General features: G+C 48.7%; 118 protein-coding genes and 1 pseudogene. 41 read left to right on the forward strand and 78 right to left on the reverse strand.

From position 1 onward, the window contains the following. Window positions 1-96 precede the first annotated feature (96 nt). The 3 genes and pseudogenes from HMPREF1705_RS03615 to HMPREF1705_RS03625 form a co-directional block, all read right to left on the reverse strand. A pseudogene (locus tag HMPREF1705_RS03615) lies at window positions 97-1,325 on the reverse strand (IS256 family transposase). A 98-nt stretch (window positions 1,326-1,423) separates the two neighbouring features. Then, window positions 1,424-2,122, reverse strand: a complete 699-nt coding sequence (locus HMPREF1705_RS03620; protein WP_009202263.1) for a hypothetical protein — start codon at window positions 2,120-2,122, stop codon at window positions 1,424-1,426. Between the two features lie 154 nt (window positions 2,123-2,276). After that, window positions 2,277-4,082 carry a DUF2779 domain-containing protein gene (locus HMPREF1705_RS03625; protein ID WP_131725247.1) on the reverse strand — a complete coding sequence of 602 codons (1,806 nt, stop codon included), beginning with the start codon at window positions 4,080-4,082 and terminating at the stop codon, window positions 2,277-2,279. Between the two features lie 460 nt (window positions 4,083-4,542). Here HMPREF1705_RS03625 and HMPREF1705_RS03630 point away from each other — a divergent pair, with 460 nt between their 5' ends. The 3 genes from HMPREF1705_RS03630 to HMPREF1705_RS10830 all read left to right on the forward strand — a co-directional run bounded on the left by HMPREF1705_RS03630 (window position 4,543) and on the right by HMPREF1705_RS10830 (window position 5,600). Continuing rightward, window positions 4,543-4,932 carry a hypothetical protein gene (locus HMPREF1705_RS03630; protein WP_009202261.1) on the forward strand — a complete coding sequence of 130 codons (390 nt, stop codon included), beginning with the start codon at window positions 4,543-4,545 and terminating at the stop codon, window positions 4,930-4,932. A 6-nt stretch (window positions 4,933-4,938) separates the two neighbouring features. Then, entirely contained in the window at window positions 4,939-5,172 is a 234-nt protein-coding gene (locus tag HMPREF1705_RS03635) for a hypothetical protein (protein WP_009202260.1), read from the forward strand. A 221-nt stretch (window positions 5,173-5,393) separates the two neighbouring features. Further along, window positions 5,394-5,600: a hypothetical protein gene (locus HMPREF1705_RS10830; protein ID WP_131725248.1), complete on the forward strand. Its 207-nt coding sequence runs from the start codon at window positions 5,394-5,396 to the stop codon at window positions 5,598-5,600. A gap of 311 nt (window positions 5,601-5,911) precedes the next feature. On the opposite strand, the gene HMPREF1705_RS03640 is transcribed toward HMPREF1705_RS10830, so the two are convergent. From HMPREF1705_RS03640 to HMPREF1705_RS03650, 3 genes are all read right to left on the reverse strand, one after another. Beyond that, on the reverse strand, window positions 5,912-6,325 hold the full coding sequence (locus tag HMPREF1705_RS03640) for a hypothetical protein (protein WP_009202258.1): 414 nt from the start codon (window positions 6,323-6,325) through the stop codon (window positions 5,912-5,914). Window positions 6,326-6,515: 190 nt separating this feature from the next. Continuing rightward, window positions 6,516-6,812, reverse strand: a complete 297-nt coding sequence (locus HMPREF1705_RS03645) for a hypothetical protein (protein WP_009202257.1) — start codon at window positions 6,810-6,812, stop codon at window positions 6,516-6,518. Between the two features lie 61 nt (window positions 6,813-6,873). After that, window positions 6,874-7,350, reverse strand: a complete 477-nt coding sequence (locus HMPREF1705_RS03650; protein WP_040348823.1) for a hypothetical protein — start codon at window positions 7,348-7,350, stop codon at window positions 6,874-6,876. A 366-nt stretch (window positions 7,351-7,716) separates the two neighbouring features. On the opposite strand from HMPREF1705_RS03650, the gene HMPREF1705_RS03655 reads away from it, so the two are divergent. Continuing rightward, window positions 7,717-7,983: an AbrB/MazE/SpoVT family DNA-binding domain-containing protein gene (locus tag HMPREF1705_RS03655; RefSeq protein ID WP_009202255.1), complete on the forward strand. Its 267-nt coding sequence runs from the start codon at window positions 7,717-7,719 to the stop codon at window positions 7,981-7,983. Between the two features lie 514 nt (window positions 7,984-8,497). Here the strand turns inward: HMPREF1705_RS03655 and HMPREF1705_RS11035 are convergent. The 3 genes from HMPREF1705_RS11035 to tnpA are packed head-to-tail and all read right to left on the reverse strand — an operon-like array spanning window position 8,498 to window position 9,928. Then, the gene (locus tag HMPREF1705_RS11035; RefSeq protein WP_083489943.1) at window positions 8,498-9,001 is read right to left on the reverse strand and encodes an RNA-guided endonuclease InsQ/TnpB family protein; all 504 of its coding nucleotides are present in this window, start codon (window positions 8,999-9,001) and stop codon (window positions 8,498-8,500) included. Next, complete coding sequence (locus HMPREF1705_RS11040) at window positions 8,949-9,497, reverse strand: RNA-guided endonuclease InsQ/TnpB family protein (protein ID WP_009202252.1); 549 nt, start codon at window positions 9,495-9,497, stop codon at window positions 8,949-8,951. Before HMPREF1705_RS11040 ends, HMPREF1705_RS11035 begins: the two co-directional genes overlap by 53 nt. Then, window positions 9,494-9,928: an IS200/IS605 family transposase gene (gene tnpA, locus HMPREF1705_RS03665; protein ID WP_009202251.1), complete on the reverse strand. Its 435-nt coding sequence runs from the start codon at window positions 9,926-9,928 to the stop codon at window positions 9,494-9,496. The genes HMPREF1705_RS11040 and tnpA overlap by 4 nt, the downstream gene beginning before the upstream one ends. 143 nt (window positions 9,929-10,071) lie before the next feature. Between tnpA and HMPREF1705_RS03670 the strand changes: the two genes are divergently transcribed. From HMPREF1705_RS03670 to HMPREF1705_RS03680, 3 genes are all read left to right on the forward strand, one after another. Further along, complete coding sequence (locus HMPREF1705_RS03670) at window positions 10,072-10,476, forward strand: hypothetical protein (RefSeq protein WP_009202250.1); 405 nt, start codon at window positions 10,072-10,074, stop codon at window positions 10,474-10,476. Between the two features lie 238 nt (window positions 10,477-10,714). Next, window positions 10,715-11,419, forward strand: a complete 705-nt coding sequence (locus HMPREF1705_RS03675) for a hypothetical protein (RefSeq protein WP_009202248.1) — start codon at window positions 10,715-10,717, stop codon at window positions 11,417-11,419. Next, window positions 11,397-11,666, forward strand: coding sequence for a hypothetical protein (locus HMPREF1705_RS03680; protein WP_009202247.1), 270 nt, complete (start codon window positions 11,397-11,399; stop codon window positions 11,664-11,666). The genes HMPREF1705_RS03675 and HMPREF1705_RS03680 overlap by 23 nt, the downstream gene beginning before the upstream one ends. A gap of 498 nt (window positions 11,667-12,164) precedes the next feature. Here HMPREF1705_RS03680 and HMPREF1705_RS11250 read toward each other — a convergent pair whose 3' ends face one another. From HMPREF1705_RS11250 to HMPREF1705_RS03690, 3 genes are all read right to left on the reverse strand, one after another. After that, entirely contained in the window at window positions 12,165-12,266 is a 102-nt protein-coding gene (locus tag HMPREF1705_RS11250; protein ID WP_370739592.1) for a hypothetical protein, read from the reverse strand. Between the two features lie 211 nt (window positions 12,267-12,477). Continuing rightward, window positions 12,478-13,401, reverse strand: coding sequence for a hypothetical protein (locus HMPREF1705_RS03685; protein WP_009202246.1), 924 nt, complete (start codon window positions 13,399-13,401; stop codon window positions 12,478-12,480). 48 nt (window positions 13,402-13,449) lie between these two features. Beyond that, window positions 13,450-14,127: a DUF3159 domain-containing protein gene (locus tag HMPREF1705_RS03690; RefSeq protein ID WP_040348821.1), complete on the reverse strand. Its 678-nt coding sequence runs from the start codon at window positions 14,125-14,127 to the stop codon at window positions 13,450-13,452. Window positions 14,128-14,421: 294 nt separating this feature from the next. On the opposite strand from HMPREF1705_RS03690, the gene HMPREF1705_RS03695 reads away from it, so the two are divergent. Continuing rightward, window positions 14,422-15,021 carry a tyrosine-type recombinase/integrase gene (locus tag HMPREF1705_RS03695; protein WP_207382499.1) on the forward strand — a complete coding sequence of 200 codons (600 nt, stop codon included), beginning with the start codon at window positions 14,422-14,424 and terminating at the stop codon, window positions 15,019-15,021. Between the two features lie 83 nt (window positions 15,022-15,104). Here the strand turns inward: HMPREF1705_RS03695 and HMPREF1705_RS03700 are convergent, their stop codons facing one another. The 4 genes from HMPREF1705_RS03700 to HMPREF1705_RS03715 form a co-directional block, all read right to left on the reverse strand. After that, window positions 15,105-15,521, reverse strand: a complete 417-nt coding sequence (locus tag HMPREF1705_RS03700) for a hypothetical protein (protein ID WP_009202243.1) — start codon at window positions 15,519-15,521, stop codon at window positions 15,105-15,107. A gap of 812 nt (window positions 15,522-16,333) precedes the next feature. Beyond that, window positions 16,334-16,783 carry a trypsin-like peptidase domain-containing protein gene (locus HMPREF1705_RS03705; RefSeq protein ID WP_040348819.1) on the reverse strand — a complete coding sequence of 150 codons (450 nt, stop codon included), beginning with the start codon at window positions 16,781-16,783 and terminating at the stop codon, window positions 16,334-16,336. Between the two features lie 217 nt (window positions 16,784-17,000). Beyond that, window positions 17,001-18,380 carry a sensor histidine kinase gene (locus tag HMPREF1705_RS03710; RefSeq protein WP_009202239.1) on the reverse strand — a complete coding sequence of 460 codons (1,380 nt, stop codon included), beginning with the start codon at window positions 18,378-18,380 and terminating at the stop codon, window positions 17,001-17,003. After that, entirely contained in the window at window positions 18,377-19,060 is a 684-nt protein-coding gene (locus HMPREF1705_RS03715; protein ID WP_242603520.1) for a response regulator transcription factor, read from the reverse strand. The genes HMPREF1705_RS03710 and HMPREF1705_RS03715 overlap by 4 nt, the downstream gene beginning before the upstream one ends. A gap of 632 nt (window positions 19,061-19,692) precedes the next feature. On the opposite strand from HMPREF1705_RS03715, the gene HMPREF1705_RS03720 reads away from it, so the two are divergent. From HMPREF1705_RS03720 to HMPREF1705_RS11195, 8 genes are all read left to right on the forward strand, one after another. After that, the gene (locus HMPREF1705_RS03720) at window positions 19,693-20,433 is read left to right on the forward strand and encodes a glycosyltransferase family 2 protein (protein WP_009202237.1); all 741 of its coding nucleotides are present in this window, start codon (window positions 19,693-19,695) and stop codon (window positions 20,431-20,433) included. Between the two features lie 17 nt (window positions 20,434-20,450). Further along, window positions 20,451-20,723 (forward strand): lipid-A-disaccharide synthase N-terminal domain-containing protein, encoded by a 273-nt coding sequence (locus HMPREF1705_RS03725; RefSeq protein WP_207382500.1) that lies wholly within the window; start codon window positions 20,451-20,453, stop codon window positions 20,721-20,723. Next, window positions 20,707-22,194, forward strand: coding sequence for a glycosyltransferase family 39 protein (locus tag HMPREF1705_RS03730; RefSeq protein WP_050767890.1), 1,488 nt, complete (start codon window positions 20,707-20,709; stop codon window positions 22,192-22,194). Before HMPREF1705_RS03725 ends, HMPREF1705_RS03730 begins: the two co-directional genes overlap by 17 nt. Before the next feature lie 180 nt (window positions 22,195-22,374). Beyond that, entirely contained in the window at window positions 22,375-23,148 is a 774-nt protein-coding gene (locus tag HMPREF1705_RS03735) for a DeoR/GlpR family DNA-binding transcription regulator (protein ID WP_040348818.1), read from the forward strand. Then, complete coding sequence (gene pfkB, locus HMPREF1705_RS03740) at window positions 23,145-24,089, forward strand: 1-phosphofructokinase (RefSeq protein ID WP_009202233.1); 945 nt, start codon at window positions 23,145-23,147, stop codon at window positions 24,087-24,089. Before HMPREF1705_RS03735 ends, pfkB begins: the two co-directional genes overlap by 4 nt. Continuing rightward, on the forward strand, window positions 24,086-24,550 hold the full coding sequence (locus HMPREF1705_RS03745; protein ID WP_009202232.1) for a PTS sugar transporter subunit IIA: 465 nt from the start codon (window positions 24,086-24,088) through the stop codon (window positions 24,548-24,550). The genes pfkB and HMPREF1705_RS03745 overlap by 4 nt, the downstream gene beginning before the upstream one ends. Before the next feature lie 19 nt (window positions 24,551-24,569). Continuing rightward, window positions 24,570-25,940 (forward strand): fructose-specific PTS transporter subunit EIIC, encoded by a 1,371-nt coding sequence (locus HMPREF1705_RS03750; RefSeq protein ID WP_009202231.1) that lies wholly within the window; start codon window positions 24,570-24,572, stop codon window positions 25,938-25,940. An 89-nt stretch (window positions 25,941-26,029) separates the two neighbouring features. Further along, entirely contained in the window at window positions 26,030-26,230 is a 201-nt protein-coding gene (locus tag HMPREF1705_RS11195; protein ID WP_306337667.1) for a hypothetical protein, read from the forward strand. Window positions 26,231-26,263: 33 nt separating this feature from the next. On the opposite strand, the gene hydA is transcribed toward HMPREF1705_RS11195, so the two are convergent. Beyond that, window positions 26,264-27,622 (reverse strand): dihydropyrimidinase, encoded by a 1,359-nt coding sequence (gene hydA / locus HMPREF1705_RS03755; RefSeq protein WP_040348817.1) that lies wholly within the window; start codon window positions 27,620-27,622, stop codon window positions 26,264-26,266. Between the two features lie 137 nt (window positions 27,623-27,759). Between hydA and HMPREF1705_RS03760 the strand changes: the two genes are divergently transcribed. The 4 genes from HMPREF1705_RS03760 (at window position 27,760) to HMPREF1705_RS03775 (ending at window position 31,071) form a co-directional block, all read left to right on the forward strand. Further along, a complete protein-coding gene (locus HMPREF1705_RS03760; RefSeq protein ID WP_009202229.1) occupies window positions 27,760-28,923 on the forward strand; it encodes a metallophosphoesterase in 1,164 nt (387 codons plus the stop codon). A gap of 1 nt (window position 28,924) precedes the next feature. Further along, complete coding sequence (xth, locus tag HMPREF1705_RS03765; protein WP_009202228.1) at window positions 28,925-29,710, forward strand: exodeoxyribonuclease III; 786 nt, start codon at window positions 28,925-28,927, stop codon at window positions 29,708-29,710. Window positions 29,711-29,776: 66 nt separating this feature from the next. Further along, entirely contained in the window at window positions 29,777-30,655 is an 879-nt protein-coding gene (locus HMPREF1705_RS03770; protein WP_111089550.1) for a DMT family transporter, read from the forward strand. Window positions 30,656-30,702: 47 nt separating this feature from the next. Continuing rightward, complete coding sequence (locus HMPREF1705_RS03775) at window positions 30,703-31,071, forward strand: hypothetical protein (RefSeq protein WP_009202226.1); 369 nt, start codon at window positions 30,703-30,705, stop codon at window positions 31,069-31,071. A 60-nt stretch (window positions 31,072-31,131) separates the two neighbouring features. Here HMPREF1705_RS03775 and lpdA read toward each other — a convergent pair whose 3' ends face one another. The 16 genes from lpdA to HMPREF1705_RS03855 all read right to left on the reverse strand — a co-directional run bounded on the left by lpdA (window position 31,132) and on the right by HMPREF1705_RS03855 (window position 48,874). Further along, window positions 31,132-32,529 (reverse strand): dihydrolipoyl dehydrogenase, encoded by a 1,398-nt coding sequence (gene lpdA, locus HMPREF1705_RS03780; protein ID WP_009202225.1) that lies wholly within the window; start codon window positions 32,527-32,529, stop codon window positions 31,132-31,134. An 88-nt stretch (window positions 32,530-32,617) separates the two neighbouring features. Beyond that, window positions 32,618-34,075 carry an aminomethyl-transferring glycine dehydrogenase subunit GcvPB gene (gene gcvPB, locus HMPREF1705_RS03785; RefSeq protein WP_009202224.1) on the reverse strand — a complete coding sequence of 486 codons (1,458 nt, stop codon included), beginning with the start codon at window positions 34,073-34,075 and terminating at the stop codon, window positions 32,618-32,620. Further along, window positions 34,072-35,415 (reverse strand): aminomethyl-transferring glycine dehydrogenase subunit GcvPA, encoded by a 1,344-nt coding sequence (gene gcvPA, locus HMPREF1705_RS03790; RefSeq protein WP_009202223.1) that lies wholly within the window; start codon window positions 35,413-35,415, stop codon window positions 34,072-34,074. The genes gcvPB and gcvPA overlap by 4 nt, the downstream gene beginning before the upstream one ends. Beyond that, window positions 35,415-35,810, reverse strand: a complete 396-nt coding sequence (gene gcvH / locus HMPREF1705_RS03795) for a glycine cleavage system protein GcvH (RefSeq protein ID WP_009202222.1) — start codon at window positions 35,808-35,810, stop codon at window positions 35,415-35,417. Before gcvH ends, gcvPA begins: the two co-directional genes overlap by 1 nt. A gap of 35 nt (window positions 35,811-35,845) precedes the next feature. Beyond that, a complete protein-coding gene (gcvT, locus tag HMPREF1705_RS03800; protein WP_040348912.1) occupies window positions 35,846-36,943 on the reverse strand; it encodes a glycine cleavage system aminomethyltransferase GcvT in 1,098 nt (365 codons plus the stop codon). A gap of 112 nt (window positions 36,944-37,055) precedes the next feature. Then, window positions 37,056-38,423, reverse strand: coding sequence for a V-type ATP synthase subunit B (locus HMPREF1705_RS03805; RefSeq protein ID WP_009202220.1), 1,368 nt, complete (start codon window positions 38,421-38,423; stop codon window positions 37,056-37,058). 5 nt (window positions 38,424-38,428) lie between these two features. Continuing rightward, window positions 38,429-40,207: a V-type ATP synthase subunit A gene (locus HMPREF1705_RS03810; RefSeq protein ID WP_009202219.1), complete on the reverse strand. Its 1,779-nt coding sequence runs from the start codon at window positions 40,205-40,207 to the stop codon at window positions 38,429-38,431. A 13-nt stretch (window positions 40,208-40,220) separates the two neighbouring features. Next, window positions 40,221-40,838 carry a V-type ATP synthase subunit E family protein gene (locus HMPREF1705_RS03815; protein WP_009202218.1) on the reverse strand — a complete coding sequence of 206 codons (618 nt, stop codon included), beginning with the start codon at window positions 40,836-40,838 and terminating at the stop codon, window positions 40,221-40,223. Next, window positions 40,835-41,146: a V-type ATP synthase subunit F gene (locus HMPREF1705_RS03820; protein ID WP_009202217.1), complete on the reverse strand. Its 312-nt coding sequence runs from the start codon at window positions 41,144-41,146 to the stop codon at window positions 40,835-40,837. The genes HMPREF1705_RS03815 and HMPREF1705_RS03820 overlap by 4 nt, the downstream gene beginning before the upstream one ends. Window position 41,147: 1 nt before the next feature. Continuing rightward, window positions 41,148-41,552, reverse strand: coding sequence for an ATP synthase subunit C (locus HMPREF1705_RS03825; protein ID WP_040348815.1), 405 nt, complete (start codon window positions 41,550-41,552; stop codon window positions 41,148-41,150). Window positions 41,553-41,576: 24 nt separating this feature from the next. Further along, window positions 41,577-43,541 (reverse strand): V-type ATP synthase subunit I, encoded by a 1,965-nt coding sequence (locus HMPREF1705_RS03830; RefSeq protein WP_040348813.1) that lies wholly within the window; start codon window positions 43,539-43,541, stop codon window positions 41,577-41,579. Beyond that, window positions 43,532-44,626, reverse strand: coding sequence for a V-type ATPase subunit (locus HMPREF1705_RS03835; protein ID WP_009202214.1), 1,095 nt, complete (start codon window positions 44,624-44,626; stop codon window positions 43,532-43,534). Before HMPREF1705_RS03835 ends, HMPREF1705_RS03830 begins: the two co-directional genes overlap by 10 nt. Beyond that, window positions 44,623-44,967: an ATP synthase subunit B family protein gene (locus HMPREF1705_RS03840; protein ID WP_009202213.1), complete on the reverse strand. Its 345-nt coding sequence runs from the start codon at window positions 44,965-44,967 to the stop codon at window positions 44,623-44,625. Before HMPREF1705_RS03840 ends, HMPREF1705_RS03835 begins: the two co-directional genes overlap by 4 nt. 18 nt (window positions 44,968-44,985) lie before the next feature. Beyond that, window positions 44,986-45,609 carry a V-type ATP synthase subunit D gene (locus HMPREF1705_RS03845; protein WP_040348811.1) on the reverse strand — a complete coding sequence of 208 codons (624 nt, stop codon included), beginning with the start codon at window positions 45,607-45,609 and terminating at the stop codon, window positions 44,986-44,988. Window positions 45,610-45,641: 32 nt separating this feature from the next. Then, the gene (locus HMPREF1705_RS03850) at window positions 45,642-47,828 is read right to left on the reverse strand and encodes an FAD-dependent oxidoreductase (protein ID WP_009202211.1); all 2,187 of its coding nucleotides are present in this window, start codon (window positions 47,826-47,828) and stop codon (window positions 45,642-45,644) included. A 35-nt stretch (window positions 47,829-47,863) separates the two neighbouring features. Beyond that, window positions 47,864-48,874: an alpha-hydroxy-acid oxidizing protein gene (locus HMPREF1705_RS03855; RefSeq protein ID WP_057940690.1), complete on the reverse strand. Its 1,011-nt coding sequence runs from the start codon at window positions 48,872-48,874 to the stop codon at window positions 47,864-47,866. Between the two features lie 81 nt (window positions 48,875-48,955). On the opposite strand from HMPREF1705_RS03855, the gene ade reads away from it, so the two are divergent. After that, the gene (gene ade / locus HMPREF1705_RS03860; protein ID WP_057940691.1) at window positions 48,956-50,749 is read left to right on the forward strand and encodes an adenine deaminase; all 1,794 of its coding nucleotides are present in this window, start codon (window positions 48,956-48,958) and stop codon (window positions 50,747-50,749) included. 72 nt (window positions 50,750-50,821) lie between these two features. On the opposite strand, the gene HMPREF1705_RS03865 is transcribed toward ade, so the two are convergent. The 11 genes from HMPREF1705_RS03865 to HMPREF1705_RS11130 form a co-directional block, all read right to left on the reverse strand. Next, complete coding sequence (locus HMPREF1705_RS03865; protein WP_057940692.1) at window positions 50,822-51,805, reverse strand: ornithine cyclodeaminase family protein; 984 nt, start codon at window positions 51,803-51,805, stop codon at window positions 50,822-50,824. A gap of 15 nt (window positions 51,806-51,820) precedes the next feature. After that, on the reverse strand, window positions 51,821-52,762 hold the full coding sequence (locus HMPREF1705_RS03870) for an MBL fold metallo-hydrolase (RefSeq protein WP_057940693.1): 942 nt from the start codon (window positions 52,760-52,762) through the stop codon (window positions 51,821-51,823). A gap of 125 nt (window positions 52,763-52,887) precedes the next feature. Continuing rightward, on the reverse strand, window positions 52,888-54,045 hold the full coding sequence (locus HMPREF1705_RS03875) for an NAD(P)/FAD-dependent oxidoreductase (protein WP_057940694.1): 1,158 nt from the start codon (window positions 54,043-54,045) through the stop codon (window positions 52,888-52,890). Window position 54,046: 1 nt separating this feature from the next. Continuing rightward, window positions 54,047-54,337, reverse strand: coding sequence for a (2Fe-2S)-binding protein (locus HMPREF1705_RS03880; RefSeq protein WP_057940695.1), 291 nt, complete (start codon window positions 54,335-54,337; stop codon window positions 54,047-54,049). After that, window positions 54,334-54,849, reverse strand: coding sequence for an NADH-quinone oxidoreductase subunit I (locus HMPREF1705_RS03885; RefSeq protein WP_057940696.1), 516 nt, complete (start codon window positions 54,847-54,849; stop codon window positions 54,334-54,336). The genes HMPREF1705_RS03880 and HMPREF1705_RS03885 overlap by 4 nt, the downstream gene beginning before the upstream one ends. Further along, a complete protein-coding gene (locus HMPREF1705_RS03890) occupies window positions 54,846-55,955 on the reverse strand; it encodes an NAD(P)/FAD-dependent oxidoreductase (RefSeq protein ID WP_057940697.1) in 1,110 nt (369 codons plus the stop codon). The genes HMPREF1705_RS03885 and HMPREF1705_RS03890 overlap by 4 nt, the downstream gene beginning before the upstream one ends. After that, the gene (locus HMPREF1705_RS03895; protein ID WP_057940698.1) at window positions 55,952-56,284 is read right to left on the reverse strand and encodes a (2Fe-2S)-binding protein; all 333 of its coding nucleotides are present in this window, start codon (window positions 56,282-56,284) and stop codon (window positions 55,952-55,954) included. Before HMPREF1705_RS03895 ends, HMPREF1705_RS03890 begins: the two co-directional genes overlap by 4 nt. 178 nt (window positions 56,285-56,462) lie before the next feature. Next, on the reverse strand, window positions 56,463-57,380 hold the full coding sequence (locus HMPREF1705_RS03900) for a glycyl-radical enzyme activating protein (protein WP_057940699.1): 918 nt from the start codon (window positions 57,378-57,380) through the stop codon (window positions 56,463-56,465). 24 nt (window positions 57,381-57,404) lie between these two features. After that, a complete protein-coding gene (gene hypD, locus HMPREF1705_RS03905) occupies window positions 57,405-59,831 on the reverse strand; it encodes a trans-4-hydroxy-L-proline dehydratase (RefSeq protein WP_057940700.1) in 2,427 nt (808 codons plus the stop codon). Between the two features lie 102 nt (window positions 59,832-59,933). After that, complete coding sequence (locus HMPREF1705_RS11045; protein ID WP_222848363.1) at window positions 59,934-60,029, reverse strand: dicarboxylate/amino acid:cation symporter; 96 nt, start codon at window positions 60,027-60,029, stop codon at window positions 59,934-59,936. An 8-nt stretch (window positions 60,030-60,037) separates the two neighbouring features. Continuing rightward, window positions 60,038-60,319: a cation:dicarboxylate symporter family transporter gene (locus HMPREF1705_RS11130; RefSeq protein WP_057940701.1), complete on the reverse strand. Its 282-nt coding sequence runs from the start codon at window positions 60,317-60,319 to the stop codon at window positions 60,038-60,040. Window positions 60,320-60,497: 178 nt separating this feature from the next. On the opposite strand from HMPREF1705_RS11130, the gene corA reads away from it, so the two are divergent. Beyond that, window positions 60,498-61,556 carry a magnesium/cobalt transporter CorA gene (gene corA / locus HMPREF1705_RS03915; RefSeq protein ID WP_057940702.1) on the forward strand — a complete coding sequence of 353 codons (1,059 nt, stop codon included), beginning with the start codon at window positions 60,498-60,500 and terminating at the stop codon, window positions 61,554-61,556. Between the two features lie 231 nt (window positions 61,557-61,787). Here the strand turns inward: corA and radC are convergent, their stop codons facing one another. After that, window positions 61,788-62,717 (reverse strand): RadC family protein, encoded by a 930-nt coding sequence (gene radC, locus HMPREF1705_RS03920; protein ID WP_057940703.1) that lies wholly within the window; start codon window positions 62,715-62,717, stop codon window positions 61,788-61,790. Window positions 62,718-62,849: 132 nt separating this feature from the next. Further along, entirely contained in the window at window positions 62,850-63,560 is a 711-nt protein-coding gene (locus HMPREF1705_RS03925; RefSeq protein ID WP_009202196.1) for a SagB/ThcOx family dehydrogenase, read from the reverse strand. A 480-nt stretch (window positions 63,561-64,040) separates the two neighbouring features. Between HMPREF1705_RS03925 and HMPREF1705_RS03930 the strand changes: the two genes are divergently transcribed. Beyond that, window positions 64,041-64,928, forward strand: coding sequence for a radical SAM protein (locus HMPREF1705_RS03930; protein WP_009202195.1), 888 nt, complete (start codon window positions 64,041-64,043; stop codon window positions 64,926-64,928). 26 nt (window positions 64,929-64,954) lie between these two features. Here HMPREF1705_RS03930 and HMPREF1705_RS03935 read toward each other — a convergent pair whose 3' ends face one another. Both HMPREF1705_RS03935 and HMPREF1705_RS03940 read right to left on the reverse strand, forming a co-directional pair. Beyond that, entirely contained in the window at window positions 64,955-66,286 is a 1,332-nt protein-coding gene (locus HMPREF1705_RS03935) for an SH3 domain-containing C40 family peptidase (RefSeq protein WP_111089553.1), read from the reverse strand. Between the two features lie 97 nt (window positions 66,287-66,383). Then, a complete protein-coding gene (locus HMPREF1705_RS03940) occupies window positions 66,384-66,725 on the reverse strand; it encodes a hypothetical protein (RefSeq protein ID WP_040348804.1) in 342 nt (113 codons plus the stop codon). Window positions 66,726-66,819: 94 nt separating this feature from the next. Here HMPREF1705_RS03940 and HMPREF1705_RS03945 point away from each other — a divergent pair, with 94 nt between their 5' ends. Genes HMPREF1705_RS03945 through HMPREF1705_RS03955 form a run of 3 tightly spaced genes read left to right on the forward strand, consistent with a single transcriptional unit; the run spans window position 66,820 to window position 69,632 of the window. Then, window positions 66,820-67,854 (forward strand): TRAP transporter substrate-binding protein, encoded by a 1,035-nt coding sequence (locus tag HMPREF1705_RS03945; RefSeq protein ID WP_111089554.1) that lies wholly within the window; start codon window positions 66,820-66,822, stop codon window positions 67,852-67,854. Window positions 67,855-67,863: 9 nt separating this feature from the next. Then, window positions 67,864-68,346 carry a TRAP transporter small permease gene (locus HMPREF1705_RS03950; RefSeq protein ID WP_009202191.1) on the forward strand — a complete coding sequence of 161 codons (483 nt, stop codon included), beginning with the start codon at window positions 67,864-67,866 and terminating at the stop codon, window positions 68,344-68,346. Next, on the forward strand, window positions 68,343-69,632 hold the full coding sequence (locus tag HMPREF1705_RS03955; RefSeq protein ID WP_009202190.1) for a TRAP transporter large permease: 1,290 nt from the start codon (window positions 68,343-68,345) through the stop codon (window positions 69,630-69,632). The genes HMPREF1705_RS03950 and HMPREF1705_RS03955 overlap by 4 nt, the downstream gene beginning before the upstream one ends. Before the next feature lie 10 nt (window positions 69,633-69,642). On the opposite strand, the gene HMPREF1705_RS03960 is transcribed toward HMPREF1705_RS03955, so the two are convergent. The 4 genes from HMPREF1705_RS03960 to HMPREF1705_RS03975 form a co-directional block, all read right to left on the reverse strand. After that, a complete protein-coding gene (locus HMPREF1705_RS03960; protein ID WP_009202189.1) occupies window positions 69,643-70,926 on the reverse strand; it encodes a TRAP transporter large permease in 1,284 nt (427 codons plus the stop codon). Beyond that, window positions 70,926-71,423 (reverse strand): TRAP transporter small permease, encoded by a 498-nt coding sequence (locus HMPREF1705_RS03965; RefSeq protein WP_111089639.1) that lies wholly within the window; start codon window positions 71,421-71,423, stop codon window positions 70,926-70,928. The genes HMPREF1705_RS03960 and HMPREF1705_RS03965 overlap by 1 nt, the downstream gene beginning before the upstream one ends. Window positions 71,424-71,486: 63 nt before the next feature. Further along, window positions 71,487-72,482 (reverse strand): TRAP transporter substrate-binding protein, encoded by a 996-nt coding sequence (locus HMPREF1705_RS03970; protein ID WP_040348800.1) that lies wholly within the window; start codon window positions 72,480-72,482, stop codon window positions 71,487-71,489. A gap of 156 nt (window positions 72,483-72,638) precedes the next feature. Next, complete coding sequence (locus HMPREF1705_RS03975; protein ID WP_009202186.1) at window positions 72,639-73,481, reverse strand: dienelactone hydrolase family protein; 843 nt, start codon at window positions 73,479-73,481, stop codon at window positions 72,639-72,641. Window positions 73,482-74,099: 618 nt separating this feature from the next. Between HMPREF1705_RS03975 and HMPREF1705_RS03980 the strand changes: the two genes are divergently transcribed. Next, complete coding sequence (locus HMPREF1705_RS03980; RefSeq protein ID WP_009202185.1) at window positions 74,100-74,474, forward strand: cyclophilin-like fold protein; 375 nt, start codon at window positions 74,100-74,102, stop codon at window positions 74,472-74,474. A 56-nt stretch (window positions 74,475-74,530) separates the two neighbouring features. Here the strand turns inward: HMPREF1705_RS03980 and HMPREF1705_RS03985 are convergent, their stop codons facing one another. Beyond that, the gene (locus HMPREF1705_RS03985; protein WP_009202184.1) at window positions 74,531-75,142 is read right to left on the reverse strand and encodes an FmdE family protein; all 612 of its coding nucleotides are present in this window, start codon (window positions 75,140-75,142) and stop codon (window positions 74,531-74,533) included. Window positions 75,143-75,598: 456 nt separating this feature from the next. On the opposite strand from HMPREF1705_RS03985, the gene HMPREF1705_RS03990 reads away from it, so the two are divergent. The 7 genes from HMPREF1705_RS03990 (at window position 75,599) to HMPREF1705_RS04020 (ending at window position 83,557) form a co-directional block, all read left to right on the forward strand. After that, window positions 75,599-76,564, forward strand: a complete 966-nt coding sequence (locus tag HMPREF1705_RS03990; protein ID WP_009202183.1) for an ABC transporter ATP-binding protein — start codon at window positions 75,599-75,601, stop codon at window positions 76,562-76,564. Between the two features lie 20 nt (window positions 76,565-76,584). Then, a complete protein-coding gene (locus HMPREF1705_RS03995; RefSeq protein WP_009202182.1) occupies window positions 76,585-77,550 on the forward strand; it encodes an ABC transporter ATP-binding protein in 966 nt (321 codons plus the stop codon). Window positions 77,551-77,602: 52 nt separating this feature from the next. After that, window positions 77,603-79,189, forward strand: coding sequence for an ABC transporter substrate-binding protein (locus HMPREF1705_RS04000; RefSeq protein WP_009202181.1), 1,587 nt, complete (start codon window positions 77,603-77,605; stop codon window positions 79,187-79,189). An 83-nt stretch (window positions 79,190-79,272) separates the two neighbouring features. Beyond that, complete coding sequence (locus tag HMPREF1705_RS04005) at window positions 79,273-80,193, forward strand: ABC transporter permease (RefSeq protein WP_040348795.1); 921 nt, start codon at window positions 79,273-79,275, stop codon at window positions 80,191-80,193. 31 nt (window positions 80,194-80,224) lie between these two features. After that, window positions 80,225-81,103, forward strand: a complete 879-nt coding sequence (locus tag HMPREF1705_RS04010; protein ID WP_009202179.1) for an ABC transporter permease — start codon at window positions 80,225-80,227, stop codon at window positions 81,101-81,103. 23 nt (window positions 81,104-81,126) lie between these two features. Next, complete coding sequence (locus tag HMPREF1705_RS04015) at window positions 81,127-81,867, forward strand: gamma-glutamyl-gamma-aminobutyrate hydrolase family protein (protein WP_009202178.1); 741 nt, start codon at window positions 81,127-81,129, stop codon at window positions 81,865-81,867. Window positions 81,868-81,919: 52 nt separating this feature from the next. Beyond that, window positions 81,920-83,557 (forward strand): N-acyl-D-amino-acid deacylase family protein, encoded by a 1,638-nt coding sequence (locus HMPREF1705_RS04020; protein ID WP_009202177.1) that lies wholly within the window; start codon window positions 81,920-81,922, stop codon window positions 83,555-83,557. A 190-nt stretch (window positions 83,558-83,747) separates the two neighbouring features. Here the strand turns inward: HMPREF1705_RS04020 and HMPREF1705_RS10910 are convergent, their stop codons facing one another. Further along, window positions 83,748-83,909: a hypothetical protein gene (locus HMPREF1705_RS10910; protein ID WP_009202176.1), complete on the reverse strand. Its 162-nt coding sequence runs from the start codon at window positions 83,907-83,909 to the stop codon at window positions 83,748-83,750. 146 nt (window positions 83,910-84,055) lie between these two features. Here HMPREF1705_RS10910 and HMPREF1705_RS10845 point away from each other — a divergent pair, with 146 nt between their 5' ends. The 6 genes from HMPREF1705_RS10845 to aroB all read left to right on the forward strand — a co-directional run bounded on the left by HMPREF1705_RS10845 (window position 84,056) and on the right by aroB (window position 90,331). Continuing rightward, complete coding sequence (locus HMPREF1705_RS10845) at window positions 84,056-84,238, forward strand: hypothetical protein (protein ID WP_131725249.1); 183 nt, start codon at window positions 84,056-84,058, stop codon at window positions 84,236-84,238. An 87-nt stretch (window positions 84,239-84,325) separates the two neighbouring features. After that, window positions 84,326-85,363: a 3-deoxy-7-phosphoheptulonate synthase gene (aroF, locus tag HMPREF1705_RS04025; RefSeq protein WP_009202175.1), complete on the forward strand. Its 1,038-nt coding sequence runs from the start codon at window positions 84,326-84,328 to the stop codon at window positions 85,361-85,363. Then, on the forward strand, window positions 85,345-86,214 hold the full coding sequence (locus tag HMPREF1705_RS04030) for a prephenate dehydrogenase (protein ID WP_040348792.1): 870 nt from the start codon (window positions 85,345-85,347) through the stop codon (window positions 86,212-86,214). Before aroF ends, HMPREF1705_RS04030 begins: the two co-directional genes overlap by 19 nt. Further along, a complete protein-coding gene (aroA, locus tag HMPREF1705_RS04035) occupies window positions 86,201-87,514 on the forward strand; it encodes a 3-phosphoshikimate 1-carboxyvinyltransferase (RefSeq protein ID WP_009202173.1) in 1,314 nt (437 codons plus the stop codon). Before HMPREF1705_RS04030 ends, aroA begins: the two co-directional genes overlap by 14 nt. Then, window positions 87,511-88,680 carry a chorismate synthase gene (gene aroC, locus HMPREF1705_RS04040; protein ID WP_009202172.1) on the forward strand — a complete coding sequence of 390 codons (1,170 nt, stop codon included), beginning with the start codon at window positions 87,511-87,513 and terminating at the stop codon, window positions 88,678-88,680. The genes aroA and aroC overlap by 4 nt, the downstream gene beginning before the upstream one ends. Continuing rightward, the gene (gene aroB, locus HMPREF1705_RS04045; RefSeq protein WP_009202171.1) at window positions 88,673-90,331 is read left to right on the forward strand and encodes a 3-dehydroquinate synthase; all 1,659 of its coding nucleotides are present in this window, start codon (window positions 88,673-88,675) and stop codon (window positions 90,329-90,331) included. Before aroC ends, aroB begins: the two co-directional genes overlap by 8 nt. A 51-nt stretch (window positions 90,332-90,382) precedes the next feature. Here aroB and pheA read toward each other — a convergent pair whose 3' ends face one another. The 6 genes from pheA to HMPREF1705_RS04075 all read right to left on the reverse strand — a co-directional run bounded on the left by pheA (window position 90,383) and on the right by HMPREF1705_RS04075 (window position 96,383). Then, window positions 90,383-91,456 carry a prephenate dehydratase gene (pheA, locus tag HMPREF1705_RS04050; RefSeq protein WP_009202170.1) on the reverse strand — a complete coding sequence of 358 codons (1,074 nt, stop codon included), beginning with the start codon at window positions 91,454-91,456 and terminating at the stop codon, window positions 90,383-90,385. A 31-nt stretch (window positions 91,457-91,487) separates the two neighbouring features. Beyond that, window positions 91,488-92,441: a type IV pilus biogenesis protein PilM gene (gene pilM, locus HMPREF1705_RS04055; protein ID WP_009202169.1), complete on the reverse strand. Its 954-nt coding sequence runs from the start codon at window positions 92,439-92,441 to the stop codon at window positions 91,488-91,490. Window positions 92,442-92,565: 124 nt separating this feature from the next. Further along, the gene (locus tag HMPREF1705_RS04060; RefSeq protein WP_009202168.1) at window positions 92,566-92,940 is read right to left on the reverse strand and encodes a hypothetical protein; all 375 of its coding nucleotides are present in this window, start codon (window positions 92,938-92,940) and stop codon (window positions 92,566-92,568) included. Between the two features lie 6 nt (window positions 92,941-92,946). Beyond that, entirely contained in the window at window positions 92,947-93,834 is an 888-nt protein-coding gene (locus HMPREF1705_RS04065) for an Mrp/NBP35 family ATP-binding protein (protein ID WP_009202167.1), read from the reverse strand. Window positions 93,835-93,847: 13 nt separating this feature from the next. Continuing rightward, on the reverse strand, window positions 93,848-94,957 hold the full coding sequence (locus tag HMPREF1705_RS04070) for a DUF362 domain-containing protein (protein ID WP_009202166.1): 1,110 nt from the start codon (window positions 94,955-94,957) through the stop codon (window positions 93,848-93,850). A 4-nt stretch (window positions 94,958-94,961) separates the two neighbouring features. Then, a complete protein-coding gene (locus HMPREF1705_RS04075; RefSeq protein ID WP_009202165.1) occupies window positions 94,962-96,383 on the reverse strand; it encodes a DUF362 domain-containing protein in 1,422 nt (473 codons plus the stop codon). Between the two features lie 198 nt (window positions 96,384-96,581). Here HMPREF1705_RS04075 and HMPREF1705_RS04080 point away from each other — a divergent pair, with 198 nt between their 5' ends. Continuing rightward, window positions 96,582-97,586, forward strand: a complete 1,005-nt coding sequence (locus HMPREF1705_RS04080; protein WP_009202164.1) for a potassium channel family protein — start codon at window positions 96,582-96,584, stop codon at window positions 97,584-97,586. Window positions 97,587-97,638: 52 nt separating this feature from the next. On the opposite strand, the gene HMPREF1705_RS04085 is transcribed toward HMPREF1705_RS04080, so the two are convergent. The 18 genes from HMPREF1705_RS04085 to HMPREF1705_RS10795 all read right to left on the reverse strand — a co-directional run bounded on the left by HMPREF1705_RS04085 (window position 97,639) and on the right by HMPREF1705_RS10795 (window position 114,216). Next, window positions 97,639-99,447, reverse strand: a complete 1,809-nt coding sequence (locus HMPREF1705_RS04085) for a secretin N-terminal domain-containing protein (RefSeq protein WP_040348789.1) — start codon at window positions 99,445-99,447, stop codon at window positions 97,639-97,641. Continuing rightward, a complete protein-coding gene (locus tag HMPREF1705_RS04090; RefSeq protein ID WP_009202162.1) occupies window positions 99,405-100,016 on the reverse strand; it encodes a hypothetical protein in 612 nt (203 codons plus the stop codon). Before HMPREF1705_RS04090 ends, HMPREF1705_RS04085 begins: the two co-directional genes overlap by 43 nt. Before the next feature lie 7 nt (window positions 100,017-100,023). After that, window positions 100,024-100,530, reverse strand: a complete 507-nt coding sequence (locus tag HMPREF1705_RS04095) for a hypothetical protein (RefSeq protein WP_009202161.1) — start codon at window positions 100,528-100,530, stop codon at window positions 100,024-100,026. Beyond that, entirely contained in the window at window positions 100,514-101,128 is a 615-nt protein-coding gene (locus HMPREF1705_RS04100) for a PilN domain-containing protein (RefSeq protein ID WP_009202160.1), read from the reverse strand. The genes HMPREF1705_RS04095 and HMPREF1705_RS04100 overlap by 17 nt, the downstream gene beginning before the upstream one ends. Then, window positions 101,125-102,063 carry a type IV pilus biogenesis protein PilM gene (gene pilM / locus HMPREF1705_RS04105; protein WP_009202159.1) on the reverse strand — a complete coding sequence of 313 codons (939 nt, stop codon included), beginning with the start codon at window positions 102,061-102,063 and terminating at the stop codon, window positions 101,125-101,127. The genes HMPREF1705_RS04100 and pilM (HMPREF1705_RS04105) overlap by 4 nt, the downstream gene beginning before the upstream one ends. Before the next feature lie 16 nt (window positions 102,064-102,079). Continuing rightward, complete coding sequence (locus tag HMPREF1705_RS04110; protein ID WP_009202158.1) at window positions 102,080-102,397, reverse strand: hypothetical protein; 318 nt, start codon at window positions 102,395-102,397, stop codon at window positions 102,080-102,082. A gap of 2 nt (window positions 102,398-102,399) precedes the next feature. Then, complete coding sequence (locus tag HMPREF1705_RS04115) at window positions 102,400-105,615, reverse strand: pilus assembly protein (protein ID WP_009202157.1); 3,216 nt, start codon at window positions 105,613-105,615, stop codon at window positions 102,400-102,402. A gap of 23 nt (window positions 105,616-105,638) precedes the next feature. After that, window positions 105,639-106,265: a hypothetical protein gene (locus tag HMPREF1705_RS04120; protein ID WP_009202156.1), complete on the reverse strand. Its 627-nt coding sequence runs from the start codon at window positions 106,263-106,265 to the stop codon at window positions 105,639-105,641. After that, entirely contained in the window at window positions 106,265-107,230 is a 966-nt protein-coding gene (locus tag HMPREF1705_RS04125) for a PilW family protein (RefSeq protein ID WP_009202155.1), read from the reverse strand. Before HMPREF1705_RS04125 ends, HMPREF1705_RS04120 begins: the two co-directional genes overlap by 1 nt. Further along, complete coding sequence (locus HMPREF1705_RS04130; RefSeq protein WP_009202154.1) at window positions 107,208-107,567, reverse strand: prepilin-type N-terminal cleavage/methylation domain-containing protein; 360 nt, start codon at window positions 107,565-107,567, stop codon at window positions 107,208-107,210. Before HMPREF1705_RS04130 ends, HMPREF1705_RS04125 begins: the two co-directional genes overlap by 23 nt. A 15-nt stretch (window positions 107,568-107,582) precedes the next feature. Next, a complete protein-coding gene (locus tag HMPREF1705_RS11055) occupies window positions 107,583-108,188 on the reverse strand; it encodes a prepilin-type N-terminal cleavage/methylation domain-containing protein (RefSeq protein WP_009202153.1) in 606 nt (201 codons plus the stop codon). Window positions 108,189-108,317: 129 nt separating this feature from the next. Continuing rightward, window positions 108,318-109,538, reverse strand: coding sequence for a type II secretion system F family protein (locus HMPREF1705_RS04140; protein WP_009202152.1), 1,221 nt, complete (start codon window positions 109,536-109,538; stop codon window positions 108,318-108,320). Window positions 109,539-109,555: 17 nt separating this feature from the next. Beyond that, complete coding sequence (locus tag HMPREF1705_RS04145; RefSeq protein WP_009202151.1) at window positions 109,556-110,632, reverse strand: type IV pilus twitching motility protein PilT; 1,077 nt, start codon at window positions 110,630-110,632, stop codon at window positions 109,556-109,558. A 16-nt stretch (window positions 110,633-110,648) separates the two neighbouring features. Beyond that, entirely contained in the window at window positions 110,649-112,340 is a 1,692-nt protein-coding gene (locus HMPREF1705_RS04150) for a GspE/PulE family protein (protein ID WP_009202150.1), read from the reverse strand. A 528-nt stretch (window positions 112,341-112,868) separates the two neighbouring features. After that, complete coding sequence (locus tag HMPREF1705_RS10615; protein ID WP_009202148.1) at window positions 112,869-113,057, reverse strand: secondary thiamine-phosphate synthase enzyme YjbQ; 189 nt, start codon at window positions 113,055-113,057, stop codon at window positions 112,869-112,871. Then, on the reverse strand, window positions 113,050-113,442 hold the full coding sequence (locus HMPREF1705_RS04155; protein ID WP_207382501.1) for a type II toxin-antitoxin system PemK/MazF family toxin: 393 nt from the start codon (window positions 113,440-113,442) through the stop codon (window positions 113,050-113,052). Before HMPREF1705_RS04155 ends, HMPREF1705_RS10615 begins: the two co-directional genes overlap by 8 nt. Next, entirely contained in the window at window positions 113,406-113,639 is a 234-nt protein-coding gene (locus HMPREF1705_RS04160; RefSeq protein ID WP_009202146.1) for a hypothetical protein, read from the reverse strand. Before HMPREF1705_RS04160 ends, HMPREF1705_RS04155 begins: the two co-directional genes overlap by 37 nt. Before the next feature lie 439 nt (window positions 113,640-114,078). Continuing rightward, window positions 114,079-114,216 carry a lmo0937 family membrane protein gene (locus HMPREF1705_RS10795; RefSeq protein ID WP_009202145.1) on the reverse strand — a complete coding sequence of 46 codons (138 nt, stop codon included), beginning with the start codon at window positions 114,214-114,216 and terminating at the stop codon, window positions 114,079-114,081. Window positions 114,217-114,423 lie beyond the last annotated feature (207 nt).

Here is a 114,423-nt window from a genome sequence, read left to right on the forward strand (position 1 = left end):
TTCAGCTCCGGACCTTTTTAATTATACCAAATAACAGACAGTCGGGCATAGCCATATTTTCAGGCTATACATTTTATCTGACATTGAAAATATTCCTCAGATCCTGCCTTCGAAAAATACCTCCAGCTGGGAGTGGATAGTACCCCAGTCCTTACGGCGCCCAGTCCATTTCTTGGTTATGTCCATCATTGCCAGATAAATCATTTTCAACAGGCTGTCATCTGTAGGGAAAACAGCCTTGGATTTGGTAACCTTTCTAAGCTGACGGTTGAATCCTTCAACGGTATTGGTCGTGTAGATGAGGGTCCTGACCTCAATAGGATACTTGAAATAGGTGCTAAGGTTAGCCCAGTGCTCCTGCCATGACTTGGATATCTTGGGATATTTCGCATCCCATTTGTCCCCAAATCTTTCAAGGCTGTCCAAAGCTGTCTGTTCATCTACTGCGGCGCATACCTCTTTTAGATCTGACATGAGGGCCTTTATGTCCTTATAAGACTTGGTCGAATTGCGTATCTGGTGGATTATGCACTGCTGGATCTCCGTCTTCGGATATGCCGCCTCTATTGCACCAGGAAATCTGCTTAAGACCGTCCACACAGGCTATAAGGATGTCTTCCAGTCCTCTATTTTTCAAGCTGTTCAGCACGGAAAGCCAGAATTTGGCGCTCTCGTTCTCTTTGATCCACATTCTAAGCACTTCTCTGGTGCCTTCCATGTTTATGCCTATTGCTATGTAGACTGCCTTCTTTATGATCTGCCCTTCACTGCGGACGTGATAGCAGATGACATCCATGAATACTACAGCATAGACGCTCTCAAGCGGTCTGCTCTGCCATTCTTTCACCAAGGGCAGTATCTTGTCCGTTATCCTGCTTATTGTAATGTCTTGAAACAGAGAGACCCTATATGTCACGAATATGGGTTTCAATGTCTGAGGTGGTCCTGCCTTTTGCGTACATTGAGAGGATCTTTTCTTCTATGTCCCCTGATATGCTTGTCTGCTGTTTCTTTACAAGCTCCGGCTCAAATTCTCCCTTGCGGTCGCGGGGAACGTTTGGGTCTATCTCTCCGTAGCTTGATCTTGCTTTCTTGGGGCTTGTGCCATTACGGCTGTTGTCTCTCGTCTTATTTTTATAATCATATTTTGAATAGCCAAGTTCTTCGTCCAGTTCACCCTCAAGACCATTCTCAAGGAAGGTTCCTATCATTTCCTTGAACAGATCATGGATATCCTCCATAGAGCTCACTTTTAACTCCTGGAGCAGACTGCTCATCTTTTCCCGCTTTGCTTCACGTTCCGGATCTCGATTTCTTCTTGCCATAATAAAACCTCCTGATCAGTGCTCTCTATTTTGCACCTTTCAGGAGGTTTACACAATTTGTGGGATGGTCTCGTAAATACCCCCGCGGGGGTATTTACTTAGGTAATTCTAAGCCCGTAATCGGCCTTTAAGGCAAAGTCGATAAAATCTTTTAGCATTTCCAAGTTATAACCATAGGTCCAAAACTCTTCCGGGCTTAAGGACTCCCAGTCTGGCTCCGCATACATTTCCGACGCCTGCTCCGTTTGCCATTCGGACGGAGCGGGCGGGCGACCGTCTTCCCTTAATTTTGTAGGTCCGACCGGTCCCCACGACGGCTCGGTCGATTTTGTGCGCGCCAAGTCGTCGTGGGCGCGCTGCAACGCCGTAACCAAGTTTTTCGTGTCCTTGCCGTTCACTACCTGCCCCCGGCTGCCGCAGTAATGATCCGGCGACCGCAGCGGTTCCCAACCGTAGTTGACGGCAAGCTCTAGCAAATTGTACCACGATAGATAGTTGAAATGAAACCGACTCGTCTTATCAAAATCTTCGTCAATCTTGAGCCAGAGCGTGTCGCCATCCTGGCAAAGCCTGACGGGTTTGTATTCGGGCTCGTCGGCGGCTTTGTCTTCGTCAGGCTCGTCGGCGGCTTCGCAGCCGTCGAGTTCGTCGTAGAGTTCGTCATCGAGTTCGTCGCCGTCCTGCGCGGCTTTTTTGCCCCTTGCCTTCTTCTTTCTTTGCTCAACAATGTCATATATGTCCATCTCTTCTTCTTCCGGGGTTAACCGCTGATGCAATCTGTGAATACTGTAGGACATCTTCGTTTTCTCCTTTTCTTTTTGTGTTTATCAGCTCAAAACGTCCGAGCGGTTTCGCTCCGCTTCTTCCTGCCCACGCCCGCAGTTATATCAGTCAGTCGCCGCTTTCTGTGGTTCACCACCCCCTCTCGGAAACCCGTTTTTTAAGGTTTTTTTACCGCCGTATCGCGTCCGCCCACCCCTGGTAAATCATGACCATGGCCAGCGTGTCCAGCTCGCAGTATTTCAGGAGGGCGCGCGCGATCGCTTCCCGCTCGTCGTCGGTCATGTCCGAAAACTGCATCTTGCACCAGGCCATGGCCGCGGCGCCGCCTTCGTGGATTTCCTCATAAGCGATTAAAAAGTCCCGCGTCTTTTCTTCGTCGAGGTCCTCAAAGATCTTTGGGAGGAGGCTGTACGGGTCGCGGACGTGGCCGTTTTCCTTTACCACCCAGGTCCAATCCTTGAAGTTTGAGCTTTTGACGCCGCCTTCGGCGCCGTATATGGGCTTGCCGTAAAATTCCTGCAGGTAAGGGGAGCCCTCGAGCACGGCCGGGAGCACGGCCTTGACGGAGTTAGACCCCCTCGCTGCCGGGTGGTAGCAGTACTTTTTTACCAGCTCGAGCATGTCGACCATGTTTCTCGGGCCGGCGACTTTTTCCCTCGTCTCCAGGCTTCTCGTTTCCGTTATCTCCCGTATAAAAGAGACGAGCTCTTGAGCGTCTGCCGGAGGCCGCGGGTCTTCTAACAGCTGGGCCGTTATCAGGTTTAAGCAGGTGTTTTCGTGGGCTCCGTACTTGAATATGGTCCCTTCGTCTTTTTCGAGTTCGCCTTTCAGGGCGCGGACGAATTCGTAGTTGGGGAAAACCCCGGGGCGCGTCTCGATGAACTGCCCAGCGTGGCGGACCGATCCGTCTCGCTCGACGACGTGGTGAGAGAACTGAAAGGCTATCGTCTCGTAGGGGTGTCGGCCCTCGTTGAACGGTACGGCGACCATCGCGGTCTCGAAGTCTATGAAGTGAAGCGGGAACTTCCAGGAGAGCATCTCGCCTTTAAGCCCTTCTTTGTCAATGTGGGGGCTCGTATCGCCCGAGAGGGTCTTTTCTATCTGAAGCCACTGCCTTTCGCTCGTCGTGAGGCCCCTCGTCTTGCCTTTTTCCCGCGGTATGTCCCTTTCGGTTACGTCTTCCATGCGCCACCGGCCTTCTGAGATGAGCTCGTCCTTTTTGCGGAAGTTCCACAGCTCAAGTATCGTGGGCCTGTCAAAGTCGTCGTTGGTCAAACCAAAGCTTTCCCTCCAACACTCCCTGAAACCGCAGCGGAGGCCCGCTTCGAGCTCCCCCTCTTCGGCGTGGAACTCGCAGCGCTGATACCTCGCGCCCGGCTGAGGTTTTACTTTTTCGCCTTTCTCGTAGTAGTCGGCCATGAGCGCGATGACCTCTTCGATGGACTTTCCGTCGAAAAGCCTGTGAAGTTTGTTTACTTTGTCTTTAAGGATCGCGCGCACGGCTTCGTCGACGGACACCTCGACCAATATGCGCTCGCTCAAGTCTTCCTCGGTGAGCTTGATGTAAATTTCGACGCCCTTGCCGTCCGGAAGCCTTTTTATGCGAATCCTCTGGTTCATGCCGTTGGTGGGGCACTTCGCCGACTTGTCCGGCATCATGAGGTATGGCTTTACGGCGTAACCAGGCATGGCTTTTTTCAAGACGTAAACCTGAAAGGCTACGTCGAGCAGGTAGAGTAGCCAATCGGGGCTGACGCTTCCGTTTTTCGACAAAAAGCTCACGACTTTCGCCGAGTCGTACGATTTGGCCTTGACCTCGATCAGGCGCAGGGTGTTTCCTTCTTTCTTCAAGATGTCTGCCCGCATGAAGAGGTTTTTAAAGCTGAACGCCGGCTCGAAGAGGATGATCGAATCCTTTTGCAGCAACTCGGTCGTCATGTACTCTGCCCTGCTGTAATCCACTTCATTGATCATTACGGTTTCTTCTTGATGCCGATAATACGCCCTGACTAGCTCCCCCACCTGGAAGCCTCCGTCGGCCAAGGCCCGCAAAAAGGGGTCGGCCGAGGCCCTGTTAGCGTACTCTTTTTCCCCGCGTAGTACAGCTTGGTCGGGCACGTCATCGCGAGGTTAAAAAGCGATTTGGTCAAGAAATGATGCTCCGCCGCCATGGAATTACCACTCCCTTCTCGAAATCCATGGAAATTTATCCTTCCTGCCCCGCGAAGCCGACTTCGCCTTTTCGGTGCCGTCGGGTCTTCAACCTTGACGCTTCGTTTACAAACAACATTATACCCACCAAATATTGTTGTTGTCAAGAAACTATTATAGTAATAATACCACTATATCCACATGATCTTACAATAATTGGTATTGATTAACACTAATTATTTTAGTAGAATATGGCCTCAAATCAATAGGAGGGGGTTTCTCGATGAAAAGGGTGCTGTTGGCGATCGGATTGGTTTTGGCGTTCGCTTCTTTCTGTTTGGCTTTGCCCATGTCGGGGCTTTTCGATCCCGCGTCTATCCTTTTGAGCATCGTAGAGCGGGAGGCGAAAGAGTCCGCGGTGCCCCCGGCGTTTCTGTCTTTGGTGAAAGTTTTTAACGAGCTCCACGAAAAGCAGATAGACGAAAAACAGGCCAAGGAGTTCTGGAAGGGCAACTACAGGAGCCACCACGGGCCGCTTTTCGATATTTATTACGACTTCGGCACTGTCGAAGACGCCGTACAGTGTTTTAACGAACTCCGCAATGCGAGGAGAGCTGACGACGACGTCAAGGTGGGGATATTGAAGAACAACGAAGGGCACTCTTCCGCCTGATACGTAATGTGCTCGGTCGAGGAGTTCGCGGAAGAGCTTGAGATCGGGCGTGTCGCCTTCGCGCACTTCGACGAAGAGCAGATGGAAGCGCAAAAGGGCGTGGCAGGCGAGATGCTTTCGAGCCTTATCCTCCCGACGTTCGGGTGGGGTGCCTATCACAGCGCGCAGGACGCAGTGTACGCCCAGATGAACGTGGGGGTGGCCGTTTTGAGACTTAAAGGCGACAAGGCCCTGGTTTAGACGCCGGAAGGGGGAAAGGAGACAGACTTAAGGGCCCTGCTCAACGCGTAGGACTACATCCTGGTTTTCGAGTCCGAGAAGCTAAAGGAAAGGCAGCGGGAAGAGTAGAAAAAATCCGAGTCCGAAGCCTACCTCGAAAAGATTCGGCAAGAAGTTAAAGAGTAAGGCAAAAAGGCTCTAAGCGGGCGCTTAGGGCCTGGCAAACTCAAATAGGGATCTTTGTGGACAAGTACTGCCCAAACTGCAAGCGCATGGTCGGAGTCAAAAAGAACATGATGCCCGGGATAATCACGATCGTCGTAGGGCTCTTAATCGCGCTCTTTCTGCCCTTCGTTTGCTTGATCGTTGGAGCCCCTGTGGCCTTGGTGGGCGTCGTTTTGCTGATCCTCGGGGGATCTAAGTGCTCGATCTGCGGCAGCAAAACCTGACCAAAGAGCCGCCTCAAGGGACGGCCTCGGGCAAGCCTTAAGGTTCAGGACGGGTCGGGGTGGTTTTCTCAAACGTCCGAAAGCCGCAGGATAAACCAGACGGGGGAGCGCTTAAAACAGGCGAGAGCGCTCCCCCGTCGCGCCCGCGCGGGGATTGCCCGTTTCCCTTTTGCGCCCCATGGGTTTCAGTGTAGCGCCTAAAACCTATCCGTCAATCTCGGGCAAGTTTTCTACAAGTTCTTCCTTAATGTTTTTCCAACACAATGTAGTAATCCACGGCAGAAACCATGGCATCGAGCCCTCTGACCTTCTCAGGCCCGCGGGCGCCCTCGCCTTTCAGGGATTCCCGGCCTGACCATTACGCTTTCGACGTAATCGATTACCCAGTCTGGCCTTATTATATTAAAAAGTTCTTCCGGCCATTCGCAGGTTGTGGGCCATTCGGAGACTGGGGTGTCGGGAGCTAAGAGAATGTCCCGGCTTTCGTCGCCGTAGAAGTGCCTACAGCAGGCCAGAAGGACGGGCTTGCCGACTCTGTCCAGGTACTCTATAACGGCGGTGCAGGTAAGTACCACGTTCATGTCGCGAAAGTTGCGCTGTCGGACTATTCTAATCACGACGAAAGGGTCCTTTTGTTCCGCCAACTCGCACCACAGGTCAAACCCGCGGAGAAGGCCGTAATTTCTTGCGTATCTTAAGCTTGTTATCTCCCTGTACTCCCTCAAAATCTTAAGCCTATTGAGCGCGCGCCCTGGGGAAGCCTAATTTTCTCGTCGCCTCCCCGTATTCTTCACGCGGGCCCTCCTCACCCAAGAGGCTCTTAAAGCTGCAGCCCGCGACAGATGCCACTTTGTTTGCTTCGTTTCTTATAGCCTTTATAAAGTCGGCTTTCCCGACTACTAAAAATACCCTTTCCTATTTCGGAAGCAACTTCAGGCACTCTGAAACAACCTGAAAAAACTCGTCGCCCTCAAAGAGAGTTAACGGCAGCGTGTGCACGAAAACGCAGGATCTGCCCCTCGGCTTGAGCTCGCTTAAAACCGCGTCGAACCACAGCGAGAGGGCGGCTTCCGTTTTTGGGTTCGCCTTCTTTCTACCACAGGTTTTGTAGGCTAAAAAGACGGAGTCGGCCTGCTCGTAGGTGATATCAGCCCCGTTAGCGAGCCGGTCCGCCACTTCCTTTAACTCGTCGGCAGTCGCCGCCTTTATCACGCTCTTCCCCCCTCAAACGGTTCGATTGCCGCCTGTTTTAGGTTTCCTCTGAAGTTTAAACCTACTCTGTCTTGTACATGTCGTAGAGCGCCCGCTTTGGCGTGAGCTCCTCGGCGCTTTTGAGTCTCACTTCCTTGCCCTTTTTCCGCAGGTACAGCACAAACATAACGGCCATCGTCGCGGATACGAGCCTCTGGTGCTCCAGGACGGACAGGGCGGGCCCCAGCTCTTTCTCGTAGGGCGCGAACTCGAAGTACAAAAGCCCGGGCGACCTGACGGTTTTCGTTACGATGTTTTTAAGCTCCTCGAAAGAGAGGAATTTTTCCGGGTCATTTTCGGTCAGCCACTTCAAGGCGAAGAAGCTGTCCACCAAAACGAGGTTGTTTCCCCTCTGCCCCCTGACGCCGTGCTTGACCCAGTCCAGGGCCGAACTGATGCTTATCCCAAACAGATCGGCTAGCTCGTAGTTGTCGAGATCGAAGTCCTTTTGCAGTCCCCTGATCGCTTCCGGTGGGACCATGACACCGCTTTTACTCAACGTCCTCACCACTCTATCGTTTAAGTTAGTTTAATTATAATTTGATTATGCGTTTCTAGCAACCATTTTAATAAAAGTAAATGTACGTGAATGAAAAAATACGTTAGATACAGCAGGTTTGTATGTGCTATATTTACGCGAGATAAGAAGCTTTTCTTGTATTTTATAGTGATAAATACTTTATGATGTCCAGCAAGTCAAAAGGGTCAAGCCCATTTTTTCCTGTAAAAAGGGTTGCCTATGCATGATCATGTCCCGAATAAGATCTTCAGTTATTATTCTATTATTCAGCCCTTGACAGGCAGAGTCCGTTGTCTACAATGAAACCATCAATTAGTGGGATTATCCCACTAAGGGGAATAGAAGATGGCTGACACAAAAGAAGTGGCTGTAAGAATAGACAGCAAAGGCCGCATTACTTTGCCCAGGAGCATGAGAAAGGCTTTGGGAGTAAAAGCGGGTGACACGTTGTTCTTTAAGTATGATCCGCAAAGTAACAGGTTGCAGATAGCCCCTGCAGTGAGTCCTTTTGATGCCTTAGCGAAAGAAGCTATCAAGGAGTATAAGGAAGGTCATACCAGAACTATAGAAGAGTACGCCAAAGAAAAAGACATCCCTTCGGACGTCAAATGAACTTTGAACTGCATTGCTGCGGGGACTGGCCGAAGAAGCCGTCAGGGAAATTTTGACGCTTAAGCAAAACCCATATTTGGGCAATCAGCTGAAAGGCTCTCTGTTAGGAGTCAGGGCTTTGGAATTTTCTCTTGAAAGTGGCTTATCGGGCTGTCTATATAGTACAGGAAGACGATAAGACCTGCCTGGTGTTCATGATAGGACCCCACGAAGGTTTTTATCAAAAGGCGGCGCGCAGGGCAAAGGCCTTAAAAAGCCGCGAAGGATAATCGGCTGTCCATTGTCAAAGCGGAAAAGTTGTAGTAAAACCTGTTTCGAGATCGAAAGGTGTTAGATGAAGTACATCTACACCACCTTTTCCTAAAAGTCTCTCATAGCCCAATAGATTCCTATAGTATGTGTTTGCTGAGATGGGATTTTAGGCTGTTGAATGTTTCCACGTCGACAGGGCAACTTAAAAATTTTACAGGTACAAGCAAAGAGTGAAGGCTCCCCTGAATGAACAAAGGGGCTTCTAGGGATTAATACCCAAGGCTTGCCTTCCCAAACCCAAAATATTTAGTGCGGCATTAACGTCACGGTCTAAGACTAGACCACAACACGGACACTTAAAAACTCTTTTTGACAACGGCATTTTTTGTCGGTGTCCACAACTTGAGCAATTCTGACTGGTATAGGCGGGATTAACAGTCACAAACTTGCGTGCGGCCCATTCTGCCTTCATCGCAAGTAGTCGGAAGAATCCTGACCAAGCCGCGTTAGAAATGCTTTTAGCAAGACAGTGGTTGTGTAACATGCGGTTGACATAAATATCTTCAACGGCAATTATACCGAAGCAATTAACTATCTTACGTGAGTACTGATGAATGAAGTTTTGTCGTTTCCAAGCAATACGTTCGTGTATCCTGGCAACAACCTTGCGCCGCTTCTTCCATTCACGTGTTCCTTTTTCAGCTTTAGATAACTTACGTTGCGCTTTTACCCGATCTTGGTTCGACAGCGGTCTCTTTAGTTTCACACGTCAGATGAATGTATATATATCCCAAAAGGTCGCGTTTAACTGTCAAGGTCTTAATTTTTCCTTCAATATTGCGGGACTTGGAGTATTTGTATACGTTGCCCATAATTATAATCTTATTCCCTTCAAGCATTTTGTATCCGGTCTGCTTCAAAGTGAAAGATTTGTACTTCCTGATCTTCTTGAAGGAAGGCGGTGCTGTTTTGATACCGCGCTTTTGGTTTTTGAAAAAAAGCTTGTAGTTCCTTTCAATCCTCTGGGCAATATCCTGGATCGCCTGGGAACCTAACTGATTCCAAAAAGCAAACCTTCGGCGTTTCTTTAGTTCCGTTATATGTTTCATCAGTTTGTTGACGTTCAAATGTTTTCCGTACAGGCGGTAGTATCTCCTATGCAGGGCTATAAGGTGGTTATATATCCGTCCAGCAACGTCTATCAGTCTATGAAGTTTTTTATTCTTCTTTGAGCGATAGAGCTTGAAACGGTAGGTTTTCATTTGTTCTTCTGCTTCTTGATATACTTACGGATAGTCTCTTCGGATATATGGCCAACTGATTCACAGTAGTATGATCTGGTCCACATAGACGGTAGCCTACTTTTCAGCGATGGGAACTCTTGTCTCAACATACGAGAAGTATAACCTTTCAACTGCTGTACGATAAAATGGGGACTATTGGTAGGCGTTGTTTTCACGAACAGATGTACATGATCTGGCATGATCTCCATTTGGACAATCTCTACTTCAATCTCATGAGCCTTTTGTAGCAGCAGTTCTTCTAGCCGTTTTGCCACATCAATTACCAGTACTTTACGGCGGTATTTAGGACACCAGATAAGATGATAGCTAATATTGTATACGGTTGTTGTTGATCGTTTCCATCTTTTCCCGTTTATGATTAAATTATAATATAGATATTTACAATACATCTAATAAAAATAATATCGCCTTTCATCCCACTTTTAAAAGCGAGCTTTCCCGGCGGTGGATCGTAAAAAGGACGAAAACACTATCGAAAAAACGGCAGAGCCCGGCAAGAAAAAAATAAAGAAAGACAAGGAAGGTAAGAAAAATGAACAGTAAAAAATTCCCCGACAAAAGGATAGACAGAGAGATCACAGAGCAGTTGATAATTTATATCCTTGCAAATTATGAAGAAAAGACGCAGCTGACGGAAAAGGTCCTGCGCAACCTTGTCTACTACTGCGATCTCAACTACCATCGACTGTACGGTGAGACGATCACGAAATCATCAAGGTATAAAAAAACGGAACGCAGGCTATTAAATCCGGAGCTTAGCTCAGTAATTCATGATCTCTTGAAAAATAAAATCATAAAAAGGATTTTTTGCACATCACCCGACGGTAAATTAAAGAGCTACTATGCATCGGCCTTTCCTTTCTGTCCTTCAGCTTTCACTGATGAGCAGAGACGGATCATTGACGAGACGATAAGACAGCATGTATCGTCAAGGTAATGAAAGTTGAAAGATGGATTGCTCATTCAGGTTATCTTTTCATATCTCTCGCAGCCCATCTAAGACGGCGCAGAAGGCATCAAACTTATTTAAGGCGTAGTTTAATACTTTTAAGAAAGAAAATGCAAAATAGGACGTCTAAAAGCAGGTCTTAAAATTCTCACGTTTCTTATCGTTTAGTCAGCGGGAAAGTATTCAGTATCCGACGGTTTGAATATGTTTTAATTTGGGTGAGATCATGGAAAAATCAGAAAAATCATTTGAAAAGATATTGGAAGTACAACAAAAAATTCAAAAGTTGTTTCCCGAATGCGTGCTTGTGGGCGGAAGCGCTGTAGCCATGAAGCGCAAACATCGCGTCTCTTTCGATGCGGATAACGTCATGGAAGAATTGAAACAGAATTTCGAAAAAATACTTGAAAAACTCGAGTCCTTATCGGGGTGGAAGACAAAGCGTTTGCGTCCGCCGGTGTTGATATTGGGGCGATTTGAAGGTATAGACGTAGGCATCAGACAGTTGATAAGAAAAAAACCACTGGAAATCGAGATCATAAATGGTATCAAGATACCGACCGACAAGGAGCTTCTTCGCATAAAAGCTTGGCTTATCGTGACAAGGAATGCCGTCCGCGATTACGTCGACTTTGTCGCCCTTTGTGATGGAATGTCAAAAGAAGACATGCTCGATGCCATGGATAGCTTTGATGAATGCTATCCGCAGCCTGAAAATTGCGAAAAAACGTCTTTTCAGTTGATAAGAATGCTTGCTTTGGCTAAGCCTTATGACCTAACCGACATAAATCTCAATATATACAAAGGCATTGTCAGTCCCTATAATTCATGGCAATATATTAAAGAAAGATGTAAGCAAATTTCTGATCTTCTTTTCGACAGATTGTTTCTTGAAAAGGGTGATGCAAATGATCCATCGCCATATAGATGACGAACTGGACTTGTCCGTCCCTGCAATAGAAGACGTCATCCTGCGGGGAAGTTTTGAAGATCAGCGCAGGCTTGCCCGTCGTATTGCATGCGATCCCTTTGGCGAAACGGCACAGGCTCTCGAACGCATTCTGAAAGCCATTCCGGAAGAGCTCGGAAGCTACGGCATCGTCTGGGCAAGATTTCTTGAAAGAACAAGAGCAAGAGATAAAAACAAGAAATATAAGGAAACGTCGAAGATATCTTAAACGAACTACCTTCCTGCAAAAGCCGGTAATGTAGGAATTTATGAAGAAATTGCTTCTTGCGACTTGTTAACTTTATTGACCAGGTTTATAAATGTATACAATAAATATTTGTCGAGTGCGAAGTTGGAGCGGCCACCCTTCCTCTTCGTCAATATATTCTTCCCTATGTTTCGGACATCCCATCCTGTTTGAATATTTTAAAAACCCGCGTGGTTATGGGCTTCTCTTATTTTGGTGAAAAAGGCTTGAAAATACGATAACCGTGTGTATCCTTTTGTATTTTAACGCACTAGGAATACCCCCCTTTTTTAAAATCTAAACGCATTGGTGGGATGTTTATACCTTTTGAGAAAAGTACATGCCTTACAGGGCGTCTTAGAGCCGGATGATTCTTTTGTTTTAAATAGAATTTAAGAATTTGATTGTCTGTTCGAGTCCATATATCCTTTTCGTCAAGGACTGTAACAACAGGCAAAAGACGCTGATGGGGTTTTCAGTCTATATTCTGTGGCACCTATCTTCAGCCTGCACGGTGTCAATGTGTGTCCACGTAACCTTGGTAAGTACGACGTTTGTGGAAGATGTAAAGTCTATCCCCACTTCCGCAATTTTATGTTTTTAAATTAAAAGTTAGGATCATGATCCGTCGCAGGAAGCCCATGAGTTTAGGCGTGGGTAACTGATGACATTTAACAGCCGAGTTTCCGTATCATATTTTTCGGGCCGACCCCGTCAGGATTTTTGTAAAATGACTGATAATGTCAAACGTTTTTGGGACGGCGTTGCTGTACCGGTTACGTAATTCGTAAATCTATCTCTCGTCTTTCAGCCAACCGTCTTCCAGTTCAATTCTTTCCCTAGTTCTTTTATTATCTAACATAAATTTCAACTTCGAGTCTAATTCATTTACAGCTGTATCTATTATGGACTTATCGTAGATATTATCTGATGTTTTCTCTTTGGATTTATAACAAGAGACACCAAAAGATAGATAGGGTTTTATTTTTGTGTAGCTTTCTTTATCAATATAGATTTTGGCTTTATTATCACATGTCACTATAAAGAAAGGTTTAGCTTTAAATCTCTCGGTTATTTTCATTATTGCATGGAGCCACAAATCATGACAAGAAGGTAAAAAAACTCCATTGCCAGCCAGCCCACACTTCTCGTTGAAATAATATATCCACCAGTTTTTGGCTGCCGAGCTTTCTGCATCGATGCCTACATACTCGTTCAGGTCTGCTTTGACATTTACCTTTTGAAAAAGAGCTGCACGATTGGATATCAGTGTGGTTATGTTTATCCGCCTGTTCGTACGATACAACGTTATTCCTTCCCCCACGCCAAACGAATGCGGTAGTCTACCCTTTGGCTTCCACGGCAACCTGCTGATCGGTAAAATTCCGGCGGGTAGTCCTGCGTAACGTACTTTTTTATGCCAAGGTAACAAATTCAGACAACTGCCAACGATGTCGTTAATTCCGGGCTCGATAGAGACTAGAGAGAATAGCGGCAGGGTACTGACAAAGTTTCCGTCCTTTCCGTTTTTTAGTTGGTTATAAACTTCGTTGTACCATGCTGTTAGTGCTGTGATAAGATATGCATCCGCATTTAAGCTATATTTAAATAGGTTATAGGCAGCTGAAAATATTTCGTCGGATTCCTGTTCAGTTATATCTCCGACGCCGTGCAGTTTTCCGATAGAGTTCCTTATTATTGTCTGTAATCCGCCCATCCTGCCGTCATCCCCGACGTATTTTCTCTAATGGTTCTTAAAATATTATCATCGATTCGGTTTTAAAGATTTTACTGCCTTGGCTAACTCATTGATTTGCTTGGGTAAATTTTGTAATTCATACATCGTTCTTGTTTCTTCAGTGTCGTAAAATAATCCGAAGCGAAGGTGTGTTATATCGAGCAAAAATGGTATTCTATGTTTCTGCCCCCGTGAATCTTTAAAGTTTACATACCCCTTCCATTCGCTTCCTTCGGCTTTTGCTTGTTTGGAAACATCATTTGCTGTTCCCAATAGCTGTGATACGCTCTCATATGGCAAGAGCACCGCTATAGCATTGTCTTTTCCATTTGCTAGCAGGGGGATGTCACTGTCGTTGCCTACGGTTCTTTTCGGAATAGAATTTCCAGTCCATTCCAGATAGATATCATGTGCGGCGGTTCCGCCTACATTTCGAATTCTAAGCTGGGATAAACTATACCTGCTGGTAGAGTCAATGTAGGGATATGGATATGGTCTCAGCCTTTCTTCGGTCAATTCCGTGGAACGCAGAGCTGTAAAAGCCGAAATGACCCCCGTAATTACTGCGGCGGAGCCGGCAAAGACATTAACAAACCCGATATTTTTTTCAACAAAAGCTTCCCAAATTGCCCAAAGAGCCGTTATTCCTGCGGCAATAGCCAGTGCCCACGACATACTTCTTATTAATACTCTATATCTTGACATTGTCATCACCTTTTCTCATAGTCCGCTAATATGATTCGCAATTAGCCAATCGCACATACTGCCAATGTAAAGTTTCTTAAGGTGCACAGCTTTCTATATAAATGACAGCTTTATTTTACAGGAAACTCGGCTTTATGTGTTTTTCAAATGCAAGTAAAGTAACGTTATCTCGCGTTTTACGGAGGTGTTTTACGTGGAGGTCTTAGCTGTCAGAGGCGCGGACGGCGGCGCTCAAATCGTTGCCATATGACTGCACGAGAAGTCGGACAACACAAAAAGGCGTACGCGCGCGATGTGGGAAAGTTTACAGCCTTTGTCGGCAAGCCGTTGGGCGACGTCCAGATGTTTTCGGACTCGCTCGACGCCCGCGCTCAAGCCACGAAGGCGCGCGCCGTGGCCGCCGTCAAGTCCCTTTTCGCCTTCGGCCGCCGCATAGGGTACCTGCGCTTTGACGTGACGACCCCGATCAAGCTCCCCAAACTCAAAAACACGCTCTCAGAGCGCATCCTGACCGAGGGCGACGTGCACCGCGTGATCGCCCTCGAGGAGAACGCGCGGAACAGGACCCTGATCAAACTGCTTTACGTGGCGGGCCTCAGGGTGTCCAAGGCGTGCTCGCTGCGTGCGCTGGACGTGCAGCCCGCGAGCGACGGCGGCTACGTCTACGTAACCATTTACGGCAAGGGCGAAAAGACGCGCACGATCCTTTTGGACCAGGGCATCTACGACGAGCTTTTATCCATCCGCGGTGGAGGCCCCGTGTCCCTGCACTGGTTCAGACACGTCCACGCCTCGCACGCGCTCGACCGCGGGTGCCCGATCCAACCTCGTGCAGGTCACGTTGGGCCACGCGTCCGTGGCCACGACGGGCCACTACCTGCACGCCAGGCCTAACGACAGCTCCGCTAGGTACCTGTGCAGCCCGTGAGAGAAAGGACCTTAAAAGCCCGCGCGGCCGAAAGGCGGGCCAGCCTCGGCTAATACGGATCGTCGAGTATGATCCAGTACTCCTCGCTCAGCGCCTCCTCGGCCTCCGGGCTCGCGGCCGAGGCTTCTTCTGGCGCGGAGCACAGGAGGTCTGAAATTACCTCGTCTTCAGCCCCATCACCCAGGGTCAGTCTCGTCTGGGTTACCGCCTCGACGGACGTTTCGACCACCCGCCACTTCCCGTTGAAGAGGGACAGGGCCGTACCGGGAGGGAGGGCGTCGGGCGTCTCGTAGGGCAGGGCCGCCAGCCTTTCAAAGCCGGTCGTCTCGAGCGCCTTTTCCCTGAAGTAAGGGAGGCTCAAAGTGGACCTTTCAAACGTCACGGCGTCGCTTTGGGCGACGGGCTTGACGGAAGCACACACAACGTTGAGCTCAAGGCCACTTACGACGTCCTTTAGCGCGGTCATCACTCAACATGGACCGTGGCATAACCTTGAGAGACGTCGAATTTGCCACATTGGAGTGGGTGAACTCATTTTAATAACAGCAGGCTCCTTAAAGCTATAGGAAACATTCTGCACCTCAAGCTTTGAGGAAAAGTATTACAATCTCCAGGAGACCCCAGCCGTTATGGCTAGACTCAAATAAAAAAGTCTCCGGGAAAGCTGGGGCGGTTCAATCAGTTAGGCAAAAGAAGGAAGGAGATTAAGACCGGCATTCAAGCTTTAGAGGGGATGGTCTTAGGAAATAGAAAGGGAATCTATTGCTCAAGAATTAGTGATGCTTGCCTTGAATAAATTTACGGATATCTGGGACTATATCCAACCCAATCAACAGAAGGAACTGTTGAGCCTCGTCCTCCATAAGGCTGCCCTTGCCCCGGACAGCATAAAGATAGCTCTTATACGGGCGACCCCCCGAAATAGGGCTTTTTTCTTTATGTGAATCTGAGATACGCTCTCAGACACCAATCTGGCTAGCCGATCGTTTGAGCGACCTTTAAACTTTCATCGAGCTGTCCCGCCCTTGCCATCGCCTCAGCAATCCTCAAAAGTGCTATCACTAGACCATCTTCACCAGGTTGAGGCGTTTGGATGGCCTCTTTATAGGTTTTGTACAATTCGGCTTGGGTAGTGACAAGCGCAAAGGGCGCAAAGGAATTCCCTGATAAGGGGTTACACCTCTGCCTTGGTCCCCTTTAAAAACTCCTTTGCGACGTTAGAAGGAATGGCTATGCTTACGACCTGCCCTCTCTCTAAGAGGCAAAAGGAGGCGATACCTATGATCTCTGCCTTCTTGTTAAAACCCGGCGCACCGATGCTTTTTTGGTAACGGGTGTAGTGATTTGTAACGCTTTAAGCCCGCCCTTTAACTCTCGAAAGGCGCTTACAACTCCAGTGCTTATCTGGCCTGCCGCAGACGGCATCGAAGAGATGACGCAAATTGCCTCTCTCAACTTGACCTTATCGGAATCGCCAAGGGATATAAAGGGCAAATTGTTCCCCTCTGCCTGAAGTATTATCAAACCCTTGTCGGCATCGGCTGCAATAAAACCTTTAACAGTCAAAAAGGAACTGTCGCTGCGTCGTACCAGCAGATCCCTTTTGTCGATGATAACTTTAAAGCTGGTAACTACCTTGCCGTCTCCACTTATGATGAAACCTGAGCTTAGGGGCGTGGTTTCTCCCCCCTCTTCACCTGCGGACATGACAGGTACGATCGCAAACAACCCCTTATCCGTAAGGATCTGATCAATCCGTTATCTCCTGTGCTGCTGACGCACCGGCAAAGATTGCTACAATTAAAACCCCAAGGCCATCAATCGCTTCATATAAACGCCTCCTCGATCCTATTTAAGGTCTAAATTCTTTCTATTGAAAAACTCGGATCTTGGTCTTTATCTTCGCGCCTTGACATCACATTAAGAAAAACAATGTTAGTGCCAATTATCTTGTATTATATCCGGGCAGTCGAACAATAACGCGCGTCCTTACACCTGGTTTGCTTTCAATATCGACCTTCCCCTTATGAAGCTCAATGATCCTTTTTACAATGGACAATCCCAAACCAGATCCTCCATAATCTAAGGATCTCGATTTCTCGACCCTGTAAAACTGATCAAACACCTTGGGCAGATCTTCTTCTGACACTCCCGGCCCGGTATTTTCAATAATTACAACAATCACTGCCGTTTCTGCGACCTCACGTTTAGCCCTTATCACTATCTGTCCGCCATCCTCGTTGTATTTAATTGCGTTGTCTAAAAGATTTGAGAAGGCACGTCGTAATTTTTCCTCGTCGCCTTTGACCCACAAATTTTCCGAGAGATTGACTTCCATCATGATGCTGCGTGCGTCAGATAAAAGTTGGTAATCCTCTATTAAAGCAGAAAGCAATTCGGTTAAATGTACGGGCTTTAGATCGAGGCCGGAAAGGGTTTCCAGTGACGACATGTCAAGAAGATCCTTGACCAACCGCTCCATTCGCAACACTTGATTGTTCAATCTGAGAAGGTTATCCCTTATCGAAGGAGAAAGGTTATCCATATCCGAAGAGCTAATTTCGCCGATGGCCAATCTTATGGTAGCAAGCGGGGTTTTAAGCTCATGAGATGTATCGAAAAGAAAGTTTCTCTGTCTCATGAAAGAGTACTGCAATCGGTCAAGCATCTGGTTGATCGTCATCGCCAGTTCGTTAAACTCATCCCCTTGCTCATTTACGGGAAGTCGCTGTTCTAGATTCTTCTCGCTTATATCTCGTGCCAAATCTTTCATTTGACCTATGGGCTTTAGTATTTTGCCCGTTACAAAGTGACTTATGAGGATCAAAATTAAAACAGAAAAAATGAGGCCCAGTGGGATACCCCAAACCAGCTCTCTTATCTCTTCTTCAACCTTTCCCAAGGAACGACCGACTTGAATGATATAATCTTTATCGCCTAAGAAAACCGGAAAGGCCCTAAGCCTGAACGCTTCGACCTTGCTTTTACCGGAGGCATCGTTTACGACTACATCTCTTATGGTGACAGCAGAGCTTGGTTTTACCGAAGGAAGCCTGACGAAGTCTGCCAGGTTTGAGCGAAAGATGACTTCGCTGCTTTGTCGGTCGTAAATCACGATCCAGTACCCGTCATCTATATGCAAATTGGGTTGTCCTTTTTCGTGTTCCAACAACTCTATAACCTTATAAGCTTCCTCCTCAAGCATGGAATCTAAAAGCCTGAACGATTGCTCTACAAACTCATAAAACACCACGCCGGAGAAGAGAAAGCCTGACATCAAACCTGTTCCGACGATGAGAAGCATAATCCTTTTTCTTATGGTCATTGTTCACCATCTTCGATCATATAACCAACGCTACGTACGGTCTGAATGATTTTATCATTCCCGGCATCACCGAGTTTACGGCGCAAATTTTTAATATGAACATCTATAAAATTAGACATGGTAAAGGGATCAAAAGCATCTCCCCATACATGTTCAGCCAAACTGAAACGCGATACAACCCTGTTTTTGTTGTATAGCAGAAATTCGAGGATTAAAAATTCTTTTTGGGTGAGATCTATCGGCTCTCCATCTTTCGTGACCTTGCGGCTTACCGTGTCTAATCTCAGTCCTTTGGCATCCAAAATCGCACTATGCCGACCTTCGGATCTCCTCAATAACGCGCGAACGCGCGCAAGTAATTCGTCGATAGAAAAAGGTTTTGCCAGATAGTCATCAGCTCCGAGATTAAGCCCTTTGACTTTGTCCTCCACATCCCCCTTTGCCGTAAGCATTAACACCGGAATATTGATCCCACCTTTTCGTATTTGCTCAAGCAAACTCAACCCATCTATATGGGGCATCATGACGTCCAGTATCACCAAATCGAAGACAGCATCATAAAGCTTATCCATGGCCTCGATTCCATTGCTTGCAGTATCTACCGTGTAGCGCTCACTGGCCAAGATCTCTCGAAGTTGTTCGAGGAGAGAGGTATCGTCGTCTGCTATCAAAACCCTCATCATGTCACTCTCCTAGAATAATGTTAACATTAATTATATACCAACGACTTGCCAGGTAATTTTGCCCAATTCGTAACCGCAACTTCAAAAATTCGATTTTATCGGTCGTCCTTCTAGCATCCGCATCGTTATGAGGGTTACTGAAAAAATGACAAGGGAAGCTGTCCCTCCATATTTATATCAATGGCAACCCGATTGAACGAAGCGTACAATGCAACGAAAGCACCTTGACACAGGAATTTTTATGGGCTCAGGGCGTCAAGATCATCATTTTACGATTCCTCAAAGGCAATCTTCACGAAAACTTCATCATAGGGTAGCTAAAATTAGCTTCGCATCTTTGGAATAAATATTTGGAGGGATTGAATTTGTCTAAGGTCTCGGTCATCGTTCCCACCATAAACGAGGTCGGAAATATCGATGATCTTATTTCCCGCATTTTCGCGCTAACAGTATTGGCGCCAAAAGTTGCAGGCGGGCCTTGACAGTAACAAGTTAAAGCTCGTGCCTGCGCGTTAAGGGAACCATGATTAAGCTCTCCTCAAATTTTTGGTACGTTTAGTATATTCGGTATATAATGTTTTTCCTTAAAAGTGCTCCAACTATAATGGGCATCAGGAGATAGATGTGCTATGACAATCGACAAGAAAGATCAGGGTAATTTAATATCGATCGTCATCCCTATAAAGGACGAGGAGCCTAACATCCTGCCCCTGACCGATGAGATCGAAGAGGTGTTTAGCGACGTAAAGTGGAACTGGGAATGCCTGTGGGTAGATGACGGATCGGTGGACGGAAGCCATGAGGTCTTAAGAAAATTGTCCAACGACAGGCCGCGCCATCGCGTCATATCCTTCGCAGCAAATGCTGGACAATCTGCTGCCCTTTGGTACGGATGTCGCGCAGCAAAGGGAGACATAATAGCCACCTTAGACGGCGACGGGCAAAACGATCCCCACGACATACCAAAGTTGGTGGCGTTAGTGGCAAGCGGCAAATGCGACATGGCAAACGGCTACAGGCAAAACAGGAAGGACAATTGGGTCAGGCGCATATCGTCCCGCATAGCCAACGGCTTTCGAAATGCAATGACGGGAAAGGCCGCAAGAGACGTCGGCTGTTCTACAAGGGCATTCAGAAAAGAGTGCGTTCCGTATTTCCTCCCCTTCAAGGGGATGCACCGTTTTATACCCACCCTTGCAACGATTTATGGCTTTACTATCGCCGAAGTGCCAGTAAATCATCGCCCCAGGACGAGGGGAAAGACGAAGTACTCCATATGGAACAGGCTATGGGTGGGGATATTCGACACTTTTGGGGTTTTATGGATAAGAAAGCGCGCATTTAGGGTTAAATTACGAGAAGACAAGTAAGGTGATAGTTAATGCACATGAACGGTCTGTTGATCCTGGGCTTTGTCGCACAGGGGCTTTTTGGAGCAAGGTTTTTCGTGCAGTGGCTTGCAAGTGAGAAGGAAAAACGAAGCGTTGTTCCCTTTTCCTTTTGGATATTGAGCCTCGTAGGGGGGATATTGCTTTTCATATATGCTACAGCAAGGCATGACCCCGTTTTCATGGTTGGGCAGGCCAGTGGGGTATTCATCTACATACGAAACATATACTTCATCCTAAGAGAACGTAAAGAAATTGTCCACGCAAAGTAAAACTTCCTCACGCAGGCAATTCCTCTTCGTAATCCTTTTAGCATTGCTTGCCTCCATAGCCTTTCAGGGAAGCAGGGGCTTATACGAGACCACCGAAGGAAGGTACGCTGAAGTAGCCCGCGAGATGTTGCGCAGCGGAAATTACCTTGAGCCGACACTGCTTGGCCTTCCGCACTGGAGTAAGCCTCCGCTGACCTATTGGGCCATAGCTCTCGGGTTGAAGATCTTTGGCCTCAATGCCTGGGGCGCGCGGTTTTACCTGGTCATCTCATTCGTATTGACTGTTATATGCGTATGGAAGATAGCGCAAACCTTGTGGGATAAAAAAAGTGCTTATTTGAGCGCGGTGGTATATACAAGCAGCTTAATGCCCCTGGTCTCCTCAAACGTCGTCTCTACGGATACACTGCTTGCCCTGTGGGAAGCTTTGGCGATCTTTGCCTTTTGGAAGGCCGTTAGGACTCAAAGCAAAAGATGGACCGTCCTGGTATGGCTTTTTTTGGGAATGTCTTTTATGACCAAGGGTTATCCTGGACTTCTTCCGCTTTTGGGAATAATTCCTACACAAATTTACCTTAGGAAGGCTAGGGGCGCCCAAGTTCCTCGTCTTCTGACCGCAAGTGGAATGCTCACTTTCATAGCGCTTGGATTAGGATGGTATATTTTTGAAGCCATAAAGCACCCATACCTGGTGCCCTATTGGTTGGGCCACGAAGTGGTGGGTCGTTTTTCCGAAGAAAGCGAATTTCATAATCCTCACTTTTACCAGGCCTTTGAGATATACATTCCCACGCTGATATTCGGCACTTTGCCATGGAGTGCGTTGTTAACATGTAAATTTAAGGCCACAAAGGACATCGTGAAATCGGCACTGTCGAAAAATGCCTTGTTCAAAAATCCTCAAAACCTGTTTCTTTTTTCTTACACGCTGCTATCGCTGGTCCTGTTTTTCATGGCTAAGTCCAAGCTCCAGCTTTACATATTGCCGCTTTTTCTTCCCCTGTCCTTGATCATGGGACGGGCACTGGCGGCCTTTTTAGATCTCAACGTGATAAAAAAAGGAAGCATAATACGAATCCTTACCATATCCAGTTGCATCTTCATCGTGGCGCTTAAGGCCCTTTCGGGTACTTCCGTCGTCTCCTCACCCCACGACATGAAAAGGCTTAGCGCGAGCATTGATGAAGCCGTCGCTGCCAGGAGTTTTCAGCTTCTTGTAGTCTACGACAAAAAGCTGAACGGTCTTGTCTTCTATAAAGACGAGATATTGGATCACATAAACCCCGGCATGTCGGACCAGCTGTCAGAAAAGGTCATTGCAGCGTTTCGCAATGGCAAAACACCGGTAGTGTTGCTTCGGGCAGACAATGTAGACTTGGTATCAGATGCATTGAGGCGATCAGGAATACCCATTACCGTAAAAGACCTGTATGGAGGTTGGATGCTCATCACCTGTGAGCAACGATCGTAATCGAGCAATAACGAAACCCCCATAAATTAAAACGCTAAAAGCAGGACAGACGTCTAAAACATCGTCTGCCCTTTTTATTTTTCATCAACTTTCTACAAAAGGGTATTGCATTTTTGAAAGAGGCGTAATATAATGATCACAAACAATCATAAATGATCAAAAACAATCAAGGTGATGGCAATGTTCGCAGAGGAAAGAAGGGCCGCCATAATAAGCAAGATCAAATCGGGCGCTCCAATATACGTGGCAGACCTGGTTCAAGAGTTCGGCGTCTCCGAGGCTACGATACGTCGGGACCTGGCAGTTCTTGAAGACATGAACCTGCTCAAGCGGACTCACGGCGGGGCCGTTCCTCCCAATTACGGCCTTGAACCCACTTTTCAAGAGAAGGAAATTCAAAACCTTAACCTCAAAGCAGCTATCGGAAAAATGGCCGCATCCTTAGTAAAAGAAGGAGAAACTGTGTTGCTTGATGCTGGCACCACTACCTTGCAGATCGCCTCAAACCTTCGCGGACGCAATGTGACAGTCGCCACCAACTGCATAGATGTTGCAAATGTATTCCTCGACGATCCTTCGGTAGAGGTGTGGTTATTGGGCGGAATCCTGCGAAAGGGCCCCCGATCCCTTGTCGGATTTTTGACCAACCAAGCGTTAAAGGCCCTTCGCTTTGACAAGGTTTTTCTGGCAGCAAATGCCATTGACGCTGATTTCGGCGTTACCACGCCAAATATGACGGAAGCCGAGACAAAGCGCCATATGCTCTTCGCCGGCAAAAAAAAGATACTCGTCGCAGACCATTCAAAGATAGGCCTGGAGGGCTTGTGCAAGATATGTGATCTCAACGAACTTGATTTATTCATCACCGACGACAAGGGAGATGAAAGAAAGGTCGAGCAATTAAAAAGAAAGGTAAAAGTAATTATCGCTAGCGAAGGGAGCGATGAAAGGTGACATCTATCGTAACGGTCACCCCAAACCCTGCAATAGACCACACCATATTTATCCCTAACTTCACGGCAGGAAGGGTAAACAGAGTCAAAAAGGAGCGCAAAGACGTCGGGGGCAAGGGTTTCAACGTGGCTTCTTTTTTAAAGGACTACGGCATAGAAGAAGTAGTTGCTACAGGTTTTCTGGGCAAGCACAACAAAGAGTTGTTCGAGCACTTCCTTGCAGCCAGAGGGATAAAAGACGAATTCGTGCTTTTAGACGGAGAAACGCGCACCAACATCAAGATCGTTGACGAGCAAAAAAAGGAGATAACGGACATAAATTTTCCCGGGCTTCAATGCGACGAAAAAGTGCGCGCCAATTTACAAAAGATATTAACACGATTGGCCGAAAATAACGATTATTTCGCCCTCTGTGGCAGCCTTCCTCCCGGCATAGACAACGATTTTTTTGCCGAAGTTACATCCATACTTAAATCCCTGGGCAAATTTGTAGCTTTAGACACGAGTGGCCCCGCATTGAAAAAGGCCTTGAAATCGAAGCCTGACCTCATAAAGCCCAACATCGCAGAATTTTGCGAGATCTTTGGCCTCTCAAATCCCTCCTTCGACCAAATCGTAGAGGGCTTAAAAAAACTACTTTCCCTGGGTATCAAAACCGTATGTCTCTCCATGGGCGAGAAGGGAGCTTTTTTCGCTGAAGACCACACCCTCATACAGGCCATACCTCCCAAGATCGACGTTTTGACCACTGTTGGCGCCGGAGATGCAATGGTAACCGGTTTAATTGCAGGTGCGGTAAAAGGAGAAGCTCTATTGGAACGGGCTAAACTAGCGACGGCTTTTTCCCTCTGTGCCCTCACAAAATTGGGAACGGAACGAACGACACGGGAAAGAGTCCTGTCCGTTATTGAGAAAATTTCCGTAAAGGAGGTCAAGATATGAATATCAAGGATTTATTATCGGAAGGAAGGATACTGCTCGACTTAACGGCCGACGCAAAGGAGGATGTCTGGAGGGCTCTGGCAAACAAGATGTATGAGGATGGGATAGTCGCAGATGTAGAGGCATATTTAAGGGATGTGGCCGAGAGGGAAAAACAGGGGACTACGGGAGTCGGATTCGGAGTTGCCATACCTCACGCTAAATCCGATGCAGTAAAGGCTGCCGGCTTAGCTATGGCCAGGACCACCCAAGGAATAGACGCAGCATCCCTCGATGGGACAAAGGCCGACATCTTCTTTCTGATCGCTGCGCCAAAGGATGCGGATAAAGTTTATCTGCAAGCCCTTTCTAAGCTCGCAAGGTTGCTTATGCACGAAAACTTCAGGGAGTCGCTGAGAAACGCCAAGTCTCCCCGGGACGTCTTGGACGTCATCGAAAGACAAGAAGAACAGATGAGTTAGAGGGAAGGAGGAAACAAAGATGGCAAAGATAGTTGCTGTAACAGCTTGCCCGACAGGAATTGCCCATACTTACATGGCAGCAGAATCTTTGAAGGTTGGAGCAGAAAAGTTAGGCCACGAAATCAAGGTCGAGACAATGGGGTCGGCGGGTTCCGAGAATAAGCTAACGAATGAAGATATAGCCCAAGCTGACATCGTCATCATCGCAGCCGACACAAACGTAAATACGGAGAGGTTCGCAGGGAAACCAATATACATGACATCTACGGGAATAGCGATCAAAGATGGCGTTGCCGTGATAAATGAGGCATTGAAGAAAGCCACGGTTACCATGGAAAAAGAGGTCGCCAAGATAGAGGAGATGAAGGCTCAGCGATCGGCACAAAGGTCTGGAGTATATAAGCATCTAATGACTGGCGTGTCCCACATAATCCCCATAGTTGTGGCCGGAGGGCTGTGCATTGCCCTCTCCTTCGCCTTCGGAATACATGCTGCAGAAGAAGAAGGCAGCTTGGCAGCAGCGCTCATGAGAATAGGCGGCGGAGCGGCGTTTGCCCTCATGGTCCCGGTCCTTGCCGGTTATATCGCCTATTCCATAGCCGATAGACCAGGCCTTACTCCGGGCCTCATAGGCGGTATGCTCGCCAATCAAATAGGCGCAGGTTTTCTCGGGGGTATATTGGCAGGTTTTATCGCCGGTTATATTACGCTTGGGCTTAAAAAATCCATAAAACTCCCGAAAAGCCTGGAGGGGCTCATGCCCGTTTTAGTCCTGCCTCTTTTATCTTCTCTGGCAACGGGATTGCTCATGATATACGTTATAGGCACGCCGGTAAAAGGCATAATGGACTGGCTTACCGTGAGCCTTAACAATATGAGCACCGCTAACGCAGCTATTTTGGGATTGATACTTGGAGCAATGATGGCCGTCGATATGGGAGGCCCTGTCAATAAGGCAGCTTACGCCTTTGCCGTGGGTCTTCTTGGGAGCAACACTTTCGAGCCCATGGCCGCGGTTATGGCCGCAGGTATGACGCCTCCATTGGGAATTGCTTTGGCCACGTTCATCGCAAAAAATAAGTTCACAAAAGAAGAAAGGGAAGCCGGCAAAGCTGCAGCGGTCCTTGGAGTGTCCTTTATAACTGAAGGAGCTATACCCTTTGCCGCCGCCGATCCTTTGAGGGTAATACCCTCAATCATTGCTGGCTCAGCCGTCACTGGAGCACTTTCCATGTTCTTCCGCTGTACACTCAGAGCTCCCCATGGAGGTATTTTCGTCCTCCCCATCCCGAATGCCGTCGGAAATCTTGGTTTTTATATAATAGCCATAATCGCCGGAACTCTAGTAACGGCTGCCTTGGTAAGCGCACTGAAACCCAGGAAACAATAAAAGCTAAACATACCTTAAACAAACAAAGAGGTGTCCTTTGCGGACACCTCTTTGTTTGTTTAAGGTAGCATAATTCTAAGGGCGCTACCATCCAAGATGTTGTAGAGAAAACCGACCTTTCTTACCCTACTGCCCATAGATACCTGGAGTATCTAGCAATGTCAGGCTTGGCTTCCAAAGAACCCAAATACCAAGATGGGCGCTCTGGAAGACCTAGATTTATCTACTACCTTTTAGATTCTTGCACTTCACCTAAACACCCCTTCACTAGGATGTCTCTCAGAGGTTAAGGCCAAGAATTTGTGAAGCATCATTTGAAAGGATCATAAGCTTCGACCCAAAAATTTTCCCCTTCCTTCCCTTGCTTTAAAAAGACCATTATTGTATATCACTTCACCTCGCGATAATGTAGTACAGACTTTGCCCTTTATCGTCATCCCTTCGTAGGGTGAAAAGTCCGTATTCATATGCAAATTATTGGAACTTATTGTCCATTCTTGATTGGGATCCAGAATTGTTATATCGGCATCTGATCCAATTTGAAGCGCCCCTTTTCTGGGAAAAAGGCTATATATCCTGGCTGGATTTTCCGCAAAAAGCTTCACCATGACCTCCAGGGAAATGCCTCGTTTTAAGACGCCTTCGCTAAAGAATAAAGGCAGCGAAGTCTCCACGCCGGGCAAACCGTAGGGCAGATCGAGAAAGCTATCCTTCCAGCTTTTTTGCTCTCTAGTAAAGGGACAGTGATCCGTCGCTATCAAGGAAATATCTCCGTTGCTGATGCCTTCCCAGAGAGCCTGAGCGTCCATGGAGGTCCTCAATGCAGGAGAAGCGGAGTATAAATGGCCCTCCACACCCTCATATACTTCCTTCGTAAGCAGGAGATATTGGGGACATGTCTCAGCTGTCGCTTTTGAATAAAAGCTCCTCCCTTTCTTGAAGGCCTCCAAACCTAAAGCGGAGGATAAATGCACTATATGCACCCTGGCGTTTGCCCTTTCCGCCAAGTAAATGACATCGCTTACTGCCAGGGCTTCGCAAAGAGGTGGCCTTGCCTTGGCCAAAGTACTCATATCGCCAATCTCACTACGATCCAATAAACTAACGATATGGTTAATTATCTCCTCGTCTTCTGCATGTACTATGGCCAATGCTCCCAGGTCGCCTATCGTCTCAAAGGCATCGAAAAGCGCTCCTCTGTCGGTCCTTCTGCCGGAGGAGCTGTAGGCAGTGAAAAACTTAAAACTGGTAACTCCCATTTGCGTTGCCTTCAAGATCTCCCACGACCTGGATCTGTGCCAACCGATAATTTCAGCGTGAAGCGTATAATCGATGTAGGATTTTTTAGCTTCATCGAGCCTGCTTTCTATATCTTCAGGAAGGGTTGAATCTCTGTCGCCCACCGTAAAATCTATGACGGTCGTGACTCCGCCACAGGCTGCAGCTTTTGTGCCAGAAGCAAAATCATCGCTCGAACGGGTGCCAGAAACGGGAAGCTCCATGTGAACATGAGCATCTACCACGCCCGGCAACACGAGTTTGCCTGAGGCATCGACAACATCTTTTCCTTTTAAATCATAACCTATCGCCGCTATACATTCGCCTGCGATGCCGATATCCCCTTTAATCGTTCCAAAGGGGCTACCTACTATTTTGCCACCTTTAATTACAACATCATACATCAGATCAACCCCCGATCGTCTGAGTTTCCCGGCCATAAAAAAGGCTTCATGTTTATCGTTATGTCAAGATGGGAGATTTATCGGATTTCTAAAGGATATCCATTTGCATTATACTATCAAAGAGAAGGGGGAGTTGTATGGGATTAGGATTAATGGTTTTTTTTGGATCTGTTTCTTTGATATATTTTTTTGCCAATTACTATATCTACAGGCACATATCTGTTTTGTGCCAATCTCCTTTGGGAAAAGTTGTGTTGATTGTCCTTGTTTTGGCCATGATCGCCTACCCCTGCGGCCGTCTGCTTCAGGCCTTCACCTCCCTTGAAGATATCGCCAAAATATTCGCCGTGGCCGGTTCTTACTATTTTGCTTTCATGGCTTATGCATTTTTATTGAGCCTCTTCATAGACTTTTACAGACTCGTGTCTTCTCTCTTCTCTTTTATGCCGCTTTTGGATGTTACTTTAAGAGCGCACATATGGAAAATAAGCGTCGTCCTCATAATGGTCCTGATCGTAATTGGCAGCATTAACGCAAGAAGAACGCGAACAGTGGCATTAAACCTGGAGATGCCGAATGTCAATGCGTCTTTGGATTCCATCCGGGCCGTAGCCGTATCGGACGTGCATGTAGGTCTCTTCATGAACAACTCTCGCATAAAAGATCTTGTGAGTAAAATTAACGATCTGTCTCCGGACATGGTGCTTTTCGTGGGCGATATAGTAGACGAAAGCGTTTCCGTTGCGATGGAAGAAAGCCTGGCGGAGGAATTAAAACAATTAAATGCTCCCTTAGGTGTATATGCCGTTGCCGGCAACCACGAATATTACGCGGGAATAGAGGAAGTCGAGAAATACCTCGCCAGGGCAGGAGTGAAGCTGCTCCAAGATGAATTCGCGATCATAGAAAATTCACTAATTCTTGTAGGCAGAAGGGATATTACGGCAAATCGCATAGAAAGGTCAAAACGCATTCCCTTAAACGAAATACTCCAAGAAGTTTCAAAGGATCTCCCTGTCATGGTTTTAGATCACACGCCCGTCAATTTAGACGAGGCGGCATCTCAGGGAGTTGCCATTCAGCTGTCAGGCCATACGCACAACGGTCAGATGTGGCCATTTAACTTAATAACAAAATTGATATTCGAAAAAAGCTGGGGGGTTTTGCAAAAGGACAAAACCTTAATTTACATATCCAGCGGGTATGGAACTTGGGGACCTCCGGTCCGTCTGGGATCAATGCCGGAGATAATCCTTTTGAACCTGAGGTTCATCAATTCAGTACGAGGAGGTAGTGAGTGAAATGCCCTTTTTTACGATATCAACCTTTAACGCAAATTCCGTCAGAAGCAGGCTTCAAATCCTCGAAAGATGGTTGATAAAAAACCCCGTAGACGTCTTGTGTCTGCAAGAGACGAAGGTAAGCGACGATCAATTTCCGGCATCGGCCTTCGATTCCTGGGGATACCACGTCTTTTTCAGGGGAAGGAAAGCTTACGCCGGTGTGGCAATTGCTTGCCAAGGGGAACCCAATGAGATCATTTACGGCTTCCCCGACGGCAAAGACGGAAAGGACGACGACAGACTGATGATGGCCAGGTTCGACGACCTGTGGGTAATAAACACTTACGTCCCCCAGGGCAAGTCCATTGACCATCCCGATTACCGATACAAAAAGGACTTTTTCCGGCGATTCCTCGATTTGCTGGAATCGGAGTTTAAGGCAGATGACAAGATAATTTGGGTGGGAGACATGAACGTAGCCCCAGAGGAAAAGGACGTAACGAAACCGGAAACGAAAAGAAACCACGTATGCTTTCATGAAGAAATAAGGGATATTTTCGACACCGTCAAATCCTGGGGTTTTGTGGACGTCTTCAGAAAACACCACCCGGAAGAAGGACAGTACACATTTTGGGACTATAGGGTCAAAAATGCTCTTGAACGAAACATAGGCTGGCGTGTAGACCACATATTAGCTACGCCTTCCGTGGCAGATCGATCAGTGGATTGCTACATAGACAGGGAACCTAGATCATGGGAAAAGCCGTCGGATCATACTTTTCTCGTTGGCATATTCGATCTTTAATTTAATCTTTTAAATTACCCACAAAAGCCAATGAATACGCTTGAGAGTACCGTGAGGGGAATATTTTTGGTCCTTGGGGCGACCACGATTTGGGGAACGAACGGTCCCGTAGTTCATTTCGTCAACGGTTTTGGAGTCGGCCCTTTTCTCATAACGCTTTTTCGCATAACCGTCAGCACCTGTATCATCATCTATCTCGCCCCCAAACCCCGAAGCGCTTTGATAATTCCCCGTAAAGAGGAGATGGGCAGAGCACTTTTTTGGTTGAGCTCTCTTGGGCTCATCAGCTCGAACTTGGGCCTTAGCATAGCCTTTTTGAGGATATCCGTAGGAATGACGATGATCATGTATTACACCGCTCCGATTTGGGCCATGATAGGAGCCTGGGCTATAGCCCGAGAGCGCCCCTCTCTGGTGCAAATTCTGGCCTTAATACTCTCTCTGTCGGGAGTTTACTTTGCCGTATGGGATCCCGGCGAGGGCTTGAAGTTCGACATCATTGGCATTCTCTGCGCACTGGCCGGCGGTGCCGGTTATGCCCTCTACCTTTTAAACGGAAGATACGGACTCGGCAAAAAATCGCAGTATAAGGCCTATTTGCAAAGTTTTCTATGGGCATCGGTAATCTGTTGGGTCGCCGGGCTTTATGGAGGAAAAGCAGCGGATCTATTCAAGGCCCCGCCGAAAGCTTACCTTGGCCTAATGTATATGGCATTATGCACCTCCGCCATTGCCTTTGGCATGATCTCGAGATCCCTTAAATATCTATCTAGCTCTATAGCTTCGGTATTATCAATGAGCGAAATTCCTCTCTCTATGATGTGGGCCTTTCTATTGCTTGGAGAAAGGCCGGAAAAAAGCGCGATCATCGGCGGAGTCTTCATATGCATTGCAGTCATCATGTTGTCGCTGGAACCTTTATTCTATTGTAGAAGTAATAAATAGATGTTATATTATATGCGCCAGAGCCTGAGGTAAAAGGGGTGTGAGAGATGGAACACTACTGGAAGATCAAATGCCCGGTTTGCGGTGCCGAAACTATATGGTCCACAAAAGAAGACACACAAGTTCATTGTTCACACTTCAGCAGCTTTTTCCCTGAAAAATCTCTCGTCATCTATTACAACGATCTAGGAGAAGAGGTCGCAGTAAGCCTTGAATCCGTCGGACAGGTATGCTACAACTTCTCCTGCCCTCTCTGTAAGGAGGAAATAGAGGCCTGTGCAACGGAAGGGGCACATCAATATTTCATAAAAACCAATTGCACTCATTTCGTATCCCTACAAAGGGAAGAAGGAGATAAAATCTCTGCAATCTTTGCAGATTCCTACAATAACATTTTTCCCATGGAAATAGGATAGCATCCAACTCGAGTTTCATCCCTCCCTTTTTCTAGAAAAAGGGAGGGATGAAACTAAATTTTACCTTTTTCTGGGCAGCTGATGAATGGCCTCATTCTTGACTCCCATCACCGCCTCGTGGAAAGCTTCCGCCAGTGTTGGGTGGGCATGAATGCAGGAGATCAATTCCTCTGCGGGTATGCCAGCATGCATGGCTAAGGCCGCTTCGTGTATGAGGTCGCTGGCGTGGGGTCCGATGATATGAACGCCCGCCAATTTGCCGTCGCCGTAGGCCAATACCTTTACCAATCCATCCTCTTCGCCCATGGCAATGGCCTTGCCGTTGCCGGCGAAGAGGAACTTGCCGACGGAGTAATCGATGTTATCTTTTTTCAATTCCTCTTCGGTCTTCCCCACAGAAGCGACTTCGGGAATGGTAAAGACCGCTGCAGGTATGGCGTCATAATTTATCCTGTCGGCTTTACGTCCGAACATGACCTCGACAGCCACTTTACCCTCCTCTGAAGCGACATGGGCAAGATAGGGCGGACCTATTACATCGCCAATGGCGTAAATTCCTTCAACGGAGGTTCGATAGAATTCATCCACGATTATGCCCTTCTTCCCCGTTTCAATCCCCACATCCTCGCAACCAAGACCTTCAACGTTGGGGACGTTGCCCGTCGCTACCAAGACCAGATCTGCATTTAGCGTAGCCTCTTCCCTGTCGCTTGAAGCATAAACGGTTAGGCCCTCTTTTCCCTGCTCTATTCTGTCTACGAGCATGCCCTCATAAAAGGTTATGCCCCTCTTCTTTAAAAGCAGCTTTATTCTCTTGGATATTTCGCCGTCCATTAACCTGAGGACTCTGCTTCTAACCATTACCGTAACGTTGGATCCCAAAGCATTGTATATGCTGGCAAATTCCATGGCTATATATCCGCCGCCATATATAAAGAGGTTATCGGGCAGATCCTCGTACTCGAGCAACTCCCTGCTGGTCACTACTCCCCTCAAACCCATCCCTGGAATATCAGGTACGGCCTGTTTGGAACCGGTAGCGATAAGGATGAATTTAGCCTCAATCTCCTCCCTGCTGCCGTCGGACTTCGTTACAGATATCGTGTTCTTGCCCGATAATTTAGCCTCTCCCTCGATGACGTTAACTTTGTATCCCTTTAATAATTGAGCCACTCCTCCAGTAAGTTTGTCAACGGATCTCCTCTTCCAGGCATGCACTTTGGCCATGTCCACCTTCGCTTCGCCGACGACAATTCCGGCCTCTTCCATTCTTTGGGCCAACAGGACGCTTTCGGCACTTTGACACAAAGCCTTAGTGGGAATGCAACCATAATTAAGACAGGTTCCTCCAATTCTATCCCTTTCGACGACGGTAACCGTGGCTCCAAGCTGTGCGGCCCTTATGGCGGCCACGTAACCCCCGGGTCCTCCGCCAATTACGACTAGGTCGCTCTTCATCGACTCTACCCCCTTTCTCAAATATTTAAAGGCGCCTCTTGCGCCATTATATTACGGCAAGAGACGCCCTTCGTCCGGATTTACGAGTTTACGCTTCGAAGTCCCATTTCACCACGGGTCTTTTGGCTGCCGTCACTTCGTCCAATCGCGTAACAGGAGTGTTCTTCGGTGATTCCTTTACAAGGTCGGGGTTTTCTTCCGCTTCTTTTGCGATAGAAATCATCGTCTCGGCAAAGGCGTCCAGCGTCTCGACGCTTTCCGTCTCCGTGGGCTCTACCATCATGGCCTCCGGTACAATCAGCGGGAAGTACACGGTCGGTGGATGGAAACCGTAATCTATTAGCCTCTTTACCATATCAAGAGTAGTGACGCTCGTAGCTTTCTTCTGCCTGTTGCCGGAGATGACGAATTCGTGCTTGCACCAACGATCGAAGGGAAGTTCAAAATAATCTCTAAGTTTTTTCAAGAGATAATTCGCGTTCAAGACGGAGCATTCGGCAATTTCCCTCAAGCCCTCAGGTCCCATGGTCAAAATGTAAGCGTAAGCTTTAACCATTACGTTGAAGTTACCATAGAAGGACCTTACCTTTCCGATGGAAAGGGGCCTATCGTAATCGAGATAGTATCTTTCGCCCTCCTTTTCCACAGTGGGAACAGGCAAGAAGGGTACAAGTTCCTTTGTAACAGCTATCGGTCCCGATCCCGGCCCGCCTCCGCCGTGGGGAGTGCTGAAGGTCTTGTGAAGGTTCAAATGTACTACGTCAAAGCCCATGTCGCCCGGTCGCGCCTTCCCTAGATTTGCGTTGAGGTTGGCCCCGTCGTAATACAAAAGACCGCCTGCGTCGTGTATTATCCTGGCAATTTCGGTTATCCTTTCCTCGAACAATCCGAGCGTATTGGGGTTCGTCAGCATGATGCCGGCCACTTCGTCGCTCATCAGTTTCTTTAGATCTTCGACATCCACGTTTCCGCGCTCGTCGGATTTCACTTCCAGCACTTCGAATCCCACCATGCTGGCCGACGCAGGGTTCGTGCCGTGAGCCGAATCGGGTATTATGATCTTCTTCCTCTTGCCCTCTCCCCTCTCTTCCAGGGCGGCCTTTATGATCATCAAACCCGTCATCTCGCCATGAGCACCTGCAGCAGGCTGTAACGTGGCCCTATCCATGCCGGTTATCTCGCACAACATCTTCTCCAGGTCGTACATGAGTTTCAGCGCGCCCTGTACCGTCTCCTCCGGCTGATAGGGGTGAAGCCGCAAAAAACCCGGCAGGCGCGAGACGGCCTCGTTTATCTTCGGGTTGTACTTCATCGTACATGACCCTAAGGGGTAAAAGCCTAAGTCGACGGCGTAGTTGAGTTGAGATAACCTGGTAAAATGTCGAACTACGTCGACCTCAAATACCTCGGGCAGCCTGGCATCGATCTTTCTCGCGAATTTTTCCGGGATTTTTTCGCCGGCTTCAGGCACATCACAAGCAGGAAGAGAGTAAGCCTTCCTTCCCGATTTACTCAACTCAAATATGAGCTCAACGGGCTTTTTCATCGCACTTCACCCCCTGCGATCCCGACAAACCTGTCGATCTCTTCTTTTGTCCTGCGTTCTGTCACGGCGATCAGCCAGCCGTTTTTGATCTCCGGGTACTGCCCGGAAAGATCGTAGCCCCCGATAAAACCTTCCTTTAGGAGCTTCTCGTTGATCTCCTTTACCGGCTTGGGAGCGATGAGGACGAACTCTTTGAAGAAGAAAGCGTTGAAGGCGCGCTTAAAACCCCTCTTTACGAGCTCATCCATTGCGTAGTGCGCCTTGTTGTAACAAAGTTTAGCTACTTCCTTAAGTCCTTCCTTTCCCATAGTGCTCATATAGACCGCACCCATCAGGGCGCATAAGCTCTGGTTGGTGCATATATTGGAGGTTGCCTTTTCGCGACGTATGTGCTGCTCTCTAGCCTGCAGTGTCAAGACGAAACCACGACGACCTTCGGTATCTACGGTCTGTCCGACTATGCGTCCCGGCATTTTCCTCAAAAGTTTCTCCGTCGCCGCCAAAAAGCCAAAATGGGGGCCACCGAAGGATGCCGGATTGCCGAGGGCCTGTCCCTCACCAGTAACGATATCGGCTCCCAGTTTTCCCGGGGCTTCCAATAGTGCTAGAGATATGGGGTCAGCACTTACGATAAGCATGGCACCCTTAGAGTGAGCCAGTTCCGCTATGGACGCCAAGTCTTCGATAACGCCGAAGAAGTTTGGACTTTGAATCATGATTGCCGCAACTTTGTCGTTCAATTTACCCTTAACGTCCTCTAGATCAACCTGTCCGTCCTTGTATCCGAATTCCTCTACCTCAACTCCCCTAAAATGGGTGTATGTCCTTAAGACCGATCTGTATTCGGGGTTTACCGCTTTAGAACAAAGTACCTTTTCCCTTTTGGTCGCAGAGCAGGCCATGAAGGCAGATTCGGCGAAGGAAGAGGCGCCATCGTACATGGAAGCATTGGTCACGTACATACCTGTAAGCTCACATATCATGGATTGATATTCAAATATCGCCTGCAACGTCCCCTGACTTATTTCCGGTTGATAGGGAGTATAGGCAGTGTAGAATTCTCCCCTCGATATAATCGCGTCGACTACGGAAGGAACGAAATGATCGTAAACGCCCGCTCCCAAAAAGCAAGTGCAGTTGCCCAAATGCAAGTTCCTGCCGGCCAATTCCTGCGTATGTCTGACCAAACAGTCCTCTGCTAGGGGCCCCGGTATATCGTAATTTCTCTCCATTCGCACCTCTTTGGGAATATCCTCAAAGAGTTCGTCCACAGATTTGATTCCAAGGGCCTCGAGCATCCTCTCCTTATCTTCACGCGTATGGGGGATGTAATTCCACATTATCCCATCGCCTCCTCCTCTTCTTCGCAATGCTTGGCGTAGCTTGCGGCGTCTAAGAGAGCCTCCACCTCCTCAGGATTATTCATTTCGATCGTGGCGATCCAGTTCTCATAGGGATCCTCGTTGAGTAACCCCGGCTCATCTTCGAGAGCATCGTTTACTTCGGCTATTTCTCCCGAGACGGGAGAATATACATCGGAGGCAGCTTTGACCGATTCTATAGAACAAAGCGCCTCTCCCGCCTCGACCAGTGAACCCACTTCAGGAAGCTCGACGTAAACGATATCGCCTAGGTGCCCCTGGGCGAAATCAGTAATTCCGACGTAAGCTTTATTGCCCTCCACTCTCACCCATTCGTGCGTTTTCGTATACTTTAAATTTTCCGGTATGTTCATGACTCGATGCACCTCCTGCTTCTTTTTTGCTTCTTTTACTTTTTGTAACGCCTTTTGTAGAAAGGCGTCTCTACCACCTTGGCAAGCCTGTCCTTTCCCCTTATATCGACATGCACTTCTCGACCGATTTCTACATAATCGATATCCAACAATGCCAGAGCAAGATACTTTTCAAGCGACGGGGCATACGAACCTGATGTTATCACACCAACACTTTTGCCCTGTGACTTCACCTCGTAACCATGCCTCGGTACGCCCTTCTCGACCATCTCAAGGCCAGCTATCTTGCGCTTTAAACCCTTCTCCTTTTGTTCCAGGAGGCTCGCTCTCCCAATAAAATCTTCCTTGGACAGCTTAACGAAGAAGCCCAGACCGGCCTCAAGGGGAGTTATATCCTCCGACAGCTCCTGTCCGTACAAGGGCAGGCATGCCTCAAAACGCAAGGTATCTCTTGCCCCAAGTCCCGCCGGGACCAGGCCTTCTTCCTTTCCGGCTTTGAGCAATTCGTCCCAAATATGACCTGCATCGCCAGGCAGCAGATAAAGTTCGAAGCCGTCCTCGCCGGTGTATCCAGTCCGCGAAAGCAAAAGGTCCACACCTCCCACCGATACACGGTCCTTAAAAGTATAGAATTTCATTTCATCCAAAGCGACATCGGTAAGCTTTTGAAGTATGCCCTCTGCTTTAGGGCCTTGGATAGCTATCTGAGCGTATGAATCCGATACGTCTTCCGCCTTGACGTCGAACTTTTTCGATTTATCAACAATCCATTGGTAATCCTTATCTTTATTGGCAGCGTTTACGACCAAGAGGAAGCGATTTTCATCGTACATATATATCAACAAATCGTCTACAACTCCGCCATGTTCGTAGCACATAGGAGAATACATCACCTTACCCGGGACCAACTTAGTTACGTCGTTGGTTACGAGGTAATTGATGAACTTCAAAGCGTCCTTACCCTCGACAGTTATTTCCCCCATGTGAGAGACATCGAACAGGCCTGCTGCCTTTCTGGTAGCCAAATGCTCTTCGACTATGCCGCTGTATTGCACGGGAAGGGCCCATCCAAAGAAATCTACCACACGACCGCCCAACGCGACGTGTTTCTCGTAAAGAGGCGTCTTTCTCATTTCTCTCTCCTCCCTTTTTTCGTATTTCATCCATCTGCTTCTTATTCGATTACATCGAAGATGTACCATATATCATAGCATAGTGGCAATTGACAGGTAATATCTCAATTAACTATTTTAGCCTGGCATCGGCTTCCTCTTTAGATATTCTGGTGAGTTCATTGCGGGGCAACATCTTCAGCAGCTTCCAGCCAATATCTAGGGATTCGCTAATATCTCTATCCTCATCGTAGCTTTGTTTTATAAAGGAGTTCTCGAAGGACCTCCCAAAATCCATGTAGGAGATGTCTATTTGGCTAAGCTCGTCTTCCCCGATGACGCTCGCCAGAGCCCTGACGTCTTGGACCCTGCTGTAAGAAGCGTACAGTTGGCTTGCAAGGTCAGGATGGTCTTCTCTGGTGTAGCCCTTGCCTATGCCGTCCTTCATGAGCCGCGAAAGGCTGGCCAATACATCTATGGGAGGATAGATTCCCCTGGAATCCAGCTCCCTCGATAACACGATTTGACCTTCCGTTATGAATCCCGTGAGGTCTGGGATGGGGTGGGTAATATCGTCGTTGGGCATCGTGAGGATCGGGATTTGTGTCAGGCTTCCCTGGATCCCCTTCAAGACCCCGGCTCTTTCATAGAGGGAAGCAAGGTCGCTGTACATATAGCCCGGATAGCCCTTACGGCTTGGCACCTCGCCTTTGGCGACACCTACCTCCCTTAAGGCCTCACAGTAGTTCGTAATGTCGGTCATGATGACCAATACGTGCATATTGAGCTCGAAGGCCAGATACTCTCCCACGGTCAGGGCAAAGCGCGGCGTGGCTATTCGCTCGATGACGGGATCATCGGCAAGGTTTAAGAAGACAACCATGTTTTTGGTGCGCCCCTTCTCGAAAAGTTCCTCCATAAAGTAAGCTGCATCATCTCGTTTCACGCCTATCCCTGCAAAAACGACGGCAAAGTTTTCCTCCCCTACCAACTGGGACTGGTTGGCAATCTGCACGGCAAGCTTGTTGTGAGGTAGCCCGTTTCCCGAAAATATGGGAAGTTTCTGCCCTCTGATGAGTGTGGCCAATACATCTATGGCCGATATCCCCGTTTGAATGAAGTTTCTGGGATATACCCTTGCCATGGGATTTAAAGGAGATCCGTTAACATCCCTGCTATAGGCAGAATAAACGGGCCCGCAATCGTCCCTCGGTTCGCCCAAACCGGAAAACACTCTGCCGATAAGCGCAGGAGATAGTTTCATCTCGAGAGGCCTCCCTAAAAACCTTACGGCAGTCGTTTCTGGAACCAGGTCCGAAGTGCCGCTGAAAACCTGCACCAACGTGGCATCTTCGCCGTTCAAAACAACCTGTCCCAACCTGTGATCGCCGTTTTTCATCCTAATTTGAGCAAGCTCTCCAAAGCCCACGTCTGGTGTTCCTTTAAGCAGGACAAAGGGCCCATATATCTGGTCTACGCCCATGTGATCTATCAAGGGCATCGATATCACCTTCCCCTTGCAGCCAAACGTTCGCTGCCGGTCTTTTCCATGAAAGCATCAAGTTCCTCCCGTATTTTAGGCAGTTGAGCTTCCAACTCCTCTGACGATAACTCTTTGAGATGCACGAGGTTTGCCACAGTATCTCCTCCTCTCAGAAGGGAAAAGGGCACCCCCTGCCTGATCAAGGCGGAAGCCCTGTCGTAAAAGTGCATTATCAAAGAAAGAATGGCAAAACCCTTCGAAGGAGGCGAAAAGGAATCCGGACCAAAGGCGCCCTGCTGCAAGTAGCCGTTTTTAATCAAATAAGAAGTAAAGGCAACCAATCTCTCGCTGTCGGGCAATACATCCTCGCCAACAAGACGCACTATCTGCTGGATCCTTTCGTCTTCTGCTAATAGGTCCTTGGCCTTTTTTCTGAGCTCGCTCCAACCGGTATCCACATTCAAGGAAAACCAGTCTTCGACCTCGCCAACATATTCGCTGTAGGAATCCACCCAGTTGATCGCAGGAAAGTGCCTGGCATTGGCCAAGCTTTTGTCCAGCGCCCAGAAACATCTCACGAACCTCTTGGTATGCCTTGTTACGGGCTCAGTGAAGTCTCCGCCAGGAGGCGATACGGCACCGATTATTGTAACGCTTCCCATGTCGCCGTTAAGCGTTACCACCCTACCTGCCCGCTCATAGAATTCAGCAAGTCGGCTTGGCAGATAAGCGGGAAACCCCTCTTCAGCCGGTATCTCTTCCATCCTTCCGGAGATCTCCCTCAAAGCTTCCGCCCATCTCGATGTCGAGTCGGCCATCACGGCCACATCGTATCCCATATCCCTGTAATATTCGGCCATGGTAATGCCGGTGTAGATGGAAGCTTCCCTTGCGGCCACAGGCATGTTTGACGTATTTGCCACCAATATGGTCCGCTCCATCAATGGCCTGCCCGAGCGGGGGTCTTCCAATTCAGGAAACTCCTCCAGGACATCGGTCATCTCGTTGCCTCGCTCCCCGCAACCTATGTACACCACAACTGTGGCCTCGCTCCATTTTGCCAACTGATGTTGAGTTACTGTCTTTCCCGTGCCAAATCCACCGGGGATGGCCGCGGCGCCACCCTTAGCGATCGGGAAAAATCCGTCTATGACGCGCTGCCCTGTTATGAGGGGCTCTTTGGGCGTCAGGTGCTGCCTGCATGGCCTAGGCACCCTAACGGGCCAACGCTGTACCATAGGAATCTCTATCTCCTGGCCACGGCTATCCCTTACTTTAGCCACAGTTACGTCTGCTTTAAAGGTTCCCTTTGGCAGCACGAAGGTAAACTCGCCTTCTAGGCCCGGAGGGACCATTACCTTATGGGAAACCAGAGGGGTTTCTTTTATAGTTGCTATGACGGTTCCCGAAGTTGCGATATCTCCAACTTTCACTTCGGGTTCTAATTCCCACGTCTTTTCGGTATCTATCTGAGGAACTTTTATACCTCTGGGGATGAAAATGCCACCCTTCTCATAAAGCGCCCCCAAAGGTCTTCCCACTCCGTCAAATATGTTGCCTAGCAATCCGGGCCCAAGGGCGATGGAAAGCGGTTCTCCCCTGCCGAATACCGGCTCACCCGCTTTGAGTCCTTGAGTATCTTCGTAAACCTGTATTGTGGCCTCATCTTCATCGATGCGTATGATTTCGCCCATCAGTCGCATTTCGCCCACATAAACCATCTCGTGCATAGCAAATTCACGTATGCCCCTGGCTTTGACCACAGGACCGTTTGTCATGATAATTATGCCCTGCTTTTCCAATTTCGTTCCTCCCCTATTGCCAAATCGTCATCAGCCTTTCAGTCAACGTATCGCTCATCTCGACGACCTTAGTCTGCCAATCGGAGTTGACCTGCCGGTTGCCCCTGTCGTCGATCAACCACAGCCCCCCAAGTATAGGGGCTGGAGCGGAGTCAAACCTCATATCGATTTGAGGACGAAGCTCCTCGCTTTTAGATACGATCCTTTCTCCGAGGGGAGAATCTATCGCCGCAAGCCTCAAAGACCCCTTCTCAAGATCGACAAGGGCCTCTTGAGCTTCCAAAAGGAGGCCAAGGAGTATCATCCAATGATCTTCTCTGGACCTCAAGGCAACGAGTTCGTCCAAAAACACGGCCTTGGCCTGGGTGATCAATCTATTCTGAAGGCGCAGCTTTTCCCTGGATACCTCCCTTTCGGCGGCCAGCAACTCCCGGCGTCTTATCTCTTCGGCCCTACGACGGGCATCGTTTATTATCAGATCGGCCTCCTGATCGATCTTGACCAATTCTTGAGAAAGCCATTCATCGGCTTCCCGTTGAGCCTTTTGCGTTATCCTCATGACCTCGGCTTCTGCCTTATCCAAGATGAGATCTCTCAAAGCACCCAATTTCTGCGTATCTACGTCAGTCACTCTATCTTCACCCCGATCGCTTCATGGAGGTACTTGGTCAGAAAATCGGCCTCTCTCGTCGTTCCGTGCCTATCGGGGATCTCAACCACCAGGGGAAGCTTTGCCTTTTCCCTGATTTCCTTGATAAGATCTGGGATTGTCGCAGCCGCCTTTTCGGTGATGAGAAGTATTCCTACGTCCTCCATCTGCAGCGCTTCATTTACGGCCTTCGCAGTCTCTTCAGATCCGTGTGCTTCCACTCCGGAGACCCCTGCAAGACGCATCCCGACGATGGAATCGTGATTATCGCTGATCAAATGTGCCCTCATTTCACATCCTTCCCAGTATCAAGAGGGCTATGATAAGACCGTAAATGGCGATCCCTTCGGCCAGCCCCAAGAAGATCAAGGTCGAACCTAGCATCTCCGGCTTTTCGCCCACAACCCCCAGAGCCGATGATCCCACAATGGCCACTGCAATGCCTGCCCCCAGACATCCAAGGCCGGCCGACAGAGCAGCTCCAAGATACCCCCAGCCTGAAACGCTCGCTGCATCACCCTGAGCGTAGCTTACCGTCGGAAATATGGTCAAACAAAAGCCAATGCCCATGGCCAATGCCGTCAAAAATACGAAAGCCCTCAAAAGCCCTTTGCTATTCCTTGCCTTTCTTTTGCCCATGATCGCTCCTGTGCAGACCAAAAGGACAACCGCCATAACGACCAACTTAACTCCCATAACGTTCATCCCCTTCTTGAAAGATTACATTTGACTACGGCTGACAGACTCGCCGGTCTTTTCCCATCTGACGGGCTTGAAAGAAACGCCGCCACCCTTATAGAACTTGCTGAAGAACTCGTAGTATTCCAACCTCAACGTCTGAATGAACACGATAAGTCCTTCCAGGCCAATTATCACGACGTTGCCTATAACCAATATGGCTATCTTGGCAAAGAGTCCTCCCGGCAATGAAGTAACCATATCGGACAGCATGAACACGGCCAGCGATAACCCCACATGGTTCAAAGCAAAGGCGGCCAGACGTAAAAAGGAAATTGTATTACTCAAGAAACTCAACAGATTGTGGAATACTTCAAAAAGGTATAATCCTCCACTCTCATTTGCTGAAGAGGAAATCCTCTCCTTCAACAATATCCTGGCCAAAAGGTCTCTCAATATAATACATGTCAACAGGACACAAAGGAGAGTTGCCACCACCCAACCCGGTATAGGCAGGGGTTTATGGCTCATCACCGCATATATTGCCCATGCTGCGGTAAGATAAAATATCAAACCGGCCATCCCTCTTCCGTCGAACAACATTCTTCCGAAATCCCGCTGCCTATAACAAAGTATCATGTTTAGTATCATGCCAATCGTTACTATGGAAACGCCTATGACGAGCGAAAGGGACAGCATCTTGCCCATATCCTTCATTGGAGACATCCAAATAGCTGGTATTATGTCCTCGAAACCAAAGATGCTGCCGTAAAGAAAGCCAAAAAGGACCGAACTGCATGCAGCTGCCTTAACCACCGTGCCGAGGGACTTGCTCATCTTGCGTTTCTTTTGCAGCAGATGGGCAAGCAATCCCAAGACTAAGCCATGTCCTACATCCCCGAACATGAAACCGAAGAAAAGACAAAAGGTGACGGCGACAAAAAAGGACGGGTCAATTTCTCCGTAAGAAGGCAAGCTGTACATGGCCACGACGTGCTGGAAAGCCCTAACAAGCGGCAGGTTTCGCAGATACGTAGGGACCCTGATCTCGCTATAGGGAAGGTTCTTTTCCTCCTCGATCATTACCGTTGTCCTCGGCGCCTGATGCTCGATCAAGCTTTTAAGCTGTGCTAACATGTCCTCGGGTATCCATCCCGAGAGCACGTAAATATCGCCTATCTCACCCCTTCCCTTACACAGGTCATATATACGCTGCATGGTATAAACGGAGGAGTAAAGCTTTTCCAGCTCTTTCCTGCGCTTGTCCAAATAATCCTTTGCTGCCTTGGACAGGCCTTCTATGGCTCTAATTTTATTGTCTATCCTTTTTTGTAACGCTTCCGCAGGATTATCCGAAATTGTTTTTAATACATCATCTATGGAATAACCCTTGAAATAGACGGAATCTAAAAGCTTTTCTGCACCTTCTTTATATTCAGGAATGGCGAAGGCCAACATCCACGTTTCGTGGTGCCAGCTGTACAGCTTCATGACCAGCATTGGCACGCTCTGGCTGCTTTCTTCTAAGCGCTTGAAGTTTTCGTCGGATAATTTGCCGAAGAACATCAACAAGTTCTGCGTATCAAGAAGCTCTTTCGGATCCATCTTGTTTTTAATCAATGCTTCGGCACAGACTAATATGGCTTTTAATTCATCCACTTCCTCCTGAAGAGATGACTTGCGCTCCGCCCAAAGTCGTAACTTTTCCGTTATTTTGCGAACCTCTGCCCTCATTCTCTCGTAGGTTTGTTCTTTCGTTACGGGTACGGGATGCGCTTCAGGAAGGCTTTCGCCAGCTGCCTGCCAGACGTAGGCCATCTCGGATAACAGTTCGTCATACGGATTGTCGGTGGAAGTCTTTACTTTCGACCGCAGAGATCGATCACCCAATATGAGATCGAGCGACAGAGGTTGAAAACCTCCAAGCAGTATCATTTGGTTAGCAACATATTCCATTTCATCCTTTGGCCCTATCAGTGTAACGGCCAACATCCTTATTATCGCCAAGATAAAGCACCTCCCGGTATCAGAGGGCGTGCCAAAAAGGCTGCGGCAATTCGCCTGTTATAATCGTACCTCACGTCCTCGATGATGGTAATAATATCACCGACCTCAAGCTCCAACAGCATCAAATAGGCAATCACGGTATGAAAAGAAGGAGATCCACTGCGAAAGGTGGATAAAGCCCTTTCGCGTAAGAACCTCTTCATATCCCTTTCCAAGGCAAGCTCGTCGTTGGGCGGCTCCGTACCGAATGCACGCAAGTAATGAGTGGTAGATAAGACGGACCAAAAGGACTCCATGTCCTCAGAAGAAGCTAACCTGTTTATCGTCGGCCCCTTTATCTTAAAGCGCACAGGGAGCAGGCGGTTTACGATCTCCTCGCGATTCATGACGTAAAAGCGCTTAGCTCTGTAACAAAAGTAGATGTTGAGGATATCGATCAAATTTCCCAATAAATTCAATACTTCAGTGCGTTCTAGGATGGGCAAATTCAGGGCTGCACGATATATATTAGAGATCACATGAGCATCTACGGCAGATTCGCAGGAGTACAAGTTCCCCCTGCCTTTGAGCAACCAATCCACGGGTTCCCTCAGGACTGGATAATACTTCGTGGCCTTTAACGTCTTTATGAACTCCTCGAAGTCTTTGCAGGAAAGCAATGCGTCGAAGGGCAGAGTTACAAAAGGCAGTCCTTTAAGGCCCGACCTGAGAGATTCCCTTTCGCCTCTACCGGCAAAGAGCCATCGCATGACCTGCTTCAGCAATCCCGCCTGAAACCTCTCAACCCAGGCCTTCAAAAAAGCCATCCTTGCGCCGTTCAAATAGGGCAAAAAGGAGGCGGAGACGTACAGTGGAACGGCCAGCAGAGCGTGTTCCAGCTCAGCCCTGTGGACATTAGCCAACACGATCGTCTCCAGGTAGGGGGCATAACCCTCCTTCCTCCTCAGATAACCCGCTATTTCCTGAGGCGAATCGCACTCGAGCAAGGCCCAAAAGTCGTTATCGTCTAGCATCTTTCCAAATAGGACGTGGGCCTTTGCTCCCGTAGCTACACATTCGCCTGCGGATACGGGAGAGTAGCTCATTGACCTCTCGCCTTCTGCAAATAGGCGTTAACCAATTCGGCTACGAGTCCTTTTATTACGGCTGGAGCGTTTTCGTTAAACCTCTTTTCCATTCTCTCTAACTCCTGCCGACCCAACGCTTCGATCTGTTGAGCTTCGGTCTGGGCGGAGGCCCTTGCAGAATCTACTATGGCCTTTGCCTGTTCTCTGGCTGCCTTTAATCTGGCCTCCCTCTCGGAAGCTGCTTTGCGCTTAGCTTCTTCTTCTATTTCTTCTGCCTTTCTCTTTGCTTCTTCTGTGATATTTTTTGCTTCGCTGTCGGCGCCCAAAAGCATCGCCAAAGCTTCCTGTATAGAAGCCATCTTTCATGCTCCTTTCCTTCACTTCTTCTTTTCTAAATTTTCCTTCGCCTTTTTCATCCGTACGATGTCTTCCCTTTCGCCCTCTTCCAACACGTTTTCGATATACGCTATGGAGGATTTGTAGAAGGGAATGGCCACCTTTTCCAGTGCATTTACTCTTTTATGCGTCTTTTTAATTTGCACGGCCAACCTGTATACGCTCGTCTCCACAGCAGCCAATCGGGATATAAGCTCGAGCACTCTCCTGAAGGCGCTGTAGGCTATATCCAGAGAGCCCGAAGTGCCGTAAAAGGAATAGCTTGGTTTTAGAGAGGCATCTACGGGATCGATCTCCGGAATCTCGACTCCCATGATGGATTTAAGCCTTATGATGAAATCCTCTTCCTCAGGAACTGCCATGGCGATATCCTCTACGACGTCTATACCCATAGATATATTCGCCCTTTCCAAGGCCTTATAGGCATCGGCAAAGACGGATGCCATCTCCCTTTGCAAATCCTTAGCATCATCTATATGTTTGACCAACTCCATCATGAGAATTTGCCGTTTTCTCTCGAGCAGGTCGTGTCCTTTTTGCGCCAGGGACGCCGTGCGGATCATTCGCATCAATGCGCCTCGAGTCGGCGTAACTTTAGAAGCCACTATCCACCAGCTCCTTTAAAGGCTTGCCTTTGCTAATTCGTCAAGACCTCCATGACAATATTTAGGGCCTCTCCTCTGGTAAGGCCTTCTTCTAAATCCCTTTTATCAACGGACAGAATCGGAGATAGCTTTTTATGGGCCCACGAGATCTTATCTTCTTTCGTGGTAATGGGCTTAGGCTCCTCGGAGGGGTAAAGCGCTCGACATAAAGCGAAAATAAATTCTCCCCTTGGGATGGGCTCTTCGCTCATACCGTTATGTAAATCAACTTTTCCTTGACCTCCCAGGTCATCAAGTATAGCACTAAGAAATTCCTTTGCAACTTCCCAGCTCAAAGGCTCGTCCACTCCAAAAATTCCCTTGGTGCGGCCTTTTCGGGAGGCTTGTAAAATGTCATTGTAGTTATCGATCCTCGAGGCTGCGAGCGTTGGTAAGCTCTTCGGCTTCATCCAACCCCTAACAGTCGCCATCTGAACGGCTGCCCAGTGGGGATGGCTTTCTGGAACGTCTGAGTAAACACAAAGGGCCAGCCTATCCTTTGCTTCCAATAAAGTTTTCTGTACCTTCATGACATTAACATCTCTGGGCTGCACGCCCTCTTTTACTGCAAGTGCCGCTATCGCACCAACCGCCTGCCCGGTGAGCATGGTTATCGGCTGAAGCCTCAGCGCCCCCGAAGCCAGACGGGTAACGGACAGGTTCTTCTCCGCCACCAGGAATCCGTCCGTCTCCTTCGGAATAAATATCTCGAAGGGAACCTGGAAGGGTCCCAAGGGCTTGTTTTTGGCTATAGACTCCCTGGTTTCGCCGAATTCCGCCTCTAGCTGCTCCGTTTCATCGGCGCCGTGCAAATCAAGCACGTAACGACCTACGGCAAGCGAGCTTCGCAATTCCCTGCCCTCGTTTCTCATGTAACTCTCGGAGTTTTCCCTAATTTCGCGGGACGTCAACGTCTTTATTCCCACAACTCTTCTGCTTTCCCGTACGTAAGGGCGGGGAGGAAAGTGTTTTGCAATCTCAGCGTACTCGGACGGGAGGTGGTCCTTAACGTTCTCGTATGTCGCTTCCGACTCGAAGATGTCAGATGCTACAGACCAATCGCAACCGAGCTCGTTTTGCAGGTAATAGATAAACCCAATGGTTACAAGCATCGCCCTGGCATCCGCTTCTTTCCTGAAAGCCGGATCCTCGAGGTATGTCACAGGAAGGCCGGTTTTCCCCTTATACCCCTCCTTGCCTGGGTAGTCGTTAGCCCAATTAACCTCTGTCTTGGTCAGCATAAGCCAGGTTAAGGGGCTGGAGGCATCGGCGTTTCCGCGGGCAAGGCTGTCTGGCAACCCTCTATAGGCGTTGTGCGTTAAAACGTCCACGGGATATTTAAGGGGGTATCGCTTGAAGGTGGAGCCATCCCTAGCTACATAGGACATGAAGGTCTTTCTCATATCTTCGTATCCCGGCGGCGGGGTCTTTACTTTAAGCTCATCGGGCACGCCGCCGGGATAGTGTTTTATTACGGCTACCCAAGTAATGTCCTGCACTCTTGCGTCTTCATCAAAACTTCTCGACTCGCTGTCAACTAAATTCTTCCCGACTCTATAATCGGCTCCAGCAAGGGGGAGTAAATCCCCATATTCTGTGGCATCTATCAAGACCTTGCTATAGCATAAAAGCTTGGTTCCGCCCGCCTCTGCAACTATGCCCGTGACTGTTTTGCCGTCGCCCGACTTCAGTACGCTACGCACCTTGGCTCCTGTATAAAGGTCCAAAACGCCGGGCTTCTTATCCCAGGTCGTCTTCCCTTCCCTTACCTCTTTGATCATATTGGCCAACACGTACTCTCCAACATGGGGCTCGAAGGCTACTGTTATGGGAGTCCAGTAGCATGTCCCCACGGACTTGCCTCGAGAGGAGTAGTATTCAAAAATTCCTTCAAGAAATTCTCCGTAAATGCCCCATCTAGTGCCGTACATATCGTCCATTGTGGAGACAGCGGAGGCGATCATTTGGCCCCCTAAGACCGTGGTCTCCTCAAATACCGCCACCTTGACGCCAAGACGAGCCGCCTGAATTGCAGCCCCAAGCCCTCCTGTTCCGGCACCAACCACGATGACATCGTAATCCCTTTTCTCTAAAGCATCAGCCGAGCTTGAAAAGGACAGCATAACCACCAAAATAAAAACTAACCAAAGAAAAGGAAAGCGCCCTTTTTTCTCTCTCATGATCTTCCCTCCGTATAGCTTACCTTATCGGTGCATTATAGAGCCAGCAAATCAGTCGAGGCTTCTGCAATGCTCTGACAAGATGTAAGTATCATGGCCACACTCAGTTCATCAGCCAACTTTTCGTACAAAAGCCTTACTCCATCCCTGCCACCTCCAAAGGCGCCCCACACGACGGGACGTCCTACCAACACGGCACGGGCACCTAAAGCCAAAAATTTCAATACGTCGGAACCACTTCTGACGCCACCATCTGCCAACACCACACACCTATCCTTTATTTTTGAGGCAATTTTAGGCAATACAGAAACAGTACCGGGAAGATCATCCAATACCCTGCCGCCGTGATTCGAAACTACGATGGCACCGGCACCGGCATTATAGGCAGCTACCGCCTCTTCCTCCGTCATTATGCCCTTAACGATCACGGGAAGAGCTGTCTTGCTGCATATCTCCTCCAAAACCTTGCAACTTATGGGTCCTACATATTCCCCCGACTTTCTCATGTTGACCAATCCGGCTGCATCCACGTCGATCCCAACGGCCAAAGCTCCGGCCTCTTCGGCAATTCTTATTCGTCTAATTATCTCGTCAAGTTTTCTTGGCTTTATAATGACAATCCCTTTCCCAACCTCAGTCAATGCATCTATCGTGTTTTCGTAGAGATCTCCCGGCCCGTCTCCAATCATTGCGATGGTACCCGCATCCAATGCCCCTTCAAGTTGGGCCTTGGCAAACTCCTTTTCCTCTATCCTGCCGGAGAAATTTACTCTGGCGCCTGCCACAGCTGCGCCGATCACGGGCAACGCCAATTTTTGCCCGAAAAGCTCAACGCCGATGTCGGGTTTATCCACCCCATGAATGGCTTTCATCCTAAACTTGATCTCGCGAAGCGCTTCATAATTATTTTTAGCGCTGCCTCCGGTGTCTATGCCGCCTATGCCCGGCACTTTTCCGGCACAGGCCTTCATGTCACAAATCGGACACAGATGGCAAATTCCCCTCAAAGCCTCTCTGGCATTTACCAAAACCTCATCCCATTTCATATTCGCACCACCTTGCTTTGATTTGGCTTATAATAATATTAATACTATTTTAAACTAAGGCGCAAAAAGGAGTGACCGCTTATGTCGAAGTTTTTAGAAAGACATGCCCTTCACGAGATTACACGCGACCTAACGCTTGCAGCTCAAGGGAAACTCAAGGCAGATACCGTGATAAAGGGAGGACTTGTGGTAAACGTCTTTACGAAGGAGATATTACCTGCAGATGTAGCCATATACAAAGGACGCATCGTCCTCGTCGGGAAAGCGGATCACACGATCGGCCCAAACACGAAAATTATAGACGCTTCGGGATTTTATTTGACACCAGGACTTCTTGACGGCCATATGCATGTAGAATCCAGCATGGTCACGGTGACGCAGTTTGCCAGGGCAGCGCTTCCTTGCGGCACTACCACCATCTTCATGGATCCCCACGAGATAGCAAACGTCTTGGGACTAAGGGGCGTCAAACTAATGGTGGACGAGGGCAAAAATTTGCCTCTAAAAGTATTTGCCACCATGCCGTCGTGCGTGCCATCGGCACCGGGATTTGAGGATGCCGGAACTGTCATAACGCCAAGGGAGATAGCCGAGGCCATGAAGTGGGACGAGGTAATAGGCTTGGGCGAGATGATGAACTTTCCCGGCGTGTTAGCAGGTGACGAAAATGTGCACGAGATGCTTAAAATAACGATGCAGTCAGGAAAGGTCGTAACCGGGCATTACTCCATACCTGAAACGGAAGTAGGCTTGCAGGCTTATGCGGCCTCAGGCGTGGCATCTTGCCATGAAGGCACAAGAAAAGAGGATGCCCTGGCCAGAATGCGTCTGGGCATGTACAATAAGATGCGAGAGGGGTCGGCCTGGCAGGACATAAAGGCCACTATCAAGAGTTTGACCGAGACCTTCGTAGACGACAGAAGGGCATTGCTCGTCACTGACGACACTCACCCTCACACCATACTGACGCTTGGCCACATGAACCACGTAGTAAAAAGGGCCATCGAAGAGGGCATGAACCCCATAAGCGCCATACAGATGGCTACTATAAACACCGCCGAGTGCTTCAGGGTAAGCCACGAAATCGGAGCTATTGCTCCCGGAAGATGCGCCGATATTCTTTTCCTTAGGGATTTGGCCGATTTTAACCCTGAGATAGTCATGACGGACGGAAAGATCGTTGCCCGGGAGGGCAAGTTGACGACGGAAATAAAAGCTTTAAACTATCCCGATTGGGCTTTAAACTCCGTGAGAATAAAACGCGAGCTTTCCGCGAGCGACTTCGAGATCAAATACGGCGGGCCTGAAAAGGAAGTAACTATCAGGGTAATTCAAGTGGTCGAGGCGAGGGTAAATACCTTTCACAAAACTGCGAAGCTTAAGGTTCACGACCAAAGGATAGAAGCCGATCCTTCCCAAGACCTGGCCAAGGTCGCCGTTGTAGAGCGTCACGGCGGACCCGGCAACATGGGGATTGGCTTTGTCGGGGGATTTGGCCTGAAGCGGGGGGCAGTGGCTTCCACCGTGGCACACGACAGCCATAACCTTTTGATCATGGGCACCAACGACGCCGACATGGCCTTTGCGGGAAACGTCCTGCACAAGTGCGGCGGCGGCATGGTCGCCGTATGCGACAGCAAGGTGCTGGCCTTGGTAGAGCTTCCCATAGCAGGCTTGATGTCAGATAAACCTGTGGAAGAGGTGGACGCCCATGTCAAGGCCTTGGACGAGGCATGGCGGAAGCTAGGATGTACCATGGAATCACCCTTCATGACCATGGCTCTGCTTTCGCTTCCCGTAATTCCGGAGCTTCGAATAACCAACAGGGGATTGGTCGATACCTTGAACTTCAAGTTCGTAGACCTGATCGTCTAGTCAATAAGTCGCGGCGAAGGCTTAACCTATATTTTAGCCCTCGCCGCGCGTAAATTATAGTTTAATATTTTACTATATCTCAATCCACTGGCCGATGCCTTTGTCTAAAGCCTTTTCATAGGCCAATTGGGCTGCCATAACGTCGTGACTTGCGATGCCCATAAGGACAGCACTGCGACGGCCTTTTCTTACTGGAGTTTTCAAACCTGCACAAAGTTCGCCCACGTCCGCGTAGATTTTATCTTTTGTCGGATAGCCGTCCTGGAAGTAAACTCCCTGCTTTTGTGTCCAAAGGTATTGGCCGGAATCGTCGCACACGAACACGTCTGCCTCCGCCATTACGGGAGCGCAAAAGGACGAGTCGTAGTCCACGGCAATGGCCAGCACGTCTTCCTTGAGACATTCGACGCGAACGTACCTTTTCGGGTCTTCGACAATCGGGGTACAGGTAACGACGATATCTGCACCGGTTACTGTTTCCTTTGGATTATCGCAGGCCACAAATTCGCATCCTTCATAGAGGGATGACATATCTTTAATATACCGCTTCGTCTGTGAAGGCATCACGTCGTAAACTCTGACCTGACGTATTTCTTTAAAGACTTCCATAAGGGCCATCAAATTCATCCTTCCCTGAACTCCCAAGCCTATGACTGCAATGATCTTCGAGTCGGGGTCGCCCAGGTATTTGGCGCACACGGCAGAGGCGGCCCCTGTGCGATAGGCCGTGATCCAAGACGCGTCCATTATGGCCTTTACCAGCCCCGTATCGCTTTCGTTCAAGCACATGATGCCGCTTATATAGGGAAGTCCCTTCTCTTGGTTGGACGGATAGCCTGCTACCCACTTGATGCCTGAAGCATCAACCTCCCCTCCTATGTAGCAGGGCATGGCATGGATAAAACAATCCTTTCTAGGATGTATGCCTATCTTCGCGGGCACGCTCACCTTGCCTTCCCCCTTTAGCCTAAACCCGCGCTCCACGGCTTCTATAATGTCGGCCATCTTTATGTTCAGCTCCTCAAGGGAGCTTCTGGAAAGCAGCAAAGATCTCATGTCAATCTCCTCCCCTTATATTGTTTTGGACAGGTAATCCAAAAAGCCATTGACCGAAGAAAGGATGTTGCCCATTTCGCGAACCTTGATGTCCTCGGGCAAATGCGAGAAATCGCTCAAAAGAGGATCCCGTTCAATTAAATAATACGCTACATCCTTCGGGTCGACGGACAATCCCTGATGGTCTGATAGGTAGTCGAGAATCAGATCGTTCCAATACAAGAGTTGTCTTTCCTCCAAATCGAGGAACTTATTTACTTCATCAGTATAACCAAAGTGAGCATAGCACATAATGCCTGCGTCCAAAGCCTTTAACTCCTTTATGCTTGAAAGAGCGCTGTCAAGGTAAAACTTCGGAGGCGTCGCCGGGCGCAATATAAACGTGCCATCGCTAAGTCCAGGGTAGGCGAACCCCCTTTTGTAATACGTTCCTGCCGCTTCTCCTGCGAAGAGGATCTTCGACCCAAGATCGTAAAGAAAGGAATAATGATGGGATGCATGACCCTGTGTTTCAATCTTGGTTATGCGATCCAATCTGACATCTTCCGGTAAAAAGCAAGACTCTTTTACGGGAATGGGCCTTCCGTAGGCCAAAGCCACGTCGCCCAACACATCAACGCTTGACTCCCAAAGTCGATCCGGGTTTACCAAATGCCTCTTGCCCTTTGGATGCACCAAAACCTTGGCAGAGCCAAATGCTTCAAGCAGCTGTCCCAGCCCTCCCGAGTGGTCGAGATGTACGTGCGTCAGTAAAATCAAATCCAGCTTCGATATGCCAAGTTCCTCAATATTCTTCACCAAAACGGGCACAGTCGAAGCCGGACCAACGTCGACCAACGAGACCCTATCCAAAGTTTTGTCCACGATGAGCCAGCTGCTTAAGAAATGATGAAATCCCTGGAGGTTGTCAATGGGCAGATCTATCAAGGTGATATTTACGCCTTCTCCAATGTTCAATGTAAACCTGCCATGCGCAAGCTTTTCGTCGGCTATTTCAAGTCATCCTTTCTTCGTATAAAATTTGGAGATATCATGATTTAGATTTTATTCATGATATCTCCTTTATTTTATCCCTTATACTACTATACTACGGCGGGCTCCTCTATCAATTCGCCCCTTTCGAAACGGTCATAATTCAATACATCGATCGGGATGGAGCTCGTTCCCGTGACGATAAGCTCGGCAAGGAGCTTGCCTGAAATGGGACCGAACATGAACCCATGCCCCGAAAAGCCCGCGGAGATGTAAAAGCCCTTCACTTCTTTAGACTCGCCGATGACGGGCTGCTTATCAGGCGACATGTTGTACATGCCGGACCACTGCCTTACGACCCTTACTCCTCCAAGTTTGGGAAGCAACCTTACTATCACCCTTGACATATGTTCCAAGAAGTTCCATGTATTGCCGAGGGAGTAATCCTCAGGATGCCCTTCGGGACTACATCCTGCGATTATCGAGCCTATTGGCCGCTGCTGTATGTAATAGTTTCCCGAAAAGCTCATGAGCATGCAGGGACAAACCCCGAATTCGACAGGCTCCGTGACCAATATCTCATGCCTTTCGGAGTAAAGGGGAAGGTTTATCCCTGCCATGGCAGCGATATGCTGTGCGTAAGGGCCGGCCGCATCCACGACTACCGGGGTATCTATCTCTCCCCTTGTCGTAACGACGCCTTTAACCTCACCGTCTTTTACCTTTATGCCCGTACATTCGGTGAACTTATAAAACCTTACTCCTCTCTCGCTTGCAGCCTTGTGGTAGGCTATGGTCGTAAGAAAGGGATCGGCATGGCCGTCTCTGTGGTGATAGGTAAACCCAACGGCATCTTCTGCCGAAAGGGTCGGGCATATCTCGTATGCCTCTTCTTTGCTCACCACCCTTGAGGTGATGCCCAAGCTATTTTGAAGTGCCACATTTTTCTTCAACTGTTCAAATTCACTTTCTTTATAAGCAACCATGAGGTAGCCACCCTGATGAAGGCCTATGTCCATTCCGAGCTCTTCTTTTAGGTTTTCTAATATCTCAAGGGAAGCCAATCCCAACTGACAGTTCATCTTCGTTCCCCACTGAGCCCTGATGCCGGCGGCACATCTTCCCGTCGAACCTGCCGTTGGAGTATCCTTTTCGAGAACGACGACATCTTTCACGCCCAACTTGGCCAAATTATAGGCTATGGAACACCCCTGAATACCAGCGCCTATAATTACGACATCGGCGCTCCTTTTCCACTCTTCGGCCATCTTATTCGCCCCCTTCTTTCTTCGCTAGCAGTTCCAGTTTCACCGGTTTGGAAGGCGGGCGAAAGGTTCCCGGATCGACCTGACTTATCGGAACATTTTTCATCTTGGCTATCTCCCTCAAGATGATCTCCCTGCATCCTCGACCCTGACAGGGGCCCATCCCTACTCGCAGGATGTATTTGAGCTCGTCGAAGGTGTCGTACCCTCTTGCGATCCAGTCCCGTATTTCCCCCATGGTTATCTCTTCACATCTGCATACGATTACGTTTCTTTCCTTTTCTTCTTCTGTCATCTGCTCCTCACCACCCTTATGGCCCTTATCTCCATCACAAGGGATTTGGGCACCACCACGTGTACGACCTTGGTCTTATCCTTCCAGGGCTCCACGACCTTCAACACTTTTCCCTTAGAAACGACCTTGCCCTCGCGATTTAGGCACTCGACCTCTTCTCCTTCATTAGGCAACGGTAACATCTCATAGGGCAGCTTAAGTAGGGCCTCTTCGTCGCCACCGTAAGTTAAATCTGCGACGAAACAGGCAAGCCCGGGACATTTAGCAACGCACATAGCGCATCCTGTGCACTTTTCGTAGTCAATCTGCGGGGTATCATTTATGTCGGCAAATTCCTTTATCGCACCGGTGGGACATCCCGTATGGCAGGGGTTGCAGGGAATCCTCTGGGGACATTCGACGATGACCAAACCGTTTTTTTTGCTCTCCCAAAGTTTTTTAGGCGGTTCATGCTGCTCGTACATCTCAGGGGGCAATACCCCGCTGTTATAAAGACCTTCGCTTTTGCTCATCTTTCCATACCTCCAGAGCTTTCCATCAGAACCTGTGCTATGCCCTCTCTTATCTTGGCGCTGGCTTCTCCATTTCTCAAAGCGTTAAGCCTTTCCCAATAGAGAGCGGACTTCTCGCGATACTCTTTATCCTCAACATAACCCAGTTCATGAGCTATGCTCAATCCCGCAATACGCCCTTCCACCATGGCACTCGAGGCTTCCTCTATGCCTGCAGCGTCGCCGGCTACCCATACGTTCGGGTTGGTCGTGCGCATCGATCTGTCACGAATTGCGACGTGTCCGCAAAGCTGAGGTATGTATTTCATCTCACATCCCGCTTGCCATAAAAGCTCACACGTGGGATTCAAACCAACTGCCATGCATATGACGTCACAATCGACGTGGATCTCCTCCCCTATAAAACCACAGCCTGGACTTATCTGCTGTATTATGGCACCTTCTACTACGTCTTTACCCAAGGCCTCTTTGATGGAATGCTCCAGTAGGATGGTAACGCCCAATCTTCTGACCTTGGCTGCATGCACCCAGTATCCACCTATCCTTGGCATCGCTTCAACTATGGCCGCTACTTCTACGCCCGCTTGCAGCAACTGGTAACTCACGATAAGACCTATGTTGCCGGCACCTACCATCAAAATTCTCTTGCCGGGCACAACCCCGTAGACGTTCATGAGCGTTTGTACCGCTCCGGCTCCGTAGACGCCTGGGAGGTCGTTGTTTGGGAAGGGAATCAGGCGTTCTTGGGCTCCCGTGGCCACCAAGATCTTCTTGGGCAAAACCTTAAAGTAATTTTCCTCGCCCTCCATGCAGCTGACCACGCCGTCATCCTTGTAGTAGCCCAGGGCCGTGCAATTGGTGTATGCTTCTACTCTGTTTCCGTAGCTTTTCAACTCTTCCAGAAGCACGTCGGATATGACAAAACCTCTCGTTCCAGCACGCTCAAAGGAAGAGCCGAAAAATTTGTGCGTCTGTTTGATAAGTTGCCCTCCAAGCCTTAGATCGCTATCTACGATCATCACCTTAGCGCCGTAGGATGCCGCCTCGGCAGCCGCAGACAATCCGGCAGGCCCTCCTCCTATCACTAAAACCTCGGTATTTTTCACTTCGGATCACCTTCGTGATTGAGCTTAATTTTCCCCTTGCCCCGCTGCACTTCGATGCGCATTCCCTCTTTCAACGGAGTTATACAGGTTCGCACGTTAGGCACTCCATCCACGACCATAAAGCAGGAAGAGCACTTGCCTATGGCGCAAAAAAAGCCGCGAGGCCTTTTCATCTCGGGCGTCTCGCGGTATACCCTAATCCCGTTGGCATGAAGGGCCATGGCTATAGGTTCCCCTTCGAAACCTTCCAGTTCCCTCCCCTCGAAGGTGAACTTAACCAACCTGCCATGGCGAAACTCCAGTACCGGGTGTTCCCTGATCAGTTCCAAGCTTGCCACCTCCTGCCATAATTTATGTTCAGCATATGATTTTCAGATTATTATTGATTTAAATTATAATTTAACTTCAATCATTTGGGTATAGTATTATCTACGAGAAAAAAACCTCGAAGCTGTCATAGGGCTTTAAGGTTCTTGTAAAAACCCAAATAGGCTTTGTAATAAAATACTAAACCTTTACGTACAATCCCATGCCTTCAAATCTTTCCTTGATCGCAAGCAGCCTTTCCCGCGAAGGGGATTTGTGAACCGTCATCTTGTAGTCCTTGTCGAGCCTGTTGTACTTCTCGCTTATGTCGTGAAAGGGAAGAAGATCTATCTCCTTTAGGCCTTTCATGGATGAGATAAATTCCGCCAATGCCTCTACGTTGTCAGCTGTGTCAGTTATTTCAGGGATGACTGGAAAGCGAATTATGACATCTTTAGCCCTGCCATGATCTACCAGAAAGCGCAAGTTCTCCTTGATCTGAGCGTTCGATACGCCCGTGTATTTGATATGTTCCTTTTCGTCGATCAGCTTAAGGTCATACAGAAAAAGGTCCACATAATCCGCGACCGAAGCCAAAACTTCCTGCGGCGCAAATCCAGACGTATCAAGTGTCCTATGAATGTCTATTTTTTTGCATTCCTTCAATACCTCAAGCAAAAACTCATGCTGATACAACGGCTCGCCACCGGAAAAGGTGACTCCGCCGCCCGAGTTATCGAAGTAGAGGACGTCTCTTTCTATCTCCTTCATGAGCTCGCCCACGGTATACTCCTTTCCTATGAGCTTCAAAGCATCGCTTGGACAGGCCGCGGAGCAGCTACCACAGGCGATGCACATAGATCTTCTAATGATCGGTATACCATCGAATTCTATTGCTCCCATGGGGCATACATGGGCACAGGTGTCACAGTGCATGCACTTATACTCGAAATACATCAACTCCTTGCCAGAGTCTATCCCCTCAGGGCTATGACACCACCAGCACCGCAAAGGACATCCCTTGAAGAACACGGTCGTTCTTATGCCAGGTCCATCGTGTATGGAGTACCTTTGAACGTCGAATATCAATCCAAGGCAACTGTTCTTTACTTCATTCATTTGTCGTAGTTTTCTCCTTATGATTTAAACCTGCTCGTATTCGGTCCTGGCTATTATCTCTTCCTGCAATCCCTTTGGCAAATTAACGAAGTAATCGCTGTAACCTGCGACTCTCACCATGAGGTCCTGGAAGTCCTTGGGCCTTTTTTGCGCTTCCTTGAGCAGTTCGGTGCTTACGACGTTAAACTGCACGTGGTGTCCGCCCATCATGAAAAAGGTTCTGATCAACTGGGCCAGCTTCCTGACGTTCTCTTCTCCTTCGAGAAGATCGGGGCTAAGCCGTTGGTTCAGCAAGGCACCGCCTGTCTTGTCCCAATCGCATTTTGAGACGGATCTGAAAACGGCTGCAATGCCCTTCCTGTCGCTTCCCTGTACGGGCGATATGCCTTCCGACACCGGGAAGCCTGCCTTTCTGCCGTCAGGGGTAGCGCCTGTGACTTTGCCAAAATAGACGTGAGCAGTGGTAGGCAAAAAGTACGCCCTCTTCGACGCCCTCCTTATCGGCGAGGAAGGATAGCTTTCGATCATGCTGACGACTTGGTCCACGAGGTCTTTGGCTATATTGTCGGCATAATCGTCATCTTCGCCGTATTTGGGAGTTTTGTTCAATATGGTCTGCCGCAATATCTCGTTTTTGCCGGCAAAGTCGGACTTCAAGGCGTCGAGCAGTTCGTCCATCTGCACAGCCCTTTTGTCGAAGACGTGATATTTGATCGATGTTAAGCTATAAGCAATGGTGCCGAGGCCCACAACCTGGAGGTACTGGGTGTTGTAGCGCGTGCCGCCGCAATTGTAGTCCTTTGCCTTCTCCACACAATCGCAGATCCAAAGCGACATGAAGGGAACGGGGAAATGCTTGGCAAATATGGACTCTATGATGTCATTTCCCTTCATCTTGATGTCCATAAAGTACTTAACCTGCTTCATGAAGGCATCCCATAGCTCGTCAAAGGTCTTAAACTTCTGGGGATCTCCAGTGCTTAAGCCCAGCTTTTTGCCCCTTCGGGGGTCGACGCCGTCGTTTAAGGTGATCTCAAGTATTTTGGGCAGGTTGAAGTATCCGGTTAAAATGTACGATTCCTTTCCGAAGGCTCCGGTCTCAACGCATCCGCTTACGCCTGCTGTGCGGGCATCCTCCAAGGATTTGCCCTGCCTCAGCATCTTAACGATGACGCCGTCGAAGTTGAAAAATGGAGGTTCGCCAAAGCCAGGGCCTACTACCTTTAGCGCCTTTGTGACGAAACGCTCCGGATTTCTGACGCTCACCTGGACCGCGGTATTTGGTTGCAACGTCCTCATCTCATCTAAAACTTCAAGCAATAAATAGGAGACTTCGTTGACGCCGTCGGAGCCGTCCTCTTTAAGGCCTCCTATGTTTATCTTCGTGAAGTCGTTATAGGTGAAGCTTTCCTCTGCCGTGACGCGCACCTTTGGCACTGCTGGCTGATTGTTGATCTTCAGCCAGAATGCCTCGAGCAGCTCTTTTGCCTGTTCCCTGGTAAGCGTTCCATCGGCAACTTCCCTTTCATAAAAGGGATATAGGTGCTGATCCAGCCTTCCGGGGTTGAAGGAATCCCAGGGGTTTGTCTCGTACACTATGCCCACATGGACGAACCAATAATGCTGCAAGGCCTCCCAAAAGGTCCTTGGCGCATGGGCAGGCACGTGATCGCAAATTTGGGCCATCTTTTTAAGTTCGGCCTTTCTTTTGGCGTCTCTTTCTAATTTTGCCAACTCTTGAAGTTTTTCGGCATACCTTTTAGCGTAGATCAGTATGGCGTCAGCTGCGATGTCCATGGCCTTTAGCTCTTCCATCTTGTCGTAATAAGCGGGATCGGCCGGGTTTAGTGCGTTCATCTGTCTTTTGATGTCTTCCTTTACGTCCAAGACGCCCTTCTCGAATATCTTTTCTCCCCCGGCGCTGTGACCTGGCGCTCTTTGCTCCATGAACTCCGTCCATATGCCGGCCTCGTAAGCTTCGATCCATTCTTTGGGGAGGCTGCTAAAGATAATTTCCCTAGTCGTCTTGCCCTTCCAGAAAGGAATAACCTCTTCTTCATATATATTTTTGGCATCCTCGTCGACCCTGTAGGGCATGTTTTCCCTTGTGTCTAAAACTTCCAAATCCTCAAGGTCGTGGGTACATATCTCGGGGTATGTGGGCACCTCCTGAGGTCCGGTACCGCGAAGGCCTACTATGAGCTGCCCGTCTTCTACGGGAAGGCTTACTCGCTCCATCAAATACTTGAAGGCTAGGGCACGTCTAACGGGTTCGGACTTGCCGTCGGCTTGACCGCTTTTGTAAAACTCGGTCACGAGCCTGGCCCGTTCGCTTGATATCTTGACAGGAGCGCTGACGCTTTCTTCTCTGAGCTTCGCAATGCGCTTGCTTATAGGCCTTATTGCCGCCTTTCTTTTTGCCATTTCCCTTTCCACTCTTACTTCGGACATTTTACATGCCTCCTGGTTATCTATAAAATGAACTAATTATATAGTAATCTGTAAATTTTATAATTATTTCTAATTTAATTGTATTATATGCCTTCTTAGCTCCTACTTCCATCTTTCCCAATCGATCAAACCTTCGCTTTTAGCGACTATTGTAGTTCCAGCAAGGTCGCCTGTGACATTTATACCAGTTCTGCCCATATCAAGATTTACGTCTCCAAGGCAAAAGCAGCCGCAGTCGCTGCAGCTGGTTCAGGATTAATTCCCAACATATTCATTTTCATTGCTGCCAGCAACATTACAGGACCTGATCCCGCAGTCCCTGCAGTACCAGTTGTACCAATAGTTACCACAAAAGCAAGCAATACTTGCTGTGCCAACGTAAAATGGATTCCAACAGCATTAGCTACGAAAAATATGGAGAGAACTTGGTAATAAGCTTCTTCATATCTAGGTTGATTTGTGACCCCAAAGGCAGGGTAAAACCACACACCGATCTGGATATTCCCATCTTTTCTTCTTGTGTCAATATAAAATTACAGGTTCGTTGTCGGTTAAAATAAAGGACGTAGAGTATTTGCCGACAACTGCATCACCAGCTCTTGCCTTAGCATAGCAGTATGATGAATATATATATTACATCTTATTGTGACAAACGGAGGTATCGATGTGAAAAGATCCAAAAAGGAGATCGGTAAAAAGGTCGGGGCTCCACCGGGAACGCTCATATATACTGGCAACAAAAGGGAAGAGTTCGAGATAACTGCGATAGACTACAATGCCAGCGAATACAGAAAAATAAAGGTCAAGGATATAGATGAGTGTGCATCATTTAAAGATCCTACTACCGTCACATGGATAGATGTTGTGGGGCTGCACAGGGTAGATGCTGTAGAAAAGATTGGCAAAATTTACAACCTGCATCCCCTTGTGTTAGAGGATATCCTAAATATTCATCAGCGATCCAAAATAGAGCACTTCGAAGATTACATCTTCATTGTCCTCAAGATGTTGACCTACGACGACAAATCGCACGAGATCGAAATCGAGCAGGTCAGCATGGTGTTGGGAGACAGCTTTGTCTTTACCTTTCGGGAAAGAAAACTTGACATCTTTGACCCTATACGCGAAAGGATAGAAAACGACAAGGGAGCGATCAGAAAGAGGGGCGCCGATTATCTCCTCCATGCCTTAATCGATATCATTGTCGATCACTACTATATAATACTCGAAAAGCTGGGAGAAGAGATTGAAGGCCTGGAAAGCGAAGTGATCACAAACCCCTCCCAAGATACCGTACAGGCAATACACAAGTTTAAAAGTAATTTAATTAACATGAGAAGGTCTGCATGGCCCTTGAGGGAGGTGTTAAGCCAGCTGTCGAAGGGAGATTCACATTTAATCACTGAAGCACTCATATACTTTAGAGATGTATACGACCATACCATTCAGGCAATAGACACCGTTGAAATGTTTCGGGATATGGCAAGCAGTTTGCTTGACATATATCTTTCGAGCATAAGCAATAAAACTAACGAGATCATGAAGGTTTTGACCATAATAGCCACGATATTCATCCCTTTGACCCTGATTGCGGGCATTTACGGCATGAACTTCAAATACATGCCGGAGATGGAATGGAGATATGGTTATCCCATGGCGCTAATCGTGATGTTGGTCATCGGCATAGGGATGGTGGTGTATTTTAAAAGAAAAAAGTGGATGTAATAAATTTCTTCCTAATATTATTCAAATTAATTCAATTTAAAATTTAATATAAATTATCTTGTAACTTCATATTAAAGTCTACCTTCAATATAGAGATTGTTACAATATTATATAGAAGGTTACCTTTTACACAAAACAAAACATTATTCGGGGGCGGGCTTGCATACTGTCCTTCGGCACAAAAGTTGCCGCGGAAAGACTTAAACTCCACACCATGAACAGCAATCGCCTTTAATTTAATATCAGGCCTTCCTTAGCAAAGCTATAAAAATCACCCGGATTTTTGCCTACGATTATGTGATCGAGCACGTTTACGCCCACGAGATCACAGGCGTAGGTTATGCGGCTAGTAAGCTCGACATCTTCCGACGATGGCGTCGTTTCGCCCGAAGGATGATTGTGGACGAGTATGACCGACGATGCGGATTTTAAGGACGCAACCTTTACGATTTCCTTGGGATCGACTATGGTGGTGTTTACACTGCCTCTGCTTATCTCAACATTTCCAATGGGCTTATTTTTAATATCCAAAAGAATGACGCTAAAAACTTCCTTTTGCTTATCCCTCAGATAGGGGGCATAATATTCGGAAACATAGCCGATCACATCGTCAGGTTTATTTAACTTTTTCTTCGTCTCAGCCTTTTCCTTAAAAAATCTCTTACCAAGCTCAAGGGCTGCCTTTATTTGTACGGCCTTGGCAAGGCCGATTCCATCAATTTTGGAAATTTCTGAGATGGGCGCCGAATCTATACCGCGAAGCGATCCAAAACGGTTGAGCAAAGTCCTTGCGAGCTCTTCTGCGCTCATGCCGTCTTTCCCGGTCCTTAAAATTATCGCCAAAAGTTTGGCCAAGGGTAGGTTTTCTGCCCCAAGCTGCACGAGCATCTCCCTTGGCCTTTCCTCTTTCACCCATTCTTTGATCGGCCGTGTCGATTTCCGCTCTGCCACCATTCTTTTAATTTTTCCCCTTAACTTTTCGCATTCATAAGCTGTATTGATATTTAACTGCAGAACTATGTCATTCGCCCTTTCTTCGGTAAGCAAACACTTTTTGGAACATCTTAAATATACCTTTCCTTTCTTGCTGTACATCGGGTAAATGGCGTTTGCCACCATGAAGTCAAGCAGTTCTTTTGCCGGTAAAATCTCGTCGCTCATGCAGATAATGACCTCCGTTCAGTTTCTATGATGATATCTCGCGGCTCCGTAAAATTTGAGATGGGACAAATGTACTCGTTTACTAATTACCTTTTGTGCAACGACACGATACACGACGCATAACGTAGATACTTATATCCTTCCTATAGGCATTATACACAACGGACGTTCTTCCTTTGGAAGGCTTAAAACTTTTTTTACTTCCTCATCCCTAAAGGCTCCAACGACCACTGTGCCAAGGCCTAAAGAAACAGCTTGCAGACAAACATTTTCAGCAGCGTGCCCGACTTCCATATGCACATATCTGATGCCCCTGTCGCCGTATTTGCCCGTCGTTCTTTCATAAACTGCGGTAAATACCAAGTCAATGGCGCCATCCCTGACGCAAGATTGCCTGAGAGCTGCGACAGCCAAACTGTCTCGTAAATCTTCATCTATGACCTTCAAGAGTTCATGCCCACGGGGCACATACTTATATACGCCTCTTGCGATGCCATCTACATTGCCAACCAAGACGTACAATTCAAGTGGATAAAGTGCACCTGCGGAAGGTGCCGTTTTAAAGCCCCATTTTTGACCGGTGATTCCCTGCGCAGCCCAAAGGAGTTGTGAAACCTCACCAAGCGTCAGCGGCTCATCTTTGTATCTGCGAACCGATCTTCGTTCAAGCAAAGCTTTCTCAACAGATGTGTCGCTCTCGTATCTGGGTTCAGGTAGCTTTATTTTTCCATTGGCATGCTTCCCTGGTTCACTTCCGTATCCTGCTCCTGTCATCATGAAAAACCCTCCCATTCCTAAGCATATTAATGCCACAAACATGATTATTAACTTTGTTTTATTCATAAAATCACCTCTTTTTTGATAAATAACAGTACAAGCCTATTTTCAACATAGGAATGCTGCTGCCCTTGATTTTTTGTAACTGCACTCGCTAATTGCCAAACATATATTGCTATATCATTTTAGCAAAAGATGATCACCGTATTCGCCAAAGGGCCGAATAGCCTTGCGTGAAACTACGCTCATCTGTTCATTTTAGACATGAGCAGAAGCTGAACGATGACGACCAACTTCTTTAGGAGTTCGGTACTCCAAATTTTCGTGCAATGCGTCTGTTATAATACCAGTAGCATTATTTTCTTGAAAAAGAATAAGGCAACGCCCTTTTACAGGGCGAAAGGCACCAAAGGTCGAGCAGTAAACTTGCAATGCAGGTATCGAAGTTTTATTGAAAGCTATCTTGCCTCAGTTTAGACTACAATTTGACCAACTACAGTAACCAAGGGGGCGTAAATTTAGCTCCTTTTACTTGAGGTGTTCATCATGAAACAGGACAAAGAATTCTTAAAAAAGCTATCGGAATGTCTTGAAAAGGCCTTAGAAATTTCGTCGAATTGCGAACTGTGTCCAAGGAAGTGCCACGTAAATCGCCTTAAAGACGAAAAGGGCTTTTGTAAGACGGGAAGAAATGCCGTCGTGAGCAGCTACGGACCTCACTTCGGGGAAGAAAAAGTTTTAGTAGGAAGATTTGGCTCGGGCACGATATTTTTCACCCACTGCAACTTGGCATGTGTCTTTTGCCAAAATTACGACATCAGTCAACTTGGCAAGGGCAATGAGGTCTCCACCCAAGAATTGGCTGACATCATGCTTGAGCTTCAAAGGATGGGTTGTCATAACATCAACTTGGTATCTCCCACGCACTGCGTCGCCCAAATATTGAAAGCTCTTCTTATCGCCTTCGAGGAGGGTTTAAAAATTCCCATCGTATACAACACGGGCGGCTACGATTCCGTCGATACTTTGAAATTACTTGATGGAATCGTAGACATCTACATGCCGGACATTAAGTACGGCGATGACGAAAGGGGCATGCGTTATTCTTCAGCTCCTAATTACTTTTCTGTGGCAAAAAGTGCAGTCAAGGAAATGCACAGACAGGTAGGAGATTTAAAGACGGACGACAGGGGCATCGCCGTTAAAGGGCTCTTAGTGAGGCACCTGGTACTTCCAAACGACCTTGCTTGCACGGAAAAGGTGATAGAATTTTTGGCCACCGAAATTTCTACCGAAACCTTCGTAAACATAATGGACCAGTACCGCCCTTTATACAAGGCTAAGCAGTATCCTGAGCTTTCGAGGTCCGTCAATCGCGCTGAGTTTCAAAGGGCAGTGGAGATAGCGCGAAAACATGGTATTCATCTATGGTAGGCCCCGGGATAGGCTTGGAAATTGTTTTACAGGAGATTTGTCATCGCCGTTACCGTATTTATCAGCAAGCCTACCTGGTCTATACAGGGCAAATCCTTGCCGATGTCCAAGGTGCTCAATATGGATTGGCCTATAACGTAACGGCCCTCTTTGCCTTTGACGTGTGTCTTAAGGCCCCAAAGGTTGTGAAAAACTACGGCCTTTCCCCTGTAAGTGCCTACATAAAGCATGATGTGCCCTGGTTTGTAAATTAGGCTCCCGAAGGGAATGCCCTGCTTAATTATTGTTTTTTCTTTTTGTTCGGGAGTTAAGCCTTTAAGGGAAATCGGCTTTGCGCTTCTTGCCTGGGCTTTAGAATTTCTTGGAAGCCATATGCCAAAAATCAAAAATAAATCTCTCGTAGCTGCAGAACAGTCCCTTTTTCCGTATAACCCTCCCCAACCGTAAGTCTTCCCAATCATCTCGTCTATCATCCTGGCAGCGTTCCATTGATTGAATTCTACAGGCCATTTCTTCACCTTCTCCTTCGAAAGGCGAATCAAGCCGAAGGTCGCAAAACCGGCATCGTCCTTTCCGGTCGGCACCAGAAGTTCCATCTCATAGAGCAATCCCTTATTTAAAGGCAGAAGAGTGCCCATTTTGGCATTGAAGAGAAAACGACCGTCTTTACTTACAGCCGTATCGTCCTTTACTACCACCGAAAGCGGCAAAGAGGCGTACCTTTTCATCAAGTCCTCGTTAACGTAGGCTACCTTTCTGGAATCTATCCACCCGGCTGCAAAGGAGGTCTCCACGTAAGCCCACGCACGATCCCGAGCTAAATGGGAAATCCGTATCGGCTCCCCTGGGTTCACCCAGGAAACTTGACCGTAATCGAAGGGATATCCCTCCCCCGGAAGATCGGGAGATAAAAAGATGGGTTCAAAAGTGGGAAAGGCCCTAAGCGCTCCTTCGGCTATGACTATGCCAGGCATGTCCAAGCTTTGAAAAGCCTCGACATTCGCCCTGGCGTAAATATCGTCAAACCAATTTTTCTGCCTGGGCCTTTCATTTTCTCCGTAAACCTGCCCCGGCAAGTAAACGCCAAAAGGCCACAATAAATCGTCTTTTGAATGCCTAAAATTTCCGTTCCAGGGGAGAAAAAAACGATCTCTAGCAACAGATGCCCTTTTGGCCTGCTCTTGCGCCGTTAACAGGGGCTTGTTAAAGTCGCCCCTCAGATAGTAAAAGGGATTCTGCGGGACCTTTGGCGATAATTCCCCAAATGCAGTGCCCTCTAAAGGGAAAACGCACAAAAGCAAAAGTATGATCCCAAACAATATCTCTTTAAACACCTTAGTAAGCCTCAAAAGGGACAATGAATAACCTCCTAATATCAAAAATAATATATTAATCTAACAAAACGCAATGCTAGATCCGCCGTTCGTCAAAAACACGGGCACGAACCCCGCTTTACTATAGCTTTTCTGCCTCGCTTAAAACCTCGCTTTTAAAATCCCTTACTTTTCTGTATAAGAAAATCCCCGTTCCTACTGCGACACAAATAAGTATCAACTGCCACGTCTGGATGATCATCTTATAGCTTAAAGCTATCATACAACAAATAAAAAACAACCTGCTGCCTAAGACCAAAAACTTTCCCTTTCTAAAAATAGCACTCTCGTAGAACTTTTTATTAACGAAGGGAAGGGCTATAAGGGCTATGCCATGAACAATATAAAGTATAAATATAGATTGCAGGGTAACGACAAGAATATAGTTCAACGTCTTTGTCAAGATAAGAGCAAGGATGACCAATGTACTTCTGGCCTCCATTGACCGGCATTGCATAAATTCATTATAATGATTTCAACTTTTATTGAGTCATAAATAGATTAGGAGAGTGATGAGAATGAGGCGCGCAGTTATCTGTTTGCTTATCATGGTCTCTATATTGGCTTTGTCAGGGTCCGCACTGGCAGAGACGCTGACGGTTAAGATGTCTTACAACGGCCCACCCGACGAGGTTAATAATGCTGTCCACTATTACGCCGTTAATTTCAAAAAGCTAGTAGAGGACAAACTTGAAGGCAAGATAAAGATCGAGCTTTATCCCGACAGTCAGCTGGGCACTGAAGAGGAACGCATGGAGCTTTTGACGAAGAGCGGGCTTAACCAACCCATCATAAACGTTGCGTCATATGCCGGCATGGCCCCCCTCTTACCCGAACTTTATGCAGCTTCGATTCCCTTCATGTTCGACAGCTACAAGGCGGCCCACCAATTCTTCGACTCCGGCAGGTATTGGTCAAAGCTAAAAGAGGAGTTCAAAAAACGCACTGGCGCCGTCCTGCTGGAGGCCGTAGAAGAGGGTGGGTTTCTTGCCTTTACCAACTCAAAGCGCGAAATTAAAAGCCCCGACGACTTTAAGGGACTTAAATTTAGGGCAATGGACGAAGGCCAGGTGATACTTTACAAAGCCTTTGGCGCAAGCGGCATACCCATCCCATGGACGGAGCTTTATATGGCCTTAAAAACAGGCGTCGTCGACGGCCAGATGAACCCCGCCACCTACATCATCATAGGAAGCCTTTACGAGGTCCAAAAATATATGACTTTGGCCAACATTCAGTATTCAGACCAATTTTTGGTGGTAAACGGCGATCTTTTTGACGGACTGCCCGAAGCCGAGCAAAAGGCGATAGCCGAAGCCGCCCATCAGGCCAACGTGATGACCAGAGAGATGGTCGAGTCACAAGATGCAGAACAGATAAAGTTCCTCGAGGAAAAAGGGATGAAAGTTTATGCCCCGAACGAGGATGAAATGAACGCCTTTAGGGACAAAGGTCAGCCGGCTTACATAGAATGGCTAAAGACTACTGTTGACGAGGAATGGCTAAATATGGCTCTGGAAGACGCTAAGGCCGCAAATGAGGCCGTAAAGTAAGGACTAGGCATGCCGAAGGATATTTTGCCCAAGTTGTCTGCGGCTATAGAGCGGGCATGCGCTTACGCCTCGTGCTCGCTCTTGGCCTTAAATATATGTGACATACTCACGGGAGTGGTCTCGCGGTATCTATTTCATACTTCCTTCATCTGGACGGAGGAGTTGGCGCGATACACGCTGATATGGATGGTCATGGTGGGGGCAAGCTGTGCACACCTTCGAGGAGATATGATGGCCATCGATTTCATCCTGCCCAGGCTTCCCGTGAAGCTGCAGCGCATCTTCAACGTGCTCAAGTTCATTATAGGCGTTATCGTGCTGATATTGGTCGTTTATTATGGAGCCCATAATGCCATTGGAGCATGGAACATGAGGACGATGGGCTTAAAAATCCCGAAAACCATACCGCTTCTTTCCCTGCCGGTGGGCCTTGGAATACTACTTGTGGAGTTTATCATCTACAGAAAAGACATGGGGGCGAACGAGAGATGAGTTTGATTTTTTTACTGCTATTCTTCTTTTTTCTTATGTTAATAGGCCTTCCCCTTTACCTTTCGCTCTTATCGGTTGCCTTTGCCGGGATAGCGGTATTAGGTGACGCCTCGCTCCTTCGTGTCGTAAGCCAGCAGCTCTTTGGCGGGATGGATTCCTTCACCCTGATGGCCATCCCCTTTTTCGTCCTGGCCGGGTCTTTGATGAACAGATCAGGCCTGACTGATAAACTCATAGACTTTTCCAAGCTCTTAGTGGGCTCCATGCGCGGCGGGCTGGGTTACGTCAACATAGTTGCAGGGATAATACTGGCAGGCGTAAATGGGTCAGCAGCTGCAGATGCCTCTGCTCTCTCTTCGATCTTAATTCCGGCCATGAAAAAGGAAGGATACAACCAAGGTTACGCTGCAGGCCTTACTGCCGCAAGCTCTCTCATAGGCCCCATAATACCTCCTTCGATCTTCATGATCATTTATGCTTCCATGACAAATACGTCGATCGGCGGTCTTTTTGCAGCCGGCATCGTTCCGGGGTTGATTTTAGGCCTATCCTATGCTGTCATGAATTACTTCTATTCTTTCAGATACGGTGCTCCGATTTCGAGCGGAGAAGAAAGGTCGCAGGCAAAAAAGATACTAATTCAATCCATATCCGGCCTACTTGCGCCGATAATCATCATCGGCGGCATAGTTACAGGCATAGTAACCCCGACGGAATCTGGGGCATTGGCTGCTGCTTACTGCCTCCTGGTAGGGCTGTTTTACACCAAAAAGCTCGACAAAAGGGGCATTTTCGAGGCACTTTACGAGACGGTGCGCACGACCAGCTCAATATTTCTAATTATGGGAGCAGCACAAGCGGTCGGCTGGCTGCTAAAGTGGGAAAGAATACCGCAGCAATTTGCGGGCTTGCTTGCCGAAGCAGGGTTGACCTCAAGCCCCGTCTTGCTCATGTTGACCTTTAGCGCCATCATATTCGTAATGGGTTGTTTTATGGAAGAAGTGGCGACCCTTACCCTTCTTACGCCCATATTTTATCCGCTGGCCCTGCAGGCGGGCATTGACCCGCTGCATTTTGGCATTGTCATGACGCTAAACGTCACCATCGCCCTGGTAACCCCTCCTATGGGTGCTTGTAACTACATCGTTTCTGCGGTGGGCAAGGTGCCTTTAAGTGAGGTATTGAAGTTCATATGGCCCTTTATAGTTGTCTCCCTTGTCGTATTAACTTTGATCATATTGCTCCCGGGTCTAACAATTTATGTTCCAAAATTACTGGGGCTTTAATGAATTGACCTCAACGATTTAACATCCCCACCAACCACAGGGATAAACCAGGAATATTCGTTAGCAGAAGGACGCATAATATCATTGCAGCTATGAAGTAAAGTAGGTTCTTGGATATCCTTTCAATACTTTCCCCCGAGATGGCCGTAGCAACAAAGAGGTTAATGCCATAGGGAGGCGTAACAAAACCCACGGCAAGGTTTACGGTGAGAAATACCCCAAAATGGATAGGATCGACCCCAAGCTGTCTCATGATCGGAAGAAGTATCGGTGTAAGGATAATTACGGCAGGAATGTTATCGACGAAACATCCCATTATGAGCAGAAAGATATTGATTATAAGCAACGTTACCCAGGGCGTACTCGATATGCCAGAAAGCCATGAAGCGACAGTCGACGGTATTTGTGCCAATGCAAGATAGGAGGCGAAGGCCATGGAAAGCCCGATCATAAACTGCGTAACGCCGTTAACCAGGGAGGAATCGAGCAAGCAATTGTATATTTTTTTCAGAGTGAGCTCTTTATACACGAATTTGCCGACGAAAAAAGCGTATACGACAGTCACAACAGCCGCCTCTGTAGGGGTAAAGATGCCGCCGTATATGCCACCTAAGACGATGACGGGTATGATCAAAGCCCACACGGCCTCTTTGAAAGCCCTGCCAATAGCCTTAAGGGAAGGCCTCTGGGCGCTTCCAAGGTATCCTTTTTTGCGGGAGATGATGTAGCATACTGTCATCAGGGCAATCCCCAATATTATTCCTGGTATGATACCGGCAATGAACATGTCCCCGATCGAAACTTGTGCGACGACACCATATATCACGAAGGGAATGCTTGGTGGGATTATAACGCCGATAGAACCGGCGCAAGCCGTCAGGGCAGCGGCAAAACCGGAATCGTACCCTCTATCCCTCATCGCCGGTATCATAAAAGAGCCGATTGCGGAAACCGTTGCGGGGCCCGAACCTGAAATGGCAGCGAAGAACATGCAGGCCAACACGGTGACCATGGACAGCCCTCCCGTGACAAAACCGAGCAGGCTGTCGGCGAGGTTTACCAGTCGTCTGGATATGCCTCCCTCAAGCATCAATGCACCTGCCAGTATAAAATAGGGAATCGCCAGGAGGGGAAAGGAATCGAGCCCGGTCACCGATTTTTGCGCCACTAAAACGAGAGGGATATCCGTCGTTGTCGCAAGGCATATCGCAGTTGCCAGGCCTATCGTGACACCTATCGGAACGCTCAGCGATATGAAGATTATGAGGAGGGCGAACAGCAACAGCGCTTCCATTAAAAGGCCTCCTCTTGCTTGAACTTACGAAATAACCCCGCCAGATCTTCGACTAAATGTATTAACATCAAAAAACAACCCACAGGAACGGAGGCATAGGCGTAGCCCATAGGAATTCTCATTGCAGGTGAAAGTTGTCCGCTATTGAAGACATGAGTCGTGATCCGTGTTCCAGTATAGGCAAGAAATATGGTAAATGAAAACCATATTAGCGCAATAATAACTTCAAACATAACTTTCTTTTTGCCAGCAAATTTGTTAGGTAAAATTTCGACTCGGATATGGCTGCCTTTCTTGACGGCATAACTTGCTCCTATCCAGCATTGCCACAGGAAGATATATCTGGCAAGCTCTTCGCTCCACGTGAGAGAGTTTTGAAAGACGTATCTCATTACAACCTGGAGAAATACTATGCAGACGCTTACCACCATGCTGCTGACGAGCAGATATTCTTCGAGCTTGTCGAACATTTTTAAATTAAAGGCAAATGATTTCAACACGAATTCCTCCCTGGAAAACAAGAGGGGCCCTAAAGGCATGAGCCCCTCTTAAATCTTGATCTATTTTGCTACCTTTTCAGCCAAGGCGATGATGTCTTCTCCGATCTCGCCCTTGAACTGCTCGTAAATGGCGTGGGCCGCTTCAACGAAGGGCTTCTTCTGCTCAGGTGTGAGGTCGTTGATCTTCATGCCCTTGTTTTGGAGCTCCACTATAAGTTCTTCCTCTTCCTGTGGCATGACTTCCCGATGTCTTGCCACAAACCTCCTTGCTCCTTCCTTTACGACTTCCTGCAACTCGGAGGGAAGGTTATCAATGAAGGACTTATTGGTCAAAATGTGAACGACGGAAAAGACATGTCCGGTCAGAGAACAGTATTTCTGTACTTCATAGAATCTGCTGTCGTGTATTAGGACTATGGGGTTCTCCTGACCGTCTACGGTACCTTGCTGAAGGGCCGTGTAAAGCTCGCCAAAGCTCATAGGAGTGGGATTTGCCCCCAATTCTTTGAAGAAGGCGATATGCGGAGGCACTTCCATTGTCCTTATCTTCAAGCCCTTCAAATCCTCGGGACTGTAGATAGGGCGTTTGTTGTTGGTAATGTGTCTGAAACCGTTTTCGAAATAGCCTAAATTCATCATGCCCGTTTTAAGCAACCTCTTGTCCAGCTCCTTGCCCAACTCCCCGTCGAGCGCCTCAAATGCTGATTCCCTGGTCGTGAAAAGATACGGAAGTTCGACTACGTTGAAACTCTTCTCGAAACTGGCTGTAATGGACGTAACGGGGAGGGCCATCTGAAGGATACCCAATTGAACTGCTTCGGCCATCTCCCTGTCTCCACCCATCTGTGCATTGGGATATAGCTCGACCTTTATCCTACCGCCGGAATTCTCTTCCACGTATTTTTGAAAGACCTCCCTCATTAGGACACAGTCGGGATGGCTTTCGGGCTGAATGGTTCCCACCTTGATCGTGTAGTCGGCTGCAGATGCGCAAAAGGCGAAAAAGAACAAAAACATCGCTGCCATTGATAAACTCAACCACCGCTTAATGCTCATACATTACTCCCCCTTATGATGTATTTCATTGTGATAGAATATAACACATTTATCGGAATTCTAGAATAGTATTTTAAGGGAGTGTGTAACTTACAATACGTGGCCTAGCAAGTGGAAATTGAGTTTGCTAGGCCACGTATATGTTAACGCAATACTCTACTTTGCGAATATCTCGTCGAAAAATGCCTTCATGGCTTCGAAGGAGCGCCTTTCCGATATTGGATTGTAGGCAACGCCAATTTCAGGGTTATTGCCCGCATTCGGGTTGGTAAAACTGTGTACTGTATTGCCATAGAAGATCATCTGCCAATCAACGTTAGCGCTTCTCATTTCTTCCTGGAAGGCAATTACCTGCTCCATTGGGACCATTGGGTCATCGGCACCATGCAGGACTAAAATTGACCCCTTGATATTTTTAGCATCATCCGGGTTTGGCGTGTCGAGATTTCCGTGAAAGCTTATGGCTCCTCTAATTGGCGCTCCGCTCCTTGCAAGCTCAAGCGATGCTCCTCCGCCGAAGCAATATCCCATGGTCGCTATGCGTTCAGGATCTACAAGAGGATGATTTTGGAGCACCGAAAGGGCCGCCTGACCCCTTTCCCTCAATAAATTCCTGTCGCTTCTAAACTTCCCTGCCAACTGTGCTGCTTCATCTGCGTTTTTGGGCCTCACGCCCTTACCGTAGATGTCGGCGGCGAAAGCGACATAACCCAGCTCTGCTATTTGTCTGGCCCTCATCTTCTCGTATTCCGACAAACCCATCCATTCGTGAATTATGATGACCCCTGGACGTTTGTCTTTGACGGATTCCTCGTAGACCAAATAGCCCTCAAGTACAGTATCTTCGTGGTTGTATGTTATTATCTCTTCTTTCAACGTCTGAGCCCCCTCCGCTCGTTGCAGTAAAGGATTAGTACCTGCCAATCCGGGAAGCAAAGCAACGATCAAAAACAGACAGATCGTTGCAAATGCAATTGAAATTCCTTTGTCTGACATCATATCGACCTCCCCCTCTTTTTGAGTAAACCGCTTATTTATATTTATTTTAAATTATATGATGTAATTGTAAAGGGTAGGTCCTCAATTGATACGTCTTTCTGAGGCACATCAAAATCCTTATAGCTATTTTTGAGAATTCATTTATTGAAATAATCGAATTAGACTTGTCCAAAATAGCTTTGTAGAAATTAAAAGTGCCTCCTGTAACCTTGGGATATCATTGTTCTGTTCCAAGAACAGGCTGCTTTCTTTCGACTCGACGACGATAACGCTCTGTCTGTCCCTTTTCCCGTGGGCCTAATTTTCTGAAGGTAGCCGAATCGAGAGGCCTCAAAGAACTCACGGTGGATTGCGGGGGCAAAAACAGCTTACATAAGACGAAAAAGAAGCCTTGTACAAACGGACAAGCCGGTAATTGCACGAGGTGTTGGGGATAAGGGTTGGGTATCCGGCTCGAAGATCCCGAAACGACAGAGCGTTCTTCAGGCAAGGCTCTCCGTAAAGTGTGTTTCCGCTGGTTTTTCCATTTTGCCGACTCTTTTCTTTGACTCTTTTCGAAGAGTTTTTATACTAAGATTGTAAGGCACATCCTAAAGTGTTTAGAGAGGAGGCTCGCGCATGGGAAAGTCGATTCGCATCGTATCAAAGGGTGTAGTCGTGGAGGGAAGGCTCAACGATTCAAAAACCGCCTCGGAAATAGAAAAGCTGATCCCGCTTGTCGGCAGGGCCAGAACCTGGGGAGACGAGATTTACTTTCCCATCCCTTTGGATCGCGAGATCGAAAATGGAAAAGAAACCGTAGAGAAAGGCGATATAGGTTACTGGCCGCCGGGGCGTGCTCTGTGCCTCTTTTTTGGCCCCACGCCCATAAGTGCGCCGGGAGAGATAAGACCTGCCGGCCCGGTCTCGGTGGTGGGCGAAATGTCCGGCGATCTGTCGGCCTTAAAAAACGTTAAAGACGGTGACGAGGTCAAGGTAGAGTTTGCGGACTGAACTGCCTCTCGTTGAAGGCATCCCGGCCTCTTACCTTTTGTGAGGGCATGAATCCGTCAGAGGCCGCCCTCTTTTTGGAAGCAGGGCAGACACAAAGTGCGCCCCCTGAAATTGCGGGTTTTTGTTTCCATTACTTCCTCGCCGCAGCAATCGCAGATGAGGCTGTCCGTCATGAGTGCCCTGGGTGGCATGGGTATGTCGCAGGTTTTGCATTCTAAAAGATCGTCTAGCTCCTGGGCCATGATCGAGTCGCACTGCCTCTCGCGCATCCGTTCGTACTCCTTTTGTTCATCCGGTGTGAGCGTCCCTGATACGTACCTGTTCCTGAGGTAGGTTTCACGGGGGCTTTCCTGTTTCGGGGGGCGTGGCTTCCGCACGATACGGACGGCCTTTCCGTCACGCCTTCTGTAAAATCGGAAGGCTGTTTTCCCCAGATTTTCGATCCTCAGATTTCCCTTTCCGATGGTGCAGCCCGTCAGAAACTGCACGGCGTCGACGGAGCAGTTGTCGCATTCGGCGACGGCGACGATTTCTTCGTCTTCGCTAGAGCCGATTTCCCGCAGGGCCATTTCGGCGATGCGGATGCCCGTGGCCAAACCGGGACACCAGTGGCCATGAAACTTTCGGGTCGCTTCGATTAATTCAGGTGAAAGGGCACATCCAGACATGGAACATAAACCTCCTCTAACGTCATAATCTTTACTTTAAAGGTCCAGTGGCAGGAAGCGACGGGCAATCAGGCCGATAATAAAGGATACCGCCGCTCGTTACAGCAAAGGATTAGTACCTGCCAATCCGGGAAGCAAAGCAACGATCAAAAACAGACAGATCGTTGCAAATGCAATTGAAATTCCTTTGTATGACATCATATCGACCTCCCCCTCTTTTTGAGTAAACCGTTTATTTGTATTTATTTTAAATTATATGATGTAATTGTAAAGGGTAGGTCCTCAATTGATACGTCTTTCTGAGGCACATCAAAATCATTATAACTATTTTTGAGAATTCATTTATTGAAATAATCGAATAATGATTATGTTTCATTTTCACTTGACATATATAATGCTCGGTTATATTATTTCATAAGCGGATATATATATCCGTTAAGTGGGAGGTGCGCCTTAGTGGGAATTCCGCTACTGGATGTGAGAAATCTGAAGACCTACTTTTACATCGAAGATAGCGTAATCACAGCGGTGGATTCAGTTAGTTTCATCGTTCAAGAAGGAGAAACACTGGGCATAGTCGGCGAGTCAGGTTCTGGCAAAAGCGTGACAGCCCTTTCTCTCATGCGCTTGATACCATCGCCTCCTGCAAAGATCGTCGATGGAAAGATATTATTCAAAGGCGAAGATCTTTTGCTCAAAATCGAAGACGAAATAAGACGGATTCGCGGAAATGAGATTTCTATGATCTTCCAGGAACCGATGACTTCCTTAAACCCCGTTCTTACCATTGGAGCCCAAATTTCCGAAGCTATAATGCTTCATGAAGGAGTATCCAAAAAAGAGGCACTGGAAAAAAGCGAGCATCTGTTGCGCCTTTGCAAAGTCTCCCTGCCCAAAAAGCGTTTGCGCCAATATCCCCATGAACTTAGCGGCGGCATGAGGCAGCGTGCCATGATCGCCATGGCCTTGGCCTGTAATCCAAGCCTCCTGATAGCTGATGAACCGACAACGGCCTTAGACGTAACGGTTCAGGCTCAAATTCTAGATTTAATACTCGAACTTCAGAAAAGAATGGGGACTGCGGTATTGTTTATCACCCATGACTTGGGAGTAATCAATGAGGTGGCGGATAATGTTGCCGTGATGTACTGTGGACGTATCGTCGAATATGGACCTACGAAGGATGTTTTGAGACACCCCCTTCATCCCTATACGAAAGGCCTTCTGGCCTCTCTGCCCACCATAAAGGGACCAAGGAAACCATTGAAGTCCATCAAAGGCAGCGTGCCATCTCCTCAAGAGATACTCTCAGGTTGTCGATTTGCACCGCGTTGTGATTATGCCTCAGATCGTTGCGTACATACCGAACCAACGCTATCGAAGGTGGACGATCGTCTTGTTCGATGTTACAACATCCCGTGAAGTGAGAGAGGAATGATTTTATGTCGGAAATTTTGCTTCAATTGCAGGATTTGCGTGTATACTTCTCGGCGACAAGCGGAACCTTTGGCAAAAAACAATACATAAGGGCAGTCGATGGCATAGACTTAGAAGTGAAAGCAGGCGAGGTCCTCGGCTTAGTTGGAGAAAGCGGATGCGGAAAATCAACTCTGGGCAGGGCCATAGTAAGGCTTGTAGAAGCTTTAGGGAAAAGCAAGGTTTATTATCGCGGAACTGATGTGCTTTCCTTCAATAAAAGACAGCTTAAAGACTTTCGCAAAAAGGCCCAGATGGTCTTTCAGGATCCCTTCGGTTCGCTCAATCCTAGACTTACAGTGGGCGACACCATTGAAGAGGTACTCATCGTTCACGAGAGGTCGATTAAATTAGAAAGAAAGCACAAAGTAGAAAAGCTGATGGACGCAGTGGGTTTGGCTAAACACTTCCGCAACAGATACCCCCATGAATTGAGCGGAGGGCAGAGACAGCGAGTTGTAATCGCCAGAGCATTGGCCATAGACCCCGAGTTTTTAATTTGCGATGAACCCGTTTCGGCACTTGATGTTTCAATCAGGGCTCAGATAATAAACTTATTTGAAGAGCTTCAAAAGAGATTTAATTTAACCTATTTATTCATCTCCCATGATATGAGCGTCGTTAGGCATATTAGCACTCGCGTAGCTGTTATGTACCTCGGCAAAATCGTGGAGATCGCGGAGACCGATACATTGTTTGACACCCCCCTTCACCCTTATACGCAAGCCCTTCTCGAGGCCATACCGGATGTATTGGAAGATAGAGATGTAAGACGCAGAATCCTCGAGGGGGATGTTCCGAGCCCTTTGCATCCTCCCGAGGGTTGCAGGTTTCATCCTCGATGTTTTATGGCCAAAGAAAGATGTTCAATTGAGGAACCGCCTTTAATAAAAAAAGGTATCGATCATTTTGTTGCTTGTCATTATGCTTAAATAATAATTAATAATAAAGTGATGTCCAAAAAACGGAAGGAGGTAGAAAAAAATGAGGAGGTATAGAGGTTCTGTGGGAAAAGGTCCTTTTGGGGTGGGCATTTTTATTGCGCTGATCGTACTTTTTGGTTTTTTTGGCATGATCTTTTCAGAATCTCCTTCGATGGCTGCGGAAAAGAAGGTCATCGTTCAAGCCATGAATAGGGATCCCGATATTTTAGACACTATGAAAGCTGCATGGTATTCGGATGCATTGATCTATTTGCACGATCGCTTGGTGTCGAGGGATTACAATTTCGGGTATCGACCGGGGTTGGCGACAAGTTGGGATGTGTCGGAAGATGGGCTGATGTGGACATTTCATTTAAAAAAGGAAGTCAAGTTCCACGATGGCACCCCTTTTACCGCAAAGGACGTGAAATGGACAATCGATACAATTAAAGATCCGAAGACAGCTTCTCCCTTTGCCGGAGATCTCAAGGCCATCGACCAAGTCAAAATTATCGATGATTATACTGTGCAGATGACGTTGAAATATCCCTTTCCGAACCTGCTTTTCAACTTATCCAACACGGCCTCCGGAATTCAGAAGGCAGGTTGTTATGATGAATATGGGGAGGACTACGGCATCAAGACCGTCATAGGAACTGGTCCCTTTATGTTCAAGGAATGGGTCCGTGGAGACAGGATAGTGCTCGTCAAAAACCCTCATTACAATTGGGGGCCGGAATGGATGTCCAATCAGGGGCCACCCCTTTTCGATGAATTGGTCATAAGAACTATACCTGAGGAAAGCTCGCGCATAATGGAACTTTTGACCGGTGGGGTCCACGTGCTTCGCGATGTGCCTCCATTGCAGGTCGATAAACTGAAGAACAATCCCGAAATAAACATATTTACTGAACAGTCGACCAAGTTGGGGTATCTAGCCTATGCATGTGACAAAAAGCCCTTTGACGACGTGCTCGTCAGGAGGGCAATCAATCACGCAGTCGACAGAGAAACGATAGTGAAATACATATTTAGTGGCTATGCCACGCCTGCATACGGTTATCTTCCCCAGGCGTTGAAAGATGAATATCTGGAGGAAAGCGAGGAGTTGGGCTACAAATATGACCCCGCTAAGGCGAAGGAGCTGCTTGCCAAAGCAGGATTCCCAGATGGCTTTGAGACCACTCTTTCAGCTGAAAACGATTCTACATCGAAAAGGCTCGCGGAGGTTCTTCAGGCTCAACTAGCAGAAATAGGGATAAGGGCCAAGATTCAGCTTTTCGACAGCGCAAGCTATGTTGCCATGCTAAAGGCAGGGCAACAAGACCTTTTCGTCCGCCTTTATAGCTGGCCCAATGCCGATATTCTCGATTGGTTCTTGTTATCGTCGCAGTTTCCCTATCCCAACCACTCTCGCTGGTGTGATCCCAAGACAGACGAGCTGATCAACTCGGCCGCGACTGCACCTACGTGGGAAGAGCGAGCGGAGAAGTATAAGGAAGTGCAGCGATATCTCATCGAACAAGCAGTATGGTGCCCTATCTACATTCCAGACATGATGTTGGCAGTGCGGAAAGAGGTCAAAAACTTCAAGATCCATCCATGGATGATTCAATACAGCGACGGAATCGATATAGAAACCAAATAGAACCATCTTTGTTAAATTTAATGATTGGAGAAGGGGGGTTTCATGCAAGCCCCTTTCTCCAATAACCAGCAGGAGTGGTTGTGATGCTAAGATATTTCGCCAGGCGAATGACATTTCTAGCTTTAACTTTGTTGGGAATGACGATCATCATATTTTCAATGCTCCATTTATCTCCTGGAGATCCTATAGATTTGATCGTCGGTCCTAACGTAACCCCTGAAGTGCGGGAAAATATACGACATCAATATGGCTTGGACCAACCCCTGATAGTCCAATATCTTGGCTTTATGAGATCTCTTATTCGCGGCGATTTGGGACAATCGATAATTCAGCATAAGCCCGTATCAGAGTTGATTGCAGAGAGGTTTTACGTCACCTTTGAATTGAGCGTGACGGCTTTGATCATATCATTTTTAATAGCAATTCCCATTGGTATTAAAGCCGCCTTGAAGAGAAATACCGCCACGGATTACTCGCTTATGGCCGCTTCTCTGATCGGCATTTCGATGCCAACCTTTTGGTTTGGGCTGATGCTATTGTATATAGTAGCTTTCAAACTGAGGCTTTTCCCGATTTCAGGTTACGGGACATGGAGGCATCTCTTTTTGCCTGCATTGACGATTGGAATAACCGATGCGGCTTTGGTCGCTAGAATGGTGCGATCTAGCATGCTTGAGGTAATTCGCCAGGATTACATACGCACCGCCAGAAGCAAGGGCCTGCCTGAGCGGGTCGTAATTAACCGTCACGCCCTGAGAAATGCATTAATTCCGATAATTACCTTGTTAGGATTGCGCATAGGATGGATTGTGGGAGGATCTGTCGTAGTGGAGATCGTCTTTGCCAGACCTGGATTGGGAAGGTTGATGGTCGATTCCATTTTGGCCCGCGACTACCCTGTCGTCCAGGGGACAATGGTTGTTTTGACGACCTGCATAATATTGGGAAACCTCCTTGCAGATGTCCTATATGCGGTTGTAGATCCGCGTATAAAGTTGAGATGAAACAAGAAGGTTGATAAGGTGGCGATTATATATGGCTGAAGAGGTAGCAGGTGCCAGGATTGCCAGAAGCGAGAGCGCCTTCTGGCATTTGATGAAGCGTTTGTTTCGCAATAAAGCCGCGGTCTTTGGGTTGGTCATCATAGTGTTGATGTTTCTCTGCGCCATTGCGGCTCCGCTGATAGCCACTCATGATTACGCTAAACAGGATTTGCCGTCCATGCTGCAATCACCATCGAGGGCCCATTTGTTCGGCACCGACGAATTTGGGCGCGATATTTTTAGTCGGGTGATCTATGGTTCGAGAGTCTCTCTTAAGGTTGGCTTTCTGGCCGTGGGCATTTCTCTCTTCGCAGGACTTCTCTTGGGAAGCATCGCCGGTTATTACGGTCGTATTTTGGACAGCGCCATATGTGCGTTGATAGATATAGCTTTAGCCTTTCCCATGACGTTGCTCGCAATAGCCATCATCGCCATCCTTGGACCAGGTTTGTTCAACGTATGTCTGGCCATAGCGCTTTCCTCCTGGGGGTCCTTTGCCCGCATCACGCGGGGTCAATTTCTATCCCTGAAAAGCCAAGAGTTCATAGAAGCAGCTAAGATTCTCGGATATTCCGATCTTAGGATTATATTACGCCACATTTTACCAAATTCCCTGGCTCCTTTGGTCGTCTTGACGACGCTCGAGGTACCAAAGGCCATAATCGTAGAAGCGACGCTGAGTTTTTTGGGGCTCGGGATACAGCCCCCTTTGCCCAGCTGGGGTTCGATCATGAGTTCTGGCCGCTCCTTTCTTTTCGATGCTCCCTGGATAACGGTCTTTCCCGGGCTGATGATCATCTTGATTGTCATGGGTTTTAATCTCTTCGGTGATGCCCTGAGGGACACCCTTGACCCGAGACTTCGAAACTAAAAATATGGAGGAGTGTAAAAATCTTGAAGCCTATAATCGGAATAAGCAGCGTATGGTCGGCTGAAACGTGGTCAAGCGATGAGAATAAAGTCGGTTGCATCTATATTGGCAAGCAATATGTCGATGCTATTTTATACTCTGGCGGCACTCCCTTCATCCTTCCCATGATCAACGAGAGGGAATTATTGATACCCCTAATTGAGGATATCATGATGGTGATCGATGGCCTCCTGCTCAGTGGGGGTGGCAGTCTGGAGGGAATCCCGTCGCAGACGACGCGCCCTACCTTGACGGAACAACAACCCAAAAGATATGAATTCGAGAAAGAATTGCTCCTTCATGCCCGCATGAAGGGAATGCCCATTTTGGGCATCTGCCGAGGCTGCCAAATGATTGCTGAGGTGTTTGGAGGGAAGATGGATTACTCTCATTTTTTGCAGGGCCATCGACAAAAGGAGTCGGGAGATCACCCGACTCATAATGTTAGAATAACTGACAATACGAAGGCGAAGCTCCTCTTGCAGGCCGACAACATGCTGGTCAACAGCTTTCACGTGCAATCCATAGAGTCCGTACCCGAAGGCTTTATCGCAAGCGCCATATCCGATGATGGGGTCATCGAAATAATCGAATCCACTCTGGATCCTTTCGTAGTGGGCGTTCAGTTTCATCCTGAGGAGATGTTGCTATCCAGCGAACAGGCAAAGAGGATCATCGATCTTTTCGTCGAAAGCGCCAGGGACTTTAAGAAAACTCGATCGTAGTCAAGCTGCAACATAGCGATTTAAAAATTTATGATTATTAGAAAGGAATAATATGTTAGATATAATTATAAAAAATGGAATTATAATAGATGGGTCCGGCAAAAAGAGATACATTTCAGATATAGGAGTAAAAGATAATTATATTTGCAAAATTCAAAGCAACATCGAAGATTGCGCCGCAAGATACATAGACGCCAAGGATTTAATAGTGTCTCCGGGCTTTATAGACGCTCATAGTCATTCTGACTTTACTATCTTTATAAATAATTTTGGAGAGAGCAAAATAAGGCAGGGCATAACTACTGAGGTGGTCGGAAATTGCGGATTTACTGCTGGACCTATAGTATCTGAGCATAAAAATGAGCAGTTGCAATATTTAGCCAACACAATTGTATTAAACGATGAAATGGAAAAAATATGGGATTGGAAAAGCCAAAAAAGTTTTTTGGATTATTCTTCTAGGGATGGAATGTCCTTCAATCTAGCACCCTTAGTGGGACATGGAATGATCCATGTCGGCGTAATGGGGTTTGACCAGAGAAAACCTACGCATGATGAAATGGATAAGATGAAGGCATTGCTAAAGTCAGAACTGGATAGTGGATTTTATGGTCTATCCACAGCCTTTCAATACGAACCAGGTAACTTCATCGATATGGACGAGATTGCCGAATTATGCGAGATGATAAGAGATTATGGCGGAATCTATGCCATCCACATGAGAGACGAAGGCAAGGATTTAATACTTTGTGTGAAACATGCCATAGAGATAGCGAGAAGGACTGGAGTAAGAATTCAAATATCGCACTTAAAGGCCACTTACAAGCCCAATTGGGGCAAAGTCAATGAAGCCTTAACTTTGATAGACGAGGCTGAAGACGCCGGCCTTGATGTTGGATTTGACGTTTACCCCTATACGGCCTATGGTAGCGGCCTTATCGATTTAGTCCCACCCCGGGCAAAAAGAGACGGGCCCAAAGAAATGGTAAACCTTCTTAAATACGAAGAGACTAGACGAAGAGCGGTAAAGGACATGGAAGAGGGATTAGAAGATTGGGAGACGATAATGGTCTGCGATGACTGGGACGAATGCGTCAAAGTAGCCTTATTAAAGAGTGATAAGAACAAAAAATACGAAGGAATGACGATAAAGGAAATAGCCGAAGACATGAAATGCACCCCTTATGAAGCCGTCATTCAATTGTTAATCGATGAAGATGCTTCCGTGAAGTGCATATTCTTTGCCATGTGCGAAAAGGACTTGGTCTACGTCATGTCTCATCCCGAAGCTTGCTTTGGAACAGATGGAAGGGCATGCGCGACCTACGGGGAATTGAGCAAAGGTTCTGTGCACCCCCGTTATTACGGCACCTATCCTCGTATAATGGGACATTACACAAGGGAAGAAAAAGTCCTGACCTTGGAGGAAGCCGTGAAAAAATCGACGTCATTGCCTGCGGAGAGGTTCAACATACGAAAACGTGGAGCCATAAAAGAAGATTATTTTGCCGACATAACCATATTTGATCCCGATGTAATCATCGACACAGCCACATTTGAAAACCCCCATCAATATCCAAAGGGAATTGAGTACGTAATAGTAAATGGCCAAATGGTCATTGAGAAGGGTTTTCATACTGGAAATCTCCCTGGCCTCGTATTAAACAAGATTGCAGGGGTTAAAGATTAAATTGTTTCGAAACCGATTAACAAGTCGGCGCAGCCGCTTTTTTCGGCCGCCTGCAGTAATTTTTCGTCCCGAACGATATTAAAAGAGCTTTGCCTGACTATTTATTAAAAAAGTCTATGATCAATAACATCATCTTGTATTATAACAATAAATTGGGAAAGGGTGTCTGAAAAGGGGCGGTTTTCAAGTTTTAACCGACGCTTACGCCTTCGTTCCACAGGCGTTCTTCTGCAGTCTCGCTAGCAACCACCAGGGGAAGAATCCAAGAGTCTTTCGGCTCAAGGGATACCGCACAGCCGGGAGAGAATGTCGACCTGCCAAGCTCAGAGACAGGCCATGTCTCGCCCGTCAACTCCTGCTTTAAAAGATATCTGGCGGCTGTACCCCAGAATGCTGCATTTTTTTATCGTCTCAAAAAATTTTTGTTGACAAACTATGACATGTCGTATAACATAATTGTCAACCTAAAACTTTGCGAAATGGAGGAGGCGCCAAGTGATGATAGGACAACGTTTCTTAGCTACGTCAGGGCAATGTGTCAGTGCCATTAGCAACATGTGCGCCTCCATATCCGGCGGTTATTACTTTAGCAACGGCCAGTGGCGTTATTATTACGCTTCTGGCCCTTTTTCTTATGGAGACCGACCGCCGGGTGGGAAAGATTACTTTAATTTCAGATAGTAGAGTAACATAATAGCAGATTAAATCCGGGGTTCGGTCTCAAAGCCGAACCTCGGATTTTTTTATTTCAAAAGGGAGGGAAAGAAGATGGAAAGAGCCATCGTAAAGACAAAAAGAGGAGAATCGGCAGGAAGGCTTTTAATGAAATTGGACCAAATAGGGATAAGGGCCAGGATCGCAAAGGAGGAACCAGAGGCAATCCTGTTGGCCGAAGGGGAGATCGACGAGACCAGCATAAAGACGATGCCGGAAGTAGATCAGGTGACCAAGGTTAAGTTGCCCTTCTCTTTGGCAAGCAGAGAGTGGCATAAAAAAGACAGCGTAGTGAATATAGCACCGGGAATCTCCGTTGGCGGAGGAAACGTTCTCATCATTGCCGGCCCCTGTGCTGTAGAGGGAAAGGAGCAGATTGTAAAGACGGCACAATCGGTAAAAAGATCCGGAGCACTGGCGCTTAGAGGAGGCGCTTACAAGCCGAGGACCAATCCGTACACCTTCCAGGGGCTCGGCATCGAGGGCTTGGCTCTGCTGGCAGAGGCAAAAAAAATCTCGGGCCTTCCGATCGTCACGGAAATAATGACCCCCGAAGACATCGACTTCATGCTCCCCCACACCGACATCCTGCAGGTCGGTTCCCGAAACATGCAGAACTTCTCCCTCCTCAAGGCCTTAGGCAAGGTCGACAAACCAGTTCTGCTTAAAAGGGGCATGATGGCCACCATAGATGAATGGCTACAAGCTGCGGAATACATCATGGCCGGAGGAAACTTCAACGTCATACTCTGCGAGAGGGGAATAAGAAGTTTCGAAAAAAGGACGAGAAACACCCTGGATCTAAACGCCGTCCCCCTGGTCAAGAGCTTAAGCCATTTGCCTGTGATCGTAGATCCCAGCCACGGAACGGGAAAGAGCGAGCTCGTTCCCAGCATGAGCCTGGCTGCCCTTGCCGCGGGAGCGGACGGCCTGATCGTAGAGGTGCACCCGAATCCCGAGGAAGCGGTAAGCGACGGCGACCAATCGCTCGACCTGGAGGAGTTCGACAAACTGATGAAATCGATCAAAAGACTGCTTTCCGTGATGCCCGAAAAAACTCTGGAGGGATCGAAGTGCTCTGTAGCAGCGTAGGCATCGTAGGGCTTGGGCTTATAGGCGGTTCCATGGGGAAAGGATTGCTCGAAAGCCGCTCCGTCGACAGGGTCCTAGGTTGGGACGTGGACGGAAAGGTGCTGGAGCATGCCCTTTCATCAAAAGCCATAACTTCGATCGCCAGCCCGGAAGAAACGGTCGAAGAAACCGAACTTTTGATCATAGCCACCCCGCCAAGCAAAATGACCGCCTTAAGCAAAACATTGGCCCCTCTTGCGGGTAAAAACTTAAAGGCCGTTGTGGATACGGCCAGCACCAAATCTGCTCTGTCAAAGGAATTATCCCTTATCTGGAAGGAAAAATACGTAGGGCTTCATCCCATGGCGGGCAAGGAAAAGGGCGGCATCCAAAACGCAACAACAGAAATGCTCTATGGCGCCGTTTGCGCGCTGGTTCCCACCGAAATTTCTGACGGCGAAGCTACGAAGATGGCCAAAGACCTCATCTGCGCCCTAGGCATGCTCCCCATAATAACAGCTCCGGAAGAACACGACGAAATTGTGGCCCTTACGAGCCATCTTCCCATGTTTGTGGCCATTAGCCTTGCCTTGTCGGCATTCAAGGGAGCTTCTAAAAACCGCAAACTTCCATACTTCATAGCCGGCGGTTTCAAAGACACCACGAGAGTGGCATCTTGCCCTCCCTGGCTCGTAACCGACGTATGGGAGACGAATAGAGGCTTTATAAAAAAGGCGATAAAGGAATTTATAGATATTTTATCCAAGTTGTCAGAGGTAGAGCCGGAGAGTTTATCCGATTTGGCGACTGAGGCCAAAGAGGCAAGGGAATCACTGCTAAAGCGTCGAGGTGAGATAAGTGATAGAAATTAGACCGCAAGAAGGAATTGTCGGCGAGATAAAGGTACCGGGTGACAAATCAATATCCCATAGAGCTGCCCTGCTGGGGTCTCTTTCGAGGGAAGGCATAGAAGTGGAAAATTTTTCTCCGGGGGAGGACTGCGCGAGCACCCTTTCGTGCCTTAGGACGATGGGCTGCGAAGTCAACAGAGATGCCGTCTCAGGTAAGGTATCGGTAAAAGCTCCTGACGGTTTAAAAGAGCCAAGCGATGTCTTGGACGCCGGAAACTCCGGGACCACGGCCAGGCTCATATTGGGACTGATATCGGGAATCCCCAACATATTTGCCGTCATCACGGGCGATGAAAGCCTGAAGAGAAGGCCTATGGGAAGAGTTGCCAAGCCGCTAGTCGTTATGGGCGCAAAGATAGACGGAAGGGAATTCGGAGAGAAACTTCCCCTGGCGGTTAGAGGAAGAAAGCTTACGGGCGGCGTTCACACCCTCCAGGTGGCAAGCGCTCAGGTGAAGACGGCAATACTTTTCGCCGGCCTTAGAGCGCAGGGAGCAACTACAGTGATCGAGCCTACCCTTACGAGGGACCACACGGAGATAATGCTGGAACACCTGGGAATCCCTATCTTCAGGAAGGGCCTGAAGGTCACTGTGTACCCCGCTTCTACCCTTAAGGGAGCAAGCTGGACCATACCAGGAGATTTTTCTGCTGCCGCCTTTTGGATAGTGGCTGCAGCCATTACCGAGAAAAGCGAGCTCCAAATCAAAAAGGTCAACGTAAATCCTACGAGGACAGGCCTTCTAAGGGTGCTTCAAAGAATGGGGCTGGATTACAACATCGAAGACGAGATCTTGAGCGGGGGAGAAAGGATGGCCACCATCACGGTGAGGTCGTCGTCTCTTAAGGGCACAAAGGTAATGCCCGAAGAGATACCCTCCATGATAGACGAACTTCCCGTCCTGGCCGTAGCAGCCACCCAGGCAGAAGGGACCACCGAAATAAGGGACGCCGGCGAGCTCAGGGTAAAGGAAAGCGACAGGATTCATGCCATGACTGAAGGCCTCAAGAGGATGGGCGCCCAAATAGAAGAGCTTCAAGACGGCTGGATCATAAAGGGCAAAACAAAACTTTCCGGCGCAAGGCTCAAAAGCTTCGGCGATCATCGGATAGCAATGGCCCTTACTGTAGCCGGATTGGCCGCAGACGACAGTGTGATACTTGAAGGCGAAAGTTGCGTACACATATCCTACCCTTCCTTTTTCGAGGACTTAAAGGCCCTGACGGCGAGATCCCAACCGAAGGAGAGGGTGTCGTCATGAGCATTCGCATGCTGTCCTGCGGCGAGTCACACGGCAAGGGTTATCTGATCATTGTCGAAGGTCTGCCGGCAGGCCTTCCCATATCGAAGGACTGCATCGAAGAGCAGCTTTCCAGAAGAAGGCGTGGCTACGGCAGAGGGGAACGCATGAAACTCGAAAGAGACGAGTTCGAGTTTTACAGCGGCGTCAGGGGAAAAGTTACGACGGGAAACCCCATTGGGGTGGTCCTTCACAACAGCGAATGGGAAAAGTGGAAGGACTCCATGGACGCCTTCGAACTGAAAGAAGACGAGGCCAAAGAGAGGGAGATAACAAAGCCAAGGCCGGGACACGCCGACGCGTCTGGCATGGCAAAGTTCGGATTTGAAGAGGCAAGAAACGTATTGGAGCGGACAAGCGCAAGAGCCACCGCTGCCTGGACGATAGCAGGGACATTATGCAGGAGGCTTTTAGAAGACCTAGGCGTAGCCGTGAGAAGTTCCGTCACATCCGTAGGACCACGATCGATCGGCCTGCCCCGAAGCGAGGAAGAATGGACCAGGGCCTGTTCTTCCGACATGGGCCTTCCGAGGGAGGAAGACGAAGAAGAAATTATGTCGATCATAGACGAAGCCAGAAGCTCCGGCGATTCCCTGGGCGGTACTTTCGCAATATCCGTGAAAAACATCCCCGCCGGTATAGGATCTTACAGCGAATGGGACAGGCGCCTGGACGGACGCCTTGCTCAGGCTTTGATGTCCATACCTTCCGCCAAGGGAGTGGAGATAGGCGGCGGTTTCGGCCTTTCGCAGAGGCCGGGCAGCGAAGTACACGACGAGTTCGTACTCTTCTCGGGCCTTTGGACTCGCCGGACGAACAACGCCGGCGGTATAGAAGGTGGCGTAACTAACGGCGAGGAATTGACCCTTCACGTCGCCCTAAAGCCAATCCCTACTTTGAAAAAGCCCCTTCGCACCTTCGACGTGCGGATTAAAAGGGAAACTTCGGCTCACGTGGAACGGGGGGACGTTTGCGTCGTGCCCGCTGCCTCTGTGGTGGGAGAGGCGATGACGTCGCTGGTGCTCGCACAGGCCCTGTGTGAGCAATTCGGCGGCGACAGGATGGAAGATTTGCGATCCCGATTCGAGGAACATACAAAGAGGACGAGGAGGATGTTTCATGTCTGACATAGCTCAAATTACAAAGATAAAGGAGTCTCAGGACAAAGGTAAGGCTGTTTCAAAACCCTTCAGACTCTACCTGGGCGGATTCATGGCAGCGGGCAAGACGTCTGTCGGAAGAAAGCTTGCGGAGCTGACGGGCTTCCCCTTCGTCGATACCGATGACCTCGTGGAGGCCATGGCTGGGATGAGCGTAGCCGAGATATTCCAAAAGTATGGTGAACTTTATTTCAGAGCTCTCGAAGCGGAAGCCTTAGAGGAGACTTTCAAGCTTAAAAACGTGATAGTAGGCCTCGGCGGAGGTGTGCTCGTCAACCCCGAGAATAAGGCAAAGATTTTCGCGAATGGTACTTTGATAATTTTGGACGCTGCCATAGAAACGATCCTAAAACGGGCATCCAACGAACCCGGCAAGAGACCTCTCCTGAAAGAAGAATCCGTGGCAGAACTCATGAATCGGAGGCGAGAAGCCTACAGCAAGGCTCACATCCGCGTCCGGACGGACGACCTCTTCGTTGATGAAGTAGCCATGAGCGTAATGGATATGCTCGCCGACATCTTTCCCGAAATCAGACAACCCAAGAAAGTCGAAACGATCCCAGTAAAAACGGCAAATGCAGAATATCCCGTCCTGGTGGGTAGCGACATATTGGCTTCTTTCGAGGACATTATGTCGGAGATCGTCCCCAAAAAATTCAGCTCTGCCTTTTTGGTAAGCGACCCCCTTACCTTCTCCTTATTTTCCAGGAACTTCAAAAACTTGAAGGACGTACACTTGCTGCCTAGAGGAGAAAGGGGGAAATCCTTAAGCCGGCTTTCGCTGCTCTACGAAGATCTGGCACGAAACAACGTTGACAGGAAGGGGCTTATAGTAGCTTTAGGCGGCGGCTGCGTGGGAGATACGGCGGGCTTTGCAGCCTCCACATGGATGCGGGGCATAGATATCGTACATATCCCCACCACCCTCATCGCGCAGGTAGACAGCGCCATCGGCGGAAAGACCGCCGTAAACCTGCCTGAGGGCAAAAACCTCGTTGGCACCTTTCATCAGCCCTGCGCCGTAATCGTCGATGTAAACTGCCTCCTGAGTTTGCCTGACGAGGAGTTCAGGCAGGGCATGGCCGAGGTCATTAAGTACGGGCTAGGGGAGGACAGGGAATTTCTGAGTTGGCTTTCGGAAAATAGGGACTCGATCGCAGAAAGAGATCCCGAAACCTTGCTAAAAATGGTAAAACGTTGTATAGAGCTCAAAGCATCGGTGGTGGAAGAAGACGAAAGAGAGACGACGGGGGCAAGAAGCCGCCTCAATCTCGGCCACACGATTGCCCACGGGCTGGAAGCCCTTCAGGGATACGGCGGCATAAAACACGGAGACGCCGTGGCCGTCGGAATGGTCGTGGCGACGCACCTTGCCGTCATACTTGAATTGGAAAGCAAAGGCACACTGGCCGAGCTCCTCGACCTGCTCGAACATTTCGGCCTGCCCACAAAACCCGGCGCAGATTTCGACAGTATTCTCCCTTACGTCATGAGGGACAAAAAGTTCGTCGGTTCAAAGCCCATGTTCGTTCTGCCGAGGGAAGGCTACAAATGCGAGATGATGGAGGTAGATACAGACCTTTTAAAAAAGGCCTACGAAAGGGCCGGAGGCCGATAATTCGAAGATATCGACCATTGCAGGAAGACAACCTGATGGGCTTAGTTAAGCTCATCTTCTTATTTGAGGGTAAGAGCCCAGGACGCGAAGCCTTTCCACCCTCGAATTCATCGTTGCGAGGGCTTCCTTTACCTTCTTGTCTTCTGCGTCTCCCTCGAAATCGACGAAAAAGAAATACTCAAAGGGATTTCCCGGAAGGGGGCGAGACTGGATCAGAGTGAGGTTAAGCCCTGCCCTGTACAGGGGCTCCAAAGCCCGAAATAAAGTGCCCGGCTTGTGGGATACATTAAACAATATGGATGTCTTGTTTTTCTTGGACCTGCCTTCGCAAGCATGTCCGACAAGCCAGAACCTCGTGGCATTGTAAGGCCTGTCCTCAATGCCCTCCTCTAAAATGTTAAGACCTTTCAGTTCGGCCGCCAGCTTTCCGCAGATGGCGGCGCTCTTTTGTTTCGACTTTGCGATGTTAGCCGCATAGCTAGTGCTTGAAGTGGGTATTAGCCTCACTCCCGGCAGGTTTCTGCTAAGCCAGTTTCTGCACTGCCCGAAGGGCTGGGGGTGGGAGTAAACCTCTTCGATGTCGGAAAAAGAATTCTCACAGCTTGCCAACACCAGCCTTATGGGAAGCTGTCCCTCCCCTATGACAGATAAACTTTGATCGGCAGTGGCAAAGGCATCCAAAGTGGCGTATACGGTGCCCTCCGTGGTGTTTTCCACGGGCACGACGCCCATTTGAGCTTTTTCCTTCGAAATGGAGCTTAAGACCTGTGCCGGGTCTTCGACGAAGACAAGATCTATTGACCTCCCCAATAGAGCAAAGGCCGCTTCGTGGGAAAAGGAACCCTCGGGTCCCATGCAAGCGACGGTGGCAGGCCTTTGAACGGACCTGCAAAAGGATATCACCTCGCCAAAAAGCAGGCGGACGAATTTGGGATCCACATCTCTGGCCAAGCCGCAAAGCCTGTCCAGGACCTCAATTTCCCTCAAGGGATCGTAGACAGGAGCGTCACCTTTAACCTCGCCTATCCCTTTGGCCAGGCTGACCCGCCTTTCAAGAAGACGAAGCAACTCCTCGTCTATGGATTCGATCTCTTTCCTCAAAACGTGAAGATCCTGATCGGACATCTCCAGGCCTCCCTCTTTTCGTTTCTAGCAATTATACAATATCTCTGAGGGCCAAGCCCAGCGATGCCTCCCAGCCATATCCTTTGGGCCGCTCACGGGACGAAAAACTATCCCAGGGATTAAACAAAACCGTAACAAGGTTCAGTACAGATTGCGCCTCTGTCTTTAACGACGCCCCAAATTTATCGGAGGCGACCAAAAACAAACGATCTATTTCGATCCAGGGATAAAAACCGTATAGATAATCCAAGGTAAACTTTATCTCTTTTATGAAACTTTGGATTACATTTTCGGAGGCCGTTTTTCGTCCTACCATAACGGGCCTGTAAAATATGTCATTTCCTCTGTAATTCAATGAGATCATGGAAATTGAGTCACCGGGAAACAAACACAACGCCCCTCTGTCAAAAGACGAATCGCGGCGCCTTGCGCTTTCAACATGAAAACCTACCGTTCTCGTTAGGGCCAGGCTAACGGGCTCCAAAGCGGAGGGCAAAAAACCCGCTTTCATGGCAGCTTCCATAATTTTATCCACAAGGTCCTTTCCGGAGGCAGCGACAAGATATTTTTTAAATGATCCCTTCTCATCTATGCCATTACAGCGAGGAAAGTCAATCTCCACTATATCATAATAGGCTTTTTCGCCGGAAATAGGAAAAAGATCTTCCAATTGCCAGTAAAGCGATTTTTTTACGTCCTCAAAGTCCATATCCCCTGGAAAGTCGGCAAACCCGATATGGCTATCCCTTATAGGAATGCCAAAGGCTGCTTTTATCTTTCCAAAGCAGCCTATCTTCAGCTTTAATTTTCTAAGTGCTGTATACAATGAATCAGTGTCTCTAATGCTTTCCGTCTTTATTGTTTTTTGAGAAAGGTAGACCTTAATATGAGCGTTGCATTTTATGGATCTGCCTTCCCTTTCAAGCTCCACGTAGCGAAGTCCTTCTCCTGTTATGGATATGCCGCGGCGTAGATTCCGTTTCATAAGATCACTTCCGTTCGTATATGCTGGATCGATAATAACACCATACGGCAAATTTAGGCATCAGGATTAGGTATACTTTATATGAATGTATTTCTTAGCAGGCTCCTTTCTGTGGCTCCGTAATTCATATCTTTATCCTGCAGTGCTTCTCCAGCGCCAAAAGGTAATCCCTAAGTTCGCGGAAATCTTCGTGGAAGGCGGTTATTCCGTAACGTTCAAATTGATAGTAACAATCTCTTTCAAGGGAATTGATCAGCCAAAGGATTTGCCGTCCGAGGTCCAGAACGTAGCTGTCGCCTTCATCGTAGGCCCAGTATTTCGTCAAGACGTCCGAAGCGTTTAACTTTATAAGGCCCTCGACGAATTCATCCAATGTTATCTCGTCCGTATTCAGACGGTACAAAAGCCTTAGGGCTCCTTTCCCGATGCGGACGACCTCTTGAAGAAAGCCGCCTTCATATTTCTCGTTACTTTCGGGGACACCTTTTACGTCTGCCATGGGACATCACTTCTTTTTGAGGGATGCCGTTAATTTTGATGCTATATCGTCTAAGGTCCGGGCAAAAGCGGAATTGGGTTTCTTGTCCACAAGAGGAACACCGTCGTCAACACACTGACCCATATCGAGCTCGATGGGTATATCGCCCAGGAAGGGAATATTCATTAAACGAGCCAACTTTTCGCCCTCGCCTTTTCCGAAGGGATACATCTTTTCTCCACAGGCGGGGCACTTGAGCGAACTCATATTTTCCACGAGACCCAGGAGAGGTATATCGAGCTCCTTTGCGGCACTTATAGCCCGCGAGCATACCATGGCAGAGACCCCCTGCGGGGTGGTAACGACGAGCATTCCGTCCAGCTCAGGTATAGATCTCATCACTGTTTGAACCTCGTCTCCCGTGCCCGGAGGGAGGTCCACAAGCAGAAAGTCGGCCGTTCCCCAATTTACAGATGCTATGAGCTGCCTTATAGCGCGCATCTTGTGAGCACCCTTCCACATTATGGGTTGCTCCTGCGTAGCCCACATGGAGGCCACGGAAACGACCTTTATGCCCTTTAATGAAGTCAAGGGATTGAGACGGAGATCGTGATGTCCGGGATGATCGTGTTCGCTTACGACATCCATCCTTCCCAGCAAACCCAAGGCCCTCGGAACGGCGGGACCGTGAAGGTCGGCATCAAAGATGCAGACTTCATAGCCCCTTCTCTTCAAGGCCGAGGCCAAATTAACGGTTACTACGGTCTTTCCGACACCGCCTTTGCCGCTTAATATGGCAATTTTGTGCTTGATGTCCTTTAAAGCCATTGCCAGAGGTCCTTTGGTCCTGAGCGCCTCCTCTCTGATCCTCGCTTTCATGGCTTCGAATTGTTCTCTTTCAAGGTTAACGTTCACGATTTAACTCACCTCACATCCAACAGGTTTCAAAGTCGGCGCTCCCAAGCCCCATTTTTTCCGCATATAAAAGCATGTCTTGAGGCTTCATCCCCGTTATCTTAAAAAGCTTCTCCTCCGAAGGGCATAATGCCTCACTCTCTTCGGCGATCGAGCCCCTTATGCCAAAGGCCTCGTCTATCAATTGGATAGAGGCGGAATCTAAAGCAACGGGATCGAAGGACATTAAAATGCCTTGATCCGAGATGAAGGGAACGTCCGAAAAGGGGTAACAATCAGGATAGGGAGATACGTCCATTAAAATATTTACGTAAAAGACCTTTCCCTGAAGGGCGATATCGACGGCCAAGGCCGCATCGACTGTTCGCTTTTGAAAACGCCGGGCTGAATCTCTGTCAACAACCACTGCACCCGTCGGGCAGGAGGCCGTGCAGTAATAAGCGCAACCTCTGCAGATTTTTTCTTCGAGTCGAGGCCGACCCTCCTCCACCTGTACCGCACCGTGCGGGCAGTGTATCGCACATTGGCCGCATCCGTCGCAACTATCTTCGATAAAAATAGGGCGCAAGGGAGCATGGATCCTCTCCTTTCCCTTCAAAGACGAACAACCGACACCACAGGAAACTAGCGCCCCCGACAAGCCGGCAAAGGGGTGGGCCGTAACGTGAGATATGACGACGAGAGCTTGAGACTCGGCTACGGCCCTTGCTACTTCTACGCCGCCCAGTTCTTCTCCTTCGACGGGGATCAACAGATCTTCTTCTCCCGTATATCCGTCGGCCAACATGGGACTTTTACCCAGGCTCGTCACGTCAAAACCGTGCAGCGCTGCCGCTTCAAGCCACCTGCTGCCCACCTCCGAGGCCTTCGAGTTCATGCTCAAGGTATCTACCAGCAGCAAACGCCCCCCAAAAGAGTAGACCGCGTCGACAACTGCCTTGACTAGCAATGGCCTTATGTGATTAAAGTTTTCCCTTTCTCCTACCTCGAATTTGACGGCAATCAGATCGCCCGGAGAAAACATGTCCCCCAGTTCGCTTCGTTTTAAAGCCTCCCCTAAGCGCTTTATCAAGTTCGAGGAGCTGTATTGCTCCCTTGCGCCCACAGAATGCACGACTGACATATTGTTAGTCCTTTCCTACGGCGTCAGCCCATTCCTTGACGGGCAGTTTCTTTAAATACTTCTTTCTGTCGCCTGGCTTGAATTCTTCATGGCTCGGCTTTTCCTCGAAGGGAACCCTCTTATAGGGCGCAGCCTCAAGGACGAAATCGCGCTTCTTCCACATCTCTCTCTGGATGAGGGTCGTAGGCGTCGGCCTGATCTGCCACTTTGCAATGTGCTCTTCGTTATAAGGAGGCGTATAGGTTACTATCTCATATTCCATATTGCCCAATCCATTTTTAACGCCTGCCGTAAGCTGGTACCTTGGAGAGGTGCCCTGGGTTATCGCGAACTTGTCCTGCCCCTGTTTGTAGCCGCCCTCCACGCCTTCCAAGGCCTTGTTGGCACCGCCTGGATATGCCGGAGCGGCATCGATCATGTCAAGTATGGCGGCATCGATGGCTACGGGATCCTTAGAGGCGAACACGCCGATGTCTGGCACCACGGGAAGCGTAGCCCAGGGAATGCAGTCGCAGTTGGGATCCACGTCTATACAGTAGGCCATATGTCCGACCTTGCCCTCCTCGAAGGTGAGCATGACGCCTTTGGCCGCATCTGCCATGGCTATCTGCGCATAGGGGAAATAATCGGGAGTGAAGACCATGCACTCATGCCCCGTGAACATGCACGTTATCTGACAGGAGTAGCAAAGCCAGCACTTTTCCGCGTCGAAGTGATGTCCCTTTTCGTCGATGTGATATGCTCCTCTTGGGCAGGAGTCCTCGCATAGCTTGTGGAATGGACAATCCAGACCAAGGCATTTCTCGGGGTACCTTGCGGGCCATCCCAGGAAGTCCTCGGGGCTTCCCCAGTGGGCTAAATGTTCATGGTACTTGCCCCGTTTGGACTGACCGCCTATGCCAATGTTCTTGATGCATCCGCCGTAAGAAGCAACGGGGTGCCCCTTTGCATGGGCCAGGTTTATCATGGCGTCAGCATGCGCTATGGCTGCAGCGACGTACGCCTCTTTAAGCAGGACGCCCGTCGGGACCTCCACCCTCACGTCGTCGTCTCCTGAAAAGCCGTCTGCCACCACGACGGGACAGCCCATGGAGGCCTCGGTAAATCCGTGTCTGGCGGCGGTCTCAAGCGCGAGGTTTCCGATAAACCTGGAGCTGTAGGGATGATAGGTAAGCGTAGTAGTGTCGCAAACGAAAGGTCTTCCTCCGCAGGCCTTGACTTCCTCGACTATTGCGGCAACCAGTTCGGGACGCAAGCACCTTGTCCTGTTCCATTCGCCGAAGTGTATCTTTATGGCTACACTGTCTCCTTTTTCGATGCATTCGTTTAGCTTGGCTTTGTAGAAGAGATCTTTGGCCTTCGGAACAAGGGATTCTACCCAATTTGCTGCGTTGGCGTCGGCAAACCACACCTTTTGTTTTGCCATTTCCAACCCCCCTGTTCGTGAAAACGAGGTATTTTTACATTATTTTAGCACTAACCGCAAAATTTGCAAATGCAGTAATGAATTAAAATAATTTCACATAATCGGCGCAGATTACATGAAATTATTTTTGATATAATAATTTTTATCTAACCAGCAACAGGCAAGCTCCAAAGTTTCAATCATAAGGGGCCAGCAAAGATGAAAATAACTAAGTCAGCGTGGATTTGGCTGTTTACCCTTCTTTTCGTTCTGGGCTTTGGGATCGGCGGGTTTTGTATATTATTAGACCTCTCCTTCGTAGAGGCCTTTTACTACACAATCATTACTCTGGCCACGGTCGGATACAATGCGCCGCCCAACCTCTCCATGGAAGGGATGCTTTTCATTGCCATTCTTGTAATTTTGGGCATCAGCGCAGCAGGCTATGCCGTCAGCCAGGTTACGCGCTATTTTCTCGTCGAAAGAATTTTGACAGCGCTGGGCAAAAGGAGGGACGTCAGGGTGGACAAGCTGGAAAAACACTGGATAATCTGCGGGCTGGGCAGGATGGGCGAAGAGGTCTTTGAACACCTGAGACATTACGATATTCCCTGTATGGCACTGGAAATGTCGGAACAAAAGGTCGCCTGGGCCCGCGAAAAGGGTTGGATAGTCCTTCAAGGGGACGCCCGAGACGAAGATACTTTGGAGAGCGCAGGCGTGAGAAGGGCAGAGGGCCTTATCGTCACCCTGTCGGACGCCTCGGACAACGTCTACGTAATCATAACCGCCCGCTCCTTAAACCCCAATTTGAGGACCATCGCAAGGGCGAGCGACTCCCAGTCCGTCCGCATACTTTACAGGGCAGGTGCTGAAAAGGTAATAAACCCCATCGTTGCTGGAGCAGCGGCCATCGCCAGGGCCTCCATAAAACCGACGGTGGCAAACTTTCTGGAGCTGGTGAATATATCCAGGGACCTGGACCTCGACTTCGACTCCGTTCACATCATGCCAGGAAGCCCCCTCATAGGCAAAAGCCTGGCGGAATCTCCCCTTAGATCCGAATACAACGCCATGGTAATCGCCGTAAAAAGAGATTCCGGAGAGTACATCTATAACCCCACGGGTTCACTGGTGATCGAACAGGGAGACGAGCTCATCGTCTTCGCCGACGGAAAGCGCATGGCAAATTTAAGAAAAGTGGCCGCCGGCCTCAAGGAATAATGCCAAAAGACCGGACGACCTCCTTTATTTACTTCTTTTACCGACCTTTTATCTATTTGCCGACGTTCGTGCTCAATGCCCCCAATTCGCCCACCTCTATGGAGGTATCAGGAACATCCAGTATGTAGGGAACCACCACGGTTACGACTTCCGATTCTTCGTCCCTCTTCGTGCGGGTCTTGAATATCTCCCCCAACAAAGGAATGTCGGCCAGTACCGGGATTTTGGAAACGGTATCGGTCTTTCTCCTGTCAAACAAGCCGCCTATGACGAAGGGCTCTCCGTTTCTTACCCTCACCATGGTGGTCACTTCACGGGAGCTGGTGACGGGGACTTCTTCCCCCATTCCTCCCGGCCGCCATTCCACGACTTCGCCCGTCGATATGGCCACGTTTATGGTTACCGTGTCGTCCCTGCCTACAATAGGAGTAAAATCGAGCTTAGGGCCGACTCGCTCCTCGCTATAAACGGGATTCCCGGCATCGTCGCGTTCGGAAATGTATTTGATGTTCGTGGTCAAGGCGATGGATGCCTTCTGCCCGTCGACGGTAACGACCGAAGGACTTGCAAGTATATCTGCCTTGTTGGATTCGACCAAGTTTCTTATGCCCACATCAAGAATTCGAAGTGTCCCCCTTGTTATATCGACGAGATCCACGCCTTGCGGCGAAGTAGGCCTGTCCTCATCAGGATCAAAATTCTCGGGTTCGCTGGAATCGACGTAACCAATAGAGCCACCGCCTGCTCCGTAGGAAAACCACCAGTGCTTGTAGACGGCATCCACGATGCTCTCCAGTTCCTTCCTGCCGGTATCCCTGACCTCTATGAGGCGCGCCTGAAGCATGACCTGACGTCCGGGATGGTCGATCCTTTGAAGCAGTTGTTCAACGTCCCTCAAATTGTCGGGCCTTCCCGTCACGTACACCGTCCGAAGCCTCTCGTCCACAGCTACGTTGGTTATCCCGATAAGGCTCTGGAGGATAGCGGGCACCTGCTTAGGATCGGCATAAGCTATCTTGAAGGACTTCGTCTGCTCCATCCCAAGCGATTTGCCCAGGTTTTCTGGGGTCCCAAACAAAATAGTATTTCCCATCATGGCGTATTTCAAGTTGTTCATACGCATTACATAGGCCAAAACTTCTCTCAAGGGCGCATCCTTCACGCTTAAAGTCATCGTAGTAGGCGGCACTGAAGGATCTATTATGATATTTATGCCCATGAACTTGGCGAGCATCCTCAAGACGTCTTTGAGCTCGGTGTCCCTAAGTTCGAGGGTCACAGGGGTGGAGAGGGACATGGGATCCTTGGGCCCCGTTTTAAGCGAGAGAGGGGGTGTTTCATCGACTTTCTTCGGCAGATCCTCAGGGGCTTTGATGCCTTGCTTTACAATATGTATCTTGTAAAGGGGAGCAGGCTCAGTTCCCTTTATCTCTTTTATTTCAAGAAGCTCTGTGGTAAAAAGACGCATTTCGAGGCCGCCTTCGACGTTTTGTACTTCTATGCCGCTCAAAAGGGGGAAGCTGTAGCTTCTGGACCACTTCTGTGCAGGGATATAGGCATCCTCGAAAAGGAAGACCATTTCCCCTGGATTGTTGAACAAAAGCTGAGGGAGCGGCAATTTCGTCCCCTTCACCTCCACTAGCAAGAGATTTGAACCCACCTGATGTATCATGACCCCACCGAATAAAGGAGCATCCGCCGGTTTTTGAACCGGCGTCGTACTGCCCGTTTGCGCCAGCGCCTTGCCGCCCGTAAAAGAGCAGAGGGCGAAACATAAAAACACCACGACGAGCATAAAGCCGACCTCTTTAGTCTTTCTCATAGTGCATCCATCCCCAATTCCATTTTCGTTCCTGCCCATAATACCACCACCTTCGTCGGGGTAATGCTCACTACCCTGCCCCGTCCGTCTCCGAACCTGTAACCAGGCGAGACTATAAGGCCGTCACCTTCGCCCTCGATGTACATTAGCGCCATGGGCTTCCCATCCAATATCATGATGGCACGGACCTCCATGTAGGGAGGCAGATATACTTCCTCATATGACGGCAAAACTTCCCCTTCTTTTACCGCAACCTTGGCCAGTTCAGTCAACTCCACAGGCATTGGAGGTTCGTTAAAGGGGTACCTGTCCAATGTAGAGGCGATGTAGAGAAACTCCCCGCTGGTTGACCTTGTCTGAACGATGTCCTCAAACCCCTTGATCATCTCAGCAAATTTTTTCCCCTCTTCCACACCTCGCTTTATCGGAGGAGTTTCCAACGGAGTTATTTGCGATAAGGCTATCATCTGTCTGTAAAGATATATCGACCATCCAATGCTCAAGACGAGCAACAGGGCTAGCAGTATACGCAAAAACCGCAGGGAACCCCTTCCGTAAAGAAGGCCATTCCACAGCGAGGTAAAAGCATCTTTCCATGTTTCACCCACGCCCAAATCACTCCCCTTTCATGATGGTCTCTAGCGACATATCAGCACTCACCGGCCCTTTTTTTTGTCCTTTAATCGACAAAGAAAATAAACGCACGACTGGCTTATTGCCCCGCATATCGGAGATGGCCGAAAGCAAATTGAGGTAATCGCCTTCACAAGACACCAATACGGCGGTCCTCTCCGGGTCAGTTGATTTGACAGGATTAACCTTGTTTATCTTAAGTTTATTTCCTGCTATGACCTTTTCTATGGCCGCGAAAAACGCCACATTATCCGCCGGAAATTCAACGCGAGATTCCTCCATTTTGCTCAAGGCATCGCGGTAAACCTCGAGCAGCGCGTATTTCTGCGCAATGGCGCCCTTCAAGCTCACCTCCTGTTTGGTAAGGCCCTCTATGACATCCCTTTCCCGCAAGATGCTTGCGCTCAAAGTGTGCTGAAACCATAAAAATCCTCCTATTATAAGGCAAAAACAAAAAATTATGAGTGCTTTCTTAACGTTCAACTTCATCCTTTTTAGCTCCTTTGGCCAACTCCTGCATTCCCACAAGATCTTTCACGGTGCAGGAAAAGCTGAACTTGACAAGGGTTCTTTCGTATTCATCTTTGCCCTTTTTGGTTTCTTTAGACGTCACCAAAGGGCTAACGGAGCTGGTAACACTGGCGTTAAGCAGTTTTAAAGCAAAGGCGGCGACATCGTTTTCCGCAAAGGCGTAACCTTCAACGTCAGCTCTGCCCGGGAGCAGCCGAACTTGGGAAAGCCAGACTTCGTTGGGCAGGGATGCCATAACGGCAGAACAAAATTCGACAGAAGGTATGTCTTCCCGCATCAAAGACAGAGCTTTTTCGTACAAGTCAAGTTTCTCCTTGTTTTGCACAATGTAACCATCGAGCCTTTTGCCCTCAAGCGTCAATTTTTCCACACTCGCCTCTAAAGCCTGTCTTTTAGCCACAAGTTCCCTTAAAACAAAGATGCCGTAAACAGAAGTAAAACATGACGTAACAATAAAGACAAGGATGAGCACCATGGCGATCACTCTCGGAAGATCTATCTTTTTCTTCTCGGCTATCTTTACACCCAGTGGCCTTAAATCCACCTTTACAGTCATGATCTATCCCTCACAGCCAGCCCGATTGCGGCTTCCCACCCGTATTCTCCGACAGGTTCGCCCTCTATCGACCATTTGCCCCACGAGTCTGCCACGCTGCAGGCATATTCGTCGGAAAGGCTCTGTAATTCATCCTGAAGCTCCTGGTTATCGGCATGTTCGCCGCAAAGCAGGATCTCCTTTACGCTCAAACCCCTGTACTGAGAAGCCCCGAACGTAATGGAGTTTCTCACCTCCTGAATAAGCATCTCAAAATGAGACACCCCACCCTGAAACTCGCTGCGCGCTCCCACGAAGACCGTCCTGTACACCAGCCCGTTGCCCCTGTAGGTCACAATTATCTGAGAGCTTCTGTCGCCGACGGACAATATCAGGCTTCCCAATTCGTCGCCGCTGTTTGGCCCCATGACCCCACGTACAAGCGCAATGCCAAAGGGTTCAATGGCTGAGACCCTGGCATTCTCCTTTGAACCGATGTCTAATATTGCGTTTACCATCGTGAGGCGCGAAGCTACGACCATCATGCTCATGTTGACCTCCGAAATGGGAGAAGGCGTCTCCACGGGCACGATGTCAAAAGTAGCATCTTTAAGCGGAAAGGGAAAGTAGTTTTCAAAGTCCCACCCGAAGGCGCTCCTGGCGTCCTCAACGCTCATCTTCGGCATCTCGACAATGCGTATGATCGCATCCTGAGACGGCAAACATATCGTAATTGCGGGAGCTAATTTGCCGCCCAGCTTGGTCCGCAAACTCCCTATGGCCGACGAAAGGCGCTCCATGTTGGCTATTCTGTCCTGTACGACGACTCCCTCCTCGAGAGTTACTCTGGCGCTTCGCGAGACCCTAAAGCCACGAGACGCAGGGACAAGCTCCAGATACCTGATCGTCCCTCCCTCTATGGAAAGGCCCGCATAACTCTTTCTTCTACCAAACATCGCATCACCTTCTTATTTAAAAAAATACCCGTTTTACGACCTTGGCCTTGAAGCCCTCTGCCGTAACTTCCACGCTTTTTTCCTGATAAGCCTGTGCAAACTGCCTTGGCGTCATTTCCTGGCCGTCGGCTCCGATGAAAAGCGTCTCGTCGGCAACCCATGTGAACTTCTTCAACCCCTGCGCCTCAGAAGTCGATAGAAAAACGTATGGTGGGTCTAATTGAAGCTTTGACAGCATGCCGTAGTAAATGTTTGTTTCGCAAAAACCCTGCTTTGCCAGGGGCACGACGACAAAAAGAAAGGCTGCGAAGAAAAGCAGGAAAAATTTTGACATCCTCACGGTATCCACCTCCTCCAGTAAGAGGGCACCATGACGCCGCTCGGGTAGGCAGAATCCCAATTTGCCACCTCGGGCGGGACGTCGAAGGCAAGCAAGCCGTTTTGGATGACGGCAGCTGCTTCTCCGAGCTTCAGGTCATCAGGGATGGTGGTCTGTGCCTGCGGGTATTTTGTGACGCCGGCATAAACCCTCCCCTCGGAAATCACTATGCCTGAGACCTTGACTCCCTCCATCTCCACGTATTTGGCCCCGCCGGTCCAGGCGCCTTTGCCGGTCGTGGCGTTTAAGACGTAAATACGGCTCTTTCCCACGCTGCATGGGTCTTCTGACTTTATGTAAGTCGAAAAGAAGATGTGGCCGTTATAGTAAACTGGAGGTGTTGTGGCATATTCGTCTTTGGGTATCTCCATGTACCACCCCTTTACGTTCGTGCTGACGCTTCCTGCAGCAGAGGTCAATTGCGCAAGGTCGTTCATACTATTTACGCCCGAGGAGATGTTGACAGCTATCATGTAGTCCGTTTTGTTTTTGTCCTTCATCAGGGTTTCGTAATCCCCGGTGTTGATGAAAAGCCATTTGTTGCGATCGATGTATGCGCAATCCAATATGTAAGAAGGCCCGACGGAGCTCTTTATACTGAAGACGTCCCTCATCTTCCATTCGCTGGGTTGTGAATTAGTTAAATCTCCCTCGTATATTTTGCCGTTATCGTCTCCGACGTAGAAATATTTGACCAGGCGGGTAGAGCCGGTACAGAGTATGGCTGCTGGCGTGACAATCTGCTTCATGGAAGAACCCCCTAACACCTTTAGCAATTTCCCGTTTTCTATGTTTATGACGTAGACGCTCGCCACGGAAGAGGCATCGTTGATTCCCATCTGAGAGCCGTTTCCCATGATTGCTACCCACTGAGTCTTCAAAGGCTGGTTTTGTCCTTGATATAGCGACACATAGCCAATGCCCGGCGTGCTCTGGGTAAGGCGCAGTTCTTTGTAGTTCAGGTCGCTGTCACGCGGTATCTCTTTCTTATCATGGGACTTATCCGTGCGTGTAACGGTATCCCCGCTTCTCGCCCAATAGGATACGTACATTTCCTTATTCTTGTTCGAGAGCAGTTCGTCTCCAGTGCGATTGTATATTACGTTTTCCACGGCCCACATAAATTGCGGCTCGTCGGGGTTGGTGACGTCTAAGGCATAAAATCCAGGCCCAGCGTAACCTAAAAGCCCGAGCAAAACAGTGTGATATTTACCGTCACTCAGCAGGACATCTTCTGCCGTCATCGTGCCGTCGAGCAGATACCGCGGGTTTGATTTCGCCTTATCAAGCCACGTCACCGTGATCGTATTGCCGCTTTTTGCTAAATCCTGCTTCATCCCCGTCATTCGCCCCTCGGCCAGGACATTTGGAGGGATGAAGGCCCATTTTTCCTCTCCCGTTTCGGCTTCAAAGGCATGAAGCATGCCGTCGTTAGCCTGGACGTAGACCAGCTTTTCCCTATTGGCATTGTTTTCCTTAAATGTCCGGTAATCCTTGTGAGGGTTACTTCCCCTCGGGGGTCCTATCTCCACCAGGCCGCTGTGATATATGTCTCCGAGCTTGTATCTCTCTGGTTCTGCGGCTTCGTCCCATTCGTCGCTGCCCAGGGCCCATCTTATGAACTTGGAGGCCTGATCTTCGGTAAGCCCAAGCATCGGAGCCAAAGTCGAAGCATTGTCTTCTTTGAAGTCCATCTTCCAGCTTCCGCCCTTCCAGTTCACAGTAAACACATTTCGAGCGCTGTAGGATATGTCTTCAAGCTTTGAAGCGGCATCCCATTCGGGAGATTCGGACATGACTCCATTCGCATCAAGCGTATATTTATATAAATGGCCGTACCACTGCCTTTCTATGCGGGGCACGAAGTTAGGCACGTAAACCCCGCCTTCCTGTCCCCCAATAGGGGGGCTCACTAGAGGAGCATTCCCGGTCGAATTGAAGCTCTGTATTTGTTTGAATATGTCCTTGAAGGCCTGCATAAGTTCGTCCACATCGGTGGCAAAGTAGGCATGGCTTGAGCCGTTTTCCTGACCGTCGTCTCCCATGTCTGCCATGCGGTTCAAGGTATTTTTCAATGTTGAAACCCCCGATGCATTTGGGTTTATGAGGCCGATGACCATAGTCCTTACGGGCTGGGCTTTTTTGCCGTAAAAAGAGGGCCAACTGGTTTTTGCATGTTCATCGTAGAGATTTTTTACCGCAGTTACCGGAGAGGTGTTATAAGGCCACGTTTGAGTATCGGCACCGTCGGTCAGTACGATCAGCCAGTTCTGCTGACACCAGGCGTTTATCGCCTCATCCATGAGAAAGAAATCTCTTACATCGCCCCTGTATGGATTTTTCTTGTCAGGATGGGCATCCGCGCCATAAATGGATGCAGCGAGCGGCGTGGCTCCATGGGCGCGAAGCTCGGGGTTGTCGGAAGCCTCTATGCCGTCAACCCACTTTGTTATCTCCTCAATGCTTCCCGGCTCGTCGGTGGACTTGAAAAACCTCCTGAGCAACGCCCTGTTCCAACTGCTGCTGCCCTCCCATGAAAGGGCCTGTGCTGACCCGTAAGTTTCAGGCGGCCATTGATAATACACGCCAATGCTTGGAACCTCAGGCGGATCGTTTTCTTGCTGATAATATGTGGCCAGCCCCATTCGCAGTCCCGAAACCAGGCCGGGGTCGTTTAAAATCTCCCACAGAACCAGTTTTAACTTGTACATGCGGCTGTCGTTGGGATATAGGTACCGACTGCCGGATTTGGCAAAGTATCTATCGCGGTATCTTTGGCTTATGCCCGTTAAATCCGCGTCATCTATGTATACGAGATTTGGGTGGTAGTTATAGGGACCGTCAGGGTTATTGTTCGAGCTTTCCCAATCTCGCCCAAAATATCTGTATATTTTATTACCGTACTTATAAGGCTTGCTGCCGTCCCCGTATGTGGACGTCTCACTGCCGCTCAGGTACATCATCGACCCGCTGGTGTCCAAAAGAAGCAGTACGTTTGGCTGCACGGATTGGGCGTAGCCTTCGGGCAAGGGTTTATTGCAGCTTGGCAGGACAGGCGCTTCGCCGGCCGCCTGAGGCAAAACCTCGAGGGGGACAAAGGCAATGAAGGCCAAAACCACCGCCGCCACAAAGACACGTTTGATGACATTAATATTTGATAAAAACTTTTTCATTCGTTACGCCCCCTTTGCGGCCTTTAAAGCCGCATGGAGACCGCCTGCTCGGCAGTGCTCGTCCTGTCTTTGTAGGTAGCGGTACATCGAATTAGGTAAACGCCTATGTCCGTGCCCGGCGCGCCTTCTCCCGTAGAACCTCCACCCCTTCCGGCCACGGCGTAGCTTGGCCTCACAACAGAGCTTCCCTCTTCAAGCTGAGGACGAATGCGGGGAGGAAAGCCCTTCTCGTAGTTGTCCGTCAAATCTGGGTGAGGTTCGTAGGCCAGGTCGTAAACGACCACGTGTAAGCTTATCCCGTCTTCCGTCGTAATGTCGAAAACCCCTTCATCGGTGGAGCTGACCTTTGCAATGAGTGCCTCGTAGATATATTTGGCGCCAGTAGGCTTGTCTGACTCAGAAAGCATGCCGTCGCCGTCTTTGTCCGTCCAGCGAGGGACCTTTCCCGATTTTATGTTTTTATAAATCCACCCCTTGCCTTCCTCGATGCCGCTTACGGCGGCGTTGTAGAGGCGGGCGCTGGTAACGGTCTGTTTGGCGCTGGAATAGTAATTTTCAGTTATGTAAAAGGCCGCCGCCACTAAAGCGCCTCCAACGAGCACTATCACCAGCACCAGAGGCAGTGCTATGGCACGTCTTTTTTTTCTCATCAGTTCCTCACCCTCCAGGAGGCCGACATGGCGACAAGCCTGTAATGCTTGTCCTCATCGGTAATAGTGCTTGAAATTGGCCAACTGGGCACACTAGAAGTTACCTGCCCCGGAAACCTGCGGTTTCCCCGAAGGAGCAGATGGACCGTCAGCACATTGGTGGCGTCGGCGCCAGAATCGTCGAAGGAAAAAAGCACCTGAGACACGCCCTCGACGACGGGCTGGGCGGGGCCTCGCGTGACGTCTTGAATGTAAAATTGCGGTGACGTACCGCCAGGGGAGCTGACGTAGGCATACAAAGCCCTGACGTACTGAAGCTCGGCGAAAAAGGGGATCAGGTCACTGCGTGACGACTTGACCGTCAACACTGGCGGGTTTGTCGTATTATCGATCTTCGTAACAACAAAAGGCGTCTGACAGCCCGAAAAGGTAACCCATCCGTCGGTCGTGTTGCCGGTCGAAGTTTGCTTTATCCTGTCAAGCGGACAAGCTTCCGACAATTCCAATTTTTGTTCAGTATTTTCGTTCACATCGTATTCTTCCAATACACCAATACCCGAGCTCAGACTGTAAACGATACCGATCTTTTTGTAGTAATCTTTCCCTTCGAAATCAACCTTATTATTTCTATCGTTGGGCAAATATATAGGTTTGTCCCACCCGTTGATAGCGTTGCTTAAAGCTTGGATAAGACCTGTTGCCCCACCGCTGTACACTTTCTTAAACTTGGTTGAATCGTTTGGCATGGAAAGCCCCGCATGGAGGACGGCCGTCTCCAGGCGGGATAATACCATCTCGCCCCGCTGGCGGGCCGCAGTGAGGTCGGCAGATTGCTCGAAGTGCTTGGCGAAGGCGAAAAAGAGCCCCACGGCCGCGATGCTCACTACAGACAAGATGACCACGGCGATTAGAATTTCAACGAGCGAAAAGCCCCTGCGGGACTTAAGTTGACGTCCTGTGCGCACCAGCGCTCACCTGCCTGGTAATTTCGAACTTGCTTTTTCCTTCGTTCCAGGCGACGCTCACTCTTACTTTCCTTTGCTGGTCCACCGCTTCCCCGATGGTCCAAGTCATTTTATAACCGCCGATCGTTTGAGACCCCTCGCCCGACAGGTCATTGAACTTTTTTGACTCGAGCTCGTCGAGCTTTTGCACGGCAAGCAGCGCGGCCTGCTCCCTGGCAGCCGAAGCCATGTAAAGCCTGCTTGTGGCCGCAGGAAGGGCCGCCATGGGTATGAGCGCCACTAAAAGTAGCATCAGCGCCACCAAAGCTTCTATCAGGGAGAAACCGCGCCGCTTCACGTCAAGACACCTGCGTTATTGGACGATTACGTAGACTGTTTTTTTATCCTTTGTGTAAAACCCGACGGCATCAGGATTTACCCCTGACAAATCAATTTCTTTGCCCCCATACAAACCTGCTGATTTGGCCTGTTTTTCCAAATTTATTTTCACGCCATCTCTGACATCTTTCAAATCATATCCTAAAAGCAAGGCATCATCAATTTCTACAGTATTATATACTGGTACTTCTACATCCTGGCCATTAACAACTTCTGTTTCGTAGCCTGTTATTTCCGATTTTGTTAATTTGCCATCACTTACGAATTCAAAATTATGTAGATCTTTCAGGATCGGTCTATCAAGATACGCATTAAGTGGAGTTGGGTCCTCCTCAAGGCCAGCCCACATTGTCTTAACATCTCCCGCGGGATTTTCGGTCATCCACATCAAAGCTGCTGATTTCATAGTCCTAAGGTCGCTTATTATCTTCGACGCTTCGGCCGCGTCCCTTCCACCTCCCGCCACGAGCATCATCGCTCCCGCCAGTATACCGATGATTATGATGACGATCAATAACTCAACCAGCGTGAACCCCTTTCTTGCGCCCCTTCTTTGAAGCCTTTTTTTCATTTCACTCATCACTTAAACCATCCTCCTTTAGATGCTGCCTGCACTTTAAAGCTTTTGCCTTTCTCCTTCTACGAACGATAAATCCCCTTTTGCTGACCTTTGACCCACCTCCTTTTAATATTCGCCGCCCTCTCTGCCTCACGCTCCGGCAAGCAGGCCCTGGATCGAGCCGATTATGGGCATGAAGACGGCAAAGACGACGAGCGCCACCACCCCGCCCACGAAGACTATGAGCACGGGCTCGATTATGGAGGTGAGACGCTTTATCTTTTCGTCGAGCTCGAACTCAAACCAATCCGCAACCTTGTCCACCATATCTTCTAGCCTTCCCGTCTGCTCCCCTACGGTTATCATGTGGGCCGCCAGGGGAGGTATGACCTTTATCTTTTTTGCCGTCTCGCCCATGGACATGCCCCTTTTGGCCTGGTCGGACATCTGGGCGAAGGCGTCTTCCACGACGGCGTTGCCCGACACGTCTGCTGTCATCTCAAGGGCAGAAAGTATGGGAACGCCCGCCTGGACAAGTGCGGCAAAGGTGCGAAAGGTCCTTGCAAGCACGGACTTTTTCCATATATCCCCGAAGAGGGGAAGCTTTAGCCTGAAGGCATCTAACTTTGCCTTCGTGTTTTTGTTCTTCGCCATGGTGTAAATGACCAAAATAAGCAATAAGACCAGCCCCACTGGCAAATACCAAAAATGGCTCATCCACATGGAAAAACCCAAGATAATCCTCGTGGGCAGGGGAAGGCGTATGTCCAAATCCATGAAGATGGAGGTAAACCTGGGCATTATCACCGTCACCAGAATAAAGACGACCATTAAAGCAAAGCCCATGACCACTGCCGGGTAGGTCGAGGCCGAAATGATCTTTTTCCGGAGCTCGTCCTGGCGCTCCAGGAAGGTGGCAAGGCGGTCCAGGCTCGATTCCAATACTCCGCCTTCCTCTCCTGCCCTGGCGATGGCCACCATGAGCTTTGAAAACTCTCTTTTGGTCGCCATGGCGGCGCTCAAAGAGATGCCCCTGTCAACCATGGTCTTGACTTCCCTTATGGCCTCGGCGAAGCGCTTGTTTTCCGTCTGTTCGGCGAGCATGTCAAGGGCCATCCCCAAGGTTATGCCGGCATCGAGCATCGTGGCCAGCTGCCTGAAGAAAACGGCCTTGTCCTTGAGCCTGATCGTCGAGAAGGTCTGCAGCCTTTCCTTGAGCGTTTTGACCGCACCCTCCCTGACCTCCTCTATCTCTATGGGGTAGTATGCCCTCTCCCTGAGCCATTGAAGCACCTGCTCCTCCGAGTAGGCCTCAAGTGTACCTTGAACAATTTTGCCCTCTTTGCTTTTTGCTCTGTACCTGTAAGCCATTGTCACCCAACTCTTTTTTAGGTATGAAGAACCCTGTTAAAGTCCTTGAGATCGAAGGCGTAGGAAGCTGCCAGGTCGTAAGGCAATTTGCCTTCCTTCACTAGGCGGGCCAAGTCCTGGTCCATGGTGTGCATGCCCTGATCAAGCCCAGTCTGTATGATGCTCTTCAAGCCGTGGATTTTCCTTTCTCTGATGCAGTTTTGCACTGCAGGAACTGCCCACATGAGCTCCGTGGCAACTATCCTGCCGCCTCCCGGTAGAGGGACGAGCTGCTGGGAACAGACTCCTATCAATATGTTGGCGAGCTGTAGCTTCACCTGCTCCTGCTGATGGGGCGGAAAGATGTCCAAGATCCTGTCTATGCTCTGTGGGGCGTCGGGGGTATGAAGCGTCGTAAGGACGAGATGTCCCGTCTCCGCAGCCGTTATTGCAGCCCTTGTGGTTTCCAAATCCCTCATTTCGCCGATCATTATCACGTCGGGGTCCTGGCGCAACACCCTCCTCAAGGCCTCAGCGAAACTTGAGGTATCCACCTCGACTTCCCTCTGATGAATCAGTGACTTTGCCGAGGTGAATATATATTCTATTGGATCCTCAATGGTAACTATATGACAACTCCTGGTCAAGTTTATCTCCTGTATTATAGCTGCCAAAGTCGTGGATTTGCCATGCCCTGTGGGCCCTGTTACTAGAAAAAGACCGTGGCGTCTCTTTGTGACTTCCTGAATCTGAGGGGGAAGGAGAAGGTGCTTTATAAGGCGAATCCTCTGGGGTATCAACCTTAAGGCCAAAGCTAGGTTGCCACGCTCGAAAGAACAATTGCCCCTAAAGCGGACTATTTCCCCGTTGGCGAGGGTAAAGTTGAAGCTGAAATCCAGCTCCCTTTCACTGTAGAAACGCTCAAGCTGGGTTTCCGATATGAGGCGAGACAATATACTCCTGACGTCAGTTGCCGTCAGAGGAGGATGGTCGATCGGGTACAACTGTTCGTCTATGCGAAAGGTTGGAGGAAAACCCACCGAAATATGAATGTCGCTGGCATTTTTCCTTGAAGCCTCAGTAAACAATTCCTGAATTTCGAAACGCAAGGACATGACAACACCTCGATCCTCACAGTGTCACCGAAAGCACTTCGTCGGCGCTCGTTATCCCGTCTTTCACCTTTTTGGCACCCGAGACTCGAAGGGTTCTCATGCCCTGACGAATGGCCATGGCCCGAAGGTCGTCGGAGGTGGCTCCCGTCATCACGGCCCTCCTTATCTCCTCGGTCACGGACATTATCTCGAAAATTGCCGTCCTGCCTTTGTATCCCGTGCCGCGGCATTCATCGCAGCCTCCAGGCTTGTAGACGGTCGTAAAGCCATCCAGGCCCAGGCTTTCAACCACGTCCTGCGGCAGCTCGTAAGGCATCTTGCAGCTGGGGCACAGCTTTCTGACCAACCTCTGCGCAATCACGGCGACCACGGAAGAGGACACCAAAAAGGGCGGAATTCCCATGTCTACCATCCTTATGATGGAGCTTGGAGCGTCGTTTGTATGAAGCGTCGACAGCACCAAGTGCCCCGTGAGGGCTGCCCTGACGGCTAGTTGGGCCGTCTCCGTGTCGCGCATCTCGCCGACCAGTATGATGTCGGGGTCCTGGCGCAGTATGGACCTCAAGACCGTGTCGAAGGTAAGGCCCGCCTTTTCGTTTATCTGCACCTGGTTAACCCCCGCAATGGTGTATTCGACGGGGTCTTCCACCGTCGTGATGTTCACGTCGTAGGAGTTAAGGGTCTGCAGTATCGAATAAAGGGTGGTCGATTTTCCGCTCCCCGTCGGCCCCGTGACCAATATGATGCCGTAAGGCACTTTTATTATCTTATCCAACGCCACTTTCTCCTCGGGATCAAGCCCGAGCTTTTCCAAGCCCACCATGGCCGTGGCCTGATCGAGCAAGCGCATGACCAGCTTTTCGCCGTAAATGGCGGGAAGGCTTGATACTCTTATATCGATGCGCCTACCCTCTGCGCGAAGGAGTATCCTGCCGTCCTGAGGGCGGCGCTTCTCTGCGATGTCCATGCCCGACATTATCTTTATTCGAGACGACACAGGGGGGTGAAGATGTTTCGGAAAGGTTAGCATATCAAATAAGACGCCGTCTATTCTGTACCTGACCCGCGTCTCATTCTCGAAGGGCTCCACGTGGACGTCGGAGGCGCCGCTTTCCACGGCCTGTCCCAATATGGTGTTAACGAGCTTGACGACGGGAGCGTCGTCGACGGAGATGGCCTCTTCCCTCGACAGGTCGAACTCGGTGCTTTCTTCCTCTACCACCTCGATTAAAGCCCTGTCGATGCTTGATTTTACGCTGTAAAAGGACTCTATGGCGCGCTTGATGTCGGAAAGGGTGGCTATCATGATCTCAAGGTCCATGCCCGTTATCATCCTGATCTCGTCGAGGGCCAGGATGTTGAAGGGATCGGAGATTGCTATGGTCAGCTTATTTGCGTTTGCATCAATCGAAAGGGGAACGACCTCAAGCCTCCTGGCCATGCTCTCGGGTATGGTGTCAATGGCCTCCTGCATAGGGCGAAACATGGAAAGGGAAACGAAGGGATACTTCGTCTGCTTTGAAATGGCCTGGGCCAGATCCTTTTCCGTGACCCAACCGTTTTTCACTAAGATCTCGCCGATGCGCAGGTTCGTGGCGGTCTGTTCCTTTAAGGCCATCTCCAACTGCTCGGGCAGAATGTAACCCTGCTCGACCAGTATCTGGCCCAAAAGAGGCTTCCTCTCGACTTGCTTGTCCCTGTTATTCATAGACCTGCCTCCAGACTATCATAATACTAAGCAGATTTCGTAATGCCGTTATAGCATAACATACAAAATTAGATCGAAAGTGAGCTGAAAAATTTCGGACAATGTTAAAATTTATTTTCTACGGCACTAACGCTATGTTTTATTACTTTTATGTAATTAGTTAACAAATTTAAACTATCCATTAAAAAAGCCCCTGAAGCCTGTAAATCGCACTGCTCTACGGGGCCGGTCGCGCTACTCACTCCCCCTTCGCTCTTGCGCCCGTCATCAGAGATGCAAAGGGATCATCGTTTCCCCTAAACCTATAGATATATTTTTATATCACGAACATCTTGTTTTGACAATAGGACTAATTTCAAAATAATAAAATTTTCTGCATTAAAATTCCGCGTGAACTCGCCGGAAATTCACAACCGGTACGCCTGACGTACGCCACCGGTACACGTGACGACCCCTAACTATATTTAATATAACTAGATCCAGGGGAACTATTTGTGTCCGCCACGCGTTCTTTCTTACTAAAACTTTTTATTTTAATAAAACATAAAAGAGCCTGTCCCTCGGCCCGTCGAATTCGCAGAAAAATACGCCCTGCCAGGTGCCGAGCATGAGGCAGCCTTCGTGAACAGGTATGGTTTGCGATGCTCCAAGCAGACTTGATTTTATGTGGGCGTCGGAGTTGCCCTCGAGGAATGTTTCATACCGTAGCCTATCCATCCAGGCCAAAGACGATCTTTAGGGCATCGTCGATCTTTGACATCACGTCTTCTTCAAGTTCGCCGCGCACCCTGACAAGGCGCTCGGCGTAATCGACGGGCCTGGTCTGCAGGCAGTCAGCGACGGATTTTTTGGTCAGTCCGTTTCGGGGGGTCGGATCTATTTCCACGTTTGTGATAATCCTGGCCTTCTTTTCGCTCCAGGCCGTTACGGGCACCACCTGAACGACGGGAACGCGCTCGTTGTAAACGTCGTTGGTAACGACCACGCAGGGGCGAACTTTTCCCGTCTCGGAGCCCTTCGTGGGATCAAGGTCGATGTCTATTACCATCCCCCGTTTTAACACGCTCATGACGGCCACTCCGCGGTGTTTGCCTTCGTCCATTCTCGGGACTCGGCGTCCTCCTCGTAAACTTGGGCGTAAAGGGCCGCCGATTCGCGCAAACGTCGATTGGCCATATCCTTCACATATAGATCCAGGGCAAAACGAACCATTTCGCTTTTATCCTTGAATCCGAAGCGCTTGAACTGTTCAAGCAATTTGACGTGCGATTCATCGAGTCCGACCTTGACCTGTTTCATGTGAACCCTCCTTTAGGCCCTACATCTGGGTCCAATAAATAGTGCCATTGGTAACTGCTATTATAGGGTCTAGAAAATGGAGGGTCAAGCCGGCGAGTTGCCTCACCTAAAACCTAAACGAAAACGATTCGTTGCCTCACGAAAAAACCTGGACGAAAGGTTTACGATTTCTCCGGGGTCATTGACCTAGGAGGGAGGAAGGCACGGTTAGGCTGACGATAGACCGACTTTCCGAAGAGGTCAAGAAGCTTGCTCGGGTTATCGCGGATATGACGGAGGACGACGAAGTAATACAGCTGATCAAGACAATACCGGGAGCGGAGTTGATCACGGCAGCGACGATCCGGGCATTTACCGACGATATCCGACGGCAGCGAAGTACGCGGCATATGCCGGGCTGGTCCCATGTGTGCCGCCCCGTAACCCTCCGCCGGGAAGATTATCCCTTGATGACTCGAAGCAGGAACATGATAATGGCTATGACCAGGAGAATATGGATCATGCCCCCTATGGTGTTCGATGTCACAAGTCCTAAAAGCCATAGAACGACCAAAACAACAGCAATTGTTGTCAACATTCCGTTCACCTCACTATTTTCGATCCTCCCTTGCGGAAGGAACAGGATCCCCCCAAACCTATTGCGCCCTTGTAGAAATTAGGATGATCACAATTCCATGGGATCCTTTCACCATGTCAGCCATGGTACCGACATCTTCCTGGCCGGACATTCCCTGAACAACTTAACGAAAAAAGGATCATCGTTTCCCCGAAACCATATATATCT

This window comes from Acetomicrobium hydrogeniformans ATCC BAA-1850 (assembly GCF_000160455.2).
Classification (GTDB): Bacteria; Synergistota; Synergistia; order Synergistales; family Acetomicrobiaceae; genus Acetomicrobium; species Acetomicrobium thermoterrenum.

Bases quoted from the DNA above. Each gene is read 5' to 3' on its own strand.
- HMPREF1705_RS03620 (WP_009202263.1), bottom strand. From the start codon at position 2,122: ATGTCCTACAGTATTCACAGATTGCATCAGCGGTTAACCCCGGAAGAA.
- HMPREF1705_RS03625 (WP_131725247.1), bottom strand. From the start codon at position 4,082: ATGATCAATGAAGTGGATTACAGCAGGGCAGAGTACATGACGACCGAG.
- HMPREF1705_RS03630 (WP_009202261.1), top strand. From the start codon at position 4,543: ATGAAAAGGGTGCTGTTGGCGATCGGATTGGTTTTGGCGTTCGCTTCT.
- HMPREF1705_RS03635 (WP_009202260.1), top strand. From the start codon at position 4,939: ATGTGCTCGGTCGAGGAGTTCGCGGAAGAGCTTGAGATCGGGCGTGTC.
- HMPREF1705_RS03655 (WP_009202255.1), top strand. From the start codon at position 7,717: ATGGCTGACACAAAAGAAGTGGCTGTAAGAATAGACAGCAAAGGCCGC.
- HMPREF1705_RS11040 (WP_009202252.1), bottom strand. From the start codon at position 9,497: ATGAAAACCTACCGTTTCAAGCTCTATCGCTCAAAGAAGAATAAAAAA.
- tnpA (WP_009202251.1), bottom strand. From the start codon at position 9,928: ATGTATTGTAAATATCTATATTATAATTTAATCATAAACGGGAAAAGA.
- HMPREF1705_RS03670 (WP_009202250.1), top strand. From the start codon at position 10,072: ATGAACAGTAAAAAATTCCCCGACAAAAGGATAGACAGAGAGATCACA.
- HMPREF1705_RS03675 (WP_009202248.1), top strand. From the start codon at position 10,715: ATGGAAAAATCAGAAAAATCATTTGAAAAGATATTGGAAGTACAACAA.
- HMPREF1705_RS03680 (WP_009202247.1), top strand. From the start codon at position 11,397: ATGATCCATCGCCATATAGATGACGAACTGGACTTGTCCGTCCCTGCA.
- HMPREF1705_RS03685 (WP_009202246.1), bottom strand. From the start codon at position 13,401: ATGGGCGGATTACAGACAATAATAAGGAACTCTATCGGAAAACTGCAC.
- HMPREF1705_RS03690 (WP_040348821.1), bottom strand. From the start codon at position 14,127: ATGTCAAGATATAGAGTATTAATAAGAAGTATGTCGTGGGCACTGGCT.
- HMPREF1705_RS03700 (WP_009202243.1), bottom strand. From the start codon at position 15,521: ATGACCGCGCTAAAGGACGTCGTAAGTGGCCTTGAGCTCAACGTTGTG.
- HMPREF1705_RS03710 (WP_009202239.1), bottom strand. From the start codon at position 18,380: ATGACCATAAGAAAAAGGATTATGCTTCTCATCGTCGGAACAGGTTTG.
- HMPREF1705_RS03715 (WP_242603520.1), bottom strand. From the start codon at position 19,060: ATGAGGGTTTTGATAGCAGACGACGATACCTCTCTCCTCGAACAACTT.
- HMPREF1705_RS03720 (WP_009202237.1), top strand. From the start codon at position 19,693: ATGACAATCGACAAGAAAGATCAGGGTAATTTAATATCGATCGTCATC.
- HMPREF1705_RS03725 (WP_207382500.1), top strand. From the start codon at position 20,451: ATGAACGGTCTGTTGATCCTGGGCTTTGTCGCACAGGGGCTTTTTGGA.
- HMPREF1705_RS03735 (WP_040348818.1), top strand. From the start codon at position 22,375: ATGTTCGCAGAGGAAAGAAGGGCCGCCATAATAAGCAAGATCAAATCG.
- HMPREF1705_RS03745 (WP_009202232.1), top strand. From the start codon at position 24,086: ATGAATATCAAGGATTTATTATCGGAAGGAAGGATACTGCTCGACTTA.
- HMPREF1705_RS03750 (WP_009202231.1), top strand. From the start codon at position 24,570: ATGGCAAAGATAGTTGCTGTAACAGCTTGCCCGACAGGAATTGCCCAT.
- hydA (WP_040348817.1), bottom strand. From the start codon at position 27,622: ATGTATGATGTTGTAATTAAAGGTGGCAAAATAGTAGGTAGCCCCTTT.
- HMPREF1705_RS03760 (WP_009202229.1), top strand. From the start codon at position 27,760: ATGGGATTAGGATTAATGGTTTTTTTTGGATCTGTTTCTTTGATATAT.
- xth (WP_009202228.1), top strand. From the start codon at position 28,925: ATGCCCTTTTTTACGATATCAACCTTTAACGCAAATTCCGTCAGAAGC.
- HMPREF1705_RS03775 (WP_009202226.1), top strand. From the start codon at position 30,703: ATGGAACACTACTGGAAGATCAAATGCCCGGTTTGCGGTGCCGAAACT.
- lpdA (WP_009202225.1), bottom strand. From the start codon at position 32,529: ATGAAGAGCGACCTAGTCGTAATTGGCGGAGGACCCGGGGGTTACGTG.
- gcvPB (WP_009202224.1), bottom strand. From the start codon at position 34,075: ATGAAAAAGCCCGTTGAGCTCATATTTGAGTTGAGTAAATCGGGAAGG.
- gcvPA (WP_009202223.1), bottom strand. From the start codon at position 35,415: ATGTGGAATTACATCCCCCATACGCGTGAAGATAAGGAGAGGATGCTC.
- gcvH (WP_009202222.1), bottom strand. From the start codon at position 35,810: ATGAACATACCGGAAAATTTAAAGTATACGAAAACGCACGAATGGGTG.
- gcvT (WP_040348912.1), bottom strand. From the start codon at position 36,943: ATGAGAAAGACGCCTCTTTACGAGAAACACGTCGCGTTGGGCGGTCGT.
- HMPREF1705_RS03805 (WP_009202220.1), bottom strand. From the start codon at position 38,423: ATGCCCTTGATAGATCACATGGGCGTAGACCAGATATATGGGCCCTTT.
- HMPREF1705_RS03820 (WP_009202217.1), bottom strand. From the start codon at position 41,146: ATGAGGGCACATTTGATCAGCGATAATCACGATTCCATCGTCGGGATG.
- HMPREF1705_RS03825 (WP_040348815.1), bottom strand. From the start codon at position 41,552: ATGGGAGTTAAGTTGGTCGTTATGGCGGTTGTCCTTTTGGTCTGCACA.
- HMPREF1705_RS03835 (WP_009202214.1), bottom strand. From the start codon at position 44,626: ATGAGCTACTCTCCCGTATCCGCAGGCGAATGTGTAGCTACGGGAGCA.
- HMPREF1705_RS03840 (WP_009202213.1), bottom strand. From the start codon at position 44,967: ATGGCTTCTATACAGGAAGCTTTGGCGATGCTTTTGGGCGCCGACAGC.
- HMPREF1705_RS03850 (WP_009202211.1), bottom strand. From the start codon at position 47,828: ATGAGAGAGAAAAAAGGGCGCTTTCCTTTTCTTTGGTTAGTTTTTATT.
- HMPREF1705_RS03855 (WP_057940690.1), bottom strand. From the start codon at position 48,874: ATGAAATGGGATGAGGTTTTGGTAAATGCCAGAGAGGCTTTGAGGGGA.
- ade (WP_057940691.1), top strand. From the start codon at position 48,956: ATGTCGAAGTTTTTAGAAAGACATGCCCTTCACGAGATTACACGCGAC.
- HMPREF1705_RS03865 (WP_057940692.1), bottom strand. From the start codon at position 51,805: ATGAGATCTTTGCTGCTTTCCAGAAGCTCCCTTGAGGAGCTGAACATA.
- HMPREF1705_RS03875 (WP_057940694.1), bottom strand. From the start codon at position 54,045: ATGGCCGAAGAGTGGAAAAGGAGCGCCGATGTCGTAATTATAGGCGCT.
- HMPREF1705_RS03880 (WP_057940695.1), bottom strand. From the start codon at position 54,337: ATGACAGAAGAAGAAAAGGAAAGAAACGTAATCGTATGCAGATGTGAA.
- HMPREF1705_RS03885 (WP_057940696.1), bottom strand. From the start codon at position 54,849: ATGAGCAAAAGCGAAGGTCTTTATAACAGCGGGGTATTGCCCCCTGAG.
- HMPREF1705_RS03900 (WP_057940699.1), bottom strand. From the start codon at position 57,380: ATGAATGAAGTAAAGAACAGTTGCCTTGGATTGATATTCGACGTTCAA.
- hypD (WP_057940700.1), bottom strand. From the start codon at position 59,831: ATGTCCGAAGTAAGAGTGGAAAGGGAAATGGCAAAAAGAAAGGCGGCA.
- HMPREF1705_RS11045 (WP_222848363.1), bottom strand. From the start codon at position 60,029: ATGGGCAGAACTGGTATAAATGTCACAGGCGACCTTGCTGGAACTACA.
- radC (WP_057940703.1), bottom strand. From the start codon at position 62,717: ATGAGCGACGAGATTTTACCGGCAAAAGAACTGCTTGACTTCATGGTG.
- HMPREF1705_RS03925 (WP_009202196.1), bottom strand. From the start codon at position 63,560: ATGAATAAAACAAAGTTAATAATCATGTTTGTGGCATTAATATGCTTA.
- HMPREF1705_RS03930 (WP_009202195.1), top strand. From the start codon at position 64,041: ATGAAACAGGACAAAGAATTCTTAAAAAAGCTATCGGAATGTCTTGAA.
- HMPREF1705_RS03945 (WP_111089554.1), top strand. From the start codon at position 66,820: ATGAGGCGCGCAGTTATCTGTTTGCTTATCATGGTCTCTATATTGGCT.
- HMPREF1705_RS03950 (WP_009202191.1), top strand. From the start codon at position 67,864: ATGCCGAAGGATATTTTGCCCAAGTTGTCTGCGGCTATAGAGCGGGCA.
- HMPREF1705_RS03955 (WP_009202190.1), top strand. From the start codon at position 68,343: ATGAGTTTGATTTTTTTACTGCTATTCTTCTTTTTTCTTATGTTAATA.
- HMPREF1705_RS03960 (WP_009202189.1), bottom strand. From the start codon at position 70,926: ATGGAAGCGCTGTTGCTGTTCGCCCTCCTCATAATCTTCATATCGCTG.
- HMPREF1705_RS03970 (WP_040348800.1), bottom strand. From the start codon at position 72,482: ATGAGCATTAAGCGGTGGTTGAGTTTATCAATGGCAGCGATGTTTTTG.
- HMPREF1705_RS03975 (WP_009202186.1), bottom strand. From the start codon at position 73,481: ATGATGTCAGACAAAGGAATTTCAATTGCATTTGCAACGATCTGTCTG.
- HMPREF1705_RS03980 (WP_009202185.1), top strand. From the start codon at position 74,100: ATGGGAAAGTCGATTCGCATCGTATCAAAGGGTGTAGTCGTGGAGGGA.
- HMPREF1705_RS03985 (WP_009202184.1), bottom strand. From the start codon at position 75,142: ATGTCTGGATGTGCCCTTTCACCTGAATTAATCGAAGCGACCCGAAAG.
- HMPREF1705_RS03995 (WP_009202182.1), top strand. From the start codon at position 76,585: ATGTCGGAAATTTTGCTTCAATTGCAGGATTTGCGTGTATACTTCTCG.
- HMPREF1705_RS04000 (WP_009202181.1), top strand. From the start codon at position 77,603: ATGAGGAGGTATAGAGGTTCTGTGGGAAAAGGTCCTTTTGGGGTGGGC.
- HMPREF1705_RS04005 (WP_040348795.1), top strand. From the start codon at position 79,273: ATGCTAAGATATTTCGCCAGGCGAATGACATTTCTAGCTTTAACTTTG.
- HMPREF1705_RS04010 (WP_009202179.1), top strand. From the start codon at position 80,225: ATGGCTGAAGAGGTAGCAGGTGCCAGGATTGCCAGAAGCGAGAGCGCC.
- HMPREF1705_RS04020 (WP_009202177.1), top strand. From the start codon at position 81,920: ATGTTAGATATAATTATAAAAAATGGAATTATAATAGATGGGTCCGGC.
- HMPREF1705_RS10845 (WP_131725249.1), top strand. From the start codon at position 84,056: ATGATAGGACAACGTTTCTTAGCTACGTCAGGGCAATGTGTCAGTGCC.
- aroF (WP_009202175.1), top strand. From the start codon at position 84,326: ATGGAAAGAGCCATCGTAAAGACAAAAAGAGGAGAATCGGCAGGAAGG.
- aroC (WP_009202172.1), top strand. From the start codon at position 87,511: ATGAGCATTCGCATGCTGTCCTGCGGCGAGTCACACGGCAAGGGTTAT.
- aroB (WP_009202171.1), top strand. From the start codon at position 88,673: ATGTCTGACATAGCTCAAATTACAAAGATAAAGGAGTCTCAGGACAAA.
- pheA (WP_009202170.1), bottom strand. From the start codon at position 91,456: ATGTCCGATCAGGATCTTCACGTTTTGAGGAAAGAGATCGAATCCATA.
- pilM (WP_009202169.1), bottom strand. From the start codon at position 92,441: ATGAAACGGAATCTACGCCGCGGCATATCCATAACAGGAGAAGGACTT.
- HMPREF1705_RS04060 (WP_009202168.1), bottom strand. From the start codon at position 92,940: ATGGCAGACGTAAAAGGTGTCCCCGAAAGTAACGAGAAATATGAAGGC.
- HMPREF1705_RS04070 (WP_009202166.1), bottom strand. From the start codon at position 94,957: ATGTCAGTCGTGCATTCTGTGGGCGCAAGGGAGCAATACAGCTCCTCG.
- HMPREF1705_RS04075 (WP_009202165.1), bottom strand. From the start codon at position 96,383: ATGGCAAAACAAAAGGTGTGGTTTGCCGACGCCAACGCAGCAAATTGG.
- HMPREF1705_RS04080 (WP_009202164.1), top strand. From the start codon at position 96,582: ATGAAAATAACTAAGTCAGCGTGGATTTGGCTGTTTACCCTTCTTTTC.
- HMPREF1705_RS04085 (WP_040348789.1), bottom strand. From the start codon at position 99,447: ATGGGCAGGAACGAAAATGGAATTGGGGATGGATGCACTATGAGAAAG.
- HMPREF1705_RS04095 (WP_009202161.1), bottom strand. From the start codon at position 100,530: ATGAAGTTGAACGTTAAGAAAGCACTCATAATTTTTTGTTTTTGCCTT.
- HMPREF1705_RS04100 (WP_009202160.1), bottom strand. From the start codon at position 101,128: ATGACTGTAAAGGTGGATTTAAGGCCACTGGGTGTAAAGATAGCCGAG.
- pilM (WP_009202159.1), bottom strand. From the start codon at position 102,063: ATGTTTGGTAGAAGAAAGAGTTATGCGGGCCTTTCCATAGAGGGAGGG.
- HMPREF1705_RS04110 (WP_009202158.1), bottom strand. From the start codon at position 102,397: ATGTCAAAATTTTTCCTGCTTTTCTTCGCAGCCTTTCTTTTTGTCGTC.
- HMPREF1705_RS04115 (WP_009202157.1), bottom strand. From the start codon at position 105,615: ATGAAAAAGTTTTTATCAAATATTAATGTCATCAAACGTGTCTTTGTG.
- HMPREF1705_RS04120 (WP_009202156.1), bottom strand. From the start codon at position 106,265: ATGAGAAAAAAAAGACGTGCCATAGCACTGCCTCTGGTGCTGGTGATA.
- HMPREF1705_RS11055 (WP_009202153.1), bottom strand. From the start codon at position 108,188: ATGAGTGAAATGAAAAAAAGGCTTCAAAGAAGGGGCGCAAGAAAGGGG.
- HMPREF1705_RS04140 (WP_009202152.1), bottom strand. From the start codon at position 109,538: ATGGCTTACAGGTACAGAGCAAAAAGCAAAGAGGGCAAAATTGTTCAA.
- HMPREF1705_RS04145 (WP_009202151.1), bottom strand. From the start codon at position 110,632: ATGTCCTTGCGTTTCGAAATTCAGGAATTGTTTACTGAGGCTTCAAGG.
- HMPREF1705_RS04150 (WP_009202150.1), bottom strand. From the start codon at position 112,340: ATGAATAACAGGGACAAGCAAGTCGAGAGGAAGCCTCTTTTGGGCCAG.
- HMPREF1705_RS10615 (WP_009202148.1), bottom strand. From the start codon at position 113,057: ATGGATAGGCTACGGTATGAAACATTCCTCGAGGGCAACTCCGACGCC.
- HMPREF1705_RS04155 (WP_207382501.1), bottom strand. From the start codon at position 113,442: ATGGACGAAGGCAAACACCGCGGAGTGGCCGTCATGAGCGTGTTAAAA.
- HMPREF1705_RS04160 (WP_009202146.1), bottom strand. From the start codon at position 113,639: ATGAAACAGGTCAAGGTCGGACTCGATGAATCGCACGTCAAATTGCTT.
- HMPREF1705_RS10795 (WP_009202145.1), bottom strand. From the start codon at position 114,216: ATGTTGACAACAATTGCTGTTGTTTTGGTCGTTCTATGGCTTTTAGGA.